The 115,343-nt window shown below is 66.2% G+C and carries 95 protein-coding genes and 1 tRNA gene (1 of these 96 running past the window's edge); 47 read left to right on the top strand and 49 right to left on the bottom strand.

Annotated features, from left to right (window positions below):
* Together ACIBG0_RS31420 and ACIBG0_RS31415 are read left to right on the top strand one after the other, a co-directional pair.
* A protein-coding gene (locus ACIBG0_RS31420) for a non-ribosomal peptide synthase/polyketide synthase (protein WP_397037507.1) crosses the window boundary here: on the top strand, positions 1–22,199 show its 3' portion. The gene continues 21,661 nt to the left of window position 1, outside the view; only the last 22,199 of its 43,860 coding nucleotides appear in the window; the start codon falls outside the window, past its left edge; its stop codon occupies positions 22,197–22,199.
* A 537-nt stretch (positions 22,200–22,736) separates the two neighbouring features.
* Positions 22,737–23,306 (top strand): Uma2 family endonuclease, encoded by a 570-nt coding sequence (locus tag ACIBG0_RS31415; protein ID WP_397037401.1) that lies wholly within the window; start codon positions 22,737–22,739, stop codon positions 23,304–23,306.
* 7 nt (positions 23,307–23,313) lie between these two features.
* Here ACIBG0_RS31415 and ACIBG0_RS31410 read toward each other — a convergent pair whose 3' ends face one another.
* Complete coding sequence (locus ACIBG0_RS31410) at positions 23,314–23,931, bottom strand: ATPase (RefSeq protein ID WP_397037399.1); 618 nt, start codon at positions 23,929–23,931, stop codon at positions 23,314–23,316.
* Positions 23,928–24,509, bottom strand: a complete 582-nt coding sequence (locus ACIBG0_RS31405; RefSeq protein ID WP_397037397.1) for a peroxiredoxin-like family protein — start codon at positions 24,507–24,509, stop codon at positions 23,928–23,930. The genes ACIBG0_RS31410 and ACIBG0_RS31405 overlap by 4 nt, the downstream gene beginning before the upstream one ends.
* Positions 24,510–24,582: 73 nt before the next feature.
* On the opposite strand from ACIBG0_RS31405, the gene ACIBG0_RS31400 reads away from it, so the two are divergent.
* A complete protein-coding gene (locus tag ACIBG0_RS31400; protein WP_397037395.1) occupies positions 24,583–25,194 on the top strand; it encodes a TetR/AcrR family transcriptional regulator in 612 nt (203 codons plus the stop codon).
* A gap of 110 nt (positions 25,195–25,304) precedes the next feature.
* Here ACIBG0_RS31400 and ACIBG0_RS31395 read toward each other — a convergent pair whose 3' ends face one another.
* Positions 25,305–26,432 (bottom strand): GDSL-type esterase/lipase family protein, encoded by a 1,128-nt coding sequence (locus tag ACIBG0_RS31395; protein ID WP_397037394.1) that lies wholly within the window; start codon positions 26,430–26,432, stop codon positions 25,305–25,307.
* A 110-nt stretch (positions 26,433–26,542) separates the two neighbouring features.
* Here ACIBG0_RS31395 and ACIBG0_RS31390 point away from each other — a divergent pair, with 110 nt between their 5' ends.
* On the top strand, positions 26,543–27,016 hold the full coding sequence (locus ACIBG0_RS31390) for a MarR family winged helix-turn-helix transcriptional regulator (RefSeq protein ID WP_397037392.1): 474 nt from the start codon (positions 26,543–26,545) through the stop codon (positions 27,014–27,016).
* A 90-nt stretch (positions 27,017–27,106) separates the two neighbouring features.
* On the opposite strand, the gene ACIBG0_RS31385 is transcribed toward ACIBG0_RS31390, so the two are convergent.
* Positions 27,107–27,502 (bottom strand): RidA family protein, encoded by a 396-nt coding sequence (locus ACIBG0_RS31385; protein ID WP_397037390.1) that lies wholly within the window; start codon positions 27,500–27,502, stop codon positions 27,107–27,109.
* A gap of 133 nt (positions 27,503–27,635) precedes the next feature.
* Here ACIBG0_RS31385 and ACIBG0_RS31380 point away from each other — a divergent pair, with 133 nt between their 5' ends.
* The gene (locus ACIBG0_RS31380) at positions 27,636–28,610 is read left to right on the top strand and encodes a helix-turn-helix transcriptional regulator (protein ID WP_397037388.1); all 975 of its coding nucleotides are present in this window, start codon (positions 27,636–27,638) and stop codon (positions 28,608–28,610) included.
* Between the two features lie 145 nt (positions 28,611–28,755).
* Here the strand turns inward: ACIBG0_RS31380 and ACIBG0_RS31375 are convergent, their stop codons facing one another.
* The gene (locus ACIBG0_RS31375) at positions 28,756–29,706 is read right to left on the bottom strand and encodes a helix-turn-helix transcriptional regulator (protein WP_397037386.1); all 951 of its coding nucleotides are present in this window, start codon (positions 29,704–29,706) and stop codon (positions 28,756–28,758) included.
* Positions 29,707–29,769: 63 nt separating this feature from the next.
* On the opposite strand from ACIBG0_RS31375, the gene ACIBG0_RS31370 reads away from it, so the two are divergent.
* Complete coding sequence (locus ACIBG0_RS31370) at positions 29,770–30,924, top strand: epoxide hydrolase family protein (protein WP_397037384.1); 1,155 nt, start codon at positions 29,770–29,772, stop codon at positions 30,922–30,924.
* A gap of 86 nt (positions 30,925–31,010) precedes the next feature.
* On the top strand, positions 31,011–31,163 hold the full coding sequence (locus ACIBG0_RS31365) for a hypothetical protein (protein WP_397037382.1): 153 nt from the start codon (positions 31,011–31,013) through the stop codon (positions 31,161–31,163).
* 1 nt (position 31,164) lies between these two features.
* Here the strand turns inward: ACIBG0_RS31365 and ACIBG0_RS31360 are convergent, their stop codons facing one another.
* The 4 genes from ACIBG0_RS31360 to ACIBG0_RS31345 all read right to left on the bottom strand — a co-directional run bounded on the left by ACIBG0_RS31360 (position 31,165) and on the right by ACIBG0_RS31345 (position 36,207).
* Positions 31,165–33,120 carry a 5-oxoprolinase/urea amidolyase family protein gene (locus ACIBG0_RS31360; protein WP_397037506.1) on the bottom strand — a complete coding sequence of 652 codons (1,956 nt, stop codon included), beginning with the start codon at positions 33,118–33,120 and terminating at the stop codon, positions 31,165–31,167.
* Between the two features lie 80 nt (positions 33,121–33,200).
* Complete coding sequence (locus ACIBG0_RS31355; protein WP_397037380.1) at positions 33,201–33,821, bottom strand: urea amidolyase associated protein UAAP2; 621 nt, start codon at positions 33,819–33,821, stop codon at positions 33,201–33,203.
* Entirely contained in the window at positions 33,818–34,567 is a 750-nt protein-coding gene (locus tag ACIBG0_RS31350; protein ID WP_397037379.1) for a DUF1989 domain-containing protein, read from the bottom strand. The genes ACIBG0_RS31355 and ACIBG0_RS31350 overlap by 4 nt, the downstream gene beginning before the upstream one ends.
* Positions 34,568–34,671: 104 nt before the next feature.
* A complete protein-coding gene (locus tag ACIBG0_RS31345) occupies positions 34,672–36,207 on the bottom strand; it encodes an amino acid permease (protein WP_397037377.1) in 1,536 nt (511 codons plus the stop codon).
* Positions 36,208–36,439: 232 nt separating this feature from the next.
* Between ACIBG0_RS31345 and ACIBG0_RS31340 the strand changes: the two genes are divergently transcribed.
* The 3 genes from ACIBG0_RS31340 to ACIBG0_RS31330 all read left to right on the top strand — a co-directional run bounded on the left by ACIBG0_RS31340 (position 36,440) and on the right by ACIBG0_RS31330 (position 39,529).
* A complete protein-coding gene (locus ACIBG0_RS31340) occupies positions 36,440–37,096 on the top strand; it encodes a TetR/AcrR family transcriptional regulator (protein ID WP_397037375.1) in 657 nt (218 codons plus the stop codon).
* 379 nt (positions 37,097–37,475) lie between these two features.
* On the top strand, positions 37,476–38,633 hold the full coding sequence (locus ACIBG0_RS31335; RefSeq protein ID WP_397037373.1) for an NAD(P)/FAD-dependent oxidoreductase: 1,158 nt from the start codon (positions 37,476–37,478) through the stop codon (positions 38,631–38,633).
* Positions 38,630–39,529: an RNA polymerase sigma-70 factor gene (locus ACIBG0_RS31330; RefSeq protein ID WP_397037371.1), complete on the top strand. Its 900-nt coding sequence runs from the start codon at positions 38,630–38,632 to the stop codon at positions 39,527–39,529. Before ACIBG0_RS31335 ends, ACIBG0_RS31330 begins: the two co-directional genes overlap by 4 nt.
* Positions 39,530–39,636: 107 nt before the next feature.
* Here ACIBG0_RS31330 and ACIBG0_RS31325 read toward each other — a convergent pair whose 3' ends face one another.
* From ACIBG0_RS31325 to ACIBG0_RS31295, 7 genes are all read right to left on the bottom strand, one after another.
* Positions 39,637–41,487 (bottom strand): TerD family protein, encoded by a 1,851-nt coding sequence (locus ACIBG0_RS31325; RefSeq protein WP_397037504.1) that lies wholly within the window; start codon positions 41,485–41,487, stop codon positions 39,637–39,639.
* A gap of 65 nt (positions 41,488–41,552) precedes the next feature.
* Entirely contained in the window at positions 41,553–42,098 is a 546-nt protein-coding gene (locus tag ACIBG0_RS31320) for a hypothetical protein (protein ID WP_397037369.1), read from the bottom strand.
* Positions 42,099–42,159: 61 nt separating this feature from the next.
* On the bottom strand, positions 42,160–42,960 hold the full coding sequence (locus tag ACIBG0_RS31315) for a family 1 encapsulin nanocompartment shell protein (protein ID WP_364340869.1): 801 nt from the start codon (positions 42,958–42,960) through the stop codon (positions 42,160–42,162).
* Positions 42,957–43,985, bottom strand: coding sequence for a Dyp-type peroxidase (locus tag ACIBG0_RS31310; RefSeq protein ID WP_397037366.1), 1,029 nt, complete (start codon positions 43,983–43,985; stop codon positions 42,957–42,959). Before ACIBG0_RS31310 ends, ACIBG0_RS31315 begins: the two co-directional genes overlap by 4 nt.
* Positions 43,986–44,041: 56 nt before the next feature.
* The gene (locus ACIBG0_RS31305; RefSeq protein WP_062993312.1) at positions 44,042–44,371 is read right to left on the bottom strand and encodes a cupin domain-containing protein; all 330 of its coding nucleotides are present in this window, start codon (positions 44,369–44,371) and stop codon (positions 44,042–44,044) included.
* Positions 44,372–44,558: 187 nt separating this feature from the next.
* On the bottom strand, positions 44,559–45,107 hold the full coding sequence (locus ACIBG0_RS31300; RefSeq protein ID WP_397037364.1) for a dihydrofolate reductase: 549 nt from the start codon (positions 45,105–45,107) through the stop codon (positions 44,559–44,561).
* Positions 45,104–45,910: a thymidylate synthase gene (locus tag ACIBG0_RS31295; RefSeq protein ID WP_397037362.1), complete on the bottom strand. Its 807-nt coding sequence runs from the start codon at positions 45,908–45,910 to the stop codon at positions 45,104–45,106. The genes ACIBG0_RS31300 and ACIBG0_RS31295 overlap by 4 nt, the downstream gene beginning before the upstream one ends.
* A 42-nt stretch (positions 45,911–45,952) precedes the next feature.
* Between ACIBG0_RS31295 and cobF the strand changes: the two genes are divergently transcribed.
* Positions 45,953–46,693 carry a precorrin-6A synthase (deacetylating) gene (gene cobF / locus ACIBG0_RS31290; RefSeq protein WP_397037360.1) on the top strand — a complete coding sequence of 247 codons (741 nt, stop codon included), beginning with the start codon at positions 45,953–45,955 and terminating at the stop codon, positions 46,691–46,693.
* Here cobF and ACIBG0_RS31285 read toward each other — a convergent pair.
* Positions 46,669–47,637 carry an Lrp/AsnC family transcriptional regulator gene (locus ACIBG0_RS31285; RefSeq protein WP_397037358.1) on the bottom strand — a complete coding sequence of 323 codons (969 nt, stop codon included), beginning with the start codon at positions 47,635–47,637 and terminating at the stop codon, positions 46,669–46,671. The genes cobF and ACIBG0_RS31285 overlap by 25 nt on opposite strands.
* 139 nt (positions 47,638–47,776) lie before the next feature.
* Here ACIBG0_RS31285 and ACIBG0_RS31280 point away from each other — a divergent pair, with 139 nt between their 5' ends.
* Together ACIBG0_RS31280 and ACIBG0_RS31275 are read left to right on the top strand one after the other, a co-directional pair.
* Entirely contained in the window at positions 47,777–48,634 is an 858-nt protein-coding gene (locus ACIBG0_RS31280; protein ID WP_397037356.1) for an SDR family oxidoreductase, read from the top strand.
* 345 nt (positions 48,635–48,979) lie between these two features.
* Positions 48,980–49,849 carry an Fpg/Nei family DNA glycosylase gene (locus tag ACIBG0_RS31275; RefSeq protein ID WP_397037355.1) on the top strand — a complete coding sequence of 290 codons (870 nt, stop codon included), beginning with the start codon at positions 48,980–48,982 and terminating at the stop codon, positions 49,847–49,849.
* 1 nt (position 49,850) lies between these two features.
* On the opposite strand, the gene ACIBG0_RS31270 is transcribed toward ACIBG0_RS31275, so the two are convergent.
* The 5 genes from ACIBG0_RS31270 to ACIBG0_RS31250 all read right to left on the bottom strand — a co-directional run bounded on the left by ACIBG0_RS31270 (position 49,851) and on the right by ACIBG0_RS31250 (position 55,088).
* The gene (locus tag ACIBG0_RS31270) at positions 49,851–51,356 is read right to left on the bottom strand and encodes a carboxylesterase/lipase family protein (protein WP_397037354.1); all 1,506 of its coding nucleotides are present in this window, start codon (positions 51,354–51,356) and stop codon (positions 49,851–49,853) included.
* A 14-nt stretch (positions 51,357–51,370) separates the two neighbouring features.
* On the bottom strand, positions 51,371–52,801 hold the full coding sequence (locus ACIBG0_RS31265) for a dihydrolipoyl dehydrogenase family protein (RefSeq protein WP_397037353.1): 1,431 nt from the start codon (positions 52,799–52,801) through the stop codon (positions 51,371–51,373).
* The gene (locus ACIBG0_RS31260; protein WP_364340887.1) at positions 52,798–53,043 is read right to left on the bottom strand and encodes a DUF2630 family protein; all 246 of its coding nucleotides are present in this window, start codon (positions 53,041–53,043) and stop codon (positions 52,798–52,800) included. The genes ACIBG0_RS31265 and ACIBG0_RS31260 overlap by 4 nt, the downstream gene beginning before the upstream one ends.
* Before the next feature lie 150 nt (positions 53,044–53,193).
* A complete protein-coding gene (locus tag ACIBG0_RS31255) occupies positions 53,194–53,319 on the bottom strand; it encodes a DUF397 domain-containing protein (protein ID WP_397037352.1) in 126 nt (41 codons plus the stop codon).
* 371 nt (positions 53,320–53,690) lie between these two features.
* Complete coding sequence (locus ACIBG0_RS31250) at positions 53,691–55,088, bottom strand: PLP-dependent aminotransferase family protein (protein WP_397037350.1); 1,398 nt, start codon at positions 55,086–55,088, stop codon at positions 53,691–53,693.
* Between the two features lie 82 nt (positions 55,089–55,170).
* On the opposite strand from ACIBG0_RS31250, the gene ACIBG0_RS31245 reads away from it, so the two are divergent.
* On the top strand, positions 55,171–55,854 hold the full coding sequence (locus ACIBG0_RS31245) for a pyridoxamine 5'-phosphate oxidase family protein (protein ID WP_397037349.1): 684 nt from the start codon (positions 55,171–55,173) through the stop codon (positions 55,852–55,854).
* A gap of 246 nt (positions 55,855–56,100) precedes the next feature.
* On the opposite strand, the gene ACIBG0_RS31240 is transcribed toward ACIBG0_RS31245, so the two are convergent.
* From ACIBG0_RS31240 to ACIBG0_RS31225, 4 genes are all read right to left on the bottom strand, one after another.
* Complete coding sequence (locus tag ACIBG0_RS31240; RefSeq protein WP_397037347.1) at positions 56,101–57,042, bottom strand: sigma-70 family RNA polymerase sigma factor; 942 nt, start codon at positions 57,040–57,042, stop codon at positions 56,101–56,103.
* A 10-nt stretch (positions 57,043–57,052) separates the two neighbouring features.
* Positions 57,053–58,243 (bottom strand): NAD(P)/FAD-dependent oxidoreductase, encoded by a 1,191-nt coding sequence (locus ACIBG0_RS31235; RefSeq protein ID WP_397037346.1) that lies wholly within the window; start codon positions 58,241–58,243, stop codon positions 57,053–57,055.
* A gap of 134 nt (positions 58,244–58,377) precedes the next feature.
* On the bottom strand, positions 58,378–59,841 hold the full coding sequence (locus tag ACIBG0_RS31230) for a hypothetical protein (protein ID WP_397037344.1): 1,464 nt from the start codon (positions 59,839–59,841) through the stop codon (positions 58,378–58,380).
* Positions 59,842–59,843: 2 nt separating this feature from the next.
* A complete protein-coding gene (locus ACIBG0_RS31225; RefSeq protein WP_397037342.1) occupies positions 59,844–60,605 on the bottom strand; it encodes a crotonase/enoyl-CoA hydratase family protein in 762 nt (253 codons plus the stop codon).
* Between the two features lie 66 nt (positions 60,606–60,671).
* On the opposite strand from ACIBG0_RS31225, the gene ACIBG0_RS31220 reads away from it, so the two are divergent.
* Both ACIBG0_RS31220 and ACIBG0_RS31215 read left to right on the top strand, forming a co-directional pair.
* A complete protein-coding gene (locus ACIBG0_RS31220) occupies positions 60,672–61,301 on the top strand; it encodes a TetR/AcrR family transcriptional regulator (protein WP_397037340.1) in 630 nt (209 codons plus the stop codon).
* Positions 61,288–62,907: an acyl-CoA dehydrogenase family protein gene (locus ACIBG0_RS31215; protein WP_397037339.1), complete on the top strand. Its 1,620-nt coding sequence runs from the start codon at positions 61,288–61,290 to the stop codon at positions 62,905–62,907. The genes ACIBG0_RS31220 and ACIBG0_RS31215 overlap by 14 nt, the downstream gene beginning before the upstream one ends.
* Positions 62,908–63,138: 231 nt before the next feature.
* Here ACIBG0_RS31215 and ACIBG0_RS31210 read toward each other — a convergent pair whose 3' ends face one another.
* Positions 63,139–64,005 (bottom strand): helix-turn-helix transcriptional regulator, encoded by an 867-nt coding sequence (locus tag ACIBG0_RS31210; protein ID WP_397037337.1) that lies wholly within the window; start codon positions 64,003–64,005, stop codon positions 63,139–63,141.
* 74 nt (positions 64,006–64,079) lie between these two features.
* Here ACIBG0_RS31210 and ACIBG0_RS31205 point away from each other — a divergent pair, with 74 nt between their 5' ends.
* Positions 64,080–64,757 (top strand): class I SAM-dependent methyltransferase, encoded by a 678-nt coding sequence (locus ACIBG0_RS31205; protein ID WP_397037335.1) that lies wholly within the window; start codon positions 64,080–64,082, stop codon positions 64,755–64,757.
* Here ACIBG0_RS31205 and ACIBG0_RS31200 read toward each other — a convergent pair.
* Entirely contained in the window at positions 64,754–65,158 is a 405-nt protein-coding gene (locus tag ACIBG0_RS31200) for a nuclear transport factor 2 family protein (RefSeq protein WP_397037333.1), read from the bottom strand. The genes ACIBG0_RS31205 and ACIBG0_RS31200 overlap by 4 nt on opposite strands.
* A gap of 145 nt (positions 65,159–65,303) precedes the next feature.
* Between ACIBG0_RS31200 and ACIBG0_RS31195 the strand changes: the two genes are divergently transcribed.
* Together ACIBG0_RS31195 and ACIBG0_RS31190 are read left to right on the top strand one after the other, a co-directional pair.
* The gene (locus ACIBG0_RS31195) at positions 65,304–66,206 is read left to right on the top strand and encodes a LysR family transcriptional regulator (protein WP_397037332.1); all 903 of its coding nucleotides are present in this window, start codon (positions 65,304–65,306) and stop codon (positions 66,204–66,206) included.
* 65 nt (positions 66,207–66,271) lie between these two features.
* Positions 66,272–66,946, top strand: a complete 675-nt coding sequence (locus ACIBG0_RS31190) for a nucleoside/nucleotide kinase family protein (protein ID WP_397037330.1) — start codon at positions 66,272–66,274, stop codon at positions 66,944–66,946.
* A gap of 89 nt (positions 66,947–67,035) precedes the next feature.
* Here the strand turns inward: ACIBG0_RS31190 and pgi are convergent, their stop codons facing one another.
* On the bottom strand, positions 67,036–68,673 hold the full coding sequence (pgi, locus tag ACIBG0_RS31185) for a glucose-6-phosphate isomerase (RefSeq protein WP_397037328.1): 1,638 nt from the start codon (positions 68,671–68,673) through the stop codon (positions 67,036–67,038).
* A gap of 207 nt (positions 68,674–68,880) precedes the next feature.
* Here pgi and ACIBG0_RS31180 point away from each other — a divergent pair, with 207 nt between their 5' ends.
* Positions 68,881–70,335, top strand: a complete 1,455-nt coding sequence (locus ACIBG0_RS31180) for an NAD-dependent succinate-semialdehyde dehydrogenase (RefSeq protein WP_397037326.1) — start codon at positions 68,881–68,883, stop codon at positions 70,333–70,335.
* A gap of 120 nt (positions 70,336–70,455) precedes the next feature.
* Here ACIBG0_RS31180 and ACIBG0_RS31175 read toward each other — a convergent pair whose 3' ends face one another.
* Positions 70,456–70,749 carry a chorismate mutase gene (locus ACIBG0_RS31175; RefSeq protein WP_327093861.1) on the bottom strand — a complete coding sequence of 98 codons (294 nt, stop codon included), beginning with the start codon at positions 70,747–70,749 and terminating at the stop codon, positions 70,456–70,458.
* A 378-nt stretch (positions 70,750–71,127) separates the two neighbouring features.
* On the opposite strand from ACIBG0_RS31175, the gene pcrA reads away from it, so the two are divergent.
* Positions 71,128–73,752, top strand: a complete 2,625-nt coding sequence (gene pcrA, locus ACIBG0_RS31170) for a DNA helicase PcrA (RefSeq protein ID WP_397037324.1) — start codon at positions 71,128–71,130, stop codon at positions 73,750–73,752.
* Between the two features lie 52 nt (positions 73,753–73,804).
* Positions 73,805–74,230: a hypothetical protein gene (locus tag ACIBG0_RS31165; RefSeq protein ID WP_397037322.1), complete on the top strand. Its 426-nt coding sequence runs from the start codon at positions 73,805–73,807 to the stop codon at positions 74,228–74,230.
* 29 nt (positions 74,231–74,259) lie between these two features.
* Here ACIBG0_RS31165 and ACIBG0_RS31160 read toward each other — a convergent pair whose 3' ends face one another.
* From ACIBG0_RS31160 to ACIBG0_RS31150, 3 genes are all read right to left on the bottom strand, one after another.
* Positions 74,260–74,385, bottom strand: coding sequence for a hypothetical protein (locus ACIBG0_RS31160; protein WP_397037320.1), 126 nt, complete (start codon positions 74,383–74,385; stop codon positions 74,260–74,262).
* Positions 74,386–74,591: 206 nt separating this feature from the next.
* The gene (locus ACIBG0_RS31155; RefSeq protein WP_397037502.1) at positions 74,592–75,518 is read right to left on the bottom strand and encodes a M23 family metallopeptidase; all 927 of its coding nucleotides are present in this window, start codon (positions 75,516–75,518) and stop codon (positions 74,592–74,594) included.
* A gap of 1,834 nt (positions 75,519–77,352) precedes the next feature.
* The gene (locus tag ACIBG0_RS31150; protein ID WP_397037319.1) at positions 77,353–78,438 is read right to left on the bottom strand and encodes a M23 family metallopeptidase; all 1,086 of its coding nucleotides are present in this window, start codon (positions 78,436–78,438) and stop codon (positions 77,353–77,355) included.
* A gap of 712 nt (positions 78,439–79,150) precedes the next feature.
* Between ACIBG0_RS31150 and sucC the strand changes: the two genes are divergently transcribed.
* Complete coding sequence (gene sucC, locus ACIBG0_RS31145; RefSeq protein WP_397037317.1) at positions 79,151–80,317, top strand: ADP-forming succinate--CoA ligase subunit beta; 1,167 nt, start codon at positions 79,151–79,153, stop codon at positions 80,315–80,317.
* A gap of 11 nt (positions 80,318–80,328) precedes the next feature.
* Positions 80,329–81,243 (top strand): succinate--CoA ligase subunit alpha, encoded by a 915-nt coding sequence (gene sucD / locus ACIBG0_RS31140; RefSeq protein ID WP_397037315.1) that lies wholly within the window; start codon positions 80,329–80,331, stop codon positions 81,241–81,243.
* Positions 81,244–81,305: 62 nt separating this feature from the next.
* On the opposite strand, the gene ACIBG0_RS31135 is transcribed toward sucD, so the two are convergent.
* Positions 81,306–82,247 carry an undecaprenyl-diphosphate phosphatase gene (locus ACIBG0_RS31135; protein WP_397037313.1) on the bottom strand — a complete coding sequence of 314 codons (942 nt, stop codon included), beginning with the start codon at positions 82,245–82,247 and terminating at the stop codon, positions 81,306–81,308.
* Between the two features lie 321 nt (positions 82,248–82,568).
* Here ACIBG0_RS31135 and ACIBG0_RS31130 point away from each other — a divergent pair, with 321 nt between their 5' ends.
* The 4 genes from ACIBG0_RS31130 to purH all read left to right on the top strand — a co-directional run bounded on the left by ACIBG0_RS31130 (position 82,569) and on the right by purH (position 87,623).
* Complete coding sequence (locus tag ACIBG0_RS31130) at positions 82,569–83,618, top strand: DUF5336 domain-containing protein (RefSeq protein WP_397037311.1); 1,050 nt, start codon at positions 82,569–82,571, stop codon at positions 83,616–83,618.
* An 83-nt stretch (positions 83,619–83,701) separates the two neighbouring features.
* The gene (locus ACIBG0_RS31125) at positions 83,702–85,243 is read left to right on the top strand and encodes a DUF6350 family protein (protein WP_397037309.1); all 1,542 of its coding nucleotides are present in this window, start codon (positions 83,702–83,704) and stop codon (positions 85,241–85,243) included.
* A 59-nt stretch (positions 85,244–85,302) separates the two neighbouring features.
* Positions 85,303–85,992: a phosphoribosylglycinamide formyltransferase gene (purN, locus tag ACIBG0_RS31120; protein WP_397037500.1), complete on the top strand. Its 690-nt coding sequence runs from the start codon at positions 85,303–85,305 to the stop codon at positions 85,990–85,992.
* Positions 85,993–86,042: 50 nt separating this feature from the next.
* The gene (gene purH / locus ACIBG0_RS31115) at positions 86,043–87,623 is read left to right on the top strand and encodes a bifunctional phosphoribosylaminoimidazolecarboxamide formyltransferase/IMP cyclohydrolase (protein ID WP_397037498.1); all 1,581 of its coding nucleotides are present in this window, start codon (positions 86,043–86,045) and stop codon (positions 87,621–87,623) included.
* 236 nt (positions 87,624–87,859) lie between these two features.
* Here the strand turns inward: purH and ACIBG0_RS31110 are convergent, their stop codons facing one another.
* Positions 87,860–88,315: a hypothetical protein gene (locus tag ACIBG0_RS31110; RefSeq protein WP_397037307.1), complete on the bottom strand. Its 456-nt coding sequence runs from the start codon at positions 88,313–88,315 to the stop codon at positions 87,860–87,862.
* A 243-nt stretch (positions 88,316–88,558) separates the two neighbouring features.
* Here ACIBG0_RS31110 and ACIBG0_RS31105 point away from each other — a divergent pair, with 243 nt between their 5' ends.
* Positions 88,559–89,131, top strand: a complete 573-nt coding sequence (locus ACIBG0_RS31105) for a LysM peptidoglycan-binding domain-containing protein (protein ID WP_397037305.1) — start codon at positions 88,559–88,561, stop codon at positions 89,129–89,131.
* Positions 89,132–89,190: 59 nt separating this feature from the next.
* On the opposite strand, the gene rpsR is transcribed toward ACIBG0_RS31105, so the two are convergent.
* From rpsR to rpmB, 4 genes are read right to left on the bottom strand one after another with little or no spacing between them, the layout of a single operon-like run.
* A complete protein-coding gene (rpsR, locus tag ACIBG0_RS31100) occupies positions 89,191–89,445 on the bottom strand; it encodes a 30S ribosomal protein S18 (RefSeq protein ID WP_040695439.1) in 255 nt (84 codons plus the stop codon).
* A 31-nt stretch (positions 89,446–89,476) separates the two neighbouring features.
* Complete coding sequence (gene rpsN, locus ACIBG0_RS31095; RefSeq protein ID WP_397037304.1) at positions 89,477–89,782, bottom strand: 30S ribosomal protein S14; 306 nt, start codon at positions 89,780–89,782, stop codon at positions 89,477–89,479.
* Positions 89,782–89,952: a 50S ribosomal protein L33 gene (gene rpmG / locus ACIBG0_RS31090; RefSeq protein WP_397037302.1), complete on the bottom strand. Its 171-nt coding sequence runs from the start codon at positions 89,950–89,952 to the stop codon at positions 89,782–89,784. The genes rpsN and rpmG overlap by 1 nt, the downstream gene beginning before the upstream one ends.
* A 10-nt stretch (positions 89,953–89,962) precedes the next feature.
* Positions 89,963–90,199, bottom strand: coding sequence for a 50S ribosomal protein L28 (rpmB, locus tag ACIBG0_RS31085; RefSeq protein WP_227996914.1), 237 nt, complete (start codon positions 90,197–90,199; stop codon positions 89,963–89,965).
* Between the two features lie 162 nt (positions 90,200–90,361).
* Between rpmB and mrf the strand changes: the two genes are divergently transcribed.
* From mrf to rpmF, 3 genes are read left to right on the top strand one after another with little or no spacing between them, the layout of a single operon-like run.
* On the top strand, positions 90,362–91,684 hold the full coding sequence (gene mrf, locus ACIBG0_RS31080) for a ribosome hibernation factor-recruiting GTPase MRF (RefSeq protein ID WP_397037300.1): 1,323 nt from the start codon (positions 90,362–90,364) through the stop codon (positions 91,682–91,684).
* Positions 91,681–91,956, top strand: coding sequence for a type B 50S ribosomal protein L31 (locus ACIBG0_RS31075; RefSeq protein WP_397037298.1), 276 nt, complete (start codon positions 91,681–91,683; stop codon positions 91,954–91,956). The genes mrf and ACIBG0_RS31075 overlap by 4 nt, the downstream gene beginning before the upstream one ends.
* 1 nt (position 91,957) lies before the next feature.
* The gene (gene rpmF, locus ACIBG0_RS31070) at positions 91,958–92,131 is read left to right on the top strand and encodes a 50S ribosomal protein L32 (RefSeq protein ID WP_397037296.1); all 174 of its coding nucleotides are present in this window, start codon (positions 91,958–91,960) and stop codon (positions 92,129–92,131) included.
* 451 nt (positions 92,132–92,582) lie between these two features.
* On the opposite strand, the gene ACIBG0_RS31065 is transcribed toward rpmF, so the two are convergent.
* The gene (locus tag ACIBG0_RS31065) at positions 92,583–93,587 is read right to left on the bottom strand and encodes a glycoside hydrolase domain-containing protein (RefSeq protein WP_397037294.1); all 1,005 of its coding nucleotides are present in this window, start codon (positions 93,585–93,587) and stop codon (positions 92,583–92,585) included.
* Positions 93,588–93,712: 125 nt separating this feature from the next.
* Between ACIBG0_RS31065 and ACIBG0_RS31060 the strand changes: the two genes are divergently transcribed.
* The gene (locus tag ACIBG0_RS31060; protein WP_397037292.1) at positions 93,713–94,525 is read left to right on the top strand and encodes a VOC family protein; all 813 of its coding nucleotides are present in this window, start codon (positions 93,713–93,715) and stop codon (positions 94,523–94,525) included.
* Positions 94,526–94,544: 19 nt separating this feature from the next.
* Here ACIBG0_RS31060 and ACIBG0_RS31055 read toward each other — a convergent pair whose 3' ends face one another.
* The 5 genes from ACIBG0_RS31055 to ACIBG0_RS31035 form a co-directional block, all read right to left on the bottom strand.
* On the bottom strand, positions 94,545–95,381 hold the full coding sequence (locus ACIBG0_RS31055) for a hypothetical protein (protein ID WP_397037290.1): 837 nt from the start codon (positions 95,379–95,381) through the stop codon (positions 94,545–94,547).
* On the bottom strand, positions 95,374–95,931 hold the full coding sequence (locus ACIBG0_RS31050; protein WP_040695543.1) for an ATP/GTP-binding protein: 558 nt from the start codon (positions 95,929–95,931) through the stop codon (positions 95,374–95,376). Before ACIBG0_RS31050 ends, ACIBG0_RS31055 begins: the two co-directional genes overlap by 8 nt.
* An 88-nt stretch (positions 95,932–96,019) precedes the next feature.
* On the bottom strand, positions 96,020–96,394 hold the full coding sequence (locus ACIBG0_RS31045) for a DUF742 domain-containing protein (protein ID WP_040695427.1): 375 nt from the start codon (positions 96,392–96,394) through the stop codon (positions 96,020–96,022).
* 7 nt (positions 96,395–96,401) lie between these two features.
* Entirely contained in the window at positions 96,402–96,809 is a 408-nt protein-coding gene (locus tag ACIBG0_RS31040) for a roadblock/LC7 domain-containing protein (protein WP_397037289.1), read from the bottom strand.
* Positions 96,806–99,610 carry an ATP-binding protein gene (locus tag ACIBG0_RS31035; RefSeq protein WP_397037288.1) on the bottom strand — a complete coding sequence of 935 codons (2,805 nt, stop codon included), beginning with the start codon at positions 99,608–99,610 and terminating at the stop codon, positions 96,806–96,808. The genes ACIBG0_RS31040 and ACIBG0_RS31035 overlap by 4 nt, the downstream gene beginning before the upstream one ends.
* Positions 99,611–99,967: 357 nt before the next feature.
* Between ACIBG0_RS31035 and ACIBG0_RS31030 the strand changes: the two genes are divergently transcribed.
* The 9 genes from ACIBG0_RS31030 to ACIBG0_RS30990 all read left to right on the top strand — a co-directional run bounded on the left by ACIBG0_RS31030 (position 99,968) and on the right by ACIBG0_RS30990 (position 108,217).
* Positions 99,968–100,654, top strand: coding sequence for a response regulator transcription factor (locus ACIBG0_RS31030; RefSeq protein WP_397037287.1), 687 nt, complete (start codon positions 99,968–99,970; stop codon positions 100,652–100,654).
* Positions 100,655–100,669: 15 nt separating this feature from the next.
* Positions 100,670–102,142, top strand: coding sequence for an ATP-binding protein (locus ACIBG0_RS31025; RefSeq protein ID WP_397037285.1), 1,473 nt, complete (start codon positions 100,670–100,672; stop codon positions 102,140–102,142).
* 188 nt (positions 102,143–102,330) lie between these two features.
* Positions 102,331–103,755, top strand: a complete 1,425-nt coding sequence (locus tag ACIBG0_RS31020) for a S1C family serine protease (RefSeq protein WP_397037283.1) — start codon at positions 102,331–102,333, stop codon at positions 103,753–103,755.
* Positions 103,756–103,835: 80 nt separating this feature from the next.
* Positions 103,836–104,330 carry a molybdenum cofactor biosynthesis protein B gene (locus ACIBG0_RS31015; protein ID WP_157187336.1) on the top strand — a complete coding sequence of 165 codons (495 nt, stop codon included), beginning with the start codon at positions 103,836–103,838 and terminating at the stop codon, positions 104,328–104,330.
* Entirely contained in the window at positions 104,331–104,516 is a 186-nt protein-coding gene (locus tag ACIBG0_RS31010) for a hypothetical protein (RefSeq protein WP_397037495.1), read from the top strand.
* Between the two features lie 494 nt (positions 104,517–105,010).
* Complete coding sequence (locus ACIBG0_RS31005; protein WP_397037281.1) at positions 105,011–105,679, top strand: MspA family porin; 669 nt, start codon at positions 105,011–105,013, stop codon at positions 105,677–105,679.
* 62 nt (positions 105,680–105,741) lie between these two features.
* Positions 105,742–106,410: an MspA family porin gene (locus tag ACIBG0_RS31000; RefSeq protein ID WP_062986512.1), complete on the top strand. Its 669-nt coding sequence runs from the start codon at positions 105,742–105,744 to the stop codon at positions 106,408–106,410.
* A gap of 312 nt (positions 106,411–106,722) precedes the next feature.
* The gene (locus tag ACIBG0_RS30995) at positions 106,723–107,397 is read left to right on the top strand and encodes an MspA family porin (RefSeq protein ID WP_397037279.1); all 675 of its coding nucleotides are present in this window, start codon (positions 106,723–106,725) and stop codon (positions 107,395–107,397) included.
* Between the two features lie 148 nt (positions 107,398–107,545).
* On the top strand, positions 107,546–108,217 hold the full coding sequence (locus tag ACIBG0_RS30990; RefSeq protein ID WP_397037277.1) for an MspA family porin: 672 nt from the start codon (positions 107,546–107,548) through the stop codon (positions 108,215–108,217).
* A gap of 132 nt (positions 108,218–108,349) precedes the next feature.
* On the opposite strand, the gene mscL is transcribed toward ACIBG0_RS30990, so the two are convergent.
* The 4 genes from mscL to ACIBG0_RS30970 form a co-directional block, all read right to left on the bottom strand.
* Positions 108,350–108,757, bottom strand: coding sequence for a large conductance mechanosensitive channel protein MscL (gene mscL / locus ACIBG0_RS30985; protein ID WP_397037275.1), 408 nt, complete (start codon positions 108,755–108,757; stop codon positions 108,350–108,352).
* A gap of 109 nt (positions 108,758–108,866) precedes the next feature.
* Positions 108,867–109,565, bottom strand: coding sequence for an SAF domain-containing protein (locus ACIBG0_RS30980; protein ID WP_397037273.1), 699 nt, complete (start codon positions 109,563–109,565; stop codon positions 108,867–108,869).
* Between the two features lie 111 nt (positions 109,566–109,676).
* Positions 109,677–109,976, bottom strand: a complete 300-nt coding sequence (locus ACIBG0_RS30975; protein WP_397037271.1) for an FmdB family zinc ribbon protein — start codon at positions 109,974–109,976, stop codon at positions 109,677–109,679.
* Between the two features lie 69 nt (positions 109,977–110,045).
* A complete protein-coding gene (locus ACIBG0_RS30970; RefSeq protein WP_397037493.1) occupies positions 110,046–110,633 on the bottom strand; it encodes a 5-formyltetrahydrofolate cyclo-ligase in 588 nt (195 codons plus the stop codon).
* An 86-nt stretch (positions 110,634–110,719) separates the two neighbouring features.
* Here ACIBG0_RS30970 and ACIBG0_RS30965 point away from each other — a divergent pair, with 86 nt between their 5' ends.
* From ACIBG0_RS30965 to ACIBG0_RS30945, 5 genes are all read left to right on the top strand, one after another.
* On the top strand, positions 110,720–111,676 hold the full coding sequence (locus tag ACIBG0_RS30965; RefSeq protein ID WP_397037269.1) for a UTP--glucose-1-phosphate uridylyltransferase: 957 nt from the start codon (positions 110,720–110,722) through the stop codon (positions 111,674–111,676).
* 127 nt (positions 111,677–111,803) lie between these two features.
* Positions 111,804–113,063 (top strand): gephyrin-like molybdotransferase Glp, encoded by a 1,260-nt coding sequence (gene glp, locus ACIBG0_RS30960; RefSeq protein ID WP_397037268.1) that lies wholly within the window; start codon positions 111,804–111,806, stop codon positions 113,061–113,063.
* A 12-nt stretch (positions 113,064–113,075) separates the two neighbouring features.
* Positions 113,076–113,726, top strand: a complete 651-nt coding sequence (locus tag ACIBG0_RS30955; protein ID WP_397037266.1) for a GNAT family N-acetyltransferase — start codon at positions 113,076–113,078, stop codon at positions 113,724–113,726.
* Between the two features lie 326 nt (positions 113,727–114,052).
* A complete protein-coding gene (glpR, locus tag ACIBG0_RS30950) occupies positions 114,053–115,114 on the top strand; it encodes a gephyrin-like molybdotransferase receptor GlpR (RefSeq protein WP_397037264.1) in 1,062 nt (353 codons plus the stop codon).
* A gap of 86 nt (positions 115,115–115,200) precedes the next feature.
* Positions 115,201–115,273, top strand: a tRNA-Ala gene (locus ACIBG0_RS30945).
* Positions 115,274–115,343: the final 70 nt, after the last annotated feature.

Raw genomic sequence — 115,343 nt, 5'->3', positions numbered from 1 at the left:
CCGTGCTGCAGGTCGCCTGGGGCATTCTCATCGGCCGGATGACCAGCCGTGACGATGTGCTCTTCGGTACCACGGTGTCCGGCCGTCCGGCACAGCTGTCCGGCGTCGAATCGATGGTCGGTCTGTTCATCAACACCGTCCCGGTGCGGGTGCGCTTCGATCCGTCGGAATCGGTACAGCAGTTGCTCACCCGGACCCAGGGCGAGCAGGCGGATCTGCTCGATCACCATTACGTCGGTCTCGCTGATATCCAGTCCGCCGCCGGAATCGGCGGTCTGTTCGACACGCTGGTGGTCTTCGAGTCCTACCCGGTCGATGCCGAGGGCATCCGGGCGCAGGCCGCCGATATCGATGGCATGGCCGTGGTCGATATGCAGGCCGCCGATGCCACGCACTATCCGTTGACGCTGATCGCGCAACTGGACTCCCAGCTGCGGATTCGCGCGGGCTACCTGCGCGACCTGTTCGACGAGCCGACGGTGCGCCGCATCGCCGATCGCCTGGTGCGGGTGCTCGCGGCGATCACCACCGAACCGGCCGCGCCGGTCGGCGATATCGAACTGCTCGATACCGCCGAGCGCGAGCTCGTGGTGTCGGGCTGGAACGACACCGCGCACCAGGTGGACGAGGCGGCCACGCTGGTCTCGATGTTCGAGGCCCAGCTCGCCGCGACTCCGGACGCGACCGCGCTGACGTTCGAGGGGACAAGTCTGACCTACGCCGAGTTCGGCGCCCGGGTCTACAGTCTGGCGCGCTGGCTCATCGAACGCGGTGTGGGCCCGGAATCGTATGTGGCCCTCGGTATGCGCCGCTCCATTGATCTGGTGGTCGGCATGTACGCGGTGGCCGTCGCCGGTGGCGCGTATGTGCCGCTGGATCCGGATCATCCGGCCGAGCGCACCGAATACATCCTCGCCACCGCCGATCCGGTCTGCGTGCTGACCTCCGGTGACGATCTGAAGATCGATACCGCCCAGGTGCGCATCGACCTGCTCGATCTGTTCGGTCTTCCGGATGAGCCGGTGACCGAGGCGGAACGGCGTGCGCCGCTGCGCCCGTCGAATACCGCGTACGTGATCTTCACCTCGGGTTCGACCGGTCGTCCGAAGGGTGTGGCGGTCAGTCATGCCGCGATCGTGAACCGGCTGGTGTGGATGCAGTCGGCCTACGGGCTGACCAGCGCCGACGCCGTCCTGCAGAAGACGCCTGCCACCTTCGACGTTTCGGTGTGGGAATTCTTCTGGCCCTTGCAGATCGGTGCGCGGCTGGTCATCGCGAAGCCGGACGGGCATCGCGATCCGGCCTACCTCGCCGAGATCATTACCGCGGAGCGGGTCACCGTCACCCACTTCGTGCCGTCCATGCTGTCGGTCTTCGTGGCCGATGCCGCCGCGGCGCGGTGTGATTCGCTGCGGCTGGTCTTCGCCTCCGGTGAGGCGCTGCCGCCCAAGCCCGCGCATCGCCTGCGCGAGTTGACCGGTGCGGCGCTGCACAACCTGTACGGCCCGACCGAGGCCGCGGTCGACGTCACCTTCCACGAGGTAGTCGCGACCGACACCGACACCGTGCCGATCGGTGCGCCGGTCTTCAATACCCAGGTTTACGTGCTGGATTCGCGACTGCGCCCGGTTCCGGTCGGTGTCGCGGGTGAGCTGTACCTCGCGGGCACCCAGTTGGCGCGCGGCTATGTCGCACGTCCGGATCTGACCAGCGATCGTTTCGTGGCGAATCCGTTCGCCGCCGATGGCGCGCGCATGTACCGCACCGGCGACCTGGTCGCCTGGACGGCCGAGGGTGAGCTGGATTACCTGGGCCGCACCGACTTCCAGGTGAAGCTGCGTGGTCTGCGCATCGAGCTCGGCGAGATCGAGCAGGCGCTCACCGCGCTGGACGAGATCGCCCAAGCCGTCGTCGTGGTGCGCGGTGATCAGCACACCGGCGATCAGCTCGTCGCGTATGTCATCGCGACGCCGAACCTGCGGCTCGATATCGAGACGGTGCGCGAGGATCTGGCGCGGCAGTTGCCCGCGTACATGGTCCCGTCGGTGGTCATCGTGCTCGACGCCTTCCCGCTCAACGCCTCCGGCAAGCTGGATCGCAAGGCATTGCCCGCACCGGTATTCGAGGCCGCGGTATTCCGCGCGCCGACCACGCCGGTCGAGGAGATCATCGCGGCCACCTACGCCGATGTCCTCGGCTTGGAGCGCGTCGGACTCGACGACGACTTCTTCGCACTCGGCGGCAACTCGCTGAGCGCCACCCAGGTCGCCGCCCGGCTCTCGGCCGCATTGGATACCGATCTCGGTGTCCGTGAACTGTTCGAGGCATCCTCGGTGGCCGCACTCGCGGCCCGCGCGGAGTCCCGTGCGGGTGCCGGTGGGCGCACCGCCCTGGTTCCGCAGCCGCGCCCCGAGCGGGTGCCGCTGTCGCTGGCCCAGCAGCGCATGTGGTTCCTCAACCGCTTCGATCCGGAATCGGCCGTGGACAATATCCCGGCCGCGGTGCGCCTGTCGGGTCTGCTCGACCGGCAGGCACTGCAGATCGCGGTCGCCGATGTGCTGGCCCGCCACGAGTCGCTGCGCACCTACTACCCGGAGTACGACGGCACCGCCTACCAGCAGACCGTCTCCACGGCACGGGTCATCCCGGATCTGACGCCGATCGATGTCACCGAAGCCGAACTGCCGCAGCGGGTTGCCGATGTCATCCTGACCGGCTTCGACGTCACCGCCGAAGTTCCGTTCCGGGCCAAGCTGTTCGAGATCAGCCCGACCGAACATGTGCTCGCCCTGGTGGTGCACCACATTTCGGCCGACGGCTTCTCGATGGGCCCACTCACCCGCGACGTCATGACGGCCTACGCCGCCCGCGTCGAGGGCGGCGAGCCCTCGTGGCGTCCGCTCGAGGTGCAGTACGCCGACTTCGCGCTGTGGCAGCGCGCGGTACTCGGCGCCGAATCCGATCCGGAATCGGTGATCTCGGCGCAGATCGAGTTCTGGTCCAAGACCCTGCGCGGGCTGCCCGAACAGCTCGACCTGCCCGCCGACCGGCCGCGTCCGGCGGTGGCATCGGGCCGTGGTGCCACGCATGTGTTCGAGATCGATGCCGAAACCCACGGCAAGCTCACCGAACTCGCGCGCACCAGGGGGACGACGCTGTTCATGGTCGCGCACACCGCGCTGGCCGTGCTGTTGGCACGTTTGTCCGGCGAGGAAGACATCGCGATCGGTACGCCGATCGCCGGACGTGGTGAGCGCGCGCTCGACGATCTGATCGGCATGTTCGTCAACACCCTGGTGCTGCGCACGCCGATCGACGGCGAGGCCACCTTCACCGAACTGCTGCGCACCGTGCGCGCCATCGATATCGGCGCGTTCGGACATGCCGACCTGCCATTCGAGCGGTTGGTGGAGATCCTGAACCCGGTCCGTTCGCAGGCGCGCCATCCGCTGTTCCAGGTGATGCTGTCGTTCCAGAACACCGGCCAGAACAGCCTGGAACTGCCCGGACTCACGGTCAGCGGTGTCGAGCTGCCGATCGATGTGGCCAAATTCGATCTGCAGCTGGTCCTTTCCGAACAGACCGCGACCCCGATCAGCACCTCGAACGGTGCCGGCGCCAACACCGCGGTCGCACCATCGGGCATCACGGCCGAATTGATCTACGCCACTGATCTTTTCGACGCCGACACCATGACGGCATTCGGACAGCGGTTCAACCGACTGCTGCAGGCCGTTGCGACCGAACCGGATCGGGCCATCGGCGATATCGATCTGCTCGATGCGTCCGAAGCCGAACTGGCACTGCGTGGTTGGAACGACACCGAGCGCGATCTCGGTACGGTCGCGACGCTGGTCGACGAATTCGCCAGGCAGGCGGCGGCGACGCCGGATGCGGTCGCGATCGTGAATCCGGCGACGGGTGATTCGCTCACGTATGCCGAATTCGGTGCTCGCGTGCACCGGTTGGCACGACGCCTCATCGCGGACGGAGTCGGCCCGGAGAGCCTGGTGGCCCTCGGTCTCCGGCGCTCGGTCGACCTCGTTGTCGCGGCCTACGCCGTGCAGGAGGCCGGTGGCGGTTATGTGCCGCTGGACCTCGATCAGCCCGCCGAGCGGATCGGCTATGTGCTCGACTCGGCCGCGCCGGTGTGCGTGCTGACCACCTCGCGCGACGACTTCGACGGCACCGGTCTGTCCACACTCGTTATTGATGACCTGGACCTGTCCGAGTACTCGGACGAGCCGGTTACCGATGCGGAGCGGATCGCACCGCTGCGGCCGAGCAATCCCGCGTACGTCATCTTCACGTCCGGTTCGACGGGTCGGCCGAAGGGTGTGGCGGTGCCGCACGCTGCCGTCGTCAACCAGATCCGTTGGATCACCGGTCAATACGGTATCGGTGCCGATGATGTCGTGTTGTTCAAGACTCCGGCGACATTCGACGTGTCGGTGTGGGAACTGTTCGGCCCGCTCTCGACCGGTGGCCGGATCGTGGTAGCCAGCCCCGACGGCCATCGTGACCCGCAGTACCTGGCCGATGTGATCGCGGCCGAGCGGGTGACCATGACCTCGTTCGTGCCATCGATGCTGAGCGTCTTCGCTGGCAGCGTGGACGCGGCCGTCGGCAGCGCGGCATTGGTATCGCTGCGCGCACTGCTCATCGCGGGTGAGGCCTTCACCGCCGATGCCGCGACCGCCATTCGCCGGGTCAGCTCGGCCGAGCTCTACAACCTGTACGGCCCGACCGAATTCACCGTCCACGCGACGCACGGCCCGGTGGCCGACAAGGTCGACGGCGCGGTGCCGATCGGCCTGCCGGTGTGGAATTCACAGGCGTATGTGCTGGATTCGCGGCTGCATCCGGTCGCACCGGGTGTCGCGGGTGAGTTGTATCTGGCCGGTGCGCAGTTGGCGCGCGGCTACTTCGGGCGTACCGATCTGACCGCGGATCGCTTCGTGGCCAACCCGTTCGGCGCGCCTGGCGCTCGCATGTACCGCACCGGCGACCTGGTCACCCGCAAGGCTGACGGTTCGATCGAATACCTCGGCCGGACCGACTTCCAGGTCAAACTGCGTGGTCTGCGCATCGAGCTGGGGGAGATCGAAACCGCGCTCACCGCACACGACTCGGTGGCGCAGGCCGTGGCACTGGTGCGTTCGGATGTCAGAACCGGCGACCAGCTGGTCGGCTACGTGGTACCCGCGAACGGCGCGACCGTCGACGTCGACGAGCTGCGCAGGCACCTGAGCGCACAACTGCCGTCCTACATGGTCCCCGCCGCGATCGTGGTGCTCGACGCCATGCCGTTGAATCCCAACGGCAAGCTCGATCGCCGCGCGCTGCCCGAACCCGCCTTCGAGGCCAAGGAATTCCGCGCACCGTCGACCCCGATCGAGCAGATCGTGGCCGATACCTTCGCCGAGGTGCTCGGTCTGTCGAGTGCGGACGGCGCGCGTCCGGTCGGACTCGACGACGACTTCTTCGACCTCGGCGGCAACTCGCTGATCGCCACCCAGGTGGTCGCCCGCCTCGGCGCCGCACTCGACACCCGCGTTCCGGTGCGGCTGCTGTTCGAGGCGCCGAATGTGGCCGCGCTCGCTGCGCGGATGGAGGTGCAGCAGGGCACCGGCGGACGTCGGGAACTGACCGCAGGACCACGGCCGGAACAGATTCCGCTCTCGCTGGCCCAGCAGCGGATGTGGTTCCTCAACCGCTTCGACAACCAGACCGCGGTCAACAACATCCCGCTGGCGGTCCGGCTCACCGGCGCACTCGACACCGATGCGCTGCGCATGGCCGTCGCCGATGTGATGGACCGGCACGAGGTGCTGCGCACCGTGTACCCGGAGACCACAGACGGTCAGGGCGTGCAGGTCGTGCTGCCCACCGGCCAGGTCCACCTCGACCTGACCCCGGCCGTGGTGTCGGAGGCCGATATTCGCGATCGCATCAGCGAACTGGTGCTGACCGGCTTCGACGTGACCGCGGCGGTTCCAGTGCGCGCCAAGCTGTTCCGGCTCGAGGCGCCGGCGGGAGCGGAGCCTGCGCAGCGACCAGAAAATGCGGGAGCGGAGCCTGCGCAGCGACCAGATGAAACCCACGTCCTGGTCTTCGTGGTGCACCACATCTCCGGTGACGGCTGGTCGGTGCGCCCGCTGGCCCGCGATGTGATGGTCGCCTACGCGGCCCGCAACCGCGGCGAATCGCCCGCATGGGCGCCGCTGCCGGTGCAGTACGCCGACTTCGCGCTCTGGCAGCGCGACACCCTCGGCTCCGAGGACGATCCGGAATCGCTGATCGCCCAGCAGGTCGCGTACTGGTCGCGGAATCTGGCCGGACTGCCCGATCAGCTGGATCTGCCCTCGGATCGCTCCCGTCCGGCCGTCGCGTCCAACCGCGGTGATGTCTACGAATTCGGCATCGACGCGCAGTTGCTGGCCGAGCTCAACGCACTGGCCCGTGCGAACGGTGCGAGCCTGTTCATGGTGGTGCACGCGGCGTTCGCGGCACTGCTCGCGCGCCTGTCGGGCAGCGAGGATATCGCGATCGGCACCGCGGTCGCGGGTCGTGGCGAGGCCGTGCTCGACGATGCGATCGGCATGTTCGTCAATACGCTCGTGCTGCGCACGCCGGTCGAAGCGGGTGCGTCCTTCGCCGCGTTGGTCGCGCGGGCACGCGAAACCGATCTGGCCGCCTTCGGCCACGCCGACCTGCCGTTCGAGCGCCTGGTCGACATCCTCAACCCGGCCCGTTCGCAGGCGCGCCATCCCCTGTTCCAGGTGATGTTGTCGTTCCAGAACACCGGTGAGGCATCGTTCGAGCTGCCCGGTCTCGAGGTGGCCGGTGTGCCGCTCGATGTGGTGACCGCGAAGTTCGATCTGCACCTGAACCTCGCCGACCGGCTCGACGCGGCCGGGAATGCGAACGGCATGACCGCCGAATTCGCCTACGCGACGGATATGTTCGACGCGAAGACGATCGCCGGTGTCGCGCAGCGCCTGGTCCGCCTGCTGCATGCGGTGGTCGCGGATCCGGCCGTCGCCGTTGGTGATGTCGAGCTGCTCGATGCCGCCGAGCGCACCTTGGTGCTCGAAAAGTGGAACGAGACGGCCTATGTCGTCGATGCCCAGGCCACCCTTGTCTCGATGTTCGAGGAGCAGGCCGCCCGGAGCCCGAAGTCGACCGCGCTGACATTCGAGGGGACGAGTCTTTCCTACGGCGAATTCACCGCTCGGGTGAATCGCCTTGCCCGGCACCTGGTTTCGCTGGGTGTCGGCCCCGATTCGATGGTCGCGCTCGGCATGCGTCGCTCCTTCGAGCTGGTGATCGGCATGTACGCGGTGAGCGTGGCCGGTGGCGCGTATGTGCCGCTGGATCCGGATCATCCGGCCGAGCGCACTCGGTATGTGCTCGACACCGCCGATCCGGTCTGTGTCCTGACCACGGCCGCCGACGAGTTCGACGCGGGCATGACGCCGACGCTGGATATCTCGGCACTGGATCTCGCGGCATACTCCGGTGAGCCGCTGATCGATGCCGAACGCCTTGCGCCGCTGCGGCCTTCGCATACCGCATACGTCATCTTCACCTCGGGTTCGACCGGCCGTCCGAAGGGCGTCGCGGTCAGCCATGCCGCGATCGTCAACCGTCTGGTCTGGATGCAGGCCGAATACGGGCTCGATCGCGGCGATGTGGTGCTGCAGAAGACGCCCGCCACCTTCGATGTGTCGGTATGGGAATTCTGGTGGCCGCTGCAGGTCGGCGCGCGCTTGGTCATCGCGAAGCCGGACGGCCATCGCGATCCGGCCTACCTGGTCCAGACCATTGCGCAGGAGCAGGTCACCACGGTGCACTTCGTGCCGTCCATGCTGTCGGTGTTCGTGGCCGACGACCGGGCGGGCGAATGCTTCGATCTGCGCAATGTCTTCGCCTCCGGTGAGGCGCTGCCCGCGGTGACCGCGCAGCGGTTGCGCGAGCTGACCGGTGTCTGGCTGCACAACCTGTACGGCCCGACCGAGGCCGCGGTCGACGTCACCTATCACGAGGTGACCGACGCCGATACGGTCTCCGTGCCGATCGGTGCGCCGGTATTCAACACCCAGGTGTACGTCCTGGATTCGCGCCTGCACCCGGTTCCGGTCGGTGTCGCGGGTGAGCTGTATCTCGCGGGTGCCCAGTTGGCGCGCGGGTATGTGGCGCGTCCGGATCTGACCGCGGATCGCTTCGTGGCCAACCCGTTCGGCACCGGCGAGCGCATGTACCGCACCGGTGACCTCGTCCGATGGGTGCCTGCATCGCGAAGCGATTCGATGGGGGGTGGTGGCCGGGTGGCGGGCGGGCCCGCGAATGGTGAGCTGGAATACTTGGGCCGCACCGACTTCCAAGTGAAGCTGCGCGGTCTGCGCATCGAACTCGGCGAGATCGAATCGGCGCTCACCGCGCTGGAACCGATCGCGCAGGCCACCGTTGTGGTCCGCTCCGACGACCGCCTCGGCGATCAGCTGGTCGGGTATGTGATCGCGGCGGCGGATCGTTCGATCGATATCGACCAGGTGCGCGCCGAACTCGCTGGCGAGTTGCCCGCGTACATGGTGCCGACGGCCTTCGTCGTCCTGGATGCCTTCCCGCTCAATGCCTCCGGCAAGTTGGATCGCAAGGCGCTGCCCGCGCCGGTATTCGAGGCGAAGGTGTTCCGCGCACCGTCCACTCCGATCGAGGAGATCGTGGCGGGCGTGTTCAGCGACGTGCTCGGCGTCGCGCGGGTCGGCCTGGACGACGACTTCTTCCAACTCGGCGGCAACTCGCTGCTGGCCACCCAGGTGACCGCGCGCATCGGCGCGGCGCTGGATACCCAGCTCGCGGTCCGTGACCTGTTCGAGGCGTCGACGGTCGCCGCGCTGGCGGCCAAGGCCGAACACAATGCCGGATCCGGCCGCAGTCGGCCGCGGCTGGTCGCGGGGGAGCGCCCGGCCCGGATTCCGCTCTCGCCCGCGCAGCAGCGCTACTGGTTCCTCAACCAGTTCGATACCACCACCTCGGCCGTGGACAACATCCCGCTCGCCGTGCGGTTGTCCGGTGCGCTGGATGTGGCGGCGCTGGAGCAGGCGCTCGGCGATGTGTTCGCCAGGCACGAGGTGCTGCGCACCACCTACCCGAGTTCGGCCAGTGGCCCACACCAGGTGATCCTGCCCGCCGACCAGGCCGTGCCGGAGCTGACCGTCACCGATATCTCGGAGTCGGACCTGGTCGCCGCGGTGATCGAATTCGCGCTCACCACCTTCGATGTCACCGTGCAGGTGCCGTTGAAGGTGGGGCTCTTCCGGCTCGCCGAACAGGAGCATGTGCTGGCCTTCACGGTGCATCATGTCGCGGCCGACGGTTCGTCGATGGGTCCGCTGGCCCGCGATGTCATGGCGGCGTATGTGGCACGGGCCCAGAGTGAGATCCCGCAGTGGCAGCCGCTGCCGGTGCAGTACGCCGACTACGCGCTGTGGCAGCGTGCGGTGCTCGGCTCCGAGGAGGATCCGGAATCGCTCGCGGCACAGCAGGTCGCCTACTGGCAGTCCGCGCTCGCGGGCATGCCCGATCAACTGGAGTTGCCCGCCGACCGGCCGCGCCCGCGCGCGCAGTCGTTCCAGGGCAAGGCGATTCGCTTCGAGATCGCACCGGATAAGCACGCCAAACTGCACGAGCTGGCGCGGGCCAATAACGCCTCGCTGTTCATGGTCACCCATGCGGCGCTGGCCGTACTGCTTTCGCGACTGTCGGGTACCGACGACATCGCGGTCGGCACCCCGATCGCGGGTCGTGGTGAACGCGAACTCGACGATCTGATCGGTATGTTCGTCAACACCCTGGTGTTCCGGACCATCATCGAGCCCGGTGATACCTTCGCCGACCTGCTCACCGATGTGCGCGAGCGGGACCTGGAGGCATTCGCGAACGCCGATGTGCCGTTCGAGCGACTGGTCGAGGTGCTCAACCCGGAGCGTTCGACGGCGCGCAACCCGCTGTTCCAGGTCGGACTCTCGTTCCAGAACCTGGCCGAGACCACCTTCACGCTGCCCGGCCTGTCGGTGAGCGCGGTGAACTTCGATTCGCAGCTGGCCAAGACCGATCTGCACGTCACGCTGTACGACCGCTACGCCGAGGACGGTACGCCCGCCCAGATCGTCGCCGAATTCGGTTACGCGACCGACCTGTTCGACGAGGCGACGGTGCAGGGCTTCGCCGACCGCTTCGTCTTGGTGCTCGATGCCGTACTGGCCGATCCGGACGTGCCGGTCGGCGAGATCGATCTGCTCTCGCCCGCCGAGAGCACGCGAATTCTGCGTGCCTGGAACGACACCGCGCACGCGCTCGACATCGACGCCTCGACCACGCTGACGTCGCTGCTGGACGTCACGGTTGCGGCGAACCCGGATGCGGTGGCGCTGGTGGCCGAGGACACGACGCTCACCTACGCCGAGTTGGACAACCGGGTCAACCGCCTGGCGCGGCACCTGATCACGCTCGGTGTCGGCGCGGAGGACCGGGTGGCGCTGGCCATTCGACGCTCGGTGGATCTCGTGGTCGCGATGTACGCGGTGGCGAAGTCGGGTGCGGCGTATGTGCCGATCGATCCCGATCAGCCCGCCGAGCGCACCGAGTACATCCTGCGCACCGCGGCACCGGTCTGCGTGCTGACCACCGGTCGCGATGATTTCGGCAGCACCGTTGCCGAAGTGGTGTCGATCGACGAGCTGGATCTGTCCGGCGTCGCGGACGGTCCGATCTCCGACGGTGACCGGCTGCGGCCGCTGGCGGCGGCCAATACCGCGTACGTGATCTTCACGTCGGGCTCCACCGGCCAGCCGAAGGGCGTTGCGGTGCCGCATGCGGCGATCGTCAACCAGCTGCTGTGGAAGACGGCGGAATTCGGCCTCGGTACCGACGACGCCGTGCTGCTCAAGACCGCGGCAACCTTCGACCTGTCGGTGTGGGAGTTCTGGTCGGCCGCCGTCTGCGGTGGCCGGTTGGTCATCGCCGATGCCGATGGTCACCGTGATCCCGCATATCTCAACGAGCTGATGCGCTCCACCGGCGTCACGACGCTGCACGTGGTGCCGTCGATGCTGGACGCGCTGCTCACCGAATCCGCTCGCCGTCTGCCGCAGTCGTTGCGGCGGGTGCTGGCGATCGGTGAGGCGCTGCCAGCGACGACGGCGCAGCGATTCCGGCGGGACAACGCGGCCGAGCTGTTCAACCTGTACGGCCCCACCGAAGCCGCGGTGTCGATCACCGCGCACACCGTCACCGATGCCGACACCGTTTCGGTGCCGATCGGTGCGCCGGAGTGGAACAGCCAGGTGTACGTGCTGGATTCGCGGCTGCGTCCGGTTCCGGTCGGTGTCTCCGGTGAGTTGTATCTGGCCGGTGCGCAGTTGGCGCGCGGTTACTTCGGACGCGTTGACCTGACCGCGGATCGCTTCGTGGCCAACCCGTACCGGACCGGTGAGCGCATGTACCGCACCGGTGACCTGGTCGCCTGGAACAGCGACGGCGGACTGGAGTATCGCGGTCGCACCGACTTCCAGGTGAAGATCCGCGGTTTCCGGATCGAGCTCGGTGAGATCGAGGCGGCGCTGCTGCGCCAGCCCGAGGTTTCGGCCACCGCGGTGCTCGCACACACCGATCCGAACCTGGGTGACCGGTTGGTCGCCTATGTGGTGCCCGAAGTCGATGAGCTCGACAACGTGCGGCTGCAAGCGGCATTGGCCGCCGAGCTGCCGTCCTATATGGTGCCGTCGGTCTTCCTCACCCTCGATGCGCTGCCGTTGAATGCCAACGGCAAGCTGGATCGAAAGGCCTTGCCGGAGCCTACCTTCGAGAAGGCGGTCTTCCGCGCGCCGGTGACCCCGATCGAGGAGATCGTCGCGAACACCTTCGCCGAGGTGCTGCACCTCGGTTCCGGAGAGCAGGCACAGCGGCTCGGTCTCGATGACGACTTCTTCGCCTGGGGCGGCAACTCACTGCTCGCGACGCAGGTCGCGGCCCGCCTCGGCGCGGCGCTGAATACCCGTGTTCCAGTTCGACTGCTGTTCGAGGCCCCGACCGTCGGCGCACTGGCCATCCGGGTGGAACAGCAGGCCGACGGGCGCGGACGGCATGCGTTGGTCGCCGGTCCACGGCCGGAACGTATTCCGCTGTCGCTGGCGCAGCAGCGGATGTGGTTCCTCAACCGCTTCGACACCCAGTCCGCCGCCTACAACGTCCCGATCGCGGTGCGGTTGACCGGCGCGCTCGATGTGGCCGCACTGCGCGCCGCCATCGCGGATCTGGTGCGCAGGCACGAGGTGCTGCGCACCATCTACCCCGAGACCGAGTCGGGTGCGGTGCAGCTGATTCTGCCGGTGGGACAGGCGATTCCGGAGCTCGACGTCCGGACGGTCACGCCCGATCAGGTCGAATCCGCCGTTGTCGAGTTGATTTCGGCGCCGTTCGATGTCACCGCCGAGGTGCCGGTGCGGGTGCGGTTGTTCGAGATCGACACCGAAAGTTCGGCTCCCGAATACGTGATCGCGATGGTCGTGCACCACATCGCCGGTGACGGTTCCTCGATGGGACCGTTGACGCGTGATCTGATGACGGCGTACGCGGCGCGCTCGGCCGGTGTGGCACCCAACTGGGCGCCGCTGGAGGTCCAGTACGCGGATTACAGCATCTGGCAGCGCGAGCTGCTCGGCAGCGAGGACGATCCGGATTCGCTGATGTCCAAGCAGGTCGCCTACTGGCGCGGCGCGCTGGCCGATCTGCCGGAGCAGCTGGATCTGCCCGCCGATCGTCCGCGGCCCGCGGTGCAGTCCTTCGCCGGTGGCACCGTCGAGGTGCGCATCGACGCCGATACCCACCGCGGGCTCAGCGGTGTGGCACAGGCCGAGGGTGCGACGCTGTTCATGATCGTGCACACGGCACTGGCCGTGCTGTTGTCTCGACTGTCCGGCACGGACGACATCGCGATCGGTACGCCGATGGCGGGCCGGGGTGAGGCGGCGCTGAACGATCTGATCGGCACGTTCATCAACACGTTGGTGTTCCGTACCCGGCTGGATTCGGCCGAGCCGTTCGCGGACCTGCTCAGGCGGCAGCGCGAAACAGACATCCAGGCGTTCGCCAATGCCGATGTGCCGTTCGAGCGGTTGGTCGAGGTGCTGAACCCGGCGCGGTCGCAGGCGCGCCATCCGCTGTTCCAGGTGGGCCTGTCGTTCCAGAACCTGGCGCAGACGACCTTGGAATTGCCGGATCTCACGGTCTCGGGTGTGGATTTCGATACCCACATCTCCCAGTTCGATCTGCACCTGATTCTTTCCGACCTGTACGACGAGTCCGGGGCGCCCGCCGGCATCGCTGGCGTCTTCACCTACGCCACCGACCTCTTCGACCGGAGCACGGTCGAAGGGTTCGCGGACCGGTTCACCAGACTGCTCGGCGAGATCATCAACGCGCCGCGTGCGGCGGTGGGCGATCTCGAGCTGCTCACCACGGTCGAGCGGGAACGGATGCTGGATGGCTGGAACGCCACCGCGCATTCGGTGCGGCCCGAGCTGCTGCTCGACGGGTACCGGCGCGCCGCCGCGGCGCATCCGGACGCCGTCGCGGTGGTGTTCGAAGGTGCCGAACTGGCCCACCCGTCGCCCGAGCACGACCCCGCATCGAGTCGCTCCGCGTCGCTGACATATCGCGAATTCGACGAGCGGGTGAACAGGCTTGCCCGCCTGTTGATTTCGCAGGGCGTCGGTGCCGAGTCGCTGGTCGGCCTCGCCGTTCGGCGGTCGCTGGATCTGGTTGTCGGCATGTACGCGATCGTCGCGGCCGGTGGCGCGTATGTGCCGTTGGATCCGGATCATCCGGCGGAGCGGATCGCGCACATCCTGGACACCGCCCAGCCCACGTGTGTGGTGACTACCGCGTCCGACGCCGTGCCGGTGCCCGCGGACATTCCGGTGCTGCAACTGGATTCGCTGGAGCTGGGCGGGTTCTCCTCCGCTCCGATCGAACCCGGTGAGTTGCTGCGCCCGGTCACCCGGGACAACCCGGCTTACGTCATCTTCACATCGGGTTCGACCGGTCGTCCCAAGGGCGTCGCGGTATCGCACGCGGCGATCAACAACCAGATCGAGTGGATGCTCGCGCAGTACCCGCTCGGCCCGGATGACGTGTACCTGCAGAAGACCGCGACCACGTTCGACGTGTCGCTGTGGGGCTACTTCATGCCGCTGCGCGCGGGCGCGAAGCTGGTAGTCGCCACCCACGACGGCCATCGCGACCCCGCCTACGTGGCGGATGCGATTGCCGCGCATGGGGTTACGGTCACCGACTTCGTGCCGTCCATGCTGACGGTATTCACCGCACAGCTGGCCGCGGGCTCGCTGCCGACGCTGCGGGACGTGTTCGTGATCGGTGAGGCACTGCCGCCGGAAACGGTGACGGCGTGGCGCGCCGTGTCGGATGCGGTGCTGCACAACCTGTACGGCCCGACCGAGGCCGCGGTGTCGGTGACCTACTGGCCCGCGGGCGAGACCGATGTGCGCACCGTGCCGATCGGCTTGCCACAGTGGAACACCCAGGTGTTCGTACTGGATTCGCGGCTGCGTCCGGTGCCCGCCGGTGTGGCAGGTGAGCTGTACCTCGCTGGCGATCAGCTGGCCCGCGGTTATGTCGCGCGTCCGGATCTGACCTCGGATCGCTTCGTGGCCAACCCGTTCGCGCCCGGTGCGCGGATGTACCGCACCGGCGACCTGGTGGTCTGGCGCGAACCCGCCGATGCGGGTCATCGCCTGGAATACCTGGGGCGCACCGACTTCCAGGTGAAGTTCCGCGGTCAGCGGATCGAGCTCGGCGAGATCGAGACGGCACTGCTGGCACATGCCGCGGTGAGCCAGGCGGTGGCGCTGGTGGCCGCGTCGGCACTCGGCGACCAGTTGGTCGCGTACGTGGTGCCCGCACCGGGTCAGTCGATCGACCAGCGCACACTGCTGGCCGAGGTCTCGGATGTGCTTCCGGGCTATATGGTTCCGGCGGCCATCGTCGTGCTCGATGCCTTCCCGCTGAATTCCAGCGGCAAGCTCGACCGCAAGGCGCTGCCCGAACCGACGTTCACCACTCGCGAATTCCGTGCCCCGGCAACGCCGGTGGAGGAGATCGTGGCGGGCGTCTTCGGCGATGTGCTCGGTATCGAGCGCGTGGGCGCCGACGACGACTTCTTCGCCCTCGGCGGCAACTCGCTGGTGGCCACCCAGGTGGTCGGCCGCCTGAGTGCCGCGATCGGCGGCCGGGTGCCGGTGCGCGCGCTGTTCGAGGCGCCGACCGTGGCGGCCCTGGCGGTGAAGCTGGAGCAGCTGTCCGGCGTTGGCGAGCGGCGGCCGCTGGTCGCCGGTCCTCGGCCGGATCCGGTGCCGTTGTCGCTGGCACAGCAGCGGATGTGGTTCCTCAACCGCTTCGACACCGAGTCGGCGGCCTACAACCTGCCCATCGCGGTCCGGTTGACCGGTGCGCTGGATGTCGACGCGCTGCGGGCGGCCATGGCGGATCTGGTCGGCAGGCACGAGATCCTGCGGACGGTGTACCCGGAGACCGCGGGTGCCCCGGCACAGGTGATTCTGCCGGTGGCGCAGGCTGTTCCGGCGCTGGCGCTGCGGCCGATCGCGGCCGCGGAGCTGGAATCCACGGTGATCGCGGTGATGGCGGCGCCGTTCGACGTCACCGCCGAGGTGCCGGTGCGGGTCGAGCTGTTCCAGGTGACCGACGCATCCACCGCTGTGTCCTCGGGTCGCTCCGCAGGCTCGGCTCCTGCCCCGAATGAGTTCGTGCTGGTGCTGGTCGTGCACCATATCGCCGGTGACGGTTCGTCGATGGGCCCGCTGACCCGGGATCTGATGACGGCGTACGCTGCCCGCTCGGTCGGCGAAGCCCCGACGTGGACGCCGCTGCCGGTGCAGTACGCGGATTACTCCATCTGGCAGCGTGAGCTGCTCGGCAGCGAGGACGATCCGGAGTCGCTGGCCGCCAAGCAGATCGCCTACTGGCAGTCGGCGTTGGCGGATGTGCCGGATCAGCTGGATCTGCCCTCGGATCGCCCGCGTCCGGCCGTGCAGTCCTTCACGGGCGGCAAGGTCGAACTGAGCATCGACGCGCAAACCCATCGTGAGCTGGTCGCGCTGGCCCGGGCCGAGGGTGCGACGCTGTTCATGGTTGTGCACACCGCGTTCGCGGTACTGCTCTCGCGGCTCTCGGGCACCGATGACATCGCGATCGGTACACCGATGGCAGGCCGCGGTGAGGCCGTGCTCGACGATCTGATCGGCATGTTCGTCAACACGTTGGTGTTCCGTACCCAGCTGGATCGCGGCGAGCCGTTCACCGAGCTGCTCGGACGCCAGCGCGAGACGGATATCCAGGCGTTCGCGCATGCGGATGTGCCGTTCGAGCGGTTGGTCGAGGTGCTGAACCCGGTCCGGTCGCAGGCGCGCCATCCGCTGTTCCAGGTGGGTCTGTCGTTCCAGAACCTGGCGCGTACCACGCTGGAACTGCCCGGACTCACCGTGGCCGGATTCGATATCGACACCCAGCTCTCGCAGTTCGATCTGCATCTGATCGTCGCGGACAGCTACGACGAGGACGGAATTCCGTCCGGTATCGGTGGGTACTTCACCTACGCCACCGACCTGTTCGACCCGGATACCGTCCGTGGCTTCGCCGACCGCTTCGCACGCGTGCTCGCCGAGATCATCGCGGCGCCGCGCGCGGCCGTCGGTGATCTCGAGATCATGGCCGTGGACGAGCGCCGCGAACTGGTCTCCGGTTGGAATGCGACGGCGCGGCAGGTGGATTCGTCCGCGACGCTGGCCTCGCTGCTGGATCGAACCGTGGCGACCACGCCGGACGCGGTGGCGCTGGTCGGCGACGACGGCACCGCCATAACCTATGGCGAGCTCGGCTCTCGGGTGAATCAGCTTGCCCGGCACTTGATTTCGCTGGGTGTCGGACCGGAGGCACGGGTGGCGCTGGCACTGCGCCGCTCGGTGGACCTGGTGGTCGCGATGTACGCGGTGACCCAGGCCGGTGGCGCGTATGTGCCGCTGGATCCGGATCAGATCGGTGAGCGGACCGATTACATTCTCGACACCGCTCGGCCACTGTGTGTGCTGACCAACGCCGACACCGATTTCCAGAGCTCGGTGACCGACGTCGTTCGGATGGACGCACTCGCCGACCTCGCGGACGCGCCGATCGCCGACGTGGAGCGGATCGCGCCACTGCGTCCGGCGAATACGGCATACGTGATCTTCACCTCGGGTTCGACCGGTCGTCCCAAGGGTGTCGCGGTGCCGCATGCGGCAATCGTCAACCAGTTGCTGTGGAAGACGAGCGAATTCGGTCTCGGTGCTGATGACGCGGTCCTGCTCAAGACCGCGGCCACCTTCGACCTCTCGGTGTGGGAGTTCTGGTCGGCGGCGGTTTCCGGTGGCCGACTGGTCATCGCGTCCGCCGACGGACATCGCGATCCGACCTACCTCAATACGCTGATGCGCGATACCACCGTCACCACCTTGCATGTGGTGCCGTCGATGTTGGATGCCCTGCTGATCGAATCGGACGGGCAGCTGCCCGAGTCGTTGCGTCGGGTACTCGCCATCGGTGAGGCGCTGCCCGCCGCGACGGCGCAGCGGTTCCGTGAGTCGAACGCGGCTACTCTGTTCAACCTCTACGGTCCGACCGAGGCCGCGGTCTCGATCACCAACCACGAGGTGACCGATGCCGATACCGGCTCGGTGTCGATCGGTGCCCCGGAGTGGAACAGCCGGGTGTATGTGCTGGATTCGCGGTTGCGTCCGGTGCCGGTGGGTGTTTCGGGTGAGTTGTATCTGGCCGGTGCGCAATTGGCACGCGGTTACTTCGGGCGCGTGGATCTGACCGCGGAGCGGTTCGTGGCCGATCCGTTCGAATCCGGTGCTCGGATGTACCGCACCGGTGACCTGGTGGCATGGAACGCCGCCGGTGAGCTGGAGTACCGCGGTCGTACCGATTTCCAGGTGAAGATCCGCGGTTTCCGCATCGAACTCGGCGAGATCGAGGCGGCGCTGCTTCGCCAGACCTCGATCAGCTCGGCCGCGGTGCTCGCGCATACCGATCCGGCACTCGGTGACCGCCTGGTCGCCTATGTGGTTGCGACCACCGGTGAACTCGATAAGGACGCGCTGCAGTCGGCGTTGGCCGCGGAGCTGCCGTCGTACATGGTGCCGAGCGTCTTCCTGGCGCTGGACGCCTTGCCGCTCAACGCGAACGGCAAGCTCGATCGAAACGCCTTGCCGCAGCCCACCTTCGAACAGGCCGCATTCCGCGCGCCGGTCACCCCGGTCGAGCAGATCGTGGCCGGTGTGTTCGCCGATGTGCTCGGTATCGAACGAATCGGCGCCGACGACGACTTCTTCGCACTCGGCGGTAACAGCATCCTGTCGATCCAGCTGGTATCGCGGGCCAAGACGGCCGGAGTGGTGTTCTCCGTGCGCGACGTCTTCGACCAGCGCAGCGTCGCCGGCCTCGCCGCCATCGCGACCTCGGCCGCGGATCTGCGGCAGGCGACCATGGCGGAGCTGCCCGGCGGGGGGATCGGTGAGATCCCGCTGCCGCCGAGCATCGCCGCGGTGCTGGCGAGCGGCCCTGCCTACCAGCGCTTCTCCTATGAGACGGCGGTGGCACTGCCGAGCGAACTCGACGGAGATCGGCTGCGTGCGGCGATCGCCGCACTGGTGGACCGGCACGATGCGCTGCGCACTCGGTTGCGCCGGGTCGAGCAGGTCTGGGAATTCGAAGCGCTCGAGCGCGGTGCCGTCGATATCGATGCGCTGGTGCACGAGGTCGCTTTCGATACCGACCTCGATGACGACTACGGCTATGACGAGCTCATGCGGCGCGCCGACAACGAACGCGCGGCCGCCGCGGATCGCCTCGATCCGGCCAACGGTGTGATGGCGCAGTTCGTGCGCTGCACCGCCGAGCGGCTCGACGGCGGCAACTTCATGTTGGTCGTGGTGCACGGATTCGCGGCCGATCCGAAGTCCCTCGGCATTCTGACCGGCGATCTGCTCGATCTGATCGCCGACGAGCAGGTCGCCCTGCCGGAGGTCGGTACCTCGCTGCGGCGCTGGGCCTACGGCCTGACCGAGCAGGCGAATAGCCACGCCGCTGAACTGCCGTTCTGGCAGGAGGTTTCGGCCACACCCGAGCCGCTGCTCGGCGCGCGGGCCTTCGATCCTGCGCTGGATACCGTCGCCACCACGCGACGGGTGCGCATCGAGGTGCCGACGGATATCTCCGAGGTACTGCTCACCACGGTTCCGGCGCGGTTCCACGGCCGGGTGCCGGACGGGCTGCTGTCGGCATTGGCCATGGCACTGGTGCGCTGGCGCGGCGAAGAGCACGGATCGGATGTGGTGATCCGGCTCGACGGTGACGGTCGGGCCGCGGTCCGCGGTGCCGAATTGTCACGCACCGTCGGTGCTTTCACAGCCGTCTACCCGGCCCGGCTCGCGCTGGGCGGGATCGATCTGGCCGAGGCGTTCGACGGCGGCGCTGCCGCGGGTGCGCTCATCAAGTCGGTGAAGGAACAGCTGCTCGCGGTGCCCGATCAGGGCGTCGGCCACGGTCTGCTGCTCGGGGGGGTGGCAGCCGGCGGAGCCGACGGGGTGGGTGCACAACTGCCGCCGGCGGGTCAGGTGGGCTTCCGGTACCAGGAAGCGGCGATCAAGACCGAGCGGGATGCCACCATGCCCGCGAACGGGGCGCTCGATATCGCGGTCACCGTCGGCGATGAGGATGATGGTCCGCGGCTGCTCGCCACCTTCGAGTTCCCGGTCGGGCTGCTGTCCCCGGAGCAGGTGCAGGAGTTGGCGGAGCTGTGGGTTGCCGCGCTCACCGCGCTGGCCGAGCACGCGCAGCGGCCGAATGCCGGTGGCCATACGCCATCGGATCTGCCACTGGTGCAGGTCGGCCAGGCCGACATCGAACTGTGGGAGCAGACCTACCCGGGCCTCGACGATGTCTGGCCGGTCTCGCCGCTGCAGTCCGGTCTGCTCTTCCACGCGCTGATGACCACGGCCACCCTGGACGTCTACACCATTCAGGCGGTGGTGCGACTGGGCGGAACGGTGGATGTGGCACGGCTGAACGCGGCCGCGCAGGCGATCCTGGATCGGTACCCGAATCTGCGCACCGCATTCGTCACCGACTCCACCGGACAGGTGCGGCAGGTCGTGCTCGATCGGGTCGAAGTGCCATGGCGCGTCGTCGATCTCACCGAACTGCCGGAGGCGGAGCGGGCCGAGGAACTGCGTCGCCGGATCGAGGCCGACCACGCCGAGCGCTTCGACATGGCCACCCCGCCGCTGGTGCGCTACACGCTGTTGCGCACCGCGGCCGAGGAATGGTCGCTGGCGATCACCACGCACCATGTGCTGCTCGACGGTTGGTCGATGCCGCTGCTGATGCGGGATCTGCTGGTGCTCTACGCGACGCGTGGCGATCAATCGGCACTGCCGCAGGTCTCCTCCTACCGCGACTTCCTGGACTGGCTCGCCACCCGCGATCAGGACGCGTCGTTGCGGGTCTGGGCCGATGCCTTCGACGGTGCGACCGAACCGACCGAATTGGCCGCGCCCGCACGGACGGTCGAGACCTACGAGACCGCCAAACTGATCACCCAGATCGACGCCGACCGGACCCGCCAGCTGACCAAGCACTGTGCCGAACTCGGCATCACGGTCAACACTCTGGTGCAGGCGGCCTGGGGCATCCTGCTCGGCAGGCTCACCGGCCGCGCCGATGTGGTGTTCGGCGCCACCGTGTCGGGTCGGCCCGCCGAACTCACCGGCGTGGAGTCGATGGTCGGTCTGTTCATCAATACGCTCCCGGTGCGGGTGCGCATCGATGACCGCGCGACCATCGACGATCAGCTCGCGAAGCTGCAACGCGATCAGGCCGAGCTGCTCGACCACCACTACGTCGGTCTGTCCGATATCCAGCGGGCCGCCGGAATCGCCTCGCACTTCGACACCCTGCTGGTATTCGAGTCCTACCCGATCGATCGGGAGGCGATCGCCGCGGCGAGTTCGATCGACGGCATGGCGGTGACCGATGTCGGTGTGGACAGTGCGACGCACTATCCGCTCACCCTGCAGGTGACCGCGGAGTCCACCCTCGAATTCACGTTCGAGTACCTCATCAGCCGGTTCAGCGCCGATGAGGTGGAAACCCTGTCCACCAGGCTGATTCGGGTGCTGGAAGCCCTGACCGGCGATCCGGCCGGGCTGGTCGGCGATATCGATATCCTCGATACCGATGAGCGGGCCCGCCTGCTCGTCGAATCCGGTATCGCGGCAACGGCGCCCGCACCGGAACCGGTGGGCCGGGTCGGTGCGCGCACGGTGTCGAAGGTGCTCGCCGAGGTGGTCGAGGCGGATCCCGAGGCGCCCGCGCTGCTGGCGGACGGTGACGAAATCGCCTACCACGTCCTGGATCGCCGTTCCTCGCAACTGGCCCGGGTGCTCATCGCACACGGTGCCGGACCAGGCGATGTGGTGGCCCTGGCGCTGCCGCGTTCGGTCGATGCGGTGGTCGCGGTCTGGGCTATCCAAAAGGCCGGTGCCGCATGCCTGTTCGCCGGTGACCTGTCCACCACCGAAATGGCCACCGCCGGAGCCGTTTTCGGTATCACCCTGGAACCGACCGACGGCCCGATCAACTGGCTGGTACCGAGCGATCCGACAATCCGAGCCGAACTGGCCGCGGCCGCATCGCACCCGGTCTCCTACGCCGATCGGGTCCGCCCGCTCGCCGAGGAACACCCGGCCTTCGTAGTCCTCGCGGCCGACGGCACCACCCGTGCGTTCAGCCAAACCGAGGCACTCGAGCAGGCCGAACAGGTCCGCTCGGAATACGACATCGACTACGAATCGACAACCTTCACCACCGCCATCTCCGGCCGAGCCGCCCTGCTCGAGTTCCTGACCGCGGCAATATCCGGTGCACTGTCAGTGCTGCCCGGCGCGGACGACATCGCGGACGACCTGGCCGACGGTGAGGTCAGCCACTGGTTCGTCACCGTGGGCGAGTCGACCGAGGCGGCGGACGAGGACGTGCGGATCGTGGTCATCGAATAACCGAGACCGCTCTGCGCGGTACACGAAGGCAAGGGCCCCGAACCTCGAACAGTTGAACGTGCGGGGCTCTTGCGCGTGCATAGCCCCGGGATAGTCCAAAGCGTCACGCGCACGGTGCGTTCGGTCGCGGCGGGAAGGAACTGCCGAGTCGGACACGGCTCAGCTCCACGCAGGCTGCCATCCCGAGACTTTGGACGACGCACAGATCGTGGCCGTCGCCGCAGCCAGATCGGCGATCCAGGAATGCTTCCAGGCTGCCGGACGACAGTGCGGCGACCCTGACCACTGCCACGTTCGCATAAGAGCATCTGTTGCAGGTGTTTCGGGGCAATTGCGACGGCGCGGTCTTGACATGATCGCTGTTCGAGATGAGACGAACGCTGCGTTCACCGGCTCAGACGAGGGCGGATCGGCAGACAGTCTGCCGCGCCGGAATCACCGGACGGAACCTCGCCGCTTTGGCGGGCTAGACTCGGACGGGACCGAGCGGACGTCGTTCGCTCCCGTTCGATGAGGTTGGAGGTGGTTCCATTGGCAATGCCCGCTCCTCGGTCCGACCATTGGACGGCCGCGGACCTCGATCACATTCCCGAAGACGGATTACGGTACGAGGTGCTGAATGGCCAGCTCGTCGTGAACGCTGCTCCTAAGCCGCGGCATCAGTGGCTGATCAAATGGCTGGTGCGCGCTCTCGACGACGTACTGCCTCCCGGATACGTAGTGCTGGAAGGGGTGGGAGTGCTGATCGGCGACGACGAGCCCATTCCCGACCTCATGGTGGCGGCTGGCGCGATCGACTGGGACGACCGCGGGATCGCCGCCGAACAGGTGAAGCTGGTCGTCGAAGTTGTCTCCAAATCGACGACTATGCAGGACCGCATGGTCAAGCCCGTGCTCTATGCCGCAGCCGGAATTCCGAACTACTGGCGCGTCGAGATCAACCCGTTCAAAGGCCAGCTCACTGACGAAAAATTGCCGGTCCTGTTCGCGCATACGCTCGGGCCGGAGGGCGCCTACGAACGGACGCACCGGGTGGCGGCTGGGGAGTCCGTCACCCTGCGCAGTCCCTTCGAATTCACCGTGGATCCGGCGTCACTGATGCGCTGAGCCGCCTTTATCGTGCGGCGATCGCATGCTCCTCGGCGAAGACCTTGCGGCAGACCGGGGCACAGAAGGCGTAGTCGGTGCCGTCGTGGGTCAGGGTGATCTGGGCGGTGGCCCATTCGACAGTCATGCCGCAGACCGGATCGATCGTGTAACCCTTCGGTGCTTCGGGTCGCACGCCGGAGTCCCGGAAGTCCTGTGTCATCAACCGGGTGATGTCGGTGGCGGTCATCGAGCGGCCCAGCGCACCGATCGCGTGTTCGCGGATGCCGACGATCTGCACGATGCAATGCGGACGACGCAGGAGCCGGTCCGGATCCGCTTCGGTATCGGCGATCGCGCGGGTGACCATCGGGATGATGTGGTCGCCGAATTCGCGGTTGTTGCTCCATGAGCCGGGAACCGTGATCCGCACGAGATAGCGAGGTTCGGCCGTGATGTTCGGGCCGCCGGTGGCCCAGACCTGCGGCTTGTGCACTACTACATGCGTCAATTCACGCGCCATATCGAGCACCGAGTCCGGCGCGGATTCGCCGGTGGTCAGCTCGTGTAGTACCCGGTCGGCCAGCTGTTGCTGCCGTTCGACGCTCATCGTCTCCTCGGAGACGAACAACTCGATGGTCATCATGATCGGGATTCCTTCGGCAGGTTCATCGACGCGTCGGCGGAGGCCAGGGCGAGAAGTTCGTCGACCGACCACTGATCGTCGGCGTGCTTGCCGAGTTTGCTTGCCAGGATGCGGCCATCGGACGCGATGAGGAAGTCGCCGGGCAGACCGAGGCGTCCACCCTCGGGTTTGCCCGGGGGAGCGGGCTTCTGCTTGCGCAGTGCGGCCACCGTGGCCCGGGTCGCGGCGCGGACGATGGTCGGCCAGGCGCGCGCGTCGAGCAGGGCGCGCGGTGCCGATTCGATGCCGAACTCGCGGTACAGGATTCGGTCGGGATCGCCGACCAGGTCGAAGGGCAGATCGCCCTCATAGGTGCGCAATTCGGCTGCACTGGAATGGAATACGACGACCTCACGGATATTCGCGGCCAAGATTTCGGCGTGTCGTACGGCGAACGAGCGCAGGTGCAGATTGCACACCGGACAGCCCGCGAAACGTCGAAACTGCAGGTGTATCAGGCAATCCGGATCGGGGACCGGAATCTCGGCGTCGGCAATGGTGAGCAGCGTTCGGTCGGTGACGGTGCGCGGCAATGGCATGGGGACTCCCTTCTCGTAGGTGTACAAGGTACGCCTACAGCCAGTATGCGCGTACCTTGTACGCTGTCAACCCGTGCCCCGCCCTCGCTCGCTGACCAGCCCCGCCATCGCGGCCGCCGCCGTCGCGGTGCTCGACCGCGACGGTCTGTCCGGCTTGACCATGCGCGCGGTCGCGAAGGAACTCCGCATCGCCACCATGGGCCTCTACCGCTACGTCGCCGACCGCGACGAACTCGAGCTGCTGGTCGTAGACCATCTCCTGGCCGATATCGACCTCACGCCACCGACCGCCCCGGACTGGCGCGATCGCGCCGCGGCCCTACTCGACCGCATGCGCACGACGGTATCCGCCCATCCGGCAACGGTCCCGCTGGTCGTGCGCCACCGCCAGTCCGCCCCCAACAGCCTGCGCTGGATCGAGGCGATGCTGACCGTCCTCACCGATGCGGGCTTCACCGGCATCGGCCGAGTCCTGGCCCAACGCACTCTCATGGCCTTCCTGCTCGGCCACCTCCAGAACGAGCACTACGGCCCACTCTCCGGCGCAGGCACCGCCGCCATGACCCGCCTCCCCCCAGGCGACTATCCGCTCCTCGTCGAAACCGCCACCGAGGCCCGAAATGTCGACGCCCCCACCGAATTCCGCCTCGGTATCGAAATCGTTCTGCGCGGCCTGTCCCCCTGAGCCCCGCCAACACTCCCAAGGGTTGTTGCTGCGCATCGATTCGCGCGCCGCGCACGTTTTCGCCCGGCGAATTCGTGCGCGGCGCGAGAAAAGGTGCGCGTCGTTGGGTGCTAGTTGGTGAGGCCGGGGATGGACATGGTCGTTCCCATGATGTGGTGGCCCGCGTCGTTCAAGTGCAGGCCGTCGCCGCTGTCCAGGTCGGGGCGGATGAAGTCGGGATCGTTGGGGTCTTCGACAGCGGCGGCCACGTCGAACACGGCATCGAAAACGCGGGTGGTGCGCAGCCATTCGTTGACCGCGCGGCGTACTACTCGGCCCTCTTCGACATTGAGGTCCGGATAGATGACACCGGCGAAGGGGCCGATGGTGTTGGCATACACCGCGAGTCCGGCCGCATGCGCCCGCCCGGCCAATTGCCGGAAACCGGCGATGAGTGCATCGGCCGATGAGGTGCTGTTGTCGAGGATCAGATCGTTGATACCGAAGTTCAGGACAACATGGGTGACGCCGGGCACCCCGAGTACATCGCGGTCGAAACGGGCCAGACCATGTTCGCCGATCTGGTCGGTCAGCAAACGGGTCCCGCCGATGCCCTGATTGAGCACCCAACCGCTGGTGAGACGTTCGTTGAGGACGTCGACGGAACGATGGTTCGCGCCGGGTGTGGACCCGACGCCTTCGAACCAGGAGTCGCCGAACGCGACGATGATCGGCCCATCCGTCGGGGTGAGCACGTCGACACCGGTCACATAGAAGCGCGAGGTCGTCTCCTCGGCTCCGGATAGCGCGAGTGCGGTGACCTGATCACCGGCGGCCACGAAACCGGATTCCATCGGCAGGTGCGAAAAGGGTGCCAGGCCGCTCTTTTTCGGCAAGTAGATACTCAGCACCAGATCGGTATCGGCAGTCGTCGCGAAATCGACGGGGTCACTGATGATATCGGCTCCCGCTGGAATGGAAACCGAAGCCTCGCCGTCGAAACGCAGCTCGGTATCGGTCTCCGCGATGATCTCGGCCCCGGACTTGCGCACCGCGATCCGTGCCGCGCCGATGGTCACCGGCGTCGAACCATAGCGGTTTGTCAGCCGCACCCGCAGCTGCTCGCCGCTCCCGACCAGGTGCAGCACCTGACGCACCGTCTCATCGGCGAAGCCGCGCGGCTCGGCCAAACGAATCCGCTCGGCGGGGTCGACCAGCGGGGAACGGAAGCCAGCGACCCAGCGCGAAGAGGTAGTCATCGGAATCTCCATTTAGTTGCGGTGAGGAATATTGCGATGACAACAACTTAGCGCATATGTTCCGCATGTCAACTATCCCCGCCGCAACTATCTGGGCTAAGCTCGCCACCGTGGACGCAGAACTCTTCGACGATCCCAGGCTCACCACCATGGGCCTGCTCTACGAGGCGTACGACGGCCTGACCCGCAAGTTGGAACCGACCTGGAAGAAACACGGTCTGTCCGGCCTCGATGTCAACGCACTCATGCGCCTGAGCCGCTCACCGGACCGTCGCCTGCGCATGACCGATCTCGCCGCCCAGACCAACCTGTCCACCAGCGGTGTCACCAGACTGGTCGACCGTCTGCAGCGCAACGGCTTCGTGCGCCGCGAACTCGACTCGGTGGACCGCCGCAGTTCCTACGCCGTGCTCACCGCCGCCGGTGCGACCCGCTTGGCCCGCGTACTCCCCGACTACCTCGAGGTCATCGAGCGCTGGTTCACCGGTCTGCTGCCGCCCGACCAACTCGATGCCTTCGTCGCCGGTCTGCGCACCATTCGCGATCAGGTGAACCCGGAGGCCACTGCGCGCGAAGCCGACTAGAACACCCTGCACCGAATCGCACGACATCACCGTCGCCGAGGCGACGGACTCGCCGCTTCCGGCAGCCCTACCGGAGGCGGCGAGGTGGCATCACTCGACGGCGGTTCCCTCGAGCTCGACCATCTGGCCGGGGATCGCCAGCCGGGTGATCCCGAGCATCGTGGTAGGCGGTGCCACCCCGGCAGCGCCCAACCGCGACGCCAGCACGCCGTAGTGCTGGAAAAGCAGATCGACGTCGGTGGTGTAGACGTTGAGCCGGACCAGGTTCGCCAGAGACATGCCAGCCTTTCCGAGTACGGCCTCGAGGTTGTCGAGGCTCAGCGCCAACTGCGCAGCCATGTCACCGGCATGCTGGGGCTTGCCGTCGCCGCTCATCGCGGTCTGCCCGGAGCAGTACAGGGTCCGGGTGTGACCTGAGACGACCTCACCCTGGTTGAATCCCATCCCCACCGACCACGTCACCGGGTTGACTGCCGTTCGTTCCACGACCACATCAGCTCCATTCGATTCGTTGAAGTACGTACGCCCGGCGGCGCTAGCCGCTGTCTGTGACGCCGTGGTGGTAAGCCTCCCAACCAATCACGACATCCTGTGTCGTGTATTCGGTTAAGTTTTCCGTATGCGCGCCGACCGATTGGTGTCGCTGGTGCTGCTGCTGCGCCAGCGCGGTCGGCTGACTGCGACCGAGCTGGCCGACGAACTCGAGGTATCCACCCGCACGGTGTTACGCGACATCGAGGCGCTGTCCGCGGCCGGTGTCCCGGTCTTCGCCGAACGCGGCCGGCACGGCGGTTTCGCGTTGTTACCTGGGTTTCGGACTGAACTCACCGGGCTGAACCACGACGAGGCGCTTGCCTTACTGGTCGCCGGATCGCGGCGCGGCGCGCAGGCATTCGGCCTCGGCTCGGCGCTTGCTTCGGCGATGCTCAAGGTGGTTGACGCGCTACCCGAAAGCTATCGGAACACCGCGGCTGATGTGGCCGAGCGATTGCTCATCGATCCGGAGACCGATCTGCTGTCGCGTCGGCTGGTCGCTGAGGAAGTGCCCGGCACCATATTGGCCGAGATCCGGCGCGCGGTATTCGCCGGAAGCAAGCTGCGCATCCACTACGCGGCTGTCGACCAGACCCCGAAGTGGCGCACGGTGGACCCGATCGGCCTGGTCATCGTTCGCGAGCAGGGCTACTTGCTGGCCACGAGATCTGGCGCGGACCGTACCTATCGGCTGTCGCGGGTGTTGGCCGCAGAGGCACTCCCAGAACCGGCACAGCGACCAGCTCGGGTCGATCTGGACCGGGCCTGGCAGGAACGCAGCAAACAGTTTCGCACTAGCGGCGATCAGATCGCCGTGCTGGTACAGGTGAGCCCGGCGGGGCGGGAGGACCTGGTGAGCACCGCACTGGCCGTCCACACCGAGGAACCCGACGCAAACGGCTGGCTGCGGTTGGAGGTGACCTTTCAAGATTCACGACACGCCGAATGGGCGCTGTGGCAGCTCGCCACGGAAGCGGAAGCCCTTGCCCCGCAGTCGTTGCGCACATCCCTGCACAACCGCGCCGCCGCGATTGCCACTCGCTACGCAGAGTCATCCTGAGAGTTGTCACCGGGTGCCAGGTCGTCGCCGACGCGATTCGGACCGCTCCACACTGGGTAGGCGCAAGCCCGGCGAAACGACGCGTGCGCGACGCGCAGCGCTGCCCGGCGTTGGGGACTGTCACCAACGTCGCGCCCCGCAACAGCTAGTCGATCGCCGCGGTGAGGCGATTGGTGAGTTCGCGGACGTGGGCGATCAACTCGGGAGGTTCGTGGATTCGGCAGGCGAAGCCGAAAGTCGCTATGTAGACGGCGAGTTCGTCCAGGGAGTTGGACCCCGTGCGGAGTAGGCAGCTTCGATCGTCGATGGCCTCGATGACGCCGACGGTCGGGGCAATGCGTTCGGCGGCGACCTGGGCCGGTACATACAGCGTCACGCGGGCGGCATAGCGATAGGGGGAAGTTGTTGTGCCGCTGGTGATGTAGTGCGCCAGGTCGGTTTCGGGTGGCTCGCGCGGGGTGAAGCGCGGACCGGTGGGAACGCGAGGTTGTAGGCGGTCGACGCGGTAGGTGCGCCAGTCCGCGCGGTCGATATCCCAGGCGATGAGATACCAGTGCCGACCGGTGTGCGCCAAACGATGCGGTTCGACGGTACGCAATGATGTTGTGCCACTGTGGGTTCGGTAGTCGAAGCGCAGGCGGTGATTGTCGCGGATAGCACCCGCGACCGCGGTCAGCACATCGGGATCGACGGTCGGTCCAGCGGAAGGCACGGTGACAGTCACTGATTGCAGCAGACTGACCCGATGCCGCAGCCGCGACGGCAGCACCTGCTCCAGTTTGGTGAGCGCGCGCAACGAACTGTCCTCGATGCCCGCGATGGTGCCACCCGCCGCGGTACGCAGTCCGACGGCAACGGCCACCGCCTCATCATCGTCGAGCAGCAGCGGCGGCAGTTTCGCACCCGCCCCGAGGCGGTACCCCGCGACACCGGCGGTCGCGTCGACCGGATAGCCGAGGTTGCGCAACTTGTCGATATCGCGGCGCACCGTGCGCACATCGACCTCGAGGCGTTCGGCGAGTTCGGTACCGGTCCAGTCCCGAGGCGTCTGCAAGAGCGACAGCAATCGCAGCAGGCGCGCGGAGGTTTCCAACATGATGAAAAGTTTGCCCCAACGCTAGGGCAGAAACTGTCCTAAGCGGCTCATAGCGTGGTTTTCATGAACACAGAAATCACTCCGTTCCGCATCGAAATCCCGCAGCAGCAGCTCGATGACCTGCGCCATCGTCTCGATAATGCGCGCTGGCCCGCACCGCTGCCCGGCGACGGCTGGGACACCGGCGTGCCGACCACCTGGCTGCGCGATCTGGTCGACTACTGGCGTACCGGCTACGACTGGCGCGCCGCCGAGGCCCAGCTCAACGCCTATCCGCAATTCACCACCCAGATCGACGGACAGCGCATCCACTTCCTGCACGTCCGCTCACCCGAGTCCGATGCGCTGCCACTGCTGATGACGCACGGTTGGCCGGGTTCGGTCGTCGAATTCCTCGACGTGATCGGACCGCTCACCGACCCGCGCGCCCACGGCGGCGATCCCGGCGATGCCTTCCACCTTGTTATTCCATCGCTGCCCGGATTCGGCTTCTCCGGACCCGTCAGCGAAGCGGGCTGGACCAGCGCGAAGATCGGCGACACCTGGGCCGAACTCATGCGCCGACTCGGCTACGAGCGCTATGGCACACAGGGCGGCGATATCGGCGCTGCGGTGAGTCCGGAGGTGGCCAGGAGCGCGCCGAAGAATGTGGTGGGTGTGCACACCAACGGCGGCCCGGATCCGATTGCGACCCATCAACTTTCCGAGGACGAGTTGGCCAGCTTGACCGACCTCGAGCGCGACCGGATCGATCGCATCCAGGCATTCCTGCGCGAGGAGATGGGCTATATCGCGATTCAATCCACCCGACCGCAGACCGTGGCCTACGGACTGGTCGATTCGCCGATCGGTCAGCTCTCCTGGATCATGGACAAATTCCGGGAATGGACCTATCCGCGAAACGTGGACCCGGACAAGATCATCGACCGCGACCGGCTGCTGACCAATGTGATGCTGTACTGGCTCAACGGTACCGCGGGTTCGGCCGCCTTCGTCGGCTACGCGCAGCGCGCCGGCTGGGGTACGAACAAGTCGAATTCCGGAGTGCCTACCGCGGCAATCGTTTTCGCGCAGGACGTCGGAATTCGACGCTATTGCCAGACCCAGCACACCATGACTCGCTGGGTCGATGTGGACCGCGGCGGACATTTCGCGGCGCTGGAGGAGCCCGTGCTGCTGCTGAACGACATCCGCGAGTTCTTCCGCGACCTGCGCTGAAAACGTGGGCCGGTTCCGGCATGTCGCGGCGGGGACAGGCTCACAATCAATGGCAGCAGGACAGTGGCAATGCAGAGGTGAGCGCCATGAGTGAGCCGAGAAGGATTACTCAGGAATATCGGGAAGAGTTCTGGCGGCGCTGCGGCTGGTCACCGGATCTGCCCGAGGCCGAACGACGCCATATCGAGGAACACTGGGATGACGAGTCCATCGATATGGCGGAGTTGTTCGGCTGGTAGATCAGGCGGTGAGTTCACCTGCCTGCCGCCACGAGTCGCGTTCGGCGGCGAATGCTTCGGCTTGTACCCCGCGGAATTCCTTGATGGATTCGGCATTGTCGGATAGGAACTTCCGATAGTCGGCGAGCGCGAACTCACCGTCCTCGGCCCGCACCTCGACCTTGCCCGCCGCGAAATCCGCACGTAGGTCGAGGAGTTCATCGGCTTCGACCGGATACCAGCGGATCCGGTCGAAATAGCGCAGTAACCAGGGGGATTCGTCGCTGACGCTACTGTGGTCCCAGACTTGGGTTGTGCGGCCGACGAATTGGTAACCGCCGGGACCTTCCATCCCGTAGATGCACAGGTAGGCTCCGCCGATGCCGACGGCATTTTCGGGAGTCCAGGTGCGGGCCGGGTTGTACTTCGTGGTGACCAGCCGGTGGCGCGGATCGGTCGGGGTCGCGACCGGTGCGCCGAGGTAGACATCTCCGAGACCGAGGACCAGGTATTCGGCACCGAAGACGGTGTCATAGACCTCCTGTACCGAAGCCAAACCGTTCATGCGCCGGATGAATTCGATATTCCACGGGCACCAGGGCGCGTCCGCACGCACACCGTGCATATAGCGGGTGATCGCCTCCCGCGTGGCCGGATCATCCCAGGACAGCGGTAGGCGCACGGTGCGGCTCGGCACCACGAGTTGGTCGGCGGCGGGGATCTGCTGTTCGGCCTCGGTCAGCAGATCGAGCAGGACGGGGACCGGCAGCACCGTCGGATCGACTCGGATCTGCAGCGAACGGACACCGGGCGTCAGTTCCGTCACGCCGCGCACACCGGCCGCGAGCAGGTGCTGATGCAATGCGTGCACGCGGGCACGCAGACCGAGATCCAGTGTCATGGAGCCGTATTCGACGAGTACGCCGTCGTCACCTTGACGGCGGTAGGTCACCCCGGTCTCGTCGTCGACATCGGTGCGGCGCAGTACACCGTCATCCCCGTCGCCGCCAGGGGAGAGGACCGTGGGCCAGGCGGCGCGGCGAGCCGGACCGAGTTCGCGAACCGAAGCGGCGCGCTCACTGCGGATCGGGATGAAGCGCACGGTATCGCCGGGGGTCAGCTGGCCGAGTTTCCATCGGTCGGCGGCGACCACCGTCACCGGGCAGACGAATCCGCCGAGGCTGGGTCCGTCGGGACCGAGCAGGATGGGCGTATCGCCGGTAAAGTCCAGTGCCCCCATCGAGTACGCAGTGTCATGGATGTTGGACGGGTGTAGTCCCGCCTCGCCGCCATCGGTTCTGGCCCATTCGGGTTTCGGGCCGATCAGCCGCACTCCGGTGCGATCGGAATTGAAATGCACCTCATAGTCGGTGCCGAGAATCGTGTCGAAGTCATGGCGAGTGAAGAACTCCGGTGCGCCGTGCGGACCTTCGGTGACGGCCAATTCCCACCGACGCGTCAGGACCGGCTGCTGCTCCATCGGCACCGCGGCCGCCACCCGGCCTCGCTGTGCGCCGAGGGGAAGCATTTCACCGGCACGCAACGCGTTCCCCGTGCTCCCGCCGAACCGTCCGAGCGTGAATGTCGATGCGCTGCCCAGATATTCGGGCAGCTGAATACCGCCGGCGATCAGCACATAGCAGCGCATGCCCGGTCCATGTACCGCACCGATATCCAGCGTCGCGTCCGCCGGAACCAGCACCGTTCGCCACTGCTGGACGCGGCTTCCGTTCACGGTCACCTCGGCCGGAGCGCCGGTGACACACACCCAGGTAGGCACGGAGAACTTCAGCGCGGGACCGGCGAGTGTGCATTCGAGGCCCGCCGCGCCCTCGGGATTGCCGAGCACCCGGTTGCCGAGTCGGAACGACAGATCGTCCATCGGGCCCGAAGGCGGAACTCCAACGTGCCAATATCCGATGCGACCCGGCCAATCCTGCACCGTGGTGAGCATTCCCGGCCGTACCACCTGCACCATCTGTTCGGGACCGAGGGCGCGCGTACTCTCGGCGATCGCGCCCCCGTTGGAGCTCGCGACAACCGCTAGGTCGGCAACGGTCATCGGGTCACCACCATCCGCACGGGAGTCGGATCGAATCCGTTGCAGGGGTTATTGATCTGCGGACAATTCGATACCAGCACCAACGTGTCGACCTCGGCGCGCAACGTGACTTTCTTTCCCGGAGCCGATAATCCGTCGACAATGCCGAGGGTGCCGTCGGCCTCGACCGGGACATTCATGAACCAGTTGATATTCGACACCAGATCGCGTTTGCCCAGCCCCCATTTCAGCGCCTCGGTGAGGAAGTTCTCCACACACGCGTGCTGGTGGCGGGTGTGGTGGCCGTAGCGCAGCGTATTGGACTCCTGGGAGCAAGCCCCCGCGATGGTGTCGTGGTTGCCGACATCGTCGGCGAGTACGGTCATCAGCGCGGTGCCCGCATCGGTGCGCAGCACACTTCCGGTGCCGAGGAAGATATTGCGCTGTGCGGTAATGGTGGCCTGCGCGCTGTAGCGGTCGGTGTGGTCGGCGGCCGAATACAGTAGACAGTCCACCGCCTGATTGCCGTGCAGGTCGATGATTTCGAGTTGTTCGCCCGCGCGGACCACGGTCGACCACGGCGCGCATGCTGGCACGGTTTCGTCGAGCACGATGGTGCGGGTCGGTGCCGAGATCATGCCCCTACCTCCAGAGTCGCGGCCGTCCAGGCCTGTTCGGTGTTCTCGACGGCTCGCAGATATTCCGGGTCGGAGTTGTGCTGCCCGGCAAGCTCGTCCGGCGCGGCCCAGGCGACGATGTCGAGATCCGATGCGGGCCGATCGTCGAGCGGGTGTGTGGTGTCAGCGACGAGCAGGATCACCGGCAGATGGATGAGCAGGTCGACCGAGGAACCCGCCGCGGCGCTGCCGGTGGCGCTCAGCGCACCATCGGATTCGACGCGGACGCCGCGGAAGAAGGACACGGTCGGCCCGATATCCCGTGGCTCGAGACCCTGCTTCGCGCCCGCGAGTCGCAGCAGTGCACGGCCTTCGGGCGTCGGCCCGCACAGGGCGTCGTGCTGGCCGGACGTGTCGGCGACAATCGCGGCCAGCACCCGGCCCTGATCCGACAGCAGTGGATGTCCGATGCCCAGATACGCCTGCCACGGCACTTTCACGGTATCGGCCACATTGAGCCGCTCCCACGGTGCGTCGGCACGCAGCAGCAAGATGTGCGCGCATGCGGCTCCGGCGGGATCGCGCAAACGCAGTCTGGTCCCGCGACCGAGTACGACATTCGCGTAACCACCGGCCGGAATGCGTTGAGCGAAGGTTATTCTCGCCGCCGCGACGTCATCGGGTAACTCCGGTCCGGCGATGGTCGCGGTGGCCGCTTGGGACCTCGCGTGCGCGCGAGCTCCGAGAGCGGAAGCGGTGCTGGTCATCGGTGGTTCCTAAGATCGTAGGTGTCTGGGTGCTGGTGCTGCAGGTACGCCACTCGGCCGGTCGGTGTGCGGTGGTGGTGTCGAGACCACCACCGCACCCCTCATCAGGCGGGTTGGACCGCGGGTTCGAGGCTTTCAGTGCTCGGCTTCGCATTGACGATTCGATGCACGACAACACCGACGGCGACCACGATCACCACGAAAAGCGGTGCGGCCCAGAGCATCCACCAGCTGCCGCCATTCGGCGTATAGACTTCGGCACGCGGCCAGGCCAGATTCACCGCCATCGCGATGCCCCAGACGACGGCGAGTGCGTTGATCGGGATTCCGAAGCGCCCCAAGCTGAACAACCTGGCGTCACCGCTGTCCCAGCCCCTGATCCGCCGGATCAGCAGCGGCACGGTGACCAGCAGATATGCCAGGTAGAGCGTCACGATGCAAACACTGGCCAGGGTGGCGAAGATCGCCGCATTGCCGAGATTGAGCAGCAGCAGACCGATCCCGAGTACACCGATGATCACTGCGGGCAGCACCGGTGTGCCGAAGCGCGGATGCACCACGGCCAGACGACGGGCGAAGGGCAACTTGCCGTCTCGCGCCATCGAAAACATCAGCCGCGAGCCCGCGGTCTGAATTGCCAAGGTGCACACCGTAATCGCCACCGCGACACAGCCGAGCAGCACCGTGCCCGCGGGGCTGTCCAGCTTCGAGGTGAGTACATAGGCCAGGCCCTCGGTGCCCAATGAACCGTCATCCAGACTCGGTGCCGCCATCAGCGCACCGAGCAGCAGCAGTCCACCGCCTAGTGCGGAGACAGTGAGTGCGGTCAGAATGGTGCGCGGCGCCACCCGGCGCGGGTCCTTGGTTTCCTCGGAAAGTTCTCCGGCGGAATCGAATCCGACCATCACGTAGGCCGCCATCAAACCGGAGACGAGGAACGCGGCCCAATACGGTCCGGGCGCGGCCTGATCGGTGTGCAGCACCACGCCCGGTCCGCGCTCGGCGTGGGTGAAGAACAGCGCGATGATTGCCAGCACGCCGATGATCTCCACGGTGACGCCGATCGAATTGATTCGTGCCATCAGGTCGATGCCGATCACATTGATCACCGTGGTGAGCGCCAGCAGGATGCTGCCGAGCAGTACCGCATTGGTGGCGCCGGAGGTCGAGGTGAGTGCGGTGTCCTCGCCGACGATCTGGAATCCGCTCCAGATCGATGGCAGCACCACTTGCAGCGCGATCGCCGCCGCGGCGGCCGTCACGATCTGCGCGATGATCATCATCCACCCCGCGAACCAACCGACGACCTCGCCGCCGAGCCGACGCGACCACTGGTAGATGCAGCCCGAAATCGGGTAGCGCGCGGCCAGTTCGGCGAAGTTCAGCGCGACCAGGAACTGGCCGACGAACACGATCGGCCAGGTCCAGAAGAACGCGGCCGCACCGAACGAATAGCCGAAGCCGAAGAACTGGAAGATCGTGGTGAGGATGGAGACGAAGGAGAATCCGGCCGCGAATGAGGCATAGCGACCGAGTTTGCGGTGTAGCACCGGCTGATAGCCGAAGCCGGCCAGGTCAGCGTTGTCCTGGTTGTCTGGCGGCGGGAGGACGTGGGCGGGGGAATCGAGTTTGGTGGCCATGGGGGTTCCTTCGCGAGCGGCCAATACCTATCGAATGACAGTTTTGCGTTCGCGATCGCACTTTCGGTGTCCCTGGTGTATCGCTTCCGCGATCGCCGGTAACTTCTGCGTTGCCTGGATTTCTATCGAATGACAGAAACCTCACGCCTAGGCAATCGTGCTGGAAACATCAGACCGGTCTGGTCGCTGTGGCGGCGGTCGGCCGTACCGGACGCGGTGTCAGAATGACGTCGTGGCAAATCTCGGTCCCGGCCGTCCCCGTCTCGACCAGCGCCCCCGGCGTGGTCGGACGCCACGCGCCGAGATCCTCGACGCCGCCGGAGAACTGTTCACCACCAATGGCTATGCCAATACCTCGACGCGTGCGGTAGCGGATGCGGTCGGTATCCGCCAGGCCTCGCTTTACCACCACTTCGCGTCCAAGGACGACATCCTCGACGCTCTGCTCGCCGAAACCATCGCAGGCCCCTTGGATCTCGCCGAGCGCCTCCGCGAGGTGCCGGAGCCCGCCCACATCCGGCTATACGCGCTGGCCTGGTTCGATGTGCGCCAGCTGTGCGCATCGCAGCGGAATCTCGGTGCGCTGTATTTGCTTCCGGAACTACGCACCGAACGCTTCGCCGCCTTTCGATTACGCCGCGACGAATTACGCGGGCACTACGAAACTTTGGCCGCGACAGTCGCGGCCGATGCGGGGGTGCCGGGAGCGGAGGGCCTGCCGTTCCGGCTCGTGGAGACGGTGATCAATATCCGCTCGGACGAGGGCAGCGCACCCGCCCACGCCGAACGCGCCATTCCGGACGCGATTATGCGAATGCTCGGCTGGCACGGTGATCTGGACGGCCTCCGCGCCGACGCGACTGCCCTCCTCCAGCGTCTGACCTTCTGAATCGCCTGCGCGTCAGGACTTTTCGTCGACGGCCACCCATTCCATACCCCAGCTCGACGCCCTGGTTGAGGAAGATCGACGGATCGGTTGGACGCGGCAGGAATACCCCTCAGGTCGCACCACCAGCTCACCATCGAGGTTCTCGAGCGCCACGCGCCGCGAATCATTAGTGCAACCGTCGACACTCATCTCGATCGGTGGAGCATCCACCGGATACAGCGTTGTGGTGGCCCGCACGCCGCGGCCCCGTGCTCTGCCGGAACGGCGGGGCTGATCAGCGGCAATCCGGTATGGATTGTGACCTGCGTCACCTCGCTTCACGGTGCGCAAGGGCTGTCTCGTCTTGTGGTCGACAGTGATTGCGAGAAGGGATAGGCAAATGCACAAGATGGTGATCCTGGGTGCGGGATACGCGGGCATGTCGGCGGCCACGAGCTTGGCGGCGCGCACCAAGCGACGCGACGATGTGCAGATCGTCCTCGTCAATGCGACCGAGCGGTTCACCGAGCGGCTGCGGTTGCACCAGACGGCGTCCGGACAGAACCTGGCCGAGTTCGATATTCCGGCATTGCTCGAGGGCACCGGCGTGGAGTTCGTAGGTGGCTGGGTCACCGGCATCGACGCGGCCGCGCGCACCGTCCGCATCGACGACGAACGGGTGCTCGAGTACGACACGCTGGTCTACGGGTTGGGCGGGGTCGCCGACACCACCGCGGTCCCTGGCGTCGACGACAACGCCTACACACTGAACAGCGTGCACGACGCCGAGTTGTTGGCGCAGCGACTGGCCGGGCTCGGCACCGGGACCGTTGCGGTCTGCGGCAGCGGCTTGACCGGCGTGGAGACCGCCGCCGAGCTCGCCGAGCGGTACCCGGATCTGGACGTTGTATTGCTGGGTCGCCACGAGCCGGGATCGGCGCTGGGCGCGCGGGCCAAGGCGTATGTGAACGACGCTCTGGCGCGGCTCGGGGTACAGGTGCGCTGCGGTGTGGAGATTGTCAAGGTGCTGCCGGACACTGTGGAACTCGCCGGCGGAGAGAGCATTGCGGTCGACGCCGTGCTGTGGACGAGCGGGGTGCGGGTGTCGCCGATGGCGGCTGCGGCGGGGCTTGCCGTCGACGAGCACGGCCGGATCGTCACCGACGCCGCGCTGCGGTCGGTGTCGCATCCGAACGTCTACGCCATCGGGGACGCGGCCGCGGTCGAACAGGGCTACGGCGTGATGCACGGCACCTGCCAGAGCGGTATGCCGACCGGCGTGCACGCGGCGGTATCGATCGTGCGGGAGCTGAAAGGCAAGCAGCCCAAACCATTCCGGTTCGGCTACTACCACACCCCGGTGAGCCTGGGCCGCCACGACGCGGTGGTCCAGTTCACCAAGCCGGACAACAGCCCCCGCAGGCTGCGGCTGACCGGCCGGCGCGCCGTCTGGTACAAGGAGACGGTGAGTGCAGCGCCCTGGCCGACCTTCGGTCGGATTCTCGAGTTCCCCACTTCCGGTGCGGTGTGGCCGCAGGGCGGGCGGTACACCCGGTGACCACTGCGTCCGCCACGGTTGCGGTGTTCACCGAGCACCGCAACCTGCTGTTCTCCGTCGCGTACCGCATCCTCGGCACCGCAGCCGACGCCGAGGACGCGGTGCAGGACGCCTGGATCAAATGGTCCGCTGCCGATCGTTCCCAGGTGAGCGACCCGAAGGCCTACCTGGTACGAATCGTGTCGAACCTGGCGATGGATCGGCTGCGGTCGGCCACCAGCCGTCGCGAGACCTACGTCGGCCCTTGGCTTCCCGAACCGATCCTCACCGGCACCGTCGACGACGCGACCGCCGCCGAATCGGTGTCGATGGCCCTGCTGGTGGTGCTGGAGACGTTGACCCCGCTCGAACGGGCCGTCTTCGTCTTGAAGGAGGCGTTCGGGTTCAGCTACGTCGAAATCGCCGATGCCGTAGAGCGTTCCGAAGCTACGGTGCGCCAAGCCGCGCAGCGAGCGCGGAGCCATGTGCAGGCGCGGCGGCCTCGGTTCCAGGCCGATCGCGAACGCCAACGCGAGGTCAGTGCGCGGTTCTTCGCCGCCGCGATGGGCGGTGACATCAACACCTTGATGCAGCTGCTCGCGCCGGACGTGACGCTGTGGACCGACGGCGGCGGCAAGGTGCGCCAGGCGTTGCTCCCCGTCATCGGCGCGGATACGGTCGCATCTTGGTTCGCGTCCATGGGCACGCGCACCTACCAGGGCGTCGAGCCAGCCGACATGACCGCAGAGATGGTCGAGATCAACGGCGGGCTCGGGGTCGTGTTCAGTGGCGGCGGGCGCGTCATCGCCACCGTCACCCTCGATGTCGACGCCACGGGCCGGATCACCGCGATCCACAATGTCGCCAATCCCGACAAGCTGCAGGCGATTGCCACCCGGACCGTCCATCCGACCTGAATCCGCCTGCCCGCGCGTACGTAGTGGCGGTGGGTAACCAGGGCCGGTGCCCGATGGTGTGGCGGAATCGATCCTCGGCGCAGCACGTCCGGGATGAAATCAATCACCTAGCCTTTGCCGCGGGTGGCTTTGAATTCGAAGCCCCAGTTGTACATGCGTGCGATTTCGCGGACTCCGCCACCGGGTTGCCCCGAGGGCGGCCGGACGAAGGTGCCGTCGCGACGAACGATGAACTCGCCGTTGACATTCTCGATATGGGCGAGGATCACATCGCGCGAATTGTCCTGGCAGCCGCTGATGATCATTTCGATCGGCGGCGAGTTCACCGGATACAGCGTGGCGGTGGACTGCACGCCCTGGAAGTTGCTCGCGCCCTCGTAGATCGAGGCGAAGACCAGAATCCGGCGGAACTGCGCGGTGTAGTCGAGATTGATATCCAGATTCTCACCGGTCGTGCTGCTACCGGTGCGGTCGTCCTGGTCGAGCCGGATGAACGGCGGGTGGTCCAGCGCGCCGAACGAACGGTCCAGGGCGCGAACGGATCCGATCCGCCCGTCGGCCAGTTCGAAGAAGCAGCACAGATCGAGGTCGACTGTATTGGCGCGTTTGCGGCCGAACAGGCCACCACCGCCGCTCTGCGGGGTCGTCCAATTCAGATTGACCCGCATGGTTCCCGAGGTGGCGCCGTGCTTGGTCAGCGAGACCGTGGGTGCTTCCTTCGTCAGCGAAACCTTGCGGAGATCAACCGGCGCGCCAGGACCGGCAGCAGGCGGCGCGAATTGGTTGGACCCGGTCGGCGGCGCAGAAGACTGCGGCGGTTGATTCGGCGGCGCATAAGGTTGCGCTGGCCGATTCGGCGGATAAGGGTTCTGCGACGTCGGGCTCGCCGGGTACGGCTGCGCCGGATTCGGCGGAAACCCAGGCGGTGCCGCAGGCGGATAGGGCGGAGGTGCCCCGAATTGCTGGGGCGCGGGTGGCGGCGTGTGCTGCTGCGGTGCGGGCGGTGCCCCGAGCTGGGGTGGCGTGGGCGGTGTTGTGTATTGCTGCGGCGCGAGTGGTGAGTACTGCTGCGCCGCTGGTGAGGGTGTGTGCTGCTCCGGCGTGGGCGATGGTGTGTGCTGCTGCGGCGCTGGCGCTGGCGTGTACTGCTGTGGCGTGGGAGGTGCGTACTGCTGCGGCGGCGTGAACTGCTGTGGCACGGGCGGCGGCGTGAAGTGCTGTGGCGCTGGTGATGGTGTGTGTTGCTCCGACGTGGGCGATGGTGTGTGCTGCTGTGGTGTGGGCGCTGGCGTGAACTGCTGTGGCGTGGGCGCTGGCGTGTACTGCTGTGGCGTGGGAGGTGTGTACTGCTGCTGCGGTGGCGTATATGGCTGTGCTGGCGTCGGAGTGTAAGCCGATTGCGCGTTCTGCTGCGCCTGCGCCGCAGGCGTCTGCCCAGCCCCCGGATCATCAACGGAGATCCCGAAATCGGTGGCCAGCCCGGCCAGCCCGGTCGCATACCCCTGGCCGACCGCCCGGAACTTCCACGCCCCCTGCCGTCGATACAACTCCCCGAGGACGAACGCGGTTTCGGTAGTCGCACCGGTGCTGTCGAATCGCGCGGCCTCCGCACCACTCACCGCATCGAGCACCCGCACATAGAGCCCACGGAACTGCCCGAACGTGCCACCATCCGCGGACGCCGCGATAACAATCGTGTCGATCTGAGCTTCGACCTGCGCCAGATCCACCGACAACGTGTCGATGACCGTCGGTCCCGGCCGCTTACCTTCGTGTCGCACCGCACCGGAGGGATGATTCGGCTGGTTGTAGAAGACGAAGTCGTTATCCGACCGCACTTTCCCGGAGACGAGTAGCAGCGCGGAGGCATCCGCATCCGGAACCCCTGGACCTGACTGCCACCCCAGCTCGACGCGGACTGAAGACATCGGCACCGCGACATTGGCGCCCTTCATCATCGACACATCTGCCAAGGTATACGACCTGAGCGCGCCCTGTCTCGGTCACCGCGAGGCCCCGGCTGTCAGCGGGTGGGCGGCGCTATCTGCCAATGTTGTTGCAGCGCACCGGCGATCTCCGGCAGCACCGTGACGGGCACGCGCTTGCGCCGCAACATCGCCCGAATCTCGTTGACCTGCTCGCGTTTGCGCATGTCGTAAGCCCCGGCGACGGGGCGTCGCACCGGCGGGATGGACAGCAGCACGAGTTCGCCGTGCCGCTCGTCGCCGCCGATCAGGTCTAGTGCGAGTGACCAGCGGGCCCGCTCGTCGAGTGCGAACCGTCCGGCCACTACCCGCTCCCAGTCGATACTGGATTCCCGCCACGGCGTGCGCTGGTAGATCGCGCCCTCGGTGAGCACGACGACATCGCGCCCGAATAGCGCGATAAGCAATGCGATTCCGGCGACCGCACCGGCCAGCAGTCCGGTGAAGACCCGATTGACCCCGAATCCGGCCACGATCGCACCGCAGACCAGCACGGTGGCCGCGATCCCGAGTATCCCGTACAGCATTGCCCGCCCGGTCGGCACCACACCCGCGCGCACCATCGTCATCTCGACCTCCTGCATACCGCACCTCAACCTAGTCGGTCGGTTTACCGCTGGCTTCCCGATGCGGGCGAGTCGACGATCAGGACGCCAGCGCCACGGCCGCCTCGCCGGTGTAGACGAGGAATTGCAGACTCTGCTGGAAATACAGCTGCACTGATTGCGCATCATGGGTCAGGTAGCCGATGGACAGGTCCTGGCCGAGCTGCAAATCGAAGTCGCCGCCGCGCGTAGTCAGCACGAACGCACCGTCGATGGCCGGTGCCCAGATGATCTCGCCTTCCGGGATGAGGCGCTCGATATGGGTGCGGATCGGGTGACCGTGATCGGAGGTCTCGCTGACCGCCGTGTACAGATCCGCACTCAACAGCACCGAATACGGGCCGTCGACGCCCGCCAACCGCAGCGCGCTCAACGCCTGCGCGACGGACTCGGGCACCAGCCGCGGATCGCTGGGCAGTGTGATCGGGGAATTGGACGAACTCGCCCGAATGCCGGTGATATTCGCGGCCTGATAGCCCTCGAAGATGGCCCGGTCCTCGGCGAACGCGATCTTGCGCGCGGCTTCCTTGACCGCATCCAGATCGGTGTCCTGCGCGCCGCGCTCGACATCGTCGAGTTCCTCGCGCGACAACGTGAACGGCACCCGCAACTCGACCAGCGGCGCGACCACCCGCTGCCGGGCCTGCACACCCTCATCCGGTGCGGTGATGACTGTGGTGCGACCGAGACCGACCGCGGAGTAATCGGTGCCGTGCGGCCCGGACAGATCGACCACCCGGCGACCGGCGATATGACGCTTGAAGGTGCGCGTCGCCTCTTGCTCGATGGCGGTCCATGCCTCGGCGGTGATCGGCGCGAGTTCGCGATGGAGGTTGTTCATGATTGCATGCTCCTTTTCAACGTGCCGATACCCAGAGAACCGCTACTGCCAACACCATTCGGCGATAAAGATTCCTCGAGCGCTGTCGCCGCCGCCTCCGGTGCGTCGGGGAGGTCGTCGAAGAAGTCGAGTGACGGTGCGAAGAACAGCGTGCCGGTCACCGCGATGGAGAAGTCCAGGATCCGGTCATAGGCCGCCTCGTCCGTCCCGATGAACATCCGGGACAGCATGGTTTCGGTGACGCTCGGCGTGGCCGCGTAGGCGACGTAATAGGTGCCGAATTCGCCGTCCTTGATGCTGCCGAAGGGCATATTGGCGCGCAGGATCTTTCGCTCGTTGCCCTCGTCATCGGTGACGGTGTTCACCGCGACATGCGAATTCGCGGGCTTATCCGCATCGGAGAGCTCGAAATCGTCGAGTTTGGTTCGTCCGATCACCCGCTCCTGCTCCTCGACCGACAGCGCTCGCCACTGCGCCATGGTGTGCAGATACTTCTGCACGATGACATAACTGCCGCCGGTGAAGTCCGGATCCTCATCGCCGACGAACGCCGCGCTGTAGGCCGTGGTGCCCTCCGGATTCTCCGTGCCGTCCACGAAGCCGAGCAGATCGCGCTGCTCGAAATACCGGAATCCGACGGTCTGGTCGACGATGGTGACCGCGCCGTCGAGCCGGTCGGCGAGCGTCATCGCCAATTCGAAGCAGGCGTCCTGGAATTCGGACTTGATGTGGAACAGCAGATCACCCGGCGTGCTCGGGGCGCTGTGGTGTTCGCCGACGAATTCGGGCAGCACATGCAGTTCGGCTGGTCGCGGGCCCGTGAAAAGGCGATCCCACGCCTCGGAACCGATCGATGCGACGCAGGTGAGCCCGGCGCCGGGCAGGCGAAAACCGACCGAACGACGTAATCCGGCGAGATCGGCGAGCAGCTCGCGCACCACCGCCTCGCCACCCTCGTCGATCGTGGCGACGAGGAAGATCGCGGACGGTGTGAGCGGTTCGAGGATCGGCTGCGGCTCACCCATGCGCTCCACCCTAAAGGGCGGCGCCGACAAACCGGCCGAGTGGTACGTCCCCTCGGCTACGACTTGGCGACTGTCAGCAGGAAGGCGACGTCGTCGACGGCCTTGACGCTGTGCCGTGCCTTCGGCACGACCAGCAGGTCTCCCGCCGATCCCTTCCATTCGTTGGCGCCGCTGATCAAGGTGAGTGTGCCACTGAGCACCAGCAGGGTGGACTCGCCCGCATTGTCGTGTTCGGCCAGGCTCTGGCCCGCCGACAGACCGACCACGGTCTGCCGCAGCGCATTGGCATGACCGCCGTAGATGGTTTGCGAACTGCGCCCGCTCGTGGCGGTGCTGGCCAACTTGAGCTGTTGGCGCGCGACCGCAGTCAGCGATTTCTTGTCCATGGACCACCTTCCGCAGATGCAATCAGCCGGATCAGGGCTGGTGACACGGGCTGATATCCAGGAGTATGCCCGACCGGCGGGTGACGTGTGTCCGGTTTGGTCGCCGCGCCGGTATGCGGCGTGTTCGCCCCCGGTCGGTGCGCTCCGGGGGCTGCGCAGTCCCGAATGTGTGATGCGGAGGGCCGGCCTACTGACGGGTGTAGCGACGAATCCGGAAGCGCAGGCCCGATTTCGACTCGTCCCATGGCTCGGTATCGTCGGTATGCCATTCGGGGCCGACAACGGGTGCGTAAGCATCACCGTCGACGGTTGTTTGCACCTCGGTTACCAGCAGGTCGGTCGCGAAATCCATAGCGGCTCGGTAGATTTCGCCGCCACCGATGATCCAGACGTCCTCCGGTGCGGTCGCGGCGAGTGCGTCGGACAGCGATGCGGCGCGTTCGGCGCCCGTGCCCGACCAGTCGGGCTGCCGGGTGACCACGACGTTGCGGCGGCCATCGAGCGGGCGGAATCGAGGCGGCAGGGAATCCCAGGTGCGACGGCCCATGATGACCGGATGCCCCATGGTGACGGCCTTGAAATTCGCCATATCCTCGGGCACGCGCCAGGGGATGGTGTTCTCGAAGCCGATCACCCCGTCCGGAGTCTGCGCCCAGATCAGACCGATGATGCGCTCACCCGCTCCCGTCGCCGCGTCGCCATCCCGCACCGAATCGCTACGCGAAGCTGCGTTCATACCGCCACCGGCGCCTTGATCGCCGGATGGTGTTGGTAGCCGACCACTTCCACATCTTCGTAGACGTAATCGAACAGCGTCGGCGCGGGCCGCAGGTTCAGCATCGGGAACGGGTAGGGCTGCCTGCTCAGCTGCTCGGTGACCTGCGCGAGATGGTTGTCGTAGATATGGCAATCGCCGCCGGTCCAGATGAAATCACCGGGTTCGAGCTCGGTCTGCTGCGCGATCATGTGCGTCAGCAGGGCATAACTGGCGATATTGAACGGCACGCCGAGGAACAGATCCGCACTGCGCTGGTAGAGCTGACACGACAGCTTGCCATCGGCCACATAGAACTGGAAGAACGCGTGACACGGCGCCAATGCCATCTTGTCGAGGTCGGCCACATTCCAGGCCGAGACGATGATGCGCCGGGAATCCGGATTGGTGCGCAGGGTGTGCAGTACTTCGGCGATCTGGTCGATATGGGTGCCGTTGGGGGTGGGCCATGATCGCCACTGCACGCCGTAGACCGGGCCGAGTTCGCCGTGCCGATCGGCCCATTCGTCCCAGATGGTGACGCCGTGTTCGTGCAGCCAGGCCACATTGGAATCACCGCGCAGGAACCACAGCAATTCGTAGACGATCGACTTCAGATGCACCTTTTTGGTGGTGATCAGCGGAAAGCCCGCGCCGAGGTCGTAGCGCAGCTGATGGCCGAAGATACTGCGGGTGCCGGTGCCGGTGCGATCCGCCTTCGCGGTACCGGACTCCAGGACCAGTCGCAGCAGGTCCTCGTACTGGGTATCAGCATTGTTGGCCACGTCTGGCGAGCTTACCCATGCGTGCAATGGCAAGCTCGAGCCATGCGCAAGCTCTACGTGATCGGCATCGGTGCCGGGGATCCGGACCAGGTGACGGTCCAGGCGATCAAGGCAATGCGGCAGGTCGAGGTGTTTTTCGTGATCGGCAAGGGTGCCGAGAAGCAGGAACTGGTCGACGTGCGCACGTCGATTCTCACCGAACACCTCGATCACCCGTACCGCATCGTGGAGATCGCCGATCCGCCGCGCGACCGGGATCCCGCCGATTACCAGGGCGTTGTCGAGGACTGGCACGATCGCCGTTCGGCGCTGCTCGAGGATGCGTTCGCGCAGGTCGACGGGGTCGGTGGCATTCTCGTCTGGGGTGATCCGTCGCTCTACGACAGCACACTGCGCATGATCGAACGGGTGCTCGCTCGTGGCGGCCAGAGCTTCGATTACGAGGTGATCCCTGGCGTCACCAGTGTGCAGGCCTTGGCCGCTCGGCATCGGATGGTGGTGCATCGCATCGGTGAGCCGGTGCACATCACCACCGGGCGTCGGCTGCGCGAGGACGGGCTCAGCGGCTCGACCGTAGTGATGCTGGATGGTGACTGTTCGTTCACGGAGGTGCCCAGCGACGACGTGCACATCTGGTGGGGGGCGTATCTGGGAATGCCCGATGAGACGTTGATCGAGGGGCCGCTGCGTGCGGTCGAGCAGGAGATCGTCGAGCGGCGCACTCGGTTGCGCGCCGAAAAGGGTTGGATCTTCGACGTCTATCTCCTGCGTCCAGGCGCGTGACGTGCGACCGCCTTCACGGTGACGAGGACGGGTGTGGTCTCCAAGGTATGGATGGCCTCGAATGGGCCGAGTCGCTGGGTCAGATAGTGGTGCAGAGCCTCGGGGTCCGAGCACAAGGCTTGGGCGACAAGGTTTTTCGGGCCCGTGGTGGCCGCAACGAAAGCCAATTCCTCGTGCTCGGCCAGCGCGGTCGCGACACGGTCGAGCTGTGACGGTGCCACCGACATCCACAGCAGCGCTTGGGTAGTCGCGCCGAAGACAGTGTCATCGAGTTCGACATCGAAGAAGATCGCCTGTGCCGCTCGCAGTTCCGCGAGCCGTCGGGTGACGGTGGCTTGGGACCAGCCGGTCGCCGTGGCGAGTTGGGCCGAGCTCGCGCGGCCGTCTTGTTGCAGGGCATTCAGTAGCGCGGCATCGGTATCCGCGAGGGCGCGACGGGGTGTGGGCCCGAAGCGGTTCGGCTCCAGTTGTTTTCGCTGCTGTTCGTGCAGTGCGGTGATGTGTCCGCGCCATGCGGTCGGTCCGCCGAGGTAGGTGTGCAGCACGTAATGCGCGGAGACGGCAGTGATGCCTGCGGCTCGGGGGAGGTCCCGCAGCAGTATCGAGCGAGAGGTCTCGCCGCGTGGAATGCTCACCACCAGAAGGATTTCCGTGCCACCGGAGATTATTTTCACCCATGACGTGTCGGGGCGGCGGGCCAGCGAATTCGCGAGATTCTGGCCGCTGGCCGTGGTGGTGGTGAGGCGCACGAGCCACTGGGTGTGTCCGGCATGGCTCGGATCGGCGAGGCCGACCACGCGCAGTCCGGCGGCGGCACGCAGGCGTTGGTAGCGGCGGGTGACGGTTTGCGTCGAGACGTCCAGAACCGTCGCGATCTTGCTGAACGGTGCACGGCCGTCGATGTGCAGTGCATGGATCAGTCCGCGATCAACGTCATCGAGCATGGAAATATATTTCAACTTGACGCTGGATATGGAAAGTATCCGCTGATCTTTGTCGATTGATGGTGCATTTAGGCAGGCCTGCCGAAGGTGGATTTCGCCTCGGGCCGCTCGGCCCGGCAGCTCGACGAAGGAGAAGTTGATGATTCTGGTGACCGGAGCGACCGGGACCGTAGGCCGCGAGTTGGTCGGCCGGTTGCTGGCACAAGGGGTTCCGATGCGGGCCGTGACGCGGCGGCCCGAACTCGCCGGACTGCCCGACGGCATCGAGGTGGTGCGTGCGGACCTGAGTGATCCGGACAGCCTCACCGATGCGGTGCGAGGTGTCGATCGGGTGTTCCTCTTGTCCAGCGGCCCCGAAATCCCCACTCATGACGCGAATCTCGGACAGGCGGCAGCACGTGCGGGCGTCCGGCACATCGTCAAGCTGTCATCCGGCCGCACCGGTGACGACACCGCGACAGATCCGATTCCCACCTGGCATCGCGCCGGTGAACAGGCGGTCCGGGACAGCGGAGTCCCGTGGACGATGGTGCGCCCCTTGGGATTCATGGCCAATGCGCTGCACTGGGCCGGTTCGATTCGCGATCACGGCGCGGTATACGCGCCGTTCGGCCAGGGCCGCATCGCCGTTGTCGACCCGCACGACATCGCCGCCGTCGCCGCGACAGCACTCACCACCGAAGGCCACGAGGGCCAGATCTACACATTGAGCGGCCCACAGCCGTTGTCCCCCGGCGAACAAACCCAAATCCTCGCCGACGTACTGGGCCGCCCGCTGCGCTACGTCGAAGTGGAACCCGCCGCCGCCCGCCAGTCGATCATCGACCACGGCGTGCCCGACGAGATGGCCGACGCGATCATGGCCCTACGCGCTACCGCCTTGGAGGCGTTCACCTCGGTCGTCCACCCCACCGTCGAGCGCATCACCGGAACCCCACCCCGCCCCTTCCGTACCTGGGCCGAAAACCACAGCCCCCACTTCACCCCCGCCCCCTAGCCCCCTGCTGCACGGGCGAGCGTCCCCGCCGCTGCTGTCGCCGCCGCTGCCGCCGCTGCCGCCGCTGCCGCCGCTGTCGCCGCCGCTGCTGCTGCCGCTGCTGCTGTCGCTGCTGTCGCTGTCGCTGTCGCCGCTGCCTACTGCGTGCAGCTGCCCTCGCGGGCCGCCTGCTGTCGTGCGCCAGCCCAGGCGCGCCGGACTGCTCGCTGCCCGGCATCGAGCTCCCGGCAATCAAGATCATGTGGACTCTATGCAGGCATCGGCCGAGACGCCCCCGCCGCCATGTCCACCTGATCTTGATCCTGAACTGCGCCGATGTCGGTGGGGGGAGGTAGCCTGAGGGGCGTGCCTGAGCTACCGGAGGTGGAGGCGTTGGCGCAGTTCCTGCGGGAGCATGCGGTCGGCGCGGTGGTGGGGCGTGTCGATGTGGCGGCATTGAGTGCGGTCAAGACGTTCGATCCGCCGGTTACGGCGCTGTCCGGGCGGGATGTGAGCGGGGCTGGTCGGTGGGGGAAATTTCTGGGGATGGAATGCGACGGGCTCTGGTTGATCACCCATCTGTCGCGCGGCGGGTGGTTGCGGTGGGTCGATGAGCCCAGCCAGACACCACCCAAACCAGGCGGCAAGAGCCCGCTCGCACTGCGGGTGCACTTCTTCACCCCCGAGGGGATGACGCCCGCATTCGACCTGACCGAGGCGGGCACCAAGAAACGGCTCGCGGTGTACATCGTCGACGATCCGAAACTCGTCCCCGGCATCGCGCGCCTCGGCCCGGACGCGCTCGAGGTGACCGAGGAGCAATTCGGCGAGATCCTGCACGGCGCATCACAACGCATCAAGACCGCGATCGTGGACCAGTCGCTGCTGGCCGGAATCGGCAATGCTTACTCCGACGAGATCCTGCACACCGCCAAGATCTCACCCTTCGCCAATACCAAAACCATGTCGGCGCAGACCATTTCGGTGCTGTACGACGCCATGCGCTCAGTGCTCACCGACGCCGTACAGCGCTCGGTAGGACAGGACGCCGCTCGCCTCAAGGGCGAAAAGCGCTCCGGCATGCGGGTACACGCTCGCACCGGCCTGCCGTGCCCGGTGTGTGGCGATACCGTCCGCGAGGTCTCCTACGCCGAGCGTTCGTTCCAGTACTGTCCGACCTGCCAGACCGGCGGGAAGGTACTCGCCGACCGCCGCATGTCGCGGCTGCTGAAGTAGGTCAGATCAACGTCGGTACCCGGATTCCTTGCCAGGCGATACGTTTGGCCATGTCCGGATCGTTCTCCAGCCGGGTGATCTCATCGATGATCAGCGTGGTGCGCCGGTCCTCGGTGTAGGCGGGCCAGGAGGGGAGTGGTCGCCCGGTCCGCGCGAATGCGAGCCAATTGTCCTGGAACTGCCGGGTGACCGAGAGCATCCCACGTCGCCCGCCCGCCGCGGTGAAGGTCCGGCCGATCGGCGAATTGGCCGCGCCGAATACGGGGATGAGTTCCGTGGCATGGGTCGCGCCGACCCCCGCGAGACGCAGTGCGCGCGGGGCGAAGTCGTAACGGTAGGAATAGGTCGGTGCGTAGCGACTGTGCCCCGCCGCGACGGTGACCGATGGCCGCCAGAACACATAATCACCACCGGCACGAACCGCGGCCTTCGCATCCGGATAGCCGGGATAGGCCGCGATGACCCGGGATTCGAGTTCCGCGCCGCCGTCTCGGGTGAGCAGGGCATGCAGGCGGCCCGGGGTGGTCGGCAGTTCATCGGCGAACTTGGCGAACAGGGTGCCTTCATCGCGATTGGTGCCGATGATGAGCGGAACCTGATGTGCGGCACCGCTGGTAATCGCATCGATCGGGGACTGCCGCAGATACTCACCGTCCACGACCGGCGCGATGGGGAACAGTCCCGGGCGCTCCCGCAAGACCTGATCGCTGGTCTTGTCGACCGCACGTCGAATGTCGTTGGCACCGGCGGTGATCAGCGCTTTGGCCGCGGTATCCGGTGTGGCGCCCAGGGCGTCGATACATCGGCGGGCGAAAGCGCGACCGTCCTCGGCGCTCATACCCCAATCGGCGGGCGGACTCTGTGCGATGCCGCGATGGAACAGCCCCTTGGCCGCGGGCGTAGCCAACAGCGCGAGTACCGCATGAGCACCGGCGGATTCGCCGAAAATGGTGACATTGCCGGGGTCTCCGCCGAACGCGGCGATATTGCGCTGCACCCACTCCAGCGCCGCGACCTGATCGCGCAGGCCCAGATTGCTGTCGAAAGGTCGCTCGGGCGTGCCGAATTCGCTGAAATCGACATAGCCGAACGCGCCGAGCCGGTAGTTCAGCGATACCACGATCACATCGCCGCCGATCACCAGTCGCGCACCGGAATACAGACCGAGCGCCGAGGTGCCGATCAGATATCCGCCGCCGTGGATGAACACCAGCACCGGCCGGGGTGTCGAGGATGGTTCGATCGGTGCGACGACATTGAGTGTCAGGGCGTCTTCACTGGTCGGCTGATACCGGCGCGGACCGATCCTGGCACCGGAGCGATGCTGCATCGCGGCGAACCCGAACGTGGTGGCCTCGCGCACGCCAGCCCACGGCGCCACCGGCTGCGGCGCTCGAAATCGCAAGTCGCCGACCGGTGGCGCGGCATAGGGCAGGGAGCGCCAGCGCAGTACATGACGGCCGCGGTAACCGCGGACAACTCCGTCGGCGGTCGTGATATCGGACATCTTTCCGATGGTAACTACGAGCGGCGGGCCTCCAACAGACGCAACCAGAGCTCGCTCACCGTCGGATAGGCGGGCACCGCATGCCACAGCGTCGACAGCGGGACCTTGCCGACCACGGCAACGGTCGCCGCGTGGATCAACTCGCCAACCTCCGGTCCGACGAACGTGGCCCCGAGCAGCGTGTCGGTCACGGTATCGATGACGATTTTCGCCCGTCCCGCGTAATCGTCACGTGCCAGCGACGATCCGGCGACCGCGATATCGAGTTCCACGGTTTCGACCGCATAGCCCGCTTTACGCGCCGCCGCCTCGGTCTGTCCGACGGACGCGACTTCCGGTGCGGTGAATACCACCTGCGGCACCTGCCCGTGGTCGGCCGTCGCCGCGTATCGGGCATCCGTCAACGCACGCCCGTCGGCCCGTGCGGCAATCACATCACCGCACACCCTGGCCTGGTATTTCCCCATATGCGTAAGTGCCGCACGGTGATTCACATCGCCGACCGCATACAACCAGTCGCCGTCGACACCGCGCACCGTCAATCGGTCGTCCACCTCGACATAGCCGTCCGCGAGCCCGACGGAAGCCAGTCCGAGTTCTGTCGTCGCCGGCCCGCGCCCGGCGGCGACCACGATCTCGTCGGCCTCGATCTCGCTATCACCGATCTCGACGCTCACCACACCGCCGTGAATCCAGCCTTCACCGGAGTCCTTCGCGTCGGGGCGCGTCACCCGTGTGGGTTGGGTGCCGAACCGAACCCGAACACCGGAATCGGACAGCGCGGCGGCCACACGTTCCCCCGCGAAGGGCTCGGCATTGCCGAGCAAAGCATTGCCGCGGACCAACATGGTGATCTCATTCGCGCCGAGTGCGGCGAGCCAGGTGGCCGCCTCACACGCGACCACGCCGCCGCCGATGATCACCACCCGGTTCGGAACCTCGCGCAGATTGGTCGCATCCCGGGAAGTCCACGGCAGCGCATCGCGCAATCCGGGCACATCGGGAACCGCGGCCTTGGTACCGGTGGCCAGCACCACCGCGTGGCGCGCGCGCAGCTGTCGGCCGTCGACCTCGACGAGTCGCTCGCCCGCGAGGCGTCCCGTCCCGCGGACGACCTCGATGCGATTGTCGCCGGCCCAGTCGACCTGCGAGCTGTCATCGTGCTTATGCGTGAAGACGTCGCGCCGCTTCAATACCGCGTCGACGTCGAGCCCGCTCGCGGTGATTCCGGCCATGGCCTGTGCCCCGGAGAGCACGTGGGCTGGTCGCAGCAGCGCCTTGCTCGGCATGCACGCCCAATACGAACATTCACCGCCGACCAGTTCCCGCTCCACGATCACGGCCGTGCGCTCGCTGTCCGCGATGGCGTAGGCGGCGGCGTTCTCGCCCGCCGGCCCACCACCGATCACGATGACGTCGTATTCGGCGGCGGAATTCGAGGTCACTGCAGATAACCCTCGACCTGACGGGCCGGGTTCTCCTGCGCCTCCTCGGGCGTGGCACCGGCGTCGATGCGCGCCCGGCGCTGGCGCAGCAGATCCCAGGCTTGATCGAGCATTACCTCGAGTTCGGCGAGCTGCTGCCGCTCCTTCACCGGATCGACCGCACCGGCCGTCGCCTTGGACCGCAACTCGTGCTCACGATCGACCAGATTCTTGATACGCGCCAGGATGTCCTGTTCGGTCATGGGGACCATGCTACGACCGCGTCGGCGCGGTCACGGTCCTTCGGGAATCGACCCGACCCCGATCGGCTCGTCAGCGACTGGTTCTGCGGGCACGAAAAAGGCCCGATCCGAACGCTGCGGACCGGGCCTGATGCTCTAGTTCGCGCGGGACTACGCGCGGTCGAACTCGCCGTCGGACACGCCTGCTGTGAAGGCATCCCATTCGCTGGGGGTGAAGACAAGTACGGGGCCAGCTGGGTTGAACTGGCCCCGACCGACAGCGCACCGAAACTCCACACATCAGACGGCAAGGTTCTCGCAATCGCCCCAGACGGATGGCCCAACGACTACGGGGAAAACTAAGCGCCCGCCGATCGCCCAGCTCGTGTGGTCCCAACCCGCCGCCCAGTACACCAGCACCGCGCCGTCCCCGGCCGCGATCGTCTCGGCGCCGCGCACCTTTTCGCACGCCACGCACGAATTCGCGGGAGATACGGTGCGCGGCGCGCGAATCGCTGCGCGGCGCCAGTAGGGCGCCTGCGGCGGACGGCTCGCACGGTCACGGTCCCGGGTTCGGGGGTGGAGACGCCCGGCGGTGAATGCTGGGGGTTCGTGCCGAGGACGGGCAAACCACCGGACGGCCGGGTTTGCAACCTCAGGGCGAGGCGCTATCGCTGTGTAAGGCAGTCTCCGGCAATCGGAATCGCGGTACGCAGCTCAGCCCAGTTCAGTGCTGTGTAGCCGAGCGCGATACCGAAGGTGTGCGGACCAACTGCCGCTGCGAGTGGATGTTGTTGTGCCACAAGGTGATGGCGCGACAGTCCATCCAGTGCCACACCACGCCTTCGGCCCACTGCCACGGCATGCTGTTCGGCTTCGCCGGAATCCAGTGGCACCACCACGTGTGAACCCGCGTCGTCGCCGAGTACTCCGAGTCCACGGCGGCGCAGCTCGTTCACGACCAGGGCGCGACGTGGCGGGACCGCGCGGCGTAGTCGGCGCAGGTGTCGGGCGAGATCGCCGTGACGGGCGAATTCGGCGAGTACGCGCTGGCCCGCCGGACTCGGGCTGGTGCCGGTTCGTTCACGATGCGCGACAACGGCTTCGGTGATATCCGGGGCGGCTACGAGCCAGCCGACCCCCAAGGTCGGCGACAGGATCTTGCTCGTGGTGCCGAGATGGATGACGACGTCCGGAGCCATCGCGGCCAGCAGCGGCAAAGGGGCGGTGTCGTAGCGCAATTCGCCGTCGTAGTCGTCCTCGATGACGAGTAGGCCGGCGCGCCTGGCGAATTCGACGAGCTGTACGCGACGTGACGCCTGCATGCGGGTGCCGAGTGGAAATTGATGTGCCGGGGTGCAATACACGGCCTTTATGCCATTGGGCGCCCGGTCGACGCACAGGCCGTCGGCATCGATCGGCACCGGTAGTACCCGGACACCGGCCGCGACGAATGCGCCCGCGGCCCGCTGGTAGCCAGGGTCTTCCATGGCGACGGCGTCGCCGGGGCGCAGTAGCGCGGCCGCGAGTTCGCCGACAGCCGAGCTGGTTCCGGCCGTCGCGAGCACCACGGACTTGCTGCCCGCACCGAGGCCGCGGTGGCGCAGCAGGTGTTCGGCGACCGCCGCGCGGTATTCCGGTTCGCCGCCGCGATCCTTGCGGATGATGGGCGGTTCGTCGGCGGCCGCGCGCCAGGCACGTCGCCAGGCTGTCTGGTCGAGGGCCTCGATGCAGGGCGCGCCGGGGCCGAGATCGAGCAGATCCGGCGCGTGCTCGGCGGTGCTGTGTGTACTCGGTCGGGCGGGCGGTTCGGCAGGGGCGGTCGTCAGGTAGGTGCCCGAGCCGCGGCGGCCCGCGATCCAGCCCTCGGCGTGCAGTTGGTCGTAGGCCGCGGCGACCACCGTGCGACTCACGCCGAGGCGCTGGGCCAGTGCTCGCGACGAGGGGAGTCGATCATCCGCGCGCAGCAGCCCATTGCTCGCCGCGGCGCGCAGGCCTTCCGCGACTTGAACCGATAATGGCTGGTCAGCATCGCGGTCGAGGACGAGCGGAAGTTCATCCAGCATCGCGCACCCTCCCGAATTGGACTGTTGGAATTTCGGTGAATTGGCTATTTTAGAATGCCACTTCTGGCACCACGCTAAAGGTATGACGAACTCTCGGCCGCCGCTTTCGCCTACCCCACGTACCACCCTGACACGTTCCAAGGAGCGCGGCCGGACCGATCGGACCGAATTGGACGCGGTCCTCGACGCCGGACTGGTCTGCCATCTGGGCGTGGTGCTCGGCGACAGTCCGGTGGTGCTCCCGACCGTCTACGGCCGCGACGGCGACACGCTGTACCTGCACGGGTCAACCGGCGCCGGAAACCTGCGGGCGGCGCTGACCGGCGATATCTCCATCGCCGTCACCCTGGTCGACGGCCTCGTCTATGCCCGCTCGGCCATGCACTTCTCCGCCAACTTCCGCTCGGCCGTGGTGCGCGGCCGCGCCGTGGAACTCACCGACCCCGATGAGCGCATGCACGCGCTACGGGTCATCGTCGAACACTCAGCACCGGGTGCGTGGGATCGCGTGCGGCGGCCGAACAAAAAGGAAATGGCCGCCACCATGGTCCTCGCTCTCGACCTGACCGAGGCATCGGTGAAGGTCCGAACCGGTGGCCCCAAGGACGACGCCGCCGATATCGAAACCGGCGGCGTCTGGGCAGGCGTCCTGCCCTTGCGTCAGGTCTGGGATGCCCCGATCCCCTCGGACGATCTCGAGCCGGGCATCGAGGTACCACAGGAAGTACTCGATCGAACCGATATGGTCCCCGTCCCTACCCGTTGACCAACCTGAAATCGGCACGAACTCGGTCGATTCGGCATGCCGACGCCCGTACTCGGCATATGGCTCGACCGGCAGATGTACGGACTCGACAACCGAGGCGAACGCCACACAACCCTGGCCTCGATTGGTCACCTCCGCGAACTGGCGCGAGGACCACGTCACCTTGCTCACCGCCAAGCCGTGGTGCTCGCCCAATAGTTCGACGAGAATTGACCGTCGAACCGAGATCGACTGTCGGACGGCCGGTTACCACGATTCGATCAGTGGTGCATCATGCTCGCGCCGCTGCCATTCCTCGGTGAGGCGACCGAGACGGTCCGGGGCGGCGATGCCGCGCACACCTGCGATCTTGTCGTCACGGATCTCCAGGACCACGACGCCCGCGACCCGGTCGTCGAGCGTGGCGAGCATGGCCGGGCAGCCGTTGACCACGACGGCATGGATCGAGGGCGAGCCACCGGCGAGTCGCCGCTTGGCCGGAGACGGTTTGAAGCCGGCCCGCACGGCGCTGGCGATCCGCTCCGGGGTCGCGTACCGGATCAGCCTCCCGGCCAGCCCCAGCCCGGCGCTGTCGGAAACGCCGGTCGCATCGTCGGTCAGCAGCGCGACCAGCCGTTCGGTCCGGCCCGAGGAGGCGGCATCGACGAACGCCTCGACAATTCGACGCGCGGAGGCATGGTCGATGTGAGTGCCGTTGCCAGCGGCGGCGATTCGGCGCCGGGCTCGGTGGGCATGTTGCTGACTCGCGGACTCGGTGATGCCGAGAATGTCGGCTATCTCGGCGTGGCTGTACGCAAAGGCCTCGCGCAGCACATAAACGGCCCGCTCGACCGGTGACAAACGCTCCATCAGCGTCAGCACCGCCAGGGTCACCGATTCGCGCTGCTCGACGGTATCGGCCGGGCCCAGCATCGGGTCGCCGTCGAGGAGCGGTTCGGGCATCCAGGCGCCGACCGCGCGTTCGCGCCGCACCTTCGCCGAACGGAGCCGGTCGAGCGCCAGGTTGGTGACGATCTTGGTCAGCCATGCCTCGGGCACCTCGACGTACTCCCGGTCGGCGGACTGCCACCGCAGGAACGCGTCTTGCACCGTGTCCTCGGCGTCGGCGGCCGAGCCGAGGAGACGGTAGGCGAGCGAGGCCAGCCGATTCCGACTGGCCTCGAAACGCGCCACGGTGGCAGTGTCCATGAGCGCGACTCTATGCGGCGACCACGTCGGCCGAGTGTTCTCGGGTGGTGGCCAAGCGGTACTTGTGAGTCGGCCTGCCGAAGGTCGGGTGGCTGATGGCCCAGCCGCTGGCCGCCACGATTGCCGACTTGACGTGCGCCGCCGACCGTCCGCACAGGGCCCCGGACTTCGACCGAGCGTCACCGTCGACCAGCTGGAAGATCCCGTCCTCGCGTCCGAGGCTGATGTGGTTGCCGAAGTATGTCAGCGCGGTCGCCTTGATCTTGCGTCCGGTCCGGTCCCCGACGATCGCGGCTGTCGCCTGCATGCCGGTGTACCCCGCGGAAGCGCAGGACATCGGCAGGGGCCGACCGTTGTCGCCGATGACGAAGGCGCTGTCACCGGCAACGTAGACATCCGGATGCGAGATCGACCGCATCTGACGATCGACCGTGATCTGGCCGTTGGGTGCCACCGCGAGGCCGCTGGCGGCGGCAATCGGGTGGACGGCGAAACCGGCGGCCCACACGGTCGCGTCGGAGGCGAAAGTGGTGCCGTCGGCGGCGAGCGCCGCCGCCTCCTCGACGCGCTCGATGGTGGTGTGCTCGTGCACAGTGATACCGAAACGATCGAAGGCATGCAGAAGGTGACGGCGGGCCTTCGTGCCCAGCCAGCCGCCCAGTTCGCCGCTGGTGGCGAGGCTGACCCGAAGTTCTGGACGGAATTCGGCGATCTCGGTGGCGGCCTCGATCGCGGTCAGGTTGCCGCCGACTACCAGCACCTTCCCGCCCTCGCCCAGCTCATCCAGGCGTGCGCGTAGGCGCAGCGCGGACGGCCGCGCCGCCACGGGGAAGGCGTGCTCGTCGACGCCCGCGACGCCGTGGTCGGCGGCGGTGCTGCCGAGCGCGTAGAGGAGGGTGTCGTATTCGAGCCGGTCGACCCCTTCGTCGTCGGCGACTGTGACAGTCCGGTGCTCGACGTCGACGTTGGTTACCCGCGCCAGTCGCAACCGGATGCCGGTGCCCGCGAAGACCTCAGCCAGCGGCCGGTGGCGCAGATCCCGCCCGGCGGCGAGCTGATGCAGGCGCAGTCGCTCGACGAAATCGGGTTCGGCGTTGACCACGGTGATCTCGAAGTCGTCGCGGTGGAGTTGGCGGGCCAGGTACCCGGCGGAGAAGGCTCCGGCGTATCCGGCCCCGAGGACAACGATGCGGTGCTTCATGGTTCGCTCCTGTCTGGTTCGCGTGCTTCCTGAACGAGACAGCCCCCGAATTCCTGACAGCACTATCCAGTGACGTGGATCACTCTCGAACGCTGGAGGTAGTCAAGGGATATGCGGGACTTCGGGGTCGGCGGTCACCAGAGTGTGATCGGGAGGCCGAGGGCGGTTGCTGTTTCGTGTACCAGGGTGTGGAGGGTTTCTGGGCTGTCGATGTGGGCCAGGCTGACGATGGCGAGGGTGTAGGTGTCCGCGATGCGGCACAGATAGCCGGATAGTCGGGTCCGGGGGAGGCGGTCCGCCGTGAGGCCTGGGTGGATAGCGCGGGCGGCGACGCCGATGCAGCGGTGTGGGCCGAGGGTGCGCAGGGAGTCGGGGAGTGTTCCGATGTTGGAGCACAAGACGTCTCGTTCACCGGCACCCCTGGACAAGGCATAGGCCCAGCGGTCCGGAATCACCTGCAGCAGTTCCTCCGGCATCCCGCCGGGGCTGGACATGCGCCGCTCGTAGGCGATTCGGGCTTTCTCACGAATGGTGGCCGGAGTATCGCCGCGCTCGACGGTGATCTCGGTCATCGCGAGGTCATTGTCGACGCGCGGCTCGGCGCGGGTGTCGACCGGAAGGCTGGCATCGATCGTTTCACTGGGGAACCCACTGGCCCACAACATCTTCGCGATCAGCGTGATGAAGAGACTATTGGCAGTACCGCCCTGCGCCGCAGCTGCCGACTCCCACGCCGAAGCTGGACACTGCAGTACGACGCCGAAGGTCGACGCGCTATCCACACTTTCGCGTCCGGCGATCGACCTGCGTTCACGGGTCGACAACCCAGCTTCGCGAGTCGATGCCGTCCGAGCGGGACGTTCAGGAATCCCCTGACGAAGCGCGCGGAACGAGCCGCGCACAACAATCGACCACTGTCGCCAAGCGTCGGACCAATCCGATACCGGATCTCGGGCTGCCCGGCCCAGCCAGGCATTGACGCGTACATCGGATCGGTCTGCTCCCCGCGCGGTGGATGTCGACCAAGCTCTCGGCAGCATCATCGAATCGCCCGCATTCGATCGGCCGGGCAGCTCCGGATAAGCCAGTTCGTCGGGGGCCGAATCGCTATCCGGAGGACGCATTGCCCGCACCGGCGATGTGGTCAAGCCCGAGCCGCCCAGCGCATCATCGACCGCCAGCACAAGGGCTCTCCCGTCAGCGAGCGCGTGTGAGCAGGTCAGCGACACAATCGATCCGCCGTCGTCCAAGGCCGCGGTCGACAACCGCCACCCCGGACCGTATTCCGGATCGAGGTCCGCGCCCTGCTGGTCGGCCCAATCGAGCAGGTCGCCAGCGGCGATCGTGCCGTCGGTGAACTCGAGCGGATATGCCCGAATGTTCGCTCGCCAACTACGACGTGCACCCGGCACCCGAGGACGAATCACCCTGCGCCCCAACGGACCAACCCGCAAAGCGGTGTGCACCTGCCGCAATAACTCCGGATCGATGCGATCAGCGGTGCGCCACAGACCCTGGAGCGCGATCGGGGTGCCCAGCCCGCGATGCGTGCGCAGGAAGATCTCGTCGACGACGCTCGAGCGTCGGGCAGGCACCATTGTCAGGTACGTGTACCGTGACGGCCCGCACCGGCGGCGAACCGTTGCGCGCCGTCCAGGGCTCCGTCGGCCAGAGCATTCAGACCGTGTCGGTATTCATTGAGCAGTGCCGCCTCCTCGTCCATACCGTCCTGCTCCAGCAGCGACATGCGGTCCGAGCGCAGACAGGTTTGCGGCAGCGCGGCCAGTTCGGCGGCGAGTTGTTCGGCGGCGCTGCGGGATTCGCCATTCGGCACGACCCGATTGATCAGCCCGATCTGCAATGCCTCAGTGGCGGCGACGGCGCGACCGGTGAGCACCATATCCATCGCACGGCCGGTGCCGACAATGCGCGGCAACCGAATCGTGCCGCCGTCGATCAGCGGCACACCCCAGCGGCGACAGAACACGCCGAACGTGCTGTCCTGCTCGGCAACTCGCATATCGCACCACAGGGCCAGCTCCAGTCCACCCGCGACCGCATATCCCGAGACCGCGGCGATCACCGGTTTGGACAGCCGCATTCGGGTTGGTCCCATCGGGCCGTCACCGTCCTCGGTGACCTGATTGGAGCGCTCGGTGCCCAGCCCCTTCAGGTCCGCGCCCGCACAGAAGGTGCCGCCCTCGCCCCACAGCACAGCGACCGCCGCATCCGGATCGGCGTCGAATTCGCGGAATGCGTCGGCCAGAGCCGCGGCGGTCGGGCCATCGACGGCATTGCGTGCCTCGGGGCGGTGCAGGATCACAGTGGTCACGGGCCCATTGCGTTCGATTCGCACAGTCACGAGCACGACCATACGCCGTCAGAAGTACCCTTGTGTGAAGAAATGAATTTGTGGTTCACTTCTTGTATGGCCTACCGCAGAACCCCTGCTGTACAGGCCCGCCTCGATGCCCAGGCGGGTCTGATCGTGCAGGCTGCGACCAAGGTGCTGTCCCGCGCGGGCTATGCCGGACTATCCATGGCCGCCGTCGCCGCCGAGGCCGGCGTGGCCACCGGGACGGTCTACAAGAACTTCAGCGGCAAGGCAGACCTGGTGAGCGCGGTATTCCGGAAGGTGGTCGCACACGAGGTGGCGGCGGTAGTCTCCGCAAGCGCCGCCGGAACCGCCGTGGAGCGGGTCACCGCGGCGGTGGAGACCTTCGCGGGCCGGGCGCTGAAGAATCCGAAGCTCGCCTACGTCCTGCTCGTCGAACCCGTCGATACCGTGGTCGACACCGAGCGTCTGCGTTTCCGTCGTGCCTTCGCCGAAGCCTTCGAATCCGCTGTCGCGGAAGGTGTTTCGCGTGGTGAACTGCCCGCGCAGGATGCCAAGACCAGCGCTGCCGCGCTCGTCGGCGCGATCGGCGAGGTCCTGGTCGGCCCGCTGGCCGACGCACCGCACAGCGAAGCCGTTGTGCCCGAACTCATCAGTTTCGCGTTACGCGCACTCGGTGTGCGCGATGAATCCGACTCAGGAGTGTCCGATGCCGACGCATGAAGTCTTCAACCAGGTTCCCGATATCGTGCCCTTCGATGTCGCACGCAATCCGGCCCTGCTCGAGGGGCTGCACCGTGAAGGCGCGGGCTGGGCCGAACCGGAAGTGCGCGAACTCGGCACGCTCGCAGGCGGATTCGAAGCGCAGCAGTGGGGCCGCCTCGCCAACGAATACCCGCCCGTCCTGCACACGCACGACCGCTATGGCAATCGCATCGACGAGGTCGAATTCCATCCGTACTGGCACGAGCTGATGAAAGTCGCTGTCGCGCACGGACTCCACGGCTCGCCCTGGCTCGACGACCGGCCGGGCACCCATGTCGCTCGCGCGGCCAAGTTCTACACCTGGGGTGTGGCCGACGCCGGGCATATGTGTCCGATCTCGATGACCTATGCCGTCGTGCCCGCGCTGCGCCACAATCCGGAACTCGCGGCCAAATACGAACCGCTACTCGGTTCCCGCACTTACGATTTCGGCCTGCGCGAACCGTCGACCAAGGCGGGTCTGATCGCGGGCATGTCGATGACGGAGAAGCAGGGCGGCTCCGACGTCCGCGCCAATACCACTACCGCCACACCGCAACCCGATGGCAGCTACCGCATCGTCGGCCACAAGTGGTTCACCTCGGCCCCCATGTCGGATATGTTCCTCACCTTGGCCCAGGCACCCGGCGGCCTGTCCTGCTTCTTACTGCCACGCGTCCTCCCGGACGACACCCGAAATCCCATCCGGATCCAACGCCTCAAGGACAAGCTCGGCAACAAGTCGAACGCGTCCTCGGAGATCGAATACGAGAACGCCACCGGCTGGCTGGTCGGCGCGGAAGGGGCAGGCGTCAAGACCATCATCGAAATGGTCAATATGACCCGGCTGGACTGCGTCATCGGCTCCGCCACCGGCATGCGCGTCGGTGCCGTCTACGCCGCCCACCATGCGCGGTACCGAGAAGCGTTCGGGGCCAAGCTGATCGACCAACCCGCGATGTGCAATGTGCTCGCCGACCTGGTGATCGAATCCGACGCCGCCACCACGGTCATGATGCGTCTGGCCGGGGCGACCGACCGGGCGGGCACCGATCCCGCCGAAGCCGCGCTGCGCCGAATCGCCTTGGCGGTCACCAAGTATTGGGTGTGCAAGCGCGCCCCCGCGCATGCGGCCGAGGCCCTGGAATGTTTCGGCGGCAATGGTTATGCCGAGGAATCCGGTATGCCACGGCTCTACCGCGAGGCCCCGCTCATGTCCATCTGGGAAGGCTCCGGCAATGTCGCGGCGCTGGATGCCTTGCGCGCCATGGGCCGACAGCCCGAAACCGTGGAGGCCTTCTTCAACGAAGTCTCCCTCGCCGCAGGTGCCGACCCCCGCCTCGACGATGCCATCGCCCGCCTCGGCAAGGAACTATCCGACCTCGACGAAATCGAATACCGCGCCCGCCGCGTCGTCGAACTCATGGCCTTGGTCTTGCAGGGCGCGCAACTGGTCCGCCACGGCCACCCCGCTGTAGCGGACGCCTTCTGCGCCACCCGCCTCGGCGACAACTGGGGCATCGCCTTCGGCACCCTCCCCACCGGCGTGAACACCACCGACATCATCGCCCGCGCCCTCACCTGACCCAGCGTGCGGCGGTGCTGGGGTCGGCTTGTTGCCGGGGTTGCGTCAGCGGGCGGCGGCGCTCGGGTCAGTTTGCTGCTGCTGTTCGCGTGAGTGCGCGTGGATGCTCGGGTCAGTCTGGTGCCGGTGCTCGTGTGAGCGGGCTGTGAGTGCTGGTGTCGGCCGTTGTGGCGCTCGCGTCAGTCCCTACAGGGTGCCTGCGCTCGCGCCAGCCCGCTGCGGCCCCCCGCGTCAGCGCGCGAGGGACGCGGGCTGGGCGCGCCACTGTCGCGGTGAGAGGTCATTGTTGCGTCGGAACAAGCGGGTGAAATAGCCCGCGTCCGGAATTCCGACCCGTCGGGCAATCTCGCCCACCGGCAGGTCCGTCTCGGCCAAAAGACGGCGCGCCTCGGTCATTCGCCGCTCGGTAATCCACGCCTGCACGGTGCGTCCGGTGCGGCGGCGCACCACAGTGGTCAGATGCCCCGGCGTCATGCCGACCGCATCCGCCACGTCGCGCAGCGACAACGGCGCGGTGTGCCGCTGGTCTATCACGTCGAAGACCTCGGCGAGCAACGGCTCACCGCTGCGCCGCAGATCACCCACCACATCGGCGGCCAGCCGCGCGAGGTCGATGAGCAGGAGCGTCAGATGTGCCGACGCCGCCTGCCGATATCCTTCCTGCCGCTGTGCCAGCTCGGCCTCGATAGCGGCAATCGCGCTGTCCCACAAGGGTCTTCGGTCCACCGGCACGGCCAACTCCAGCACCCCACCCGAATGCTCGTGCAAGAACGGGAACAACAACGGATGCGCCCGCCACGCGGGCCAGGGCGCCCGCCCGGCATCACCGAGTGCCGCGGGATCGAAGAACACCCCGACCGCACCTTCGAACCGATGCGGCGGCGCCGCCTCGATGACCTGACCTGCCGCGATGACGTACACCACACCGACGGACTGGACATACAGCAACACCGGAAAGTTGTGAATATGCGGACGGTGCCCGCGTTCGGCATGTCGATCGAACCGTAGCAGTGACACCGGCGGCGTGACCTGATCGCTCCGGTAGTCGTACACCGGAACGCCACGGCGGTGTCGGACCATCCGGGTAGCCTCGATCATGCCACCGAAAATAGTCCAAATCCTGCCGAGAATCACCCAATTATCCGTTCGGATCTGCGGGCACCATGAGAATCATGACCAAAGATCATCCACATTCCGTAGTCAAAGCCATGGGCAATCGGCACGACTACCTGCCCGCGGCGGGTCTTGACGCACTGCTGCCCACCTACGATCTGCTCACCCGCCTGCTCGGCATGTACAAACTCCACGAAACCCTGATCGCGCAGGCCGAACTGACACCCGGCCATCGTGTACTGGAAATAGGCTGCGGCACAGGCAATCTCACCCTTAGGGCCAAACGAACCCAACCTGCCGCTGAGGTGATCGGCTCCGATCCCGACCCGCTCGCACTCGCCCGCGCCGAGCGAAAGGCACACGGGTTGAACGGAATCCGCTTCGAACGCGCCTACGCGCAGGAATTGCCCTATCCGGACAATGAATTCGACCGGGTGCTGTCATCGATGATGCTGCACCACCTCGATACCGACATCAAAACCGCCGCACTGGCCGAGGCGCTGCGCGTACTGCGCCCCGGCGGCAGCCTGCACATCGTCGATATCGGCGGCGAGGTGACCACGGACGACGGCCTGATGGCCCGGATGCTGCTGCACACCCACCACACCCAGGACAACCTCGGCGACGGCATCCCTCAACTCCTGCGCACCGTCGGCTTCGAGTGTGCAGTGGTCGCCTCGCAGCGCCATCGTCGCCTCGGTCGTGTCACCTTCTACCGCGGCACGCGCCCGAACTAGCCACCGACACGCTGGAGCACCCGCTCGACCAGCGCGGTATCGCAATGTTCGATCACCTCGGTGAGTCGACCGTTCGCGATCCGGAAGATGAAACAGTATGTCTGCTCGTACGGCTCACCCCCGGCGGTGATGCCGTGCCCGCGGACCTGGGCGACGACCCGGTCGTCTTCGGCGATCACGAAGTCGGCCGCGCTGCGGTACTCGGTGAACTGGGCCATCAGGGGCCGCAGAAGTTCGTCCAACACCACCTTTTTCGGCTCCCAGGTGCCGGACCAGGACCAGTTCCCCGGAAAGATCCAGCGGAAATCCTCGGCCATGGCCGCACTCATCGCCCGGGTATCGCCCTGGCCCATCTGGTCGAAGATGTGCTCGATCAGTTTCTTGTTCGCCGCTGCGCTCATGCCCACACCTCGCGGGCGCTCGGCTCGGCCGCATTGGCAGTTGTGTTGATAACTCGCTCGCTTCGCTTGCTCATACCCACGACGCTAGGCACGGCCGACATATGCGACAAGCGAGAGTCTCGCATATTTGATATGAGTAAACAGCATGGGTGAGTTCACGATCGTCGGATTGCGGGTGGTCCGGGAGGCCGCACGGAGCGGATCGTTCTCGACCGCCGCGGAGAATCTGGGCTACACGCAATCGGCGGTATCCCGGCAAATCGCCCTCATGGAGCAGGCGGCTGGCCGGGCCTTGTTCGAGCGGCATGCGCGCGGCGTGCAGGCCACCGAGGCTGGACGGATCCTGCTGCGCCATGCCGAAACGGTGCTCGGCGGACTCGGCTCCGCGCGGCAGGAACTCGACGAACTCACCGCGCGCCCGCCCGCCACGCTCCGGGTAGGCGCATTCTCGACGGCCATGGCCGCACTGGTGCCGAGGGCTATCGCCGCCACCGCCCCGCGACTGGCGCGAGTACCGCTGCGCGAAGGAACCAGTCCGCGATTGGCGTCCGCTGTGGCGCGGGGCAAGCTGGATCTGGCGGTGGTGACCGAGACGCGAAACCTGCCTGCCGATACCGAAATCGAGCCACTCCTGGACGACCCACTGCTCGTCGCGGTCCCACCGGACCATGCCCTCGCTGGCCACAGCAGCGTCACGCCCGCACAGCTGCGCGGTGAGCGCTGGATCGCGGGCAGCCCCGAGGTGAGCAGCACCCTGCTCGGCGCATGGCGCGATGCCACTTGGGAACCGGAGATCGCCTTCGTCGCCCGCGACTGGTTCGCCAAGCTCGGGCTGGTCGCGGCCGGTATGGGCAGCACCGTGGTACCCGGAATCGCGGTCCCGGTGCTGCCGCCGGGCATCGCACTGGTCCGCATCGACCATCCCGCCGCGATTCGTCCGACAGCTGTCGTCCATCGCGGCGCGGACTCGGCCGGACAGGTCTTCATCGAGGCACTTCGCGACGCCGCCGCCGACCTCGCCGCCGAAGTCCGGCACCGACTTCGATAGCCGACTTACATAGCCACACGCCCAAATTCGCGGCGGACCGACTCAGGCTGAGTACTGTGATTTCGATGACACGGACTTCCGTCGAAATGCCGTTGCGCTCGCTGGTCGAGCACCTGCGGATCCGGGCGGCGGGTTGCGCCCGACGGTACGTGCTAGGTATCGCGGGCCCGCCGGGTGCGGGTAAATCCACGCTGTCCAAGGCCATTCGCGAGGATCTGAACAACCGAGCCGGTGCCCGAATCGCCGAAATCGCACCGATGGACGGCTTCCATCTGCCCAACGCGGTACTGCGCGCGACGGCGAATCTGGAGCGCAAGGGCGAACCGCACACCTTCGACGTCGCCGCCTTCCTGGAAACCCTGCGCCGCCTGCGTGATACCCCACTCGGCGAGCCGGTGCCGTGGCCGACCTTCGACCGCGCCATCGAGGAACCGACTCCGGCCGGTGTCGTCTTCGATCGGCAGGAGATCGCCATTACCGAGGGCAACTATCTGCTGCTGTCCGACGGCGCCTGGTCGGGCGCGCGCGAACTCCTCGACGAGGTCTGGTATCTGGACGTGACCCGCGATGTGCTCGAACAACGCCTGCTGCGCCGCCACATTCGCGGTGGTCGCACCCCCGAGGCCGCGAAGATCAAGGTGCACAACAGCGATCTGCCCAATGCCGACCTGATCGCCGACACCAGGCTCCGCGCCGACCTCGTGCTGCGCCAACGCGGTGGCCGCTACTACGCCGCTTAGCGTGAACGGGGCCCGGCGAATCGCCGGTCGCGCGCACGCCGTGCGGAATGCGGCCACTGATCAAGACGGCGCAAGCGCTGGGCTGACGCTCACCGGTTGTCGCGATACCAACCGATCAGAGCGTCGGTGGAGGAGTCCCCTTGCGGCTGCGGCTCGTCCGGAGACGTCAGCAAGGGGGCCAGCTCCAGTGCCTGCTGCTTGCCGAGTTCCACGCCCCACTGGTCGAAACTGTCGATGCCCCAGATGGTGCCCTCGACGAATACCTGATGTTCGTAGAGTGCGATCAACTGGCCGACCACCGACGGTGTCAGTTGCGGCGCGAGAATCGTCGTGCTCGGCCGATTGCCCGGCATCACCTTGTGCGGCACGACCTTCGGATCGGCGCCCTCGGCCGCGATCTCCTCGGCGGTTTTGCCGAAGGCGAGCACCTTGGTCTGCGCGAACAGGTTGCTCATCAGGATGTCGTGCATGCTGCCGGTCCCGTCGCGGGTCGGCAGGTCATCGGTGGGACGGGCGAAGCCGATGAAATCGGCCGGAATCAGCCGGGTGCCTTGGTGCAGCAACTGGTAGAAGGCGTGCTGGCCGTTGGTTCCCGGTTCGCCCCAGAAGATTTCGCCGGTCGAGGTGGTGACCGGGGTGCCGTCGGCGCGCACCGATTTGCCGTTGGATTCCATGGTCAGCTGCTGCAGATAGGCCGGGAAGCGCGCCAGATCATTCGCATACGGCAGTACCGCCCGCGATTCCGCGCCGAAGAAGTTCGAATACCAGATGCCGAGCAGACCGAGCAGTACCGGCCCGTTCCGGTCCAGCGGCTCGGTCGCGAAATGTCGGTCGACGGCGTGCATTCCGGCCAGAAATTCGGCGAAGCGCTCCTTGCCGATGGTCGCCATCACCGAAAGGCCGATGGCCGAATCCACCGAGTAGCGGCCGCCCACCCAATCCCAGAAGCCGAACATATTCGCGGTGTCGATGCCGAATTCGGCGACCCGCTCGGCATTCGTCGAAACGGCCACGAAATGCTTGGCGACCGCGTCTTCACCGAGCGCGGCGACCAGCCAGCGCCGGGCGGCGGTGGCATTGGTCAACGTCTCCAGCGTCGAAAACGTCTTGGAGGCAATGATGAACAGTGTGGTGGCCGGATCGAGTCCGTCGAGTTTCGCGAGCAGATCGGCCGGGTCGACATTCGAGACGAACCGGGCGCCGATCCCGGCATCGGCATAGTGCCGCAGCGCGCGGTGCACCATATCCGGGCCGAGATCCGAACCGCCGATGCCGATATTCACCACGGTCTTGATGCGTTCGCCGGTCGCGCCGCGCCAGGCACCCGAGCGCACGGCGTCGGTGAATTCGCCCATCCGCCGCAGCACCTCGTGTACTTCGGCACCCGCGTCCGCACCGTCCACGATGAGCGACTCGCCCTCGGGCAGGCGCAGCGCGATATGTTCGACCGCACGGTTCTCCGAGGTATTGATGTGGTCGCCGCGATACATCGCATTACGCCGCTCGGTCACCCCGGCCTCATGCGCCAATTCGACCAGCAGATGCAGGGTTTCCCGGCTGACGCGATGCTTGCTGTAGTCGATGCGCAGGTCTGCGACTTGCACGATCAACTCGCGGCCGCGGTCGGGATCCTCGGCGAAGAACTCACGCAGATGTCGTCCGGCGACGGCGCTGTGGTGCTCGTGCAGTTTCCGCCAGGCCGCCGATGCGGTGATGTCGCTGCTCACGTCCGCGAGGTTACAAGCACTCGTTCGGGCGCGCAGGCAAGGACGACCTACTTTCGCCCATGTTGTCCTGACGGTTACCCGTGTCGATGGTTCGCGTGCCGCTCGAACCGGGCGGTGGCGAGCGCGTGCGAACCGGTCGAAAAGCTCGGTGATTTCGGATGGATGAGTCGAGGGTGATGTGCGAGCGCGCGGCTTAGGCTGGGGTACATGGTGTCCGAACGTGAATTACTCGAATCCGTGCCGACGCAGCTGTGGATCGGCGGTCCCGTCGACGCCACCGGGGGCGCCACCTTCCCGGTGCACAATCCGGCCGACGGGCAGGTGCTGACCGAGGTCGCCGACGCCACGCCGGAAGATGCCGTGCGTGCGCTCGACGCGGCCGTCGCGGTGCAGACCGAATGGGCGGCGACACCGTCGCGTGAACGCGGCGAGATCCTGCGGCGCGTCTTCGAACAGCTGACCGCGCGCGCCGAGGAATTCGCGCTGCTGATGACCCTGGAGATGGGCAAGGCGCTGCCGGAGAGCCGCAATGAGGTGCGCTACGGGGCCGAATTCTTCCGCTGGTTCAGTGAGGAGGCGGTGCGCGCACACGGACGCTATCTGCACGCGCCGTCCGGCACCGGGCGGATCATGGTGCACAAACAGCCCGTGGGGCCGTGTCTGGCCATTACGCCGTGGAACTTCCCGCTCGCCATGGGCACCCGCAAAATCGGACCCGCGCTGGCCGCTGGCTGCACGATGATCGTCAAGCCCGCATCGGCGACCCCACTGACCATGTTGGCGCTGGCGAAGCTGTGCAGTGAAGCGGGCCTGCCGGACGGGGTGCTGTCGGTGATCACCTCCAGCCGTTCCGGCGCCGTCACTCAGCCGCTGCTCGACGATCCGCGCCTGCGCAAGCTGACCTTCACAGGATCCACCGAGGTCGGCAAGAAGCTCGTGGAGAAGTCGGCGAACGGTCTGTTGCGCACCTCGATGGAGCTCGGCGGCAACGCACCGTTCGTGGTCTTCGACGATGCCGATATCGACGCCGCTGTACAGGGCGCGATGCTGGCCAAACTGCGCAACGGTGGTGAGGCGTGCACGGCTGCCAACCGCTTCCACGTGCAGAACGGTGTGCTGGAGGAGTTCACCACCAAACTCGTCGAGGCGATGTCGAATACGGTCACCCTCGGACCGGGCACCGACCCGAACACCACGCTCGGCCCGCTGATCAACGAAGAGCAGCTCAATACCGTCAGCGAATTGGTAGACGACGCGGTGGCGGTGGGCGCGCAGGTCCGTCTCGGCGGCAAGGCGCCCGGTGGGCCAGGCTGGTTCTACCCGGCGACCATCCTCAGCGAGGTCCCGGCGAATGCTCGGATCCTGCGCGAGGAGGTCTTCGGCCCCGTCGCACCCGTCGTCGGCTTCGAAACCGAGGAAGAGGGGCTGGCCGCTGCGAACAACACCGAATTCGGCCTGGTCAGTTACGTCTATACCCGTGATCTCGACCGCGCCCTGCGCATTGCCGAGGGCATCGAATCCGGCATGGTCGGCATCAACCGCGGCGTGATCTCCGATCCCGCAGCACCTTTCGGCGGCGTCAAGGCCTCCGGCTTCGGTCGTGAAGGCGGTATCGAGGGTATCGAGGAGTACCTGTCCACCAAGTACATCGCCCTCACCTGACCCGCAGACATGAAACGACCGCCCCGGGGGTGAAATACACCCGGGGCGGTCCTGTGGAATGCGGCGATCTTGCGAACGTCGCTCAGTTCGGCTGGGCCGCCAGTGGCGGCTGGAAGACGGTCAGTGGCCGAGTCGGCCGCGACCGAGGCGCAGCAACAACATGGCGAGGGTGTGGCCCTCCTGGCCGAGTTCGCTGAAGCGCTCGAGCACCTTCATCTCACGACTGTGCACGAGGCGGGGGCCACCGGAGGCCATGCGCGTGCGACCGATGATCCGCGAGATCTCAGTGCGGCGCTTGATGGCGGCCAGGATTTCCGCGTCGAGCTGGTCGATCTCCTTGCGGAGCTTATCGATCTCGGCCTCGGTGTGGGGCAGAGCCGAATCGGACCCGGTCGTCGTGGCGGGGGTGCTCATCATTCATCTCCTCGTGTCAGAACATGGATCGGCCGTTGAGCCGAGCTCGTTACCGATCGGTTCTTTCACCGTGCAAAACAAACCTGGTAGGTATTGCAATCCTCCCCCAGGCAGCGCGCTCAGGTACAAAGTCCGCGATCACAGTATCCGGCCGTTAGCCGAATCGGATGCTTCGCGGCGGTCGCGCAGGTCATATTGGCCAGTCTGCCACGGGGCCGAAGCAATGCAAAACACTTCATTTTGTGAATCTCCGTAGAAGGCTCGCACGATGCGACGCCCCTGTCGACCCGGGGCGGTTCATCAGCCGTTGGCCGAATGGACACCGATCTCGACCGGGACTTCATCTCTGTCGGTGCCCGCCGGTAGCGTGGATGGGCGATGGACATCACGGTGGCTCCCAAGACGCAGGCCGGGCGGACTCGGCACCCGGATTCAGCCCAGAAACCGCAGGTCGACGCTGCTCACACCGAGGAGATGGGCAACTCTGCCGTGCCCGCCGCGGCGGGGGTCCCGCATTCGGTGGTCGATGACGCGTCGCGGCGTGTCGTGGACGACAAGCACCGTGTCGAACAGGAAAAGCGTCGCGCCGAACGTGAGCAACGTCGCGCCGAGGAGGCCGAACGACTGCTCGACGGCCTCAACCCGCAACAGCGCGCCGCCGTAGTGCATACCGGTGCGCCGCTGCTGATCGTCGCGGGCGCGGGTTCGGGCAAGACCGCCGTGCTCACCCGGCGCATCGCCTATTTGCTGGCCGCCCGCGGTGTGACCCCCGGCCAGGTTCTGGCCATCACCTTCACCAATAAGGCTGCCGCCGAAATGCGTGAGCGGGTGGGCGGGCTGGTCGGACCCCGTGCGAACAACATGTGGGTCTCGACCTTCCACTCCAGCTGCGTGCGCATCCTGCGCATGCAGGCCGCGCTGCTGCCCGGTCTGAATTCCAATTTCTCCATCTACGACGCCGACGATTCCCGGCGGTTGCTCACCATGATCAGCCGCGACTTCGATATCGACGTCAAGAAATATTCGGCGCGACTGCTGGCCACCGCCATCTCGAATTTGAAGAACGAGCTCATCGGCCCGGAGCAGGCCACCGCCGATGCCGAAACCGACGAAACCGAACTGCCCGGACTCGTCGCCCGCGTGTACACCGAGTATCAGCGCCGGTTGCGGTCGGCGAACGCCCTCGACTTCGACGACCTGATCGGCGAGACGGTAGCGCTGCTGCAGAACCATCCGCAGGTCGCCGAGTACTATCGCCGCCGGTTCCGGCATGTGCTGGTCGACGAGTACCAGGACACCAACCACGCCCAGTACATCCTGGTCCGCGAGTTGGTCGGGCATCATGCGCAGGAGCAGGCCGAAGACGCGGTCGCGCCGAGCGAACTGTGCGTGGTCGGTGACGCGGACCAGTCCATCTATGCTTTCCGCGGCGCGACCATCCGCAATATCGAGGAATTCGAGCGCGACTTCCCGGATGCGGAAACCATTCTGCTGGAACAGAATTACCGCTCCACCCAGAACATCCTGTCCGCCGCCAACGCGGTGATATCGCGCAATGAGAAGCGTCGGGACAAGCGGTTGTGGACCGATTCCGGCGAAGGCGATCTGATCACCGGCTATGTCGCCGACAATGAGCACGACGAGGCCTCGTTCGTGGCGCGCGAGATCGACCGGCTGGTGGACGCGGGCGATGCCAACTACAGCGATGTCGCGGTCTTCTACCGCACCAACAACAACTCCCGTGCGCTGGAAGAAATCTTCATTCGCATGGGACTGCCCTACAAAGTGGTCGGCGGCGTGCGCTTCTACGAGCGCAAGGAGGTGCGCGATATCGTCGCGTACCTGCGCGTGCTCGACAATCCGGATGACACGGTGAGCCTGCGCCGCATCCTCAACACCCCACGCCGCGGCATCGGCGACCGGGCCGAGGCCTGTGTCGCGGTGCATGCCGAACAGCGCGGCATCGGTTTCGCCCAGGCACTGCGCGATGCGGCCGATGGCAAAGTCGCGCTGCTCAATACGCGAGCACACCGCGCGATCGCCGGATTCCTCGACCTGCTCGACGAGGTGCGGGCGGCCGGTGCGCAGGCGGATCAGGACTTCCCCGACCTCGGCAATATGGTCGAAGCGGTACTCGACCGCACCGGCTACCGGGCCGAGTTGGAGGGCTCCGACGATCCGCAGGACGGTGCGCGGCTCGACAACCTGAACGAATTGGTGAGCGTCGCGCGGGAATTCAGCTCCGAGGCATACAACAATGCCGAGGCCGCCCGGCAAGAGGGGCTGGTGCCGGAGGTGGCCGAGGGCGAACCCGATCCGGGTTCACTCGCCGCCTTCCTGGAGCGTGTTTCGCTGGTGGCCGATAGTGACCAGCTGCCCGAGGAGGGCTCCGGCGTGGTCACCATGATGACGTTGCACACCGCCAAGGGCCTGGAATTCCCGGTGGTCTTCGTGACGGGCTGGGAGGACGGCCAGTTCCCGCATATGCGCGCACTCGGCGATCCCACCGAACTGGCCGAGGAACGCCGACTCGCCTACGTCGGCATCACCAGGGCGCGGCAACGGCTCTACGTCACCCGCGCGGTGGTGCGTTCCGGTTGGGGACAGCCGGTCTCGAATCCGGAATCCCGATTTTTGCAAGAGATTCCGGCCCACCTCGTCGACTGGAAGCGGTTGGAGCCGAAGGGCTCGCCGCTCACCCGCGGCATCCGCCGCCGCGGTGACGATGATGGCCTGGAACACGACTGGACCCGCGACGGCTGGAATCAACGGCCGGGTGTCAACGATCGCGGGCCACGCCGTCCCGCACCCGGCGGCGCCAGCCGCAACAATGCCAATCTGGTACTGGCGGTTGGCGATCGAGTCAGCGATGACAAGTACGGCCTCGGCCGTGTGGTGGCCGCCGAAGGCTTCGGGCCCCTGGCGACCGTCACCATCGACTTCGGCACCGCGGGCAAGATCCGGCTCATCCCGCAATACAGCCGAACCCTCGTCAAGCTCTGATAGGGGCCTTCGACCCTGACCTATCGTCGGTGGCGTCGGTAGCGTGCGCGACATGGAAACCGTCGCGCGATATCTGCTGTGGATGCTTCCGATGCTGTGGCTCGGCATGGTGCTGGCCATCTCGTTTCTGGAAGCGCCGCTGAAATTCCGGGCACCGGGAATCACCCTGCCGCTCGGCCTCGGCATCGGACGGCTGGTATTTCGTGCGCTGAATATCGTGGAGACTGTCCTCGCCGTGCTGTTGGTCGTGGCGGCGCTGGTAGTCACACCCAGTGGTGCTGTTCGGATCTGGCTCGGTGTCGCCGCCGCGATCCTTGCCAGCCAACTCCTCGCGGTCCGTCCACTGCTGACTCGTCGCTCGGATCGGGTGCTCGCGGGTGCTGAGGTGCCGCGCTCCCACGCGCACTACTGGTATGTGGGCTTGGAAGTGGTCAAGGTCGTGAGCTTGATCGGACTGGCGATCTCCGCCGCGCCGTAGCCCAGCCTTCAGTGCCTGACCGTTCCGCCTCAGACGAGCACTTCGCCGTCACCGGAGCGGTAGCTGTGTTCGCCGCGCGAAGCATCCAGCGCCGTGCTGCCGTAACTGCAGGCGGATGCGTCCGCCGTTGGCACCGCCGCGCTTGTCGCTGTCACGCGTAGCGATAAATCCCAATTGCGCTGTCTGCCCGGGGGTTGGCGGCCTGTTCGACGGCTGAGGCGCCGCCGAGGCGGACACGCGAATGGCAGTGTTCGGGCGTACTGGTCAGCTGTTCACTCATGCGCTGTTGGCGTGGGCTTCTCGGGCCCACCAATGCCGCAGCCAGCGCATGGTGAGCAGCTGTGGGGTTGGGTAGCGCGGGTCAGTCGCGTTCGGAGCCGAGGCTGATGCCGCGGGTGGCGAGCCAGGGGAGCGGGTCGATGCGGTCGGTGCCATTGAGCCAGACCTCGAAGTGGCAGTGCGGACCGGTGGATTCGCCGCGATTGCCGACGGTCGCGATCTCGTCGCCCGCGAGAACGTGCTGGCCTACCGAGACCAGTGTGGTGTTGACGTGGCCGTATACCGTGACGGTGCCGTCGTCGCCGCGTATCCGTACCCACATGCCGAAACCGGCGGCCGGTCCAGCGTCGATGACGGTGCCGTCCTCGACCGCGTAGATCGGTGTGCCGATCGGGGCGGCGATGTCGACACCGGGATGCAGCACGCCCCAGCGCGCGCCGTATCCGGAAGTGAAGGCGCCCGAGGCGAACTTGGTGAACAGCGGCCGCAGCGTCGCCTCCACCTGCGCCTCCATGTCCTGCGCGAACTTATCGCCATTCTCCAGCACATCGGAGAACTGCCCGAGATTCGTCGGTGTCGCGGTATCGAGCAACTCCGGTGTCGTCGGCAGCTCACCACTCACCGGCTGCAACGCCTGCTGCTGACCGACGGCCTGCAATTCGGCTGTCGGCGGCGACTTCTCACTACCCGCCGCCAAATTCTGCCCAGCGGCAACAATCGCCCCCGCCGCCACCGCGATAACCGCGGCCCGCCCCTTCAACGCCCGCGGCGGCACAGGCACCCGATGCGCACCTCGCCGCTTCGGCCGTCCCACCGAATCGACAGCAGCAGCTACCCGCCCTGTCCCCGCCAACCGCTCGACATCCCGAGCACCGCCGAAATCGCGACCACCTGAAGCCGCACCACCATTGTCGCGGCGAGCACCCTCGCGATTCTCGTGCGCAACACCACCCCAGCCCACGCGCTCATCGAACCCGTACCAACGACCATCGCCCCGGCCGTAATCCAGACTGTCGCCGTCATCGGTGCCGACGCCATAGTTCTGCTCTGCGTCGCGGCTCGGGTGTGCGTCGCGGCTCGGGTGTGCGTCGTTGGCGGGGCGCGCGTCGTGGGCGGGGCGTGCGTCGTGCTCGGAAGTCGTGCTGTGCCCCAGGCTTGCGCCGTAGCTCAGGCGTACGTCGTATTCCAGACTGTCGTCGTAATCCTGGCGTGCGCCGTGGTCTTGGCTTGTGCCGTCGTTCCGGCTTGTGCCGTCGTTCCGGCTTGTGCCGTCGTTCCGGCTTGTGCCGTCGTTCCGGCTTGCGCTGTCGTTCCGGCTTGCGCTGTCGTTCCGGCTTGCGCTGTATTCCTGGTTTGGGTGGTTCAGGACGGTGCCGTGAGCCTGGCCTGCGTCGTAGTTCCGGCTGCTACCGCCGTCCCGGTTCAAGTCTTGATCGCGGTCATCGCCGAGTTCGTGCCAGCTGCGAGCGCCTGGGCTGTCGATCAGGCTGTGGCTGTAATCGTGGCCTGCGTCGTAGTTCCGGCTGCTACCGCCGTCCCGGTTCAAGTCTTGATCGCGGCCATCGCCGAGTTCGTGCCAGCTGCGATCGCCTGGGCCGTCGATCAGGCTGTGGCCGTCATTGTGGCTTGCGTCGTGGCTCGGGCGTGTGTCGTGTTCTTGGCTTGTGCCATAGCTCCGGCTTGTGCCGTAATCCTGGCTAGCGGCGCCGTTCCAGCCCAGGCTCTCGTCATGACCGTCGCCGAACTCGCGCCGAGCGCCCGAGCTGTGGTCCAGGCTGTGGCCGAAATCCTGGCTTGCGTCGAAGGCAGCCCGGCGTGTGCCGTCGCTGTGGATTTCGGCCGGATTCTGCCCGTATTCGTGCCAGTCCAGACCTTGTTCGCTGCCATTGGGCAACGCGTGCCAGTCGGCATTGTCCGTGCTGTAAATCAGGCTGTCGCCGTAATCCATGCCCGCGTTGTAGCCCTGGCCTGCGGCATAATCCGGGCCTTCGCCATTTTCCTGGACAGCCGCGCCGTTCCAGTCCAAGCGCTCATCGCGGCCGTCGCCGAACCCATGCCAGTTTCCGAAGCCGTGCCAGTTGCCGTTGCCCCTGCTGTAAACCGCACTATCGTCATGATCCCGGTTTGCGACGTAAATCTGGCCAGCACTCTGATCGTGGCTTGCGCTGTAAGCCTGGCTCGAGCCGTAACCTTGGCCTGTGTCGTAAGCCTGGCTTGTGCCGTAACCCTGGCTCGAGCCGTAATCCTGGCTCGAGCCGTAATCCTGACCGCCGCCGTAGCTCTGCCACGCGTCGCCCTGCTCCGCAGCGTAATTCCGGCCCACGTGGTAGCCTTGACTACCACTATCGAACGGCGAATTCGCTTGCGACCCTTGATCATTCGGCGTCCGGGATTCGACGCCGCTGGACTGTCCTGAAGATTGCCAAGAATTATCTAGATATTGTTGAACCGGCACTCCTCGCTCATCGGAGCCCGATAGCCACTCTCGTGTCATCGCTGCGACCGCATTGAACCACTGGTGCGCCCGAATTGTCCTGAAAGCGAGGAAAGTTCGAAAGTTCCTGGTCTTCGAGTGTCGTGGAGGGTGCTCGTGGTGTTCGCAACGCGCATCGAGATCTACATCCTCAGGGCACAACTAGTGAAGGGGAACGGCTCCACCGACGGTAACGGATCGATTGCGGTCCCGCAACCAGTCATTCAATGAATCCTATTGCTGCACTTCGAATTTGGAGCACAACGCATGGAGAAGCATCGAAGCGAATGCCGCCGGTTTTTTTTACGCCCCGCCGGCCGCTAGCCGCGATGCGTTCGTGCCCATATCCCGCCGTCCAGCGGTGGAGCACTCAGTCGCGCTGCGGACCCAAGCTGATACCGCGAGTAGCCAACCACGGCAACGGATCGACCTTGTCGACCCCGTTCAACCACACCTCGAAATGGCAGTGCGGACCGGTAGAGAAACCGCGGTTGCCGATGGTGGCGATCTGATCACCGGCCAGCACGCGCTGCCCCGCCGACACCGTGGCGGTGTCGATGTGGCCGTAGATGGTGATGGTTCCGTCGTCGTGCAGCAGTCGCACCCACATGCCGAAACCGGATGCCGGACCAGCTTCGATCACGGTGGCGTCGGCGACGGCGTAGATGGGTGTGCCGATCGGGCCCGCGATATCGATGCCGAGATGCTGTACACCCCAGCGAGCACCGAATCCGGAGGTGAAATTACCCGCGGCGAATTTGGTGAACAGCGGGCGGAGTTTCGAGGCTTCCTGCGCCGCCATATCGTCGGCGAACTTCTGCCCTTTTTGCAGCATATCGCCGAACTGACTGAGATTCGTCGGGGCCGAAACATTCAGCACCTGAGGCGAATCCGGCGAAGTATTCGGATCGGCCACACTGACCGACTGCGCCGCGATTTCGTGAATCTGTCCGGCGGCCTCATAATCGACGGACTGCGAAGGCTGTTCGGGCGAGGCGAAAGCTGCCTGTCCGGCGGCGACCACCGCACCAGCGGCAACGGCGACGACCGCGGCGCGGCCCTTGAGCGAAGCGGGGGGCGCGGGCATCCGATGTGCGCCACCATTACCGCGGTTCGCGCGGCGGCCCGGGATCACAGTGGGGCGGACCGGACCTTCTGGCTCCTCGGACTCCCAGGGAGAGCACTGACCGTCCCACGATCCGTCGCCATCCCAGGACTCCTCGGCGTTCCAGGACCCGTCCGCCTCCGGCGTCCACGACGCCTCGGAGTCGGCGTCCCAGGTCTCGTTGCCCTCGGGAGTCCAAGAATTTTCGGACGCCCACGCACCGCCGTCGGACCAGGAATCGCCTTGCGACCAAGCCTGCGACTGCTCCCACGAATCAACTTGCGGCGACGAGTCGGCCCGCGACTGCCCCCAAGCGGAATCGGGCTGTGCCCAAGAATCATTCGCACTCAACGAGCTGTCCTCGTGTCCACTGGCCGGGTACTGATGTCCACCGGCACGCCGTGACGAAGTTCCGAAAGGATTTACCGCAGCATTGGAATGTCCACCGAACGACTCATCCTCATCGGGCCGGTAACGATGTCCGGAGCGAGCGCGATTTTCGGTTGCGAAGGTAGAGCGATGGTTCATCGGTGGTGCCACATCATCATCGTCGAGTGAGCGATCACGGTGTCGAACTGCCTGCTCAGAGGCGTTAAGGAACGGCTCTCCGTATGCGGAGCGCTGTGCTGCGTCAAAGCTTGCCGTCCTCCTAGTCGTGACCGTGTTGTGACATCGACCGCAATGACGGTAACGAAACGATTGCGAGGTCCGCAAGCGCTACGTGCGATCAATCCAAACATGTGAGATTGATCACGGTAACGCACCGGAATAACTCACTGCGATCGGGGCACGCGGGTGAGACTGAGCGACGACGAACCGTAGTAGAAGGCTTTCGGTCAACCGGTTCGGTGGCTCTACCTGGCGCGCCGTCAGCAACCTACTGGCGAGTAGCCTTGGCCAGGCATTTTCCCGCCCTGGGCAACAGCCCGTGACCTGCGCCACTTAGGATGAATGTGGCCGTTTGGCCCTCCATGTGACTGGTTAAAGTCCGACCCGACCCGCTTCCGACGTCGGGCCGCCAACAAAGACGTTGTCATCACAACGCAGACGAGACGGTGAGTACATGGATCTCTTCGAATATCAGGCGAAGGAGCTCTTCGTTAAGCACGGAGTGCCTTCGTCCGAGGGCCGCGTCACGGACACGGCCGAGGACGCCCGCGCCATCGCGGACGAAATCGGCAAGCCGGTGATGATCAAGGCCCAGGTGAAGGCCGGTGGCCGCGGCAAGGCGGGTGGCGTCAAGTTCGCCGCCACTCCGGACGACGCGTTCACGCACGCGCAGAACATCATCGGCCTGGATATCAAGGGCCATATCACCAAGAAGATCCTTGTCGCCGAAGCCAAGGACATCGCGGAGGAGTACTACATCTCCTTCCTGCTCGACCGCTCCAACCGCACCTACCTGGCCATGTGCTCGGTCGAAGGCGGCATGGAGATCGAAGAGGTCGCCGCGACCAAGCCCGAGCGCCTCGCCAAGGTGCCCGTCGACGCCGTCAAGGGTGTCGACCTCGCGTTCGCCCGCTCGATCGCCGAGCAGGGCCACCTGCCCGCCGACGTGCTCGATGCCGCGGCCGTGACCATCCAGAAGCTCTGGGAGGTGTTCATCGGCGAGGACGCCACCCTGGTGGAGGTCAACCCGCTGGTCCGCACCCCCGACAATGAGATCCTCGCGCTCGACGGCAAGGTGACCCTGGACGAGAACGCCGAATTCCGCCACGCGGACCACGAGGCCTTCGCGGACAAGGACGCCACCGATCCCTTGGAGCTCAAGGCCAAGGAGAACGACCTCAACTACGTCAAGCTCGACGGCGAGGTCGGCATCATCGGCAATGGCGCGGGTCTGGTCATGTCCACCCTCGACGTGGTCGCCTACGCGGGTGAGAACCACGGCGGCGTCAAGCCCGCCAACTTCCTCGACATCGGTGGTGGCGCCTCGGCCGAGGTCATGGCCGCCGGCCTCGATGTCATCCTGGGTGATGCCCAGGTCAAGAGCGTGTTCGTCAATGTTTTCGGTGGTATCACCGCCTGTGACGCGGTCGCCAACGGCATCGTGAAGGCACTGGAAATCCTTGGCGCCGAGGCGAACAAGCCGCTGGTCGTCCGTCTCGACGGCAACAAGGTGGATGAGGGTCGCAAGATTCTCGTCGATGCCGCGCATCCGCTGATCACACTTGCGCAGACAATGGACGAAGGCGCCGACAAGGCCGCCGAACTGGCAGCGGCCAAGTAAGGAAACCGGAAATGTCTATCTTCCTCAACAAGGATTCCAAGGTCATCGTCCAGGGCATCACCGGCGGTGAGGGCACCAAGCACACCGCGCTGATGCTCAAGGCCGGCACCCAGGTCGTGGGCGGGGTCAACGCGCGCAAGGCGGGCACCACCGTCGCGCATACCGACAAGGACGGCAACGCGGTCGAGCTGCCGGTGTTCGGTAGCGTCGCCGAGGCCATCAAGGAGACCGGCGCCGACGTCTCCATCGCCTTCGTGCCGCCGAAGTTCTCCAAGGACGCCATCATCGAGGCCATCGACGCGGAGATCCCGCTGCTCGTGGTCATCACCGAGGGCATCCCGGTGCAGGACACCGCCTACGCGTGGGCCTACAACGTGGAGAAGGGCAACAAGACCCGGATCATCGGCCCGAACTGCCCCGGCATCATCACCCCCGGTGAGTCGCTGGTCGGCATCACCCCGGCCAACATCACCGGCAAGGGCCCGGTCGGGCTGGTGTCGAAGTCCGGCACCCTGACCTACCAGATGATGTACGAACTGCGTGACTTCGGCTTCTCCACCGCCATCGGCATCGGTGGCGACCCGGTCATCGGCACCACCCACATCGACGCCATCGAGGCGTTCGAGAAGGACCCGGAGACCAAGCTGATCGTGATGATCGGTGAGATCGGCGGCGACGCCGAGGAGCGGGCCGCGGCCTACATCAAGGCCAATGTCACCAAGCCGGTCGTCGGCTACGTCGCGGGCTTCACCGCGCCCGAGGGCAAGACCATGGGCCACGCGGGCGCCATCGTGTCCGGTTCGGCCGGTACCGCCCAGGCGAAGAAGGATGCGCTCGAGGCCGCCGGTGTGAAGGTCGGCAAGACGCCGTCCGAGACCGCCGCGCTGGCGCGGGAGATCCTGGAGAAGGCAAGCGTCACCGCCTGATTCGCTGACTCACACGAAGGCCGCCGTCCCCATTGGGGTGGCGGCCTTCGCCGTATTGCCGTTCAGAGGAAGTGGACTACCGAAGCGATCCCGAATACGAGGCTGTACACCGCGAAGGGCAGTAGCGAATTCGATTTGAAGTAGCGCTCTAGGAATCGGACAGCCAGATACGCGGCACCACCGGCGACGATCGATCCGACCAGTACCTGACCGAGGATGCCGTCGCCCTGCGGACCGGCCAGCATGGGCAGCTCGAGCACGCCAGCGGCCAGAATGACCGGAGTGGCAAGCAGGAAGGCGAATTTCGCCGCGTCCTCATGGTCCAAGCCGCGCAACAGACCGCCGATCATCGTCATGCCGGAGCGGCTGATGCCCGCGAATAGTGCGCCTGCCTGCGAGCCGCCGATGATCAACGCGTCTTTGATCGATAGGTCCCCGAGGCCAGTCGGCTCCTCCACCGTCGCGACGAAATATCCCTCTTCGATGGCCTTGGCCCGTGCCTCGGCCTCGGCGAAGCGGCGGCCGTAATCCGATAGCGTCGGCTGGCTGCGGCGACGCATCACCTCGCCGGTGCCGAGCACGACTCCGTTCAACGTCAGAAATATGCCTGCCGCAAGGGGGTTCGCGAAGAAGGTGCGCAGCGGATGCTCCAGCAGCAACCCGAGCACACCGACCGGCACGGTCGCCAGCACCACCAGCCAAGCCAGGCGCTGCGTCGAAGTCTCGACCCGACGAGTACGCAACGTGGTGAGGAAGCCGACCACGATATCGACCCAGTCGCGCCGATAGAACACCAGCAGTGCGATCGCGGTCGCCACATGCAACCCGACCACGAACGCGAGATACGGTGTGCCGGAATCGGAATCGCCCTGGCTGACCAGTTCGCTCCAGGACCCACCCAGCCATGCGGGCACCAAAACGGAATGACCGAGGCTGGAAATCGGGAACAGTTCGGTTATGCCTTGCAGTGCGCCGATAACAACGGCTTGGGTATAAGTGAGCATCGCCTGACAGCTTGGCACGCCAACCCGGCCCCGACACCGCCCTGAAACAGACCTGTGTCCGTTTTGGAATTTGACGCTCGGGAAGCGCAGGAGGGGATTCGGCCCACAACGACCTGCTCCCGGCGGAAGTGCGTTCCCATCGGAGGTGGTAGCGCCGAATTGTTATCGGTCGGCGCAGTTCCACACAGGACCAGCGTAGACGCGGTTTTTCGGCCGCCAGGCCAGCTGGTTAAGGATGACCTGAGCCAGCGAGTGCAGTAGCGTCGGGTAGAGATCCAGCCGTTCAGAATTACGTACGACTCGACCTAGGAGACGACGACCATGTCATACCCGACCGGGGGCTCCGGGTACAACGCACCCGCGACGCCGCCCGCACCTTCCAGCTCCGGCCAATCGGCTGGTACCGGTGCCGAGTCCACCGCGAAGGGCCTGCCGTACTTCCTGGTGGTCGGTGTCGCCGCGCTCGGTGTGCTCAACTTCCTGCTCGGCTTCCTCCCGTTCTTCGGTCAGAAGCCGCGCAGGGGTGCCTCGGTCGACGGTAGCGACACGCTCAGCCTCTTCCAATACTTCGGTGCCGCCGGCCTGCTGGCGATCCTGCTGCTCGGCGGTCTGCTCGCCGGACTCACCCTGCTGCCCAAGCAGAATTGGACCGGCGCTGCGGCCGCGGCATCCGCCGCCGGGTTCCTCGGCACGCTGTTCCTTTCTTTCACTACGCCCGACGATCTGAACGTCGAGCTGAAGTGGGGGGCGTACGTGCTGCTCATCCTGGCTTTCGTGCAGACGGCCGTCGCTGTCGCCGCGGTGCTGTTCGAAACCGGCGTCCTGACTCCGCCCGCGCCGAAGCCCGCGACTCCGCAGGGCCCGCAGGGCGGTTTCGGCGCCGGCGGTTACGGCCAGCAGGGTGCGTTCGGTCAGGGGCAGCCCTCGGCCTTCGGTCAGGGGCAGCCGGGCCAGTACGGTCAGGGTCAGTTCGGCCAGAGCCAGCCGGGTCAGTTCGGCCAGGGCGGGCCGCAGTACCAGCCACAGCAGCCCTACGGTCAGAGCCAGCCGAGCCAGCCGACCTACGGTCAGGGCCAGCAGCCGTCCTATGGGCAGCAGCCGCCTTCCTATGGTCAGCAGCCCGGATACGGTGCGGCGCAACAGGGTTCGCCCTATGGTTCCGCACCTGCCGCGCAGCCGCGCCCGGATGAGAGTGCCACCCAGCACTTCGGGACCCCACAGTCCGGACAGCAGTACGGCACACCGGGTTTCGGCCAGAGCCAGCAGGGGCAGCAGGGCAATCAGGGCCAGAACCAGCCCTTCGGCGGTGAAACCGGTTCGGACCCGTCCTCGGACGCCACCCACGCATTCCGTCCGGACGAGAACAAGTAATCCTTCGGCTCTCCCGGCGCGTCCCAGACCGGGTCGGCGCGCCTGACCCGGTTGCGCCGGGGGAGCTGCCACGCTGAATTTTCATGAGCTCCTCGAGATCCTCTCTTGGTCGCCGGACCACTGAGTCCCGCGGCGCGCCGCAACGTTCGGCACGGAGCGACCGATCGACGCCGCGCACATCCGCGGACGTTTTCGACGAGGCCGGATTCCTATCGCTCACCCCCGAGCGCGCCCGCGTGCTGCTGTTGGTCGCGGCCAGGCCGACGACCTACGCGCTCGTCGCAGTCGTCGTTCTCATGCTGGCCGCCCTGTTGTCCTCGGGCAGCAACCTGGCCGGTACTTCGGGTGCGATCGCCGCGGGTTGGCTTGCGGCACACCAGGTTCCGCTGGTAATCGGCAAAACCCCACTCGAACTCCTACCGCTGCTGCCCACCGGCCTGCTGGTCTGGCTGACGGCCCGCGATTGTGCCCGCGCGGTCGAACCGGACAGTTCCCGTGCGGATCTCGGTTGGCTCGTCGGCGCGGCGCTGGCCGGACCGCTGCTGGTCACGGCCGTCTGTCTGGCGGTCGCCGAGGACGCCTCCGGTGTGGTCGCATTGCAGCCGCCGAATACGCTCGCCGCCTTCGGCTGGGTGGGCGCCGTACATCTGGTCGGTGCCGCTGGCGGCATCGCGAGCCGGAACCGGCGTCGGCTGTTCATCGCGGCACGGCTGCCGGATTGGGCGGTCGCGGGCATCTTCGGTGCTGGCCGAACGGTGGTTCGCCTGCTGGTCTGCGCTGCCGCGGTCGTCCTCGTGTCTTTCTTCGCCCACTGGTCGCGCATCGGTGACACTTTTCACGCCGCGGGCAATGCGGCCGGGGTGCTCGGGCTGATTCTGCTGTCACTGGCGTATCTGCCGAATGTGGTGGTCGCGACGGTCGGTGTGCTCGTCGGCGCCTGTGCACAATTCGGGGACGCATCGATCAGCGTGTTCTCCGTTGTCGGCGGCCCGATTCCGGCTCTTCCGCTCATGGCGGCGGTGCCGACCGGTCCCGCCGAAGGCTGGTGGCCGTTGCTGCTGGTGATTCCGGCCGCGGTGGGTGTGCTCGGCGGGCTCGATATCGGACGGACCTCGCACGACCGGGCCGCCGCGCCGTGGGCGACGTTGTGCTCGGCGGCGCTGGCCACTGTGGTGTTTGTGCTGCTCGGCGTGGTCGCGGGGGGTGACCTCGGGAGCTTCGGCCACCTGGGGCTGGATCCGATCTTCGTGGTGGTGAGCTTCGTGTGCTTGGCCACAGCCGGATATGTGGGTCTGGTGTTCGCGCGCTGGTTCGTCATTCCGATCGGCGCACCGATGACCGCGCACGAAGACGATTACGACGACCACTACTACGAAGACGACTACTACGATGACAGTGCTCACTACGACGATCATTACGAAGACGAATACGACGAATACGACGACGAATACGAGGACTACGTCGGTCCCGACTTCGAGGCGGAACTCGTCGACGGCGAACTGGTCGAGGAGCAGCCCGCCATCGCCACCGCGCGCGCCGCGGGCGGCAATACCGTGCCCGACATCGTCGATGCCGAAGTGGTCGAGGCGGACCTGCCGGAAAGTGACCGGGTGGACGGTCGTTAGGCTTTACCCGGCGGCGTAACACCGCCCCAGCCCTTCGACCGAACCGCAGGAGTGGACCGCTGAGCTCACCCACCCCGCCCGCTGCCGCCCCCCAGCCGTCTTCGAATGCCCCGTGGGTGCCGACCGCCACCCCGGCCACCGTTGTCGTACTGGCTTCCGGCACCGGTTCGCTGTTGCGCGCCCTCATCGAGGCCACCACGGCTCCGGAGTATCCGGCGACCGTCGTCGCCGTCGGGGTCGATCGCGTCTGCCAGGCCACCGAACACGCGGCCGCAGCGGGTATTCCGGCCTTCCGGATGGCAGTGCCGGACTTCCCCGACCGCGCCGCCTGGGATGTCGCGCTGACCGATGCGGTCGCCGCCTACGAACCCGATTTCGTGGTATCGGCCGGATTCATGAAGATCCTCGGCCCCGTCTTCCTGGCCCGCTACGGCGGTCGGATCATCAACACCCACCCCGCGCTGCTGCCCGCATTCCCGGGCGCGCACGGGGTCCGCGACGCACTCGCCTACGGGGTGAAGATCACCGGTTCGACCGTGCACCTGGTCGATTCCGGCATCGATACCGGACCGATCCTGGCTCAGGAGGCGGTACCGGTGCTCGACGATGACGACGAGGCCACCCTGCACGAGCGCATCAAGGTTGTCGAGCGACGGTTGCTGGCGGAGGTTGTCGCCGCCGTCGCCACCAGAGGCATTGTCTCCGACGGACGAAAGGCAGTTATTCCAGATGAGCGGGTACTTCGGTGAGTGAGCGCAGCGAACGGCCAATCGACCCAGCTGAGCGCAGCGAACGGCCAATCGACTCAGCTGAGCGTAAGGGGATTCTCCGGGCGCTGATCAGCGTCTACGACAAGACAGGGCTCATCGAGCTCGCGACTGGACTGAACGCCGCGGGCGTCGAATTGGTCTCCACCGGGTCGACCGCGGGCAAGATCGCCGATGCGGGCATTCCGGTGACCAAGGTCGAGGATCTGACCGGATTTCCGGAGACCCTGGACGGCCGGGTCAAGACCCTGCACCCGCGCGTGCACGCGGGCATCCTCGCCGACACCCGCAAGGCCGAACACGTCGACCAGCTGGTCGAACTCGGTGTCGAGGCCTTCCAGCTCGTGGTGGTTAATCTGTACCCGTTCACCCAGACCGTGGCCAGCGGCGCGAGCAATGACGAATGCGTCGAGCAGATCGATATCGGCGGTCCGTCCATGGTGCGCGCGGCCGCCAAGAACCATCCGTCGGTCGCGGTGGTCGTCGACAGCGGTGACTACGACGATGTACTGGCCGCGGTGCAGGCGGGTGGGTTCACCCTGGCTCAGCGGACCGCGTTGGCGGCCAAGGCTTTCCAGCACACCGCAAGCTATGACGTCGCGGTCGCGAGCTGGATGACCAGCGTGCTCGCTCCAGCGTCCGAGCCGAATGAGACTGTCGCGCGGCAGTTCCCGAGCTGGATCGGCGGCTCGTGGGAACGTGCCTCGGTACTGCGCTACGGCGAGAACCCGCACCAGTCCGCCGCGCTGTACACCCAGAACGACGGCAGCCGGGGGCTTGCGCAGGCAAAGCAGTTGCACGGCAAGGAAATGTCGTACAACAACTACACCGATGCCGACGCCGCATGGCGCGCCGCCTACGACCATTCGGCACCAGCGGTCGCGATCATCAAGCACGCCAACCCCTGTGGCATCGCGATCGGCGCGGATCTCGCCGAGGCGCACCGCAAGGCGCACGCATGCGATCCGGTGAGCGCCTACGGCGGTGTGATCGCCGCCAATGGCGAGATCACCGTGGAGATGGCCGAACAGGTCGCCGAGATCTTCACCGAGGTGATCGTCGCACCGTCCTATGCCGACGGCGCCGTCGAGGTGCTGCAGCGCAAGAAGAATGTGCGCATCCTGGTCGCCGAGCCGCCGCGCCGCGCCGGTGCGGAACTGCGCCCGATCAGCGGCGGCGCGCTGCTGCAGAGCCGCGATATCCTCGACGCCCCCGGCGACAACCCGGAGAACTGGACCCTGGTCGCAGGTGAGGCAGCCGATGCGGAAACTCTCGCCGATCTCGAATTCGCTTGGCGCGCCTGCCGTGCGGTGAAGTCCAACGCGATCTTGCTCGCCCATGACGGCGCCTCGGTCGGTGTCGGCATGGGCCAGGTCAACCGGGTCGATGCGGTCGGTCTGGCGGTGCAGCGCGCCGGTGACCGTGCCAAGGGCTCGGTCGCCGCATCGGATGCGTTCTTCCCGTTCTCCGACGGCCCCCAACAACTCATCCAGGCCGGTATCCGAGCCATCGTGCAGCCCGGCGGCTCGGTGCGCGACCAGGACACCATCGACTTGGCCCGCGAGGCTGGAGTCACTCTCTACCTGACGGGCTCGCGCCACTTCGCCCACTGAGTTACCCGCCGAAGAGGGCGGGACCCGCTGGGTCCTGCCCTTTTCGCGTGTCAGGCCAACCGGTCGACGCCTACCTCGGCCTGATCAACTGGGGTGCCGTAATCGTGCGCACAGGCAAACGTCCGCGCATCCGGAACGCCGGACCGCACACTCGCGCAGGAACCATCAGCGCCCACCGCGATATCATCGTCGACTACTGGATTCGCCGCCCCCGCTGCCGCGATCGCCGAACCCGTCTAGACCGCGCTGAGGACCTGTCGACTTCCGACGGGAGCTTTCAGTGGCACTTCGAGGGTGCCGAAAACAGCAATCATGGTGCACATTCGGCCGACGGCGTCGGCGCGCGTGCCCGATCGAAGTTCCACGGTGACCGTCGAATCGGTCTCGGTCACGCTGGCATCCACGCCGTAGCACTCCGGCGATCCGGTCTCGAAGTTGACCGCGATCCGGTCATCGGCGACTCGGGACCACGACGTGAACGGAATCGGGTGCGCGCCAACGATCGTCGGATCGGCGACGAATATCCGGCCCGCGTCGGCCGGTGTACCCTCGGTCGGCGTACTCTTCACCGCACTGGTGGTCGTCTTCTGTTGTGCCCCATCGCTATCGGAGCCACCGCATGCGGTGACGGCGAGGCCGACGAACAATGCGACGGCGACTGCGGCGGGCCGAACTCGCGACATCCGATACATACCGACCACCCTAAACGACGCCACGACGCCTCGATGCGAGCCGTACCAGCAAATCCCAAGAAGCGTCGGTCAGATTGTGCGACAAGATGTTAGAGCGATAGCGCCCACACAGTGAACATTCGGCTAAGCCTGCGCGTAATACCTACGCACCACCCGCTCGCCCAGTAGATTCGGGGGCCGATGCGTGCGAGCGGTACGCATCGGGTCGAAATGCTCGGCACAGTAAACCTTGAAAGGAAGAACGTGGGCGACACGCTGCGCGTTGGTGAAGAACTCGGGCTCGGTCAGACGCTGGTCGGCGGTGCGTACACCCTTACCCTGCAGCCCGACGGCAATCTGGTGCTGTCGGAACCGGATGGAAATGTCGTGTGGTCCACCCTGACTCACGATCAGGGTGTCGAGCGGGCCGTCCTGCAGGAGGACGGCAACTTCGTGCTCTACAAGGGTGAGGGCGCCGCCTGGGCCACCGACACCAACGGCCGGGAAGCGGATCGGCTGACCGTACAGGCCGACCGCAATGTGGTGCTGTACGGCGCGGACGGCAGCACCCTGTGGGCGTCGGACACTCGAACCGACAACCCGCTGCCCGCCCCGGAGCCCGAGCCGGTTGCCGAGCAGGTCGCCGAGCCCGCCGCCGAAGAGGCCGCGCCCCCGCCGCCGGCCATGCAGAACTACACGGTCGAGCCGGGCGACACGCTGTGGGCCATTGCCGAGCGCTTCTACGGCGACGGCAACCGCTACCAGGAGATCGCCGACGCGAGCGGTATCGACAACCCGGATGCCATCAACCCCGGGCAAGTGCTCACCATCCCGTGACGTGCTGACGACGAAGGGCCCCGAGGCTGATTCAGCTTCGGGGCCCTTCCATGTGGTTGCTACCGGCTGGTGAACGGCAAAAGTGCCATCTCGCGGGCATTCTTCACCGCGACGGCGACCTGGCGCTGCTGCTGTGGGGTGAGTCCGGTGACCCGGCGGCTGCGGATCTTGCCGCGATCGGAGATAAAGGTGCGCAGCAGGTTGACGTCCTTGTAATCGACCGTCTCGACGCCCGCCGCGATCAGCGGGTTCTTCTTCGGGCGACGGGCCTGCTCGGCGCGAACCTTCTTCGAGGGTGCTCGCTTGACTGCCATGTGACGGTTCCTTCTCGAGATCGGTGGTTGTCTACCAGCTCGATTTGTGCACACCGGGGAGCTCACCCCGATGGGCCATCTCGCGTACACGTACGCGAGAGAGTCCGAACTTCCGGAGATGTCCGCGCGGGCGTCCGTCCGCGGCGTCCCGATTGCGCAATCGTACCGGACTGGCATCGCGTGGCAGCCGCTGTAGCGCCGACCGTGCCGCGGCGCGGTCTTCCTCGGAGGTGGTCGGCTTGCGGATCAACTCCTTGAGCTCCGCGCGCCGCACCGCATGGCGGGCGACGATCTCCTTGCGCTGCTCATTGCGTGCGATTTTCGACTTCTTGGCCATCAGCGTTCCTCACGGAACTCGACGTGCCTGCGCACCACCGGATCGTATTTGCGCAACACCATGCGGTCCGGATCGTTGCGCCGGTTTTTCCGCGTTACGTACGTATATCCGGTTCCCGCAGTGGATTTCAGCTTGATGATCGGCCGGATCTCGGTCGATTTCGAGGCCATGGCGCTCCCGTCAGATCTTGTCGCCGCGGGCACGGATCCGGGCCACCACGGCCTCGATCCCATCCCGGTCGATGGTCTTGATGCCCTTGGTGGAGACGGTCAGCGTGATGCGCCGGTCCTCGCTGGGCAGGTAGTAGGTCTTGCGCTGGATATTGGGATTCCAGCGCCGGCTCGTCCGCTTGTGCGAGTGCGATACGGACTTGCCGAATCCCGGCTTGCGCCCGGTGACCTGGCAGTGTGCCGACATGCGGACTCCTTCCAGTTTTGATAATCATTTTCGACAACAGCTGCTCGACAATGTACCGTTGCTCGACAGCAAATGAAAATCGTTTCCGATTTGAGCGGTTCTGCCTGCATAACGAGGTCGGGCAGCTGCTCATGCCGAACTGGATTCCGAAAGGGGTGCCGCGTGGAACCCGCCGCCCTACTCCCACCCGGGAGGCAGTCCGACCGGAGAGCGCCCGTCGTGGTGCTCGCCGGATGCTCCGGAGCAGCCGCGGCGGGTGTGGCACGACTGGCCGCCGCGCTGCGCGAGACGCCGGGCACCGTCACCATCCGCCACGACCTCAGCGGGCTCGGTGAAGGCATCGTGCATCGCTCGGTGCGCATCGGCGAGCAGGAGACCACGACCGTGCTCGAATTAGCGCACGGCTGTGTCTCCTGCACGTTGCGCATCGATCTGCTGCCGCTGCTGTGCGTGCTCGCCGCCCGAGAATCGGTGGAACGCATTGTGCTGGAACTGGATCCGGCCTTCGAGGCGGAAGCAGTATGCCAGGCGATCGAGAATATTGTCGTCACCGGTGTGGTCGGTCGCGTCGACGGCCCGGCCGGTCGCGACGTGCGGGTCGAGGCCGTGCTCGCGTGTATGGACGCGCGAACCTGGTTGGCCGATGCCACCGGCGAGGACACCCTCGCCGAGCGCGGATTGGCGAACGCCGATGACGACCGAACTGTGGCCCAGGTTGCGGTTGGTCAAGCCGAATTCGCGGATGCCGTTGTGGCACAGGGTAATATCGGTGACCCGGTGGATCGGGCGCGGCTCGCCGCGGTGCTTTCCCGGCTCGTACCCGAAGCGCCGGTGGCCTGGATCGACGATATCGATCTGCTCGACTCGGCCGATGTCGAGGCATTGCTCGCGCGCATCCCGGCTGATGCGCGGCGCGGTCGCGTCTTCGATGCCCATGCGCCGCTGCTGCGTGGCCAGCCGCCGCTGGGCGCCGAATATGGTGTCGTACTCATCGAATTCGCCGCGAGCCGCCCGTTCCATCCGGCCCGCCTGCACGAGGCCCTCGATGTGCTCTTCGACGGAGTCGTGACCGCGCGTGGCCGGATGTGGCTGGCCACCCAGCCGAACGAAGTGGTGTGGCTGGAATCGGCTGGCGGCGGATTACGCGTCGGCGGCGCGGGACCGTGGTTGGCCGCGATGAGTCCGAGCGAGTTGGAACAGGCCGACCCCGCGCGCCGCGCCATGGCCGCGCTGCGCTGGGACGAGCGGTTCGGCGACCGCGATATTTCGCTGGTCATCCTGGCCCACGACGCGGACCCGGCCGAGATCCGGCGAGCCCTGCACTGGGCCCTGGTCGAGGACGACGAACTGCGCCTGGTGGAACGCGCGCCCGAGCGGGTCGCGCAGTGGGAGGACCCGTTCGGCGAATGGCATGCCGACCCTTGCGAACCTACCGGCCTGCCGATCGACGGCCAGGCGAAAAGCCCGAGAGGAGAAGCGATATGAAAGTCGGCATACATCCGGACTACCATCCGGTGGTATTCGAGGATTCGAGTACCGGAAAGCGGTTCCTGACCCGATCCACCGCCACCAGCGCGCGCACCGTCGAGTGGGAGGACGGCAATACCTACCCGCTGCTGGTCGTGGACGTCACCTCCGATTCGCACCCATTCTGGACCGGCGCACACCGCGTGCTGGATACCCAGGGCCGGGTGGAGAAGTTCGAGCGCAAATACGGCAAGCGGGCCTCGTCCCGGCTCTCACGAGGGGAGGGCTGATATGGCGGTGCCCAAGCGCAGGATGTCGCGGTCGAATACCCGCTCCCGCCGCTCGCAGTGGAAGGCGACCCCGCCGGACTTGGTGCCGGTCACTGTCGGTGGGGCCGTACACAAGGTGCCGCGCCGTTTGGTGCAGGCGGTGCGGCGCGGACTCATCGATCCGGAACGGATCTGATACGCGCTCGAACGAACGGCGGCCCGGCCGAAAGTATCTGCCGGGCCGCCGCAAAGCGATGCGAACTCCGTCGAACGAACCGGAATGTGCGAGCCGACGATAACTCGTGCGCTGCTGAGGTGTGACCGAACGTAGGGGACCGACGGTTGATCGACCGGAATGGTGCGTTGACGCCATCGCTGCGGTCTCGATCGCGACCCGCTCGGCACTGTGGCAATTAGTTGGCTATCTAGCTAGCGCGCGCAACATGGCAATTTCGCAATACTTCGATTGCGCTGCGATAGCTATTTCTTCAATTACGTACTGTGAGTTGGTTTTTCGTGTCCGTAAAAGTCCTGGCGCAGTGATGATTTCGTGCTCTCGCGCCGGTACCCTCATCCGGGAGGGCGGGTTCTCGGAACCCCGGTTCACCGGATCTCCGGGAACCCGCTCATCGCCAAACTTCCGGCAGCTAAGCCGATTTCCCCACTTCCCGGTTACCGGGCAAACCTGGCAAGTCCGATAAAACGGACTCCAGTCGGGCCAGTTGTTCGCCCACGAAATCGGCCGGGCCCTCGATCAGTGAGAGCGGCCACGGCCAATGCGGTCCTTCCAACCGCTTGACCTCCTCGACCAGATCAGCGGTGGTCGCTTCGAGTTCGCTGATCTCCGTGCGCAATTCGCCGACTTGCGTACGCAAATCGGCCGATTCGTCCTCCAGCTCCTTGATCCGCTGCAGTGCCGCCGCCACACCATCGACCAGGCTGCGATAGCGGCCCTGCGCATCGGTGCCGAGCTGCGGCCAACCGGACAGCTCCGGACCGCGCAGCTGGATCTGGATATCGCGCAGCACTGCCTCTTGTTCCGGGGTCACATCCGGTTCCTCCCGTACGAAGTCCCACTGGCCGAAATCTACTGTCTCGGATTCGTTTACATCGCAGAGCACGCCGCCGACGACCACCTGCCGCAATGTCTGACGGATATTGCGCCTGGTCTCCACATTGGTGCCCGACCAGGCATCGGTCTGCCACGACCAGCTCGCGACGCCCGCGTCCAGTGCCCTGCTGATCGACCAGAACCCGCCGTAGATACCCACATTCGCGGCGCCGAGCACGGTAGCCGCGCCTTCGAGATAGCCATTGATCGCGACCTGATCCTGCGGCGTCGAATCGAAATCTGCGGAGAAGTAGATCGGCCGATCCTTGCGCCCGCCGCAGCGCAGCACCTGCGTCAAACCCGCACGGGCATCGATGATTCCGGCGCCGTAGCCGTCCAGCATCCTGGCCGCGGTCGTCTCCCAGTTCGACACGATGGAGATGCCGTTGGCCCGCAGGTCATCGGCCTCGGCCGGGGTCAACTGCTTGCCGGGTAGGGTCGGACCGCCCTCGGAGAGGTAGCGCACGACGAAATCGAAACCGGCCGCTCGGATGGCCGCGCCGCCGGGACGGCCCGCCGCGTAGTCCAGCCCCAAACGCATATCTCTCACTGTAGGGGGTGTCGGCGGCCGAAATCGGCGGCATTGCCGAACCCGCCAAAACTGGCGGTGCCCGGTGGTTGACTGGGTCCGTGGAGGTGCCTATTCACTAGAAACGGAGGTGACCGATGCCCATACGCGACGAGGCATGGCCCGAGGGAACACCGGCCTGGATCGACTGTCAGGTCGACGATCCGGGTAAGGCAGCGCAGTTCTACGCGGGTTTGTTCGGCTGGGAGATCCAGGACACCGGACCGGATTCGGGCGGCTATCTGATGGCACTGAAGGCCGGCGCGCCGGTGGCCGGAATCGGTCCGAAACCGGTGTCGATGCCAGGCACGCCGTCGGTCTGGACCACCTACTTCGCGGTCGAAGACGCCGATGCCACCGCGGTGAAGGTGCAGCAAGCGGGTGGCGAGGTGATCGTGCCGACGTTCGATGTCATGGAATTCGGCCGGATGTTCGTCGCGACCGATCCGGTCGGCGCGGTCTTCGCGGTATGGCAGGCGAGCGGCCACAACGGCGCGGCCGTCTACAACGAACACGGCGCCTACGGCTGGAATGAACTGCATACCCGCGATTTCGAGGCGGCCAAGAAGTTCTACAGCGACGTATTCGGCTTCAGCTACACCGAATTCGACTTCGGCGACGCCGGGTACGTGGTGTTCACCCCGCCGACCAGAACCGAGGGCGTCGGTGGTATCGCCGACGAGTCCGGTAGGCCCGCCGACGGTATGCCCTCGTACTGGCTGGTGTGGTTCCAGCACGACGATGTGGACGCGGGCGTCGCGAAGGCCACGGAACTGGGTGGCCGGGTGCTGCAGGCGATCGCGGATTCACCCGCCGGACGCTCGGCTGTCATCGCCGGTCCGCAGGGCGAGGCGATCGGCATCATCGATCCGAGCAAGACCGTCGGGCAGATGCCCGCACCCAAGGCCTGACCAGCGAGCTCCGGTCGGTTCAGCGCACCGACTGGAGCTCGGACCTCGGCCGGTCCGACCGCAGCTCGGCCCGGCGCTTGGCCTCGAGCGCCGCCGCGGTCTCGCGCCGATCCGGTGCGATCAGCACCGCGCTGATCGGGATCGTCAGCGCCAGCGATCCGATGACGAACATGGGGAAGACGAATTCGAACAGCGTGAGTCCGTCCGGTGCCTTCGTGGTGGAATCGATGGTCGGGTCGAGGGCCGCGATTCCCGCGTAATACATGCCCGCCACACCGGCGGCGAACAGCAGCACCGTCGCCGCTCGCGCGAGGAAGCCGTGCAGCGCCTGGAACGACCACAGCGTGCCCACACCGGTGATCAGCGCGACCACCATCGCGACCGCCGCGAGCCACGGGGAGATATCGACCGAACCCTGGATGCGGATGGCCCCGAGTCCCAGATACAGGGTCAGGCCGATGCCGAAGCCCATGACCAGCCCGCCCGGGATGAGTCTGGCCAATTGCAACCGACGGCCGATGATGATCAGCGCGACGAATACCGCCACGAACGATGTCACCATGGCCGAGATCATCTTGCCGCCATCGAAGCGCGCCGCGGTACCCGAAATATCGAGACCGAGCAGCGCGACCGAGGTCGACAGCCAGGCCCCCACCCCGCCGAGCGCCACCGCGGCCGAGGTCACCCACACCAACCGGAACCGGGATGAGCGCGCCGCGTGCAGTACGCAGGCCAGCCCGACCACGGCGCCGAGCACCGAAACACCGAAGGAAAGTGCGGCGACCCAGTACCCCATCGAGAACTGGTCCACCGCAGCGCCGTTGTCCGCCGCAGCGAACAACCGGACGTCATGCATGTCGGGCGGTTCCTTCCAATTCGAGCGCCTTCAGTTGGGCGATCGCGTATTCGGTGACGGCCGCAAGCGCTTGGCGGACCTCCATGGCATTGCGCGCGTCGATATCCACGATGGGCACCCCCTCGCGCACCGAAAGCGCCTCGCGCAGTTCGGCGATCGGGAAACGCGGTGCGTCCGGAAAACGGTTGACCGCGATCAGGAACGGCAGCTTGCGTGCCTCGAAGAAGTCGACCGCGGCGAAGCTGTCTTCCAGCCGTCGCGTGTCGATGAGCACCACCGCGCCGATGGCGCCGCGGATCAGGTCGTCCCACATGAACCAGAAGCGGCGCTGGCCGGGCGTGCCGAACAGGTACAGCACCAGGTTGCCGGGCAGGATGATGCGGCCGAAATCCATAGCGACCGTGGTGGTTTCCTTATCCGGCGTATCGGCGAGATCGTCGATACCATCGGAGAAGCGGGTCACCATGGCCTCGGTGCGTAGTGGGACGATCTCCGAGACCGCGCCGACGAAGGTCGTCTTACCCGCGCCGAAGCCGCCCGCGACCACGATCTTGGTCGAGGCGACCCGAGTGTCGGCCTCGGCGGGTCCGGTATTGCCGGATCCGGAGTTGCCGGGCTGCCCGTAATTTCCGCCTTGCCTATAGGGCACGGAGTCCACGCAAAGTCCTCTCCATCAGGGAACGGCGCTCGTCGAAGCTCGCCTCGTCGGTCAGGGTCGAATGCACGCGCAGCGCGCCGTCGACGACGAGGTCACCGACCATGACCCGGACCATGCCGAGCGGTCGATCCAGGTGGGCGGCGATCTCGGCGACCGACAGCCGGTGCGTGCCCAGCCGCAGGATCTCGGTGCGTAGATCGCCCGCCGGCCAATCGAGATGCGCAGTGTACGACAGGGTTTCGATCACCGCTTCGAGCGGTAGGTCGACCGCGGGTTCGGTACGCCCGGAGGTCAGGGCGTACGGTCTTACGCGGGTGGTCGGCCGGTTCGGTCCGTGGCCGAATGGACTCGACATCGTTGGATCAGACGGCTGTCCGGGCGGTGGCCGTGACCACCGTGCCCACCCGGTCGACGAGCAGGGCCATTTCGTAGCCGATCCGGCCGATATCGTGCGACTTGTTGGCGAGCACGGCCAGGTGCGACCCGTTGCCGACGCTCATCACCAACAGGTAGCCGCGCTGCATCTCCACGATCGACTGCATCACCTTGCCGCCGTCGAACAGCGATGCCGCTCCGGTGGAAAGGCTGGCCAGACCCGCGGTTACCGCGGAAAGCTGTTCGGCGCGGTCCGCGGGTAGATTCGGGCTGGTCGCCTGCAGCAGCCCGTCCGCCGTCACCAGCACCGCATGCGACACTCCGGGCACATCCTTGGTGAAGCGGGCAACCAGCCAGTTGAGGTTCTCGTCCGTGGTGCCATTCGGGTTGGTCATACAAGCCCTCCGTCGTTGTACTGCGCTTCGGCCCGCCCGCTGCGGACCCCACTGAGATGCCTGGTCAGGTTGTTCCGGATCTCCTCCGGATCACGTATGCCGGGTTCCTCGACCGGCGCGAGGCCACCGGGCACCAATTGCGCTCCTGGCCTGCGGATCGGCAGTCCGCCGACGGTTCGGGCCTCGGCGGTCGGATGGCTCGCCTGTTCGGCGGCCGTCCAGCCCGCATCGGCGGGGGAGGTCCACGCCGACGGCGAGGTTTGCGACGTCGCGGGCTCGACCAACCACTCCGAGACCATCCGCTGATAGATCGGCGTCGGCGTTTCGCCCTGCACGGGCTGTAGTCGGGTCGAGGTGTTGTTCGCGGATTCGGCCGAGACCGGCTGTAGTCGAGTCGAGGTCGGCTCGGGTTCGGTTGCGGCGGCCGGCCTTCTGGTCGGCAGCGGCGGCCGCACGGCGGGCTGCTGCCCGGTCTGATGCGGTTGCGCGGGCTCGGGGGAGACGATCGGGTTCGATCCGGTGTGCATCGGTTCGTCGGGCTGTTCGGCCCACAGATCGGTGACCGCGCCGACGGACGTCTGCGGTTCCACATCGACGACCGAATTCGGCCCGGTGACAGGATCATCCGCTGGAGTCGGCGGCCCGAACGGCGCGATGCGGGGCCGGTCGTCCGCGCCGCGACGGCCGCTCGGATTCTCCGCGAATACGTCGACCGAGGTTTCGGTGTGATCGTCGCCGGGTACCGGTATCTCAGGCGCGTCGGCGACGCGCATGGTCGGACGACGTTGGGGCAGACCGGAACTGGTGACCGCGAACCGGGACGGCTCACGCTGCGGCAGGCTCGGCACCGGCACCAGCGTGCGCGGCGGCTGTTGTTGCGAGGGAGTGGGTAGCGAGGCCATGGTCTGCGCCTCGATAATGGCTCGCTGGTTCGGATCGGTCGCATCGAGCGGAGGCGCGACCAATGCGCCGGGCAGGTGCACGCTTGCGGTGATGCCTGGCTGCTGTGCCATGGTCGAGGTGCGGCGCAGGCTCACCGTGATGGTGTGCCGCTTGGCGAGTCGGCCGACGACGAAAAGGCCCATGCGGCGTGCGGTTTCGACGGTGACCTCACCGCCGGAGGCCAGCCGGTCATTGGTGAGCTGCAGATCCTCCAGCGACATGCCGAGGCCGCGATCGGTGATCTCGATCAGATAGCCGCCGTCGACGGCGCGCGCCACCATCACCGCGACCGGTGTGGTCGGCGGGGAGTAGCGCAGCGCGTTATCGATCAGTTCGGCCAGCAGATGTTCGATATCGACAGCAGGCTCACCGGCGACGATGCCGTCGGGCACCGCGCCGATTTCGACCCGCTGGTAGTCCTCTACCTGGGAGACCGCACTCCAGAGCATGTCCGATAGCGGTACCGGATGTAGTTGTCCGCGGCGTAGTGCGGTACCGGCGAGCACCAGCAGGTTATCGCCGTTGCGGCGCATGCGGGTGGCGAGGTGGTCGAGGCGGAACAGGCTTTGTAGCCGTTCGGCGTTGTCCTCGTCGTGTTCCAGATCCTCGATCAGCGAAAGCTGCTGTTCGACAAGGGATTGGCTACGGCGGGAAAGGGTTTCGAACATATTCCCGATCTGCAATCGCAGTCGGGCCTGATCGGCGGCGAGATTCAGCGCCTGCTCGTGGATTTCGTCGACGGCGCGGGCCAGCTGGCCGACCTCGTCGGTGGTGTGCACGCCGACCGGGGTGATCTCCGGGGTCGCCCCACCGCTGCGCACTACCGCGAGTTCGTCGGGCAGTTTGATGTGCGCGACCTCGAGCGCGTCGCGACGCAGCCTGCGCACCGGGACGACCAGGGTGCGCGCGACGGCCAGGGCGAGCGCCAGACCGGCCAGCAGCATGCCGATGACGATCGTGGTCTCGCGCAGCGCACCGGTCTGCGCCTCGGTGGTCCGGTGCGCCAGCGCCTTATCGATGGTGTCGGCGAGGGAATTGGTTGTCTTCTCGTAGGTGTCCGAGCTGACCTGTAGTGAATCCAGTACGGCCGGATTCGATGTCGGATCCCCGCCGTTTTGACTGAATGCGCCGAGGCGGACGCCGACCGCGTCCAGCAGTGGCCGCATATTCGGCGCATTGTCCGGCAGGATGATGCCGTAGGTATTGATCATGGTCATCTCGGCGCCGGCGGAGGTGAGCACCTTCGCGCGCACGCTCGGATTGCGGGCGGCATCGGGGGAGCCGATCATCATGCGCTGCTGGGTGAGCACGCGTCGCGCGTTCTGAATCGCGCCGATCTGCAGGAAGTAGCGTTGGATGACGAGGTCCTCGACCGAGGGCGAGAGGGCGTAGGCGTTGCCGATGCGCACCGCGATCTCATCGGCCTGCTCACCGACCATCATCGGCGATCCGTTGCGCAGGCTATTGCGCATGGTGGTGCCAGTGGCCACCGCCGAGGCCAATTCGGAGGTGACCCGGGTGCTCACCTTGGTCGTGCGCATTCCGGCCTCGAGATCGGCGAGTGCCTGATCGAATTTCGTCAATGCCGCGTCGGTCGCCGGATCCGCGGTGTTACCCCAGGAGGCGGTCGCCGCGACCGCGAGTTGTTCGGTGGCCGTTCCGAACTTGACGATCGGGCGAATGATGATGACCTGTTCGGTCGCCGCGTCCAACTGGGACATGGTGCGCAGTTCATTGTTGATACGGAGCACGGCGAAGACGGTGGCCAGCAGCACGGGCAGGACCAGCACGATGCCAACCTTGCGAGTGACCGACCAGTTGGACAGACTGAATTGCCAGGACCGCGGTGCAGCTTCCATCCGCTTCCGTTGCCTCCGCTTCACGAGCTTGCACGTGTGCCCCCGGATGGCGCGTGGCTGTTCGGTTTTGATTCAACCCGCTGAGAACCAACTAGAGGTCTTCTTTTTACCGCAGGGAACATACCGCGCAGAGTGACTAACGGCAATCTGGGGCAGTCGCTCTGTAATTCACTCGAATATGGCTACTCAGAACGGGTTTCGGCGCCCAAATCGGTTGCCGGTTTCCATCGAGATCTGTACGTGATCACAAAAGTGCTGGTCGCTCGTCCAGCCCCTAGTGGCGGCATCGATGCTGGCGCGGCGTGTCGAACGGCGTGCTCTCAGTCGACTCTCAGTCGATGCGGTCAAACTGGGGGCATGCGCATTCTGGTGGTCGACGACGATCGTGCCGTCCGGGAATCGCTGCGCCGGTCACTGACCTTCAACGGCTACTCCGTCGATCTCGCGGTCGACGGTGTGGACGCGCTGGAGAAAGCAACCACGCAGCGACCGGATGCACTCGTACTCGATGTGATGATGCCCCGGATGGATGGGCTCGAAGTTTGCCGACGCTTGCGCAGCACCGGAGACGATCTGCCGATTCTGGTTTTGACGGCGCGGGATTCGGTTTCCGAACGGGTAGCCGGACTCGATGCCGGCGCCGATGATTATTTGCCGAAACCATTCGCACTCGAGGAATTGCTGGCCCGATTGCGCGCGTTGTTGCGCCGTCGGGCCGCCGATCCCGGCGAGGTTTCCGAGACCATGAAGTTCGCCGATCTGTCGCTGGATCCGGTAACCCGCGAGGTGACTCGTGCGGACCGGTCGATCAGCCTCACCCGCACCGAGTTCTCACTGCTGGAAATGCTGATGGCGAATCCGCGCCGCGTGCTGACCCGCAGCCGCATCCTCGAGGAGGTCTGGGGCTACGACTTCCCGACCTCCGGCAATGCGCTGGAGGTCTATATCGGCTACCTGCGTCGCAAGACCGAGGCCGAAGGCGAGGCCAGGCTCATCCACACCGTGCGCGGTGTCGGCTACGTGCTGCGCGAAACACCCCCGTAGGCGAGTCGACACCCCATGGCCAGAACCAATCCCAAGCGACAAGTCGTCGCGGCGCTCGGCGCATATCCCCCGGAACCGCCGGATATGCGCCCGCCCATGCCCCTGACCAGATCGGTCTCCCTGCGCTGGCGGGTCACTCTGCTCGCGGCCTCGGTGGTCGCCATCGCGGTGGCCGTCACCTCGATCGCCGCCTATGCCATGGTGGCCCGCGCCCTGAACGCCGATGTGGACGCGCAACTCGAGGCGCGCGCGAACACCATGATCAACAATAACTTCGACAGTTTGGGTTTTCAGTCCATCGTGTTGGCGGGGCTGTACTCCAATGATGTCGGAGTTGCGCTGATATACGCGAAAGACAAGGCGTATATGCCGCCACAGCAAACGATTCCACCGGTCGGCACCCAGGAACTCGCGGTCGCCAACGGTGAGCTGCCGTCATCACTGCGCACGGTGAGTAATCAGCGTGTACTCGCGGTGCCGACACATTCCGGTGCGACGCTGGTCGTCTCGCAGCGGTTACAACCGACCCGCGAGGTATTGGACCGGCTGGCCTGGTTGTTGTTCGTCGTCGGCGGTTGTGGCGTTGTGCTGGCAGCGGCTGCGGGTACCGCGGTCGGCCGCACCGGGTTGCGCCCGATCGGACGACTCACCGCGGCGACCGAGCGGGTGGCCCGCACCGACGATCTGACACCTATTCCGGTGACGGGTGACGATGAACTCGCAAGGCTCACCGAGAGCTTCAACACAATGCTGCGCGCTCTCGCCGAATCGCGTGATCGGCAACGTCGATTGGTCGCCGACGCCGGACATGAATTGCGCACCCCGCTGACATCGCTGCGCACCAATATGGAATTGCTTATCGCCTCCAGTCGCCCTGGCGCGCCGCAGATTCCCGAGCAGGATATGGCCGAGCTGCGTGCCGATGTGATGGCTCAGATCGAGGAACTGTCGACCCTGGTCGGCGATCTGGTCGATCTGGCCCGCGAGGACGCACCCGAAACCGTTTACGAGCGAGTGGATCTCGGCGAGGTGGCCGAGCGTGCGCTGGAGCGGGCTCGGCGCCGGCGCGGTTCCATCGAATTCGCCGCGCAGTTGCAGCCCTGGTTCGTATACGGCCACGAGGCGGGCCTGGAGCGAGCGATTCTGAATGTCCTCGACAATGCCGCCAAGTGGAGTCCGGCGGGCGCGCAGGTGAAGGTCACCATGCGCGAAACCGGTCGCGGGTTGCTCGAGCTCGACGTCGACGACGCCGGACCCGGCATTCCGGTCGCCGAGCGCGAGCTGGTGTTCGACCGTTTCTATCGGACCACGGTATCGCGTTCCATGCCTGGTTCGGGGCTGGGTCTGGCGATCGTCAAACAGGTGGTGACCAAGCACGGCGGCACGATCACCATCGAGACCTCCGAGCGCGGCGGCGCCTTGGTCCGGATCGTGTTGCCGGGTGCGGCGACCATGCTCGACGGGGCCGTCGACTCCGTAACCGATTGACGCCCTTCGAGACCCGGCCGTGATACCGCAGCGCGATGCGTGTTGGCGCCTCGGTCCGTATGGTATTGCCGAGTGAAGGTGGGAAGGCCGGTTCCGGTCCGTTCGCCGATATCTCGGAAAACTGAAAGCGGGGTCTCAGTTCGCTCTCAGTCGTCGTCGCCAAGCTGGTCGGAGACGTAAGGAGAAAAATGACCGAGGATTCCAAGGAAGGCGTGACGCCGCAGCCGGATCACGCCGATACCGCGCCCGGTCCGCATCCGACCCAGGACATCCCGGTCGTCGCGCCGGGGCAGTCCTACGCGCGGTCCGGATACCGACCTCAGGAACCGACACCACATCCAACGATCTGGCATCAACGCATGTCGCAGAACTCGACTCAGCAGTTCCCGGGTCCCGAAACCGGCCCGGAATACGCCCAGCCGTCTTACGCGCCGCCGCGCCCACCCGGCGGGCCGTATCCCGGCGCCGCATTCGCCGCCGAGCCCCAGCCCGAACCCGCCCGCCGCCCGGTCCGCACCGGCCTGGTCGTCGGCGCGGTCGCGCTCGCACTCGTCAGCGGTGGCGTCGGTGGCGCGGTCGGCTCGCTGGTCACCCGGACCGATAACGGGCACGCCACGGTGACCAATGCGCTGGACGCACCGAAGCCCAATGTCAGCAATGTCGCCAACGCACCGGCCGGCTCCACCCAGGCGGTGGCACAGAAGGTGCTGCCGAGTGTGGTGATGATCAAGGTCGCCAGCAACCGTGCACAGGGCGAGGGCTCCGGTGTGGTGCTGTCCTCGGATGGTCTGATCCTGACCAATAACCATGTCGCCTCCGGCGGCGGCGCCAACGCCAAGATGGAGGTCGCCTTCGCCGACGGCAGCACCGCACCGGCCACCCTGGTCGGCGCCGATCCGGTCTCCGATCTGGCCGTCATCAAGGTGCAGGGCAAGGACGGACTGACCCCGATCGAGCTGGGCACCTCGTCGAATCTCGCGGTCGGCCAGCCGGTCATCGCCATCGGCTCGCCGCTCGGGCTGGCGGGCACGGTGACCACGGGCATCGTCTCGGCGCTCAACCGTCCGGTTTCCACCAACGGTGAGGGCACCCCGAGCCAGGTGCAGCCGGTCATCGACGCGATCCAGACCGACGCCGCGATCAACCCTGGCAACTCCGGTGGCGCGCTGGTCGACGCCAACGGCAAGCTCATCGGCATCAATACCGCCATCGCCAGCCTCGGCGGCAGCGAGGCGACCGGTCAGCAGAGCGGTTCCATCGGCCTCGGCTTCGCCATCCCGGTCGATCAGGCCCGCCGGGTCGCCGACGAACTGATCAAGACCGGTCACGCCACTTACGCCCAGATCGGCATCAAACTGCGCCCGCAAGACTCCGCGGCACGGGTGCTAGAGGCGACGCCGGACGGTCCGGCCGCCAAGGCGGGCATTCCGGCCAATGCCATCATCACCAAGGTGGACAGCCGAGCCATCGACTCGGGTGACGCACTCATCGCCGCGGTCCGTTCCCATCAGCCAGGAGACAAGGTGAAGGTCACCTACACCGATGAACAAGGCAACAACCCCAAGACAGTCGATGTGACGCTCTCCGGTGCGGCCGCGGACGGTGGCCGATGATGCGGGTGCTGCCCGGCGGATTGTCGGCACGACCGGGAGTCGACGCCCACCTCGTCGATCTGGACGCTACGGTTACCAACATGGAAATCGATGCTCCTGTGGCGGGGCGTGCTCTGGTGGTGGTCGTCGACGATCGAACGGCGCATGGAGGTGTGGACTCGCTCGGGCCGCTGGTCACCGAGCTGCTCACCGAGGCGGGTTTCCTGGTGGACGCTTCGGTATCGGTCCAGGCCGATGAGGTGGAGATCCGCAATGCGCTCAACACCGCGGTGATCGGCGGTGTCGACCTGGTCATCTCCGTCGGCGGCACCGGTATGTCCCCGCGAGATGTCACCCCGGAGGCCACCTCGCAGGTGCTCGACCGGGAACTGCCCGGGATCAGCGAGGCGCTGCGTTCCTCTGGTCGCGTCGCTGGTTCGCTCGATGCCGGTCTCTCGCGCGGTCTGGCCGGCATCTCCGGCAGCACACTGGTGGTAAATCTGCCGGGCAGCCGGGCCGCGGTCCGCGACGGCATGGCAACCCTCGGTCCGCTCGCCAGCCGCGTAATCGGCGAGCTGTCCGGATTGGCGGAATAAATTACCGCCAAGGACCCTTCCGACGACCCTCGTCCGGCGACACGCCGGGCGAGGGACTCGGCGCGTCTGGCAAAAATTTTCGGTGAGGTCCTCCCGGAGACAACCAGTGACGAGCGCGGTGACGATGCCGAATCGTTATCCGACGACTGGCTCCGGTCGCAGGTGCCACCCCATCACGGGTCATGATTCATCTACGGTCCCGTCACGTACGATCTCTCGGGCTCGCGCCTTCATCCACTGTGAATCCCTCACGCTTAAGTTTGCTTGACCTTCAAGTACGGGGCTGACCCGTAGTTACCAACGGCATGGTTGCGACTATGGGTGCGTTCGAGTGGCGCTTGCTTCGCGTTTATGCACGTCAAGCAATATGAGCATTTGAGGCGATGTGATCTAGATCACGTTGATCTTAACGAAAACTTACGTTGCCAGACCGTTACTGGTCGGTTTAATCTCGCCACGAGCCACCCACGCTGCTGGACCTCACGGGCCCGGGTGCGGCACGTACGTTTGCCGACTCGGCGGAACCCGGCTCGGTTCCGATGCCAGCACTGACCGTTGCGCCGAAATAACAGCCGGTTACATACCGGCAACAATCGGGGCACAAACTGAGCTGGGCCTGAGAGGACCAACGTCCAGCCTCGATGGTCGAGGTTGACTGTTAGAACCTGATGAGGGGAAGTATGAGCGAGAACCGCACCCTGCGCCGCGGTGCCCGGATCGCGGGCGTCGGCGCTGCCGCGGCCGTGGCCATGGGCCTGCTTTCGACCGGTGCTGCCGATGCCGATACCTTCGTGCCGTTGCCGGACGGCCAGAAGAGCGGCCCCGATGTGACGCTCACCCGTACCGGTGAGCGCGCCCTGATTTCGCCTTCGTTGGCGGCCAACGGTGCCGGCCGTGTGGTCTGGGTTTCGGGTAACGCCGTCGCCGATGTCAACGTCACGCCGGAAGGCACTGTCGGCCCGAACAATGGCGCCTCCGGTGCCCCGGGTACCAACAACTCCTCGACCCACGGCGCATCGCAGCTGAGCACCGGCTACATCGTCGGCTGCCAGGTCAGCATCGCCAGCGACGCCATCTCGGCCGGTCTCTCCGGCGGCATCAACCTCTCGGGCGGTTCGCTCGGCGGTTCGATCGGCCTGAACCTCGGCCCGGGCGAGGTCAAGTTCGTGCAGATCGACTACAAGGACATTCTGAAGCCGGGTCGCTACTCGGTCGAGTACCAGGATGCCGAGATCGAGATCCAGGGCTGCGCTGGCTACGCCCAGGCGCGTGCCTACACGGTTGTCGAGATCATCGGTGACCACTACTCGAAGACCACCCTCTACGGGCAGCCGTTCAGCATCGGCTGACATCGGTCAATCCACGAATATTCTTCTCGCTCAAGCGAATCAACCCTCGAGGGATTATCAGCATGATCAACCGTAAGAACGTGGCACGGGTGGCCGGTGTCGGCGCCGCTGCCACTGTCGCTCTTGGCCTGTTCTCCACCGGCGCCGCAAACGCCGATACCTTTGTACCGCTGCCGGGTGGCTCGATCACCAAGACGCTGTCCGACGGCACCGTGGTTACCATCAGCCTGACCGGCGAATCCGCCAACATCAACCCGTCCATGGGCTCCACCCCGCTGCACCGCAACGCGTGGGTTTCGGGTAGCGCTCAGGTCTCCGTATCCGGTGACGGCGGCGGCTCGATCTTCCCGGGCTACACGGTCGGCTGCCAGGTGAACATCTCCGGTGGCGGCGCCACCGGTGGTGTCGAAGGCACCGCGGACTGGAGCGGTGACACCGTCACCGGTGGAGTCGGCGCGACCAGTGGCGCCAATCTCACCCTTGGCCCCGGCCAGTCGCAGTCGTTCTACGTGCTCGACCTCGAGCAGGCCGACGACTTCGGCAATGAGGCGCACAAGAAGCGCAACAAGTTCAAGAACGGCAGCGGCTCGGTCACCTGGGCCGATGAGACCATCGGTCTGACCGGCTGCGCCGGTTACGCCCAGGCTCGCGCCTTCGTCAGCGTCGAGGTGGAGACCGACAACGTCATCACCTGGACCACCCTGTGGGGCCAGCCGTTCAGCCTCGGCTGATCGGCAGGGGCATCGAACCCTGAAAACCCGAGCGGGCTCGTCGCATTCGCGACGGGCCCGTTTTTCGTTGTGAAACCCCTTAGCATCCAGCGAAATTCGCAGATCGTAGCGGATCGAACGGTAACATGTGCGAAATCTCACAGGGATTCGGCGCAAACCACTAATATTGGGCGCACCCAAGATCGTCCACCGACGAGATTGTCGGCAAAATCGCTTGCTGGCCAATGTCTTTCCAGCCAGTGGTGTCGGCATGAAAGGGGTTTTCGGCCTCGGTACCCCGAGGACGACCGCTAGAATCCGATGAGGGGAAGTATGAGCAAGAACCGCACCAGCGGTCTGCGTCGAGGTGTCCGCATCGCGGGCGCCGTTGTCGCCGCCGCTGCTGGGATGGGCCTGCTTTCGACCGGCGCTGCCAACGCCGATGTTTTTGTGCCGTTGCCGGACGGCCAGAAGCTGGGCCCGGGCGTGACCGTCAGCCGGATGGGCGAACACGCCTTGATTTCACCATCTTTGGCCGCCAATGGCGCGGGCCGAGTCGTGTGGGTCTCGGGTAACGCCAATGCCGATGTATCCATCACTCCCGAGGGCACCATCGGCCCGAATAACGGCGCCTCCGGGGCGCCGGGTACGAATAACTCATCTACGCACGGCGCATCGCAGCTGAGCACCGGCTATATCGTCGGCTGTCAGGTCAGCATCGCCGATAACGCCATCTCGGCCGGTGTTTCCGGCGGGATCAACCTCTCGGGCGGTTCGCTCGGTGGGTCGATCGGGCTCAATCTCGGCCCGGGCGATGTCAAGTTCGTTCAAATCGATTACAAGGACATTCTGAAGCCGGGGCGCTACTCGGTCGAATATCAGGATGCGGAGATCGAGATCCAGGGCTGCGCGGGTTATGCCCAGGCGCGTGCCTACACCGTTGTCGAGATCATCGGCGACAACTACTCCAAGGTCACCCTGTACGGAGCGCCGTTCAGCATCGGCTGACCGGGTGTCCGACTTGCGGCGTTCCTGGGCCCTACGTGGTTGCGCATGCTGCCGCCTCCAGGCCTGACGGCAACGCCGCGGGGATCTATCGAATCTCCACTCGCCGAATCGAATTCATCGAACTCAATCGCTAGGGGTAGTACCAATCATGATCGATCGTAAGTTTGTGGCGCGCGTGGCCGGGCTCGGCGGCGCCGCCGCGCTGGCGCTGGGCCTGTTGTCCACCGGTGCGGCCAATGCCGACACCTTCGTTCCGCTGCCAGGCGGCCAAATAGTCAAAACGCTATCCGACGGAACGGTTCTCACCATCCGGCTGGTCGGCGAATCGGCCAATATCAATCCATCCATGGGCGCGACACCGGTGCATCGCAATGCGTGGGTGTCCGGTAGCGCGCAGGTCGAGGTGACCGATGGCTGGAATGGCGCGATCTTCCCAGGCTATGTCGTTGCCTGCCAAGTGAATATCGACGGCGGCGGTGCCGAAGGCGGCGTCACCGGCGGCTTGGATTGGAGCGACAGCCAGAACGTCAAGCCAAAGGTGAGCGCCAGCAGCGGCGCTAATCTGAGTCTCGGGCCAGGCCAGGCGCAGTCGTTCTACGTGCTCGACCTCGAGCAGGCCGACGACTTCGGCAATGAGGCACACAAGAAGCGCAATAAGTTCAAGGGCGGAAGCGGCTCGGTCACCTGGGCCGATGAGACGATCGGTCTCAGCGGCTGTGGTGGCTACGCGCAGGCGCGTTCGTTCGTCAGCGTCGAGGTGGAGACGGACAATGTCATCACCTGGACCACCCTGTGGGGCCAGCCGTTCAGTCTCGGCTGAGTCTTCCACTCGAATATGTGAACGGGCCCGTCGCATGCGACGGGCCCGTTTGCCTTGTGGCGCAGGGATTACCCTATGCGATTGTGGCGCAGTCGAGTTTGGAGTTCATATTGTCGGACAGCGGAATTCGATTCAGAATTCGTGACGCCCGCCTCCGCTGCTCTGGCTGTCGGCGAGCAGATCGCGGATCTCGATCAGCACCTCGGAATCGCTGAGTTTGGTATCCGGGGTGGTGCCGAACCGCTTCTTCGCGTGCAGTGCGGGGAGTACCAGCACGAAATACAGCACCGATGCGATGATCACGAAATTGATGGCCGCGGTGATGAGCGGGCCCACCTCCACGAAGGTCGCCGGTTTATCGGCAACCAACCGGAAACCGATGGTGATGTCGTCCCGCTCGCCGAAGACAGCGAGAATCGGATTGATGATGCCATTGGTGAACGCGGTGACGATCGCGACGAACGCGGTACCGATCACCACGGCTACTGCCAGGTCGACGACGTTTCCGCGGAGTAGGAATTCCTTGAAACCCTTGAGCATTGCCGATATCTCCTCTTCGGGTGGGAGCTGACAAGTTGTGCTCGGCGGTTCGGGCTGCCGTATCGACTGATGCTAGTTGACCTTGATGGCAAATGCTCGGCAACATTGCTCAATGAAAAACCACGGTCAGGGCGATGCGCAGCGAGGCGGCCGCCACCGCGGTGGCGTGTTCGGCATCCATCGCCACCAACACCACGCGCTCGGGCGCTCCGCGCCGATCGCCGGGACCGGAGACCAACACGACCGCGGCATTGATCGCGAGCAGCCGGGCGGGCCGTGTGCCGGGGCCGTTCTGCTCCTCGGCGCCGATGACATCCACCCGGTCACCCGCCCGCAGGATTTCCGCGACCGCGGTGTCGGCCAGCCGAATGGGCACAATGCGGGCATCGCCCGCACCGGCGGCGACCGCCGCCAGTCGCGGTCCGACAATGCGCAGATCGGTGAAGACCTCGCCGGTGCGCATTCCGCTGGTCAGCGTCGCGCCGACCAGAACGGCGATATCGTCGACCGCGCCCGCGGGCAGGGTGCCGGATTCGAGAGGTGTCGAGCGCAGATCGGTCGCTTCGAGCAGATGACCCGGCGGCAGATCGCGTCCGGCGACCACAACTTGTGTGCGTGCGCTACCGGGATCACCGCGCAGGAACAGGGCGATCGCGAGTGCGGTCAGGGCGGCGGCGAGCAGGCGTCGCGCGAGCAGCGCGTCCGCCCATGGCGGCCTATTCCAGCTGGCCGAGCGAAGCGAGTCGCCGCGGCCGAGATCGACGAACGATCGGGTCCTGACCGATGGAATGATGCCCAGGGGAGCCATGCCGGGAGCCTATGGTCACCAGCACCGCGACTCGCCCGAGAAACGGCTGCCCTGTGGATAAGGACAGCCCTGGGGATAACTCCCGCAGGGCTGCCGCTGCCCAGGCAGAACTCAGCTGGCGATGGCCGTGCTGGTGTTGCTGGAGCTGCTCGACGAGCCGGAATCCGAACTCGATGTGGAGCTGCTCGCCGCACCGCTGTCCGACTTCGCGGGCTCGCTGGCGGTCGAGGAGCCGCCGCGGCTGTCGGTGCGGTAGAAACCGCTGCCCTTGAACACGATGCCGACCGAGTTGAAGAGCTTGCGCAGCTTGCCAGAGCACTCCGAACAGACGCTCAGCGCCTCATCGGTGAAGGACTGAACGATGTCGAAGCGGTTGTCACACTGGGTGCACGCATATGAATAAGTTGGCACTGGATCCTCCGCAGGGTTCGTCAACCTGGCACTCTACAGCCGACAGTGCCAACACCGCTAATCGGTATTTCATTCCGCGGCCCCATCGCTGCCCAAACGATGCAGTCCGCCATGCGGGGTGAGTGCCCAGCCCATGCGCAGATCGTGTGGTTCCTCGGGGAGCCGGTCGAGCAGTTCGTCATCGCGGACCACCGCGATCAGCCGCGCTGTCGACCGCGCCGCGGGCAGGGTCCGGTCGTAGTACCCCGCGCCGCGGCCGAGCCGAACGCCGCGGCGATCGACCGCCAGAGCCGGGACCAGGATCAGCTCCGCCAGCGCGATCGCATCGGCGAGCACCTCGCCCGCGGGTTCCAGCAGTCCGAATCTGGCGCTCCGCAGATCATCGGTGCTGGCGAATTCGGCCCATTGCAGGGGGCCCGGTGGCCCGGTGACCGGCAGCAGTACCCGCGCGCCAGCCGCGCGCAGTGCCGTCAGCATCGCGGTCGATCCCGGTTCGTCGCGCATCGGCACGTACGCACACACCCATGCGGGCACGTCGAGTCCAGCGACACTGTGGGCTAGCTCACGCGCCTCGGTTTCCTGGTCCGTCCTGGTCATCGCGGCCCGTCGAGCAGTTATTTCCGCCCGCCAGGCATGTTTGTCGCGCTCGCCGGGCATCTCCACAGTGATCACCTTAAGCTCACCGGGACCCGAGTCGGCGTGATGGCGACTTCGGGCCGGTGACGGATGGATAGGGTAGGCGTATGACAGCAAAGGCCGGACAATCCGCGAACGGAGCGGTCGTGTCGTGTTTCCGCACAGCCGTCGTGCCCGCGGCCGGACTCGGGACGCGGTTCCTGCCCGCGACCAAGACCGTGCCCAAGGAGTTGCTGCCGGTGGTGGACACTCCCGGCATCGAGCTGGTCGCGACGGAGGCCGCCGATTCAGGTGCGCAGCGGCTGGTCATCGTGACCTCGCCGGGTAAAGACGGCGTGGTCGCACACTTCGTAGAGGACTTGGTGCTGGAGAGCACGCTCGCCGAGCGCGGCAAGTTCCAGCTCCTGGAGAAGGTGCGCAAGGCGCCCGCGCTGCTGGATGTCACCTCGGTGGTCCAAGACGAGCCGCTCGGCCTCGGCCACGCCGTCGCCCAGGCCGAGAGCGCCCTCGATGACGACGAGGATGCCATCGCCGTACTGCTGCCCGACGACTTGGTGCTGCCGTGTGGCGTGCTCGATGTGATGAGCCGGGTCCGGCGCAAGCGAGGCGGAACTGTGTTGTGCGCCATCGACGTTCCCAAGGATGAGGTCAGCGCCTACGGTGTCTTCGATGTCGCGCCCGTGCCGGATGCGGTGAACCCGAATGTGCTGCGGGTCAACGGAATGGTGGAAAAGCCCGCGCTCGCGGACGCGCCGTCGACCTATGCGGCCGCGGGCCGATACCTGTTGGATCGCGCGATCTTCGACGCGCTGCGTCGGATCGAACCGGGCACCGGCGGCGAGCTACAACTCACCGATGCGATCGCACTGCTCATCGAGGAGGGCCATCCGGTCCACGTGGTCGTCCACCGTGGGTCGCGCCACGATCTGGGCAACCCGGGCGGTTATCTTCGTGCTGCGGTCGATTTCGCTTTGGAACGAGAGGAATACGGCCCCGCCCTGCGGGAGTGGCTCCAGCATCGGCTCAGTGCGGACTGGGACCCACAGCTGACGACCTACGACTGATAGGCGCGGGCGTCGGGTTTCGCCGATAGTGGACCGTCGGGTACGAATGATGGTTCACCCTCGTCGCGCGGGTTCGGTTGTGCGGTTGCGGAATCGGGTCGGTGCGACAGAGATCAGGAAGGGCTGGATGCGCTCGGTTGAGGATCAGCAGATCAAGGTGACGGCCGCGGCGGTCGCGCCCCGGCCGGTCCGGGTCGCGATCTCCGAGGCGCAAGGCCTGCTGTGTGCTGAGGATGTCGTCACCGAGCGGCCGCTGCCGGGCTTCGATCAGGCCGCCATCGACGGCTACGCGGTGCGCAGCGTCGATGTGTCCGCGGCGGGCACCGATATCCGCGACGAGGACGGCGAATTGGTCGATCTGACGCTGCCCGTGGTCGGTGAGGTGGTCGCCGGTTCCAAGCAGCCGATCCGATTACAGCCGCGCCAGACCGTGCGGGTCGATACCGGTGCGCCGCTGCCGACGCTGGCCGATGCCGTGCTGCCCTTGGATTTCACCGATGGCGGCCGGGCCAGGATCAAGGTGTACGAGCCGGTGCGATCCGGCGACTATGTCCGGCGCATCGGTGACGATGTGCAGCCCGGCGATGTCGCGGTGCGTGCGGGCACCATCATCGGTGCGCCGCAGGTCGGTCTGCTCGCCGCGGTTGGTCAGGACAAAGTGCTTGTGCATCCGCGTCCACGACTGTCGGTGATCTCGGTGGGCGGCGAGCTGATCGATATCGATCGCACGCCTGGACCGGGCCAGGTCTACGACGTGAATTCCTATGCGCTGGCCGCCGCCGCGCGCGATGCGGGCGCGGATGTGAACCGCGTCGGCATCGTGAGTTCGGATGCGCGGCGGCTGCGCGATGTGGTGGAGGGGCAGCTGGTTCGCTCCGAGGTCGTGGTGATCGCGGGTGCCGTCGGCGGGTGGGCTTCGGAGCAGGTGCGGGAGGCGCTCGACGGTCTCGGCGAACTCGAAATCACCAGGGTCGCTATGCATCCCGGCTCCGTCCAGGGTTTCGGCCGACTCGGGCGCGACGAGGTGCCGACCTTTCTCCTGCCGTCGAACCCTATTGGGGCACTGGTGGTTTTCGAGGTCATGGTGCGACCGTTGATCCGCATCGCATTGGGTCGCAGACATCCCATGCGTCGGATCATTCGCGCCAGAACGATCACGCCGATCACCTCGATGGCCGGACGCAAGGGTTACCTGCGCGCCCAGCTCATGCGCGACGAGGCCACCGGCGACTACCTTGTGCAGCCGCTGGGCGGCGGCACCGGGGGTTCGTCGCATCTGCTCGCCACGCTGGCCGAGGCGAACAGTCTGATCGTGATCGACCCGGACGACACCGAGATCAGAACCGGTGACGAGGTCCGCGTCGCATTTCTCGCACAGCGTGGCTGAGGCGTGGAGACGATGAATGTGTTCCGGGCCACCCAGCATCCCGGTTGGCCCGCGCATCTTGGACCGGTGCGTGTCGCGGCAGGGGAGGTGACATTGCGTCCGGTGCGGTTGCGCGATGCGGCGGCATGGAGCCGGATCCGGTTGCGCGACAGGGCGCATCTGGAGCCATGGGAGCCGACCGGGCGCGGTGCGTGGGAGGCGCGCAACCACACGTCGAACTGGCCGTCACTGTGGTCGAGTCTGAAGGCCGAGGCCAGGCGCGGGGCCATGATTCCGCTCGTGATCGAGGTCGACGGCGCGTTCAGCGGGCAGCTGACCATCGGCAATATCGTGCGCGGCGCACTGCGTTCGGCGTGGATCGGCTATTGGGTGGCCAAGGATTCCGGTGGGAAGGGTGTGGCGACGGCCGCGTTGGCGCTCGGGCTGGACCACTGCTTCGGGCCGGTCGGATTACATCGGGTCGAGGCGACCGTGCGGCCGGAAAACCTGGCCAGTCAAGCGGTTCTGCGCAATGTGGGGTTTCGCGAGGAGGGGCTGCTGAAGCGGTACCTGGATGTGGACGGGGCCTGGCGTGATCACCTGCTGGTCGGCATCACCGTCGAGGAGCTGGCGGGGACCGTCATCGATCGACTTGTCCGCGATGGGCGGGTCACGCTGCCCTGAACTCCCTGTGCGTCCGTGCTGTTTTAGACGCGCCCGGCTGTTTTCGACGCGCGGCGCAAATGGTGGAACTGTGACAGGTGTGGCGTATGTGCACGGCGCGCCTGACCGAACTTGGTGCGACACGGAATTAACCTACGGACGTCGGAGGTGCGTCGCGCGCCCCCGGCATCCAGCCTGTGAGGCAGTGCCGAATACACCTCACGGCGGCCGGGCGTCCGTCCGTCCGAGGCGTTTTGCGGCGAGCGAACGCACCGCGACGGGGCGCGGTGCGACCCGGTCGAAAGGCCGAGCGGACGATGCGGTGGGGACGGAGGTGCAGAGGCGGGATGCCGAATTCGATCCTGTGGATTGGCCTGGTCGTGCTCTGGGTCTTCGTGCTGTTCCCAATCCTGGCCGACCGGCACCCCAGGATCAGGCAGACGACCGACGCGGCGTTGGCGACCCGCGTATTGCACCGCGGAGGCTCCAAGCGGCGCACGAAGAGTGGCCCGGCCGCCGGACACGACAGTGATCCGGATTACCGGCCGACCCGAGTGCACAGAAAGCTTTCCCACAGCGATGATGCGGAGGACCGGATGGCCCCACCGGCCGACGAGCAGGTCACCGAGGACGACAATCCCGCGGACACCCCGCCCGAAGCCGAGTCGGCGATATCCGATGCCGAAAGCGATGAATTCGACAGTGCGGAGGCTGAATTCGCCGACGATGCCGAAGAACTCGATGCCGCCGATTCCGATGATGCCGAAATCGCAACGGCCCGAACGGCTGCGAAGCAACGGGTGAGCGCCGATGATGACCGGGTGGCTTTAGAGCACACCGAATCGACCGGTGCCCGAATCCCCCCGGCCCGGACGGCGGCGCCCGCTGGATTGGACGAATCCGGCTCCGACGATTCGGATTTCGTGCCGACCCGGCGCGGCCGCGGCGGCTTCGACCCGGAAGCCGACGCCATCGCGCGCGCGGCGCGCTACACCTTCCGTCAGCGCGCAGTGCTCGGCCTCGTCTTGGCTGCCCTCGCCTTCGGCGGACTCTCGGTGGCGCTGAGCCCGATGTTCTGGTGGGGCTGCGGCGGCTCCGCACTCGTTCTGGTGAGCTACCTGGCATACCTACGCAAGCAGGTCCGCATGGAGGAGGAAATCCGCCGCCGTCGTCTCGCCCGCCTCGCCCGCAGCCGCGGCGAGCACATCGAGGCCGAACGCGAGGCCGAGCAGCGCGCCCAACAGCGCGTCATGGACCGCGACACCGCCCGCGCCCTGCGCCGCCGCTCCGTCCTCATCGAGGTGGACGACGAAGACCCCATGTTCGAACATCTCGAAACCTTCGACCCCGCCACCGCTCGCGCCCTGCGTCGCAGCACCGGCGACATTCGCCGCGCCGCCGGAGCTTGACATGTATTTCCCAGATCAACGGCACGATTCGGAGTCTGCCCACCCCGCCTGATACAGTGTCACAGCGCGGTTCCCCGGAGCCGCACGGGGCTATAGCGCAGTTGGTAGCGCGTCTCGTTCGCATCGAGAAGGTCAGGGGTTCGATTCCCCTTAGCTCCACAATTTTCCTGCAGGTCAGGGCTCTGTTCTGGCACCATTGAATGGTCCATCAACAGTGCCCATCAACACC

It is taken from the genome of Nocardia sp. NPDC050630, assembly GCF_044457245.1.
Lineage (GTDB): Bacteria > Actinomycetota > Actinomycetes > Mycobacteriales > Mycobacteriaceae > Nocardia.
Note: the sequence above shows the minus strand (reverse complement) of the source record. Positions and strands in the feature narration are given on the sequence as shown.

Bases quoted from the DNA above. Each gene is read 5' to 3' on its own strand.
- ACIBG0_RS31415 (WP_397037401.1), top strand. From the start codon at position 22,737: ATGCCCGCTCCTCGGTCCGACCATTGGACGGCCGCGGACCTCGATCAC.
- ACIBG0_RS31410 (WP_397037399.1), bottom strand. From the start codon at position 23,931: ATGATGACCATCGAGTTGTTCGTCTCCGAGGAGACGATGAGCGTCGAA.
- ACIBG0_RS31405 (WP_397037397.1), bottom strand. From the start codon at position 24,509: ATGCCATTGCCGCGCACCGTCACCGACCGAACGCTGCTCACCATTGCC.
- ACIBG0_RS31395 (WP_397037394.1), bottom strand. From the start codon at position 26,432: ATGACTACCTCTTCGCGCTGGGTCGCTGGCTTCCGTTCCCCGCTGGTC.
- ACIBG0_RS31380 (WP_397037388.1), top strand. From the start codon at position 27,636: ATGCGCGCCGACCGATTGGTGTCGCTGGTGCTGCTGCTGCGCCAGCGC.
- ACIBG0_RS31375 (WP_397037386.1), bottom strand. From the start codon at position 29,706: ATGTTGGAAACCTCCGCGCGCCTGCTGCGATTGCTGTCGCTCTTGCAG.
- ACIBG0_RS31370 (WP_397037384.1), top strand. From the start codon at position 29,770: ATGAACACAGAAATCACTCCGTTCCGCATCGAAATCCCGCAGCAGCAG.
- ACIBG0_RS31365 (WP_397037382.1), top strand. From the start codon at position 31,011: ATGAGTGAGCCGAGAAGGATTACTCAGGAATATCGGGAAGAGTTCTGG.
- ACIBG0_RS31360 (WP_397037506.1), bottom strand. From the start codon at position 33,120: ATGGTGCAGGTGGTACGGCCGGGAATGCTCACCACGGTGCAGGATTGG.
- ACIBG0_RS31355 (WP_397037380.1), bottom strand. From the start codon at position 33,821: ATGATCTCGGCACCGACCCGCACCATCGTGCTCGACGAAACCGTGCCA.
- ACIBG0_RS31350 (WP_397037379.1), bottom strand. From the start codon at position 34,567: ATGACCAGCACCGCTTCCGCTCTCGGAGCTCGCGCGCACGCGAGGTCC.
- ACIBG0_RS31345 (WP_397037377.1), bottom strand. From the start codon at position 36,207: ATGGCCACCAAACTCGATTCCCCCGCCCACGTCCTCCCGCCGCCAGAC.
- ACIBG0_RS31335 (WP_397037373.1), top strand. From the start codon at position 37,476: ATGCACAAGATGGTGATCCTGGGTGCGGGATACGCGGGCATGTCGGCG.
- ACIBG0_RS31325 (WP_397037504.1), bottom strand. From the start codon at position 41,487: ATGATGAAGGGCGCCAATGTCGCGGTGCCGATGTCTTCAGTCCGCGTC.
- ACIBG0_RS31320 (WP_397037369.1), bottom strand. From the start codon at position 42,098: ATGCAGGAGGTCGAGATGACGATGGTGCGCGCGGGTGTGGTGCCGACC.
- ACIBG0_RS31315 (WP_364340869.1), bottom strand. From the start codon at position 42,960: ATGAACAACCTCCATCGCGAACTCGCGCCGATCACCGCCGAGGCATGG.
- ACIBG0_RS31310 (WP_397037366.1), bottom strand. From the start codon at position 43,985: ATGGGTGAGCCGCAGCCGATCCTCGAACCGCTCACACCGTCCGCGATC.
- ACIBG0_RS31305 (WP_062993312.1), bottom strand. From the start codon at position 44,371: ATGGACAAGAAATCGCTGACTGCGGTCGCGCGCCAACAGCTCAAGTTG.
- ACIBG0_RS31300 (WP_397037364.1), bottom strand. From the start codon at position 45,107: ATGAACGCAGCTTCGCGTAGCGATTCGGTGCGGGATGGCGACGCGGCG.
- cobF (WP_397037360.1), top strand. From the start codon at position 45,953: ATGCGCAAGCTCTACGTGATCGGCATCGGTGCCGGGGATCCGGACCAG.
- ACIBG0_RS31285 (WP_397037358.1), bottom strand. From the start codon at position 47,637: ATGCTCGATGACGTTGATCGCGGACTGATCCATGCACTGCACATCGAC.
- ACIBG0_RS31280 (WP_397037356.1), top strand. From the start codon at position 47,777: ATGATTCTGGTGACCGGAGCGACCGGGACCGTAGGCCGCGAGTTGGTC.
- ACIBG0_RS31270 (WP_397037354.1), bottom strand. From the start codon at position 51,356: ATGTCCGATATCACGACCGCCGACGGAGTTGTCCGCGGTTACCGCGGC.
- ACIBG0_RS31260 (WP_364340887.1), bottom strand. From the start codon at position 53,043: ATGACCGAACAGGACATCCTGGCGCGTATCAAGAATCTGGTCGATCGT.
- ACIBG0_RS31250 (WP_397037350.1), bottom strand. From the start codon at position 55,088: ATGCTGGATGAACTTCCGCTCGTCCTCGACCGCGATGCTGACCAGCCA.
- ACIBG0_RS31245 (WP_397037349.1), top strand. From the start codon at position 55,171: ATGACGAACTCTCGGCCGCCGCTTTCGCCTACCCCACGTACCACCCTG.
- ACIBG0_RS31240 (WP_397037347.1), bottom strand. From the start codon at position 57,042: ATGGACACTGCCACCGTGGCGCGTTTCGAGGCCAGTCGGAATCGGCTG.
- ACIBG0_RS31235 (WP_397037346.1), bottom strand. From the start codon at position 58,243: ATGAAGCACCGCATCGTTGTCCTCGGGGCCGGATACGCCGGAGCCTTC.
- ACIBG0_RS31230 (WP_397037344.1), bottom strand. From the start codon at position 59,841: ATGGTGCCTGCCCGACGCTCGAGCGTCGTCGACGAGATCTTCCTGCGC.
- ACIBG0_RS31220 (WP_397037340.1), top strand. From the start codon at position 60,672: ATGGCCTACCGCAGAACCCCTGCTGTACAGGCCCGCCTCGATGCCCAG.
- ACIBG0_RS31215 (WP_397037339.1), top strand. From the start codon at position 61,288: ATGCCGACGCATGAAGTCTTCAACCAGGTTCCCGATATCGTGCCCTTC.
- ACIBG0_RS31210 (WP_397037337.1), bottom strand. From the start codon at position 64,005: ATGATCGAGGCTACCCGGATGGTCCGACACCGCCGTGGCGTTCCGGTG.
- ACIBG0_RS31205 (WP_397037335.1), top strand. From the start codon at position 64,080: ATGACCAAAGATCATCCACATTCCGTAGTCAAAGCCATGGGCAATCGG.
- ACIBG0_RS31200 (WP_397037333.1), bottom strand. From the start codon at position 65,158: ATGAGCGCAGCGGCGAACAAGAAACTGATCGAGCACATCTTCGACCAG.
- ACIBG0_RS31195 (WP_397037332.1), top strand. From the start codon at position 65,304: ATGGGTGAGTTCACGATCGTCGGATTGCGGGTGGTCCGGGAGGCCGCA.
- ACIBG0_RS31190 (WP_397037330.1), top strand. From the start codon at position 66,272: ATGACACGGACTTCCGTCGAAATGCCGTTGCGCTCGCTGGTCGAGCAC.
- ACIBG0_RS31180 (WP_397037326.1), top strand. From the start codon at position 68,881: ATGGTGTCCGAACGTGAATTACTCGAATCCGTGCCGACGCAGCTGTGG.
- ACIBG0_RS31175 (WP_327093861.1), bottom strand. From the start codon at position 70,749: ATGAGCACCCCCGCCACGACGACCGGGTCCGATTCGGCTCTGCCCCAC.
- pcrA (WP_397037324.1), top strand. From the start codon at position 71,128: ATGGACATCACGGTGGCTCCCAAGACGCAGGCCGGGCGGACTCGGCAC.
- ACIBG0_RS31165 (WP_397037322.1), top strand. From the start codon at position 73,805: ATGGAAACCGTCGCGCGATATCTGCTGTGGATGCTTCCGATGCTGTGG.
- sucC (WP_397037317.1), top strand. From the start codon at position 79,151: ATGGATCTCTTCGAATATCAGGCGAAGGAGCTCTTCGTTAAGCACGGA.
- sucD (WP_397037315.1), top strand. From the start codon at position 80,329: ATGTCTATCTTCCTCAACAAGGATTCCAAGGTCATCGTCCAGGGCATC.
- ACIBG0_RS31135 (WP_397037313.1), bottom strand. From the start codon at position 82,247: ATGCTCACTTATACCCAAGCCGTTGTTATCGGCGCACTGCAAGGCATA.
- ACIBG0_RS31130 (WP_397037311.1), top strand. From the start codon at position 82,569: ATGTCATACCCGACCGGGGGCTCCGGGTACAACGCACCCGCGACGCCG.
- ACIBG0_RS31125 (WP_397037309.1), top strand. From the start codon at position 83,702: ATGAGCTCCTCGAGATCCTCTCTTGGTCGCCGGACCACTGAGTCCCGC.
- ACIBG0_RS31110 (WP_397037307.1), bottom strand. From the start codon at position 88,315: ATGTATCGGATGTCGCGAGTTCGGCCCGCCGCAGTCGCCGTCGCATTG.
- rpsR (WP_040695439.1), bottom strand. From the start codon at position 89,445: ATGGCAGTCAAGCGAGCACCCTCGAAGAAGGTTCGCGCCGAGCAGGCC.
- rpsN (WP_397037304.1), bottom strand. From the start codon at position 89,782: ATGGCCAAGAAGTCGAAAATCGCACGCAATGAGCAGCGCAAGGAGATC.
- rpmG (WP_397037302.1), bottom strand. From the start codon at position 89,952: ATGGCCTCGAAATCGACCGAGATCCGGCCGATCATCAAGCTGAAATCC.
- rpmB (WP_227996914.1), bottom strand. From the start codon at position 90,199: ATGTCGGCACACTGCCAGGTCACCGGGCGCAAGCCGGGATTCGGCAAG.
- ACIBG0_RS31075 (WP_397037298.1), top strand. From the start codon at position 91,681: ATGAAAGTCGGCATACATCCGGACTACCATCCGGTGGTATTCGAGGAT.
- rpmF (WP_397037296.1), top strand. From the start codon at position 91,958: ATGGCGGTGCCCAAGCGCAGGATGTCGCGGTCGAATACCCGCTCCCGC.
- ACIBG0_RS31065 (WP_397037294.1), bottom strand. From the start codon at position 93,587: ATGCGTTTGGGGCTGGACTACGCGGCGGGCCGTCCCGGCGGCGCGGCC.
- ACIBG0_RS31060 (WP_397037292.1), top strand. From the start codon at position 93,713: ATGCCCATACGCGACGAGGCATGGCCCGAGGGAACACCGGCCTGGATC.
- ACIBG0_RS31055 (WP_397037290.1), bottom strand. From the start codon at position 95,381: ATGCATGACGTCCGGTTGTTCGCTGCGGCGGACAACGGCGCTGCGGTG.
- ACIBG0_RS31045 (WP_040695427.1), bottom strand. From the start codon at position 96,394: ATGTCGAGTCCATTCGGCCACGGACCGAACCGGCCGACCACCCGCGTA.
- ACIBG0_RS31040 (WP_397037289.1), bottom strand. From the start codon at position 96,809: ATGACCAACCCGAATGGCACCACGGACGAGAACCTCAACTGGCTGGTT.
- ACIBG0_RS31035 (WP_397037288.1), bottom strand. From the start codon at position 99,610: ATGGAAGCTGCACCGCGGTCCTGGCAATTCAGTCTGTCCAACTGGTCG.
- ACIBG0_RS31030 (WP_397037287.1), top strand. From the start codon at position 99,968: ATGCGCATTCTGGTGGTCGACGACGATCGTGCCGTCCGGGAATCGCTG.
- ACIBG0_RS31025 (WP_397037285.1), top strand. From the start codon at position 100,670: ATGGCCAGAACCAATCCCAAGCGACAAGTCGTCGCGGCGCTCGGCGCA.
- ACIBG0_RS31020 (WP_397037283.1), top strand. From the start codon at position 102,331: ATGACCGAGGATTCCAAGGAAGGCGTGACGCCGCAGCCGGATCACGCC.
- ACIBG0_RS31015 (WP_157187336.1), top strand. From the start codon at position 103,836: ATGGAAATCGATGCTCCTGTGGCGGGGCGTGCTCTGGTGGTGGTCGTC.
- ACIBG0_RS31005 (WP_397037281.1), top strand. From the start codon at position 105,011: ATGAGCGAGAACCGCACCCTGCGCCGCGGTGCCCGGATCGCGGGCGTC.
- ACIBG0_RS31000 (WP_062986512.1), top strand. From the start codon at position 105,742: ATGATCAACCGTAAGAACGTGGCACGGGTGGCCGGTGTCGGCGCCGCT.
- ACIBG0_RS30995 (WP_397037279.1), top strand. From the start codon at position 106,723: ATGAGCAAGAACCGCACCAGCGGTCTGCGTCGAGGTGTCCGCATCGCG.
- ACIBG0_RS30990 (WP_397037277.1), top strand. From the start codon at position 107,546: ATGATCGATCGTAAGTTTGTGGCGCGCGTGGCCGGGCTCGGCGGCGCC.
- mscL (WP_397037275.1), bottom strand. From the start codon at position 108,757: ATGCTCAAGGGTTTCAAGGAATTCCTACTCCGCGGAAACGTCGTCGAC.
- ACIBG0_RS30980 (WP_397037273.1), bottom strand. From the start codon at position 109,565: ATGGCTCCCCTGGGCATCATTCCATCGGTCAGGACCCGATCGTTCGTC.
- ACIBG0_RS30970 (WP_397037493.1), bottom strand. From the start codon at position 110,633: ATGCCCGGCGAGCGCGACAAACATGCCTGGCGGGCGGAAATAACTGCT.
- ACIBG0_RS30965 (WP_397037269.1), top strand. From the start codon at position 110,720: ATGACAGCAAAGGCCGGACAATCCGCGAACGGAGCGGTCGTGTCGTGT.
- glp (WP_397037268.1), top strand. From the start codon at position 111,804: ATGCGCTCGGTTGAGGATCAGCAGATCAAGGTGACGGCCGCGGCGGTC.
- ACIBG0_RS30955 (WP_397037266.1), top strand. From the start codon at position 113,076: ATGAATGTGTTCCGGGCCACCCAGCATCCCGGTTGGCCCGCGCATCTT.
- glpR (WP_397037264.1), top strand. From the start codon at position 114,053: ATGCCGAATTCGATCCTGTGGATTGGCCTGGTCGTGCTCTGGGTCTTC.